The organism is Vibrio sp. Vb0598 (genome assembly GCF_033338935.1).
Classification (GTDB): Bacteria; Pseudomonadota; Gammaproteobacteria; order Enterobacterales; family Vibrionaceae; genus Vibrio; species Vibrio alginolyticus.
Window position 1 is genome coordinate 288,357 of record NZ_JAWOTP010000001.1, and the last position, 115,343, is coordinate 403,699.

The 115,343-nt window shown below is 44.1% G+C and carries 101 protein-coding genes and 1 riboswitch (2 of these 102 cut by a window edge); of the genes, 50 read left to right on the forward strand and 51 right to left on the reverse strand.

What is annotated here, in order from left to right; translation table 11 throughout:
• The 13 genes from R7Q38_RS01370 to R7Q38_RS01430 form a co-directional block, all read right to left on the reverse strand.
• Nucleotides 1-131, reverse strand: the beginning of a protein-coding gene (locus R7Q38_RS01370) for a DUF3429 domain-containing protein (RefSeq protein WP_017819861.1). It extends 313 nt beyond the left edge of the window; 131 of the gene's 444 nt are visible here — the first part of the coding sequence; it begins with the start codon at nt 129-131; the stop codon falls past the left edge of the window.
• Nucleotides 132-141: 10 nt separating this feature from the next.
• Nucleotides 142-687, reverse strand: coding sequence for a glutathione peroxidase (locus R7Q38_RS01375; protein ID WP_005373657.1), 546 nt, complete (start codon nt 685-687; stop codon nt 142-144).
• A gap of 104 nt (nt 688-791) precedes the next feature.
• Nucleotides 792-1,448: a 3,4-dihydroxy-2-butanone-4-phosphate synthase gene (gene ribB / locus R7Q38_RS01380; protein WP_005373655.1), complete on the reverse strand. Its 657-nt coding sequence runs from the start codon at nt 1,446-1,448 to the stop codon at nt 792-794.
• A gap of 113 nt (nt 1,449-1,561) precedes the next feature.
• Nucleotides 1,562-1,702, reverse strand: a riboswitch (FMN riboswitch).
• Between the two features lie 104 nt (nt 1,703-1,806).
• Entirely contained in the window at nt 1,807-2,424 is a 618-nt protein-coding gene (locus R7Q38_RS01385; protein ID WP_225496432.1) for a triacylglycerol lipase, read from the reverse strand.
• Nucleotides 2,425-2,541: 117 nt separating this feature from the next.
• Nucleotides 2,542-4,395, reverse strand: coding sequence for an MFS transporter (locus R7Q38_RS01390; RefSeq protein ID WP_005385582.1), 1,854 nt, complete (start codon nt 4,393-4,395; stop codon nt 2,542-2,544).
• A gap of 146 nt (nt 4,396-4,541) precedes the next feature.
• Nucleotides 4,542-5,300, reverse strand: coding sequence for a helix-turn-helix domain-containing protein (locus R7Q38_RS01395; protein ID WP_239939188.1), 759 nt, complete (start codon nt 5,298-5,300; stop codon nt 4,542-4,544).
• Nucleotides 5,301-5,939, reverse strand: coding sequence for an HD domain-containing protein (locus R7Q38_RS01400; protein ID WP_017819864.1), 639 nt, complete (start codon nt 5,937-5,939; stop codon nt 5,301-5,303).
• A gap of 248 nt (nt 5,940-6,187) precedes the next feature.
• The gene (locus R7Q38_RS01405; protein WP_213893532.1) at nt 6,188-7,465 is read right to left on the reverse strand and encodes a cytosine deaminase; all 1,278 of its coding nucleotides are present in this window, start codon (nt 7,463-7,465) and stop codon (nt 6,188-6,190) included.
• A 9-nt stretch (nt 7,466-7,474) separates the two neighbouring features.
• Complete coding sequence (gene codB / locus R7Q38_RS01410) at nt 7,475-8,713, reverse strand: cytosine permease (RefSeq protein ID WP_213893531.1); 1,239 nt, start codon at nt 8,711-8,713, stop codon at nt 7,475-7,477.
• Nucleotides 8,714-9,517: 804 nt separating this feature from the next.
• On the reverse strand, nt 9,518-10,864 hold the full coding sequence (locus R7Q38_RS01415; RefSeq protein ID WP_005373641.1) for a magnesium transporter: 1,347 nt from the start codon (nt 10,862-10,864) through the stop codon (nt 9,518-9,520).
• Nucleotides 10,865-10,976: 112 nt separating this feature from the next.
• On the reverse strand, nt 10,977-12,299 hold the full coding sequence (locus R7Q38_RS01420; RefSeq protein WP_239938841.1) for an ABC1 kinase family protein: 1,323 nt from the start codon (nt 12,297-12,299) through the stop codon (nt 10,977-10,979).
• A 101-nt stretch (nt 12,300-12,400) separates the two neighbouring features.
• Nucleotides 12,401-13,624: an HlyD family secretion protein gene (locus R7Q38_RS01425; protein WP_213871425.1), complete on the reverse strand. Its 1,224-nt coding sequence runs from the start codon at nt 13,622-13,624 to the stop codon at nt 12,401-12,403.
• Nucleotides 13,624-13,950 carry an MFS transporter gene (locus tag R7Q38_RS01430; RefSeq protein ID WP_017635162.1) on the reverse strand — a complete coding sequence of 109 codons (327 nt, stop codon included), beginning with the start codon at nt 13,948-13,950 and terminating at the stop codon, nt 13,624-13,626. Before R7Q38_RS01430 ends, R7Q38_RS01425 begins: the two co-directional genes overlap by 1 nt.
• A 107-nt stretch (nt 13,951-14,057) precedes the next feature.
• Here R7Q38_RS01430 and R7Q38_RS01435 point away from each other — a divergent pair, with 107 nt between their 5' ends.
• Nucleotides 14,058-15,059, forward strand: a complete 1,002-nt coding sequence (locus R7Q38_RS01435; RefSeq protein ID WP_213871424.1) for an AraC family transcriptional regulator — start codon at nt 14,058-14,060, stop codon at nt 15,057-15,059.
• A 91-nt stretch (nt 15,060-15,150) separates the two neighbouring features.
• On the opposite strand, the gene R7Q38_RS01440 is transcribed toward R7Q38_RS01435, so the two are convergent.
• Both R7Q38_RS01440 and R7Q38_RS01445 read right to left on the reverse strand, forming a co-directional pair.
• Nucleotides 15,151-15,840 (reverse strand): hypothetical protein, encoded by a 690-nt coding sequence (locus R7Q38_RS01440; protein WP_031778188.1) that lies wholly within the window; start codon nt 15,838-15,840, stop codon nt 15,151-15,153.
• Between the two features lie 12 nt (nt 15,841-15,852).
• Nucleotides 15,853-17,394 (reverse strand): hypothetical protein, encoded by a 1,542-nt coding sequence (locus R7Q38_RS01445; RefSeq protein ID WP_239938839.1) that lies wholly within the window; start codon nt 17,392-17,394, stop codon nt 15,853-15,855.
• A 366-nt stretch (nt 17,395-17,760) separates the two neighbouring features.
• Between R7Q38_RS01445 and R7Q38_RS01450 the strand changes: the two genes are divergently transcribed.
• Together R7Q38_RS01450 and R7Q38_RS01455 are read left to right on the forward strand one after the other, a co-directional pair.
• Entirely contained in the window at nt 17,761-18,453 is a 693-nt protein-coding gene (locus tag R7Q38_RS01450; RefSeq protein ID WP_005373624.1) for a response regulator transcription factor, read from the forward strand.
• A 3-nt stretch (nt 18,454-18,456) separates the two neighbouring features.
• Nucleotides 18,457-19,779, forward strand: coding sequence for an ATP-binding protein (locus R7Q38_RS01455; RefSeq protein WP_136976704.1), 1,323 nt, complete (start codon nt 18,457-18,459; stop codon nt 19,777-19,779).
• Here the strand turns inward: R7Q38_RS01455 and R7Q38_RS01460 are convergent.
• Complete coding sequence (locus R7Q38_RS01460) at nt 19,760-20,416, reverse strand: pyridoxamine 5'-phosphate oxidase family protein (RefSeq protein WP_005385609.1); 657 nt, start codon at nt 20,414-20,416, stop codon at nt 19,760-19,762. The two genes, R7Q38_RS01455 and R7Q38_RS01460, sit on opposite strands and share 20 nt — an antisense overlap.
• A gap of 100 nt (nt 20,417-20,516) precedes the next feature.
• Between R7Q38_RS01460 and R7Q38_RS01465 the strand changes: the two genes are divergently transcribed.
• Nucleotides 20,517-21,962 carry a PLP-dependent aminotransferase family protein gene (locus tag R7Q38_RS01465; RefSeq protein WP_318113977.1) on the forward strand — a complete coding sequence of 482 codons (1,446 nt, stop codon included), beginning with the start codon at nt 20,517-20,519 and terminating at the stop codon, nt 21,960-21,962.
• Here the strand turns inward: R7Q38_RS01465 and yjeH are convergent, their stop codons facing one another.
• The gene (gene yjeH / locus R7Q38_RS01470; protein ID WP_064369365.1) at nt 21,963-23,225 is read right to left on the reverse strand and encodes an L-methionine/branched-chain amino acid transporter; all 1,263 of its coding nucleotides are present in this window, start codon (nt 23,223-23,225) and stop codon (nt 21,963-21,965) included. It lies immediately after the preceding gene.
• 327 nt (nt 23,226-23,552) lie between these two features.
• On the opposite strand from yjeH, the gene R7Q38_RS01475 reads away from it, so the two are divergent.
• From R7Q38_RS01475 to R7Q38_RS01490, 4 genes are all read left to right on the forward strand, one after another.
• Nucleotides 23,553-24,008: an Lrp/AsnC family transcriptional regulator gene (locus R7Q38_RS01475; protein ID WP_005373615.1), complete on the forward strand. Its 456-nt coding sequence runs from the start codon at nt 23,553-23,555 to the stop codon at nt 24,006-24,008.
• Nucleotides 24,009-24,048: 40 nt separating this feature from the next.
• Nucleotides 24,049-24,963, forward strand: a complete 915-nt coding sequence (locus R7Q38_RS01480) for a LysR family transcriptional regulator (RefSeq protein ID WP_017819875.1) — start codon at nt 24,049-24,051, stop codon at nt 24,961-24,963.
• A 109-nt stretch (nt 24,964-25,072) separates the two neighbouring features.
• Nucleotides 25,073-25,687 (forward strand): LysE family translocator, encoded by a 615-nt coding sequence (locus tag R7Q38_RS01485; protein ID WP_005373611.1) that lies wholly within the window; start codon nt 25,073-25,075, stop codon nt 25,685-25,687.
• A 329-nt stretch (nt 25,688-26,016) separates the two neighbouring features.
• Nucleotides 26,017-26,346: a hypothetical protein gene (locus tag R7Q38_RS01490; RefSeq protein WP_169628906.1), complete on the forward strand. Its 330-nt coding sequence runs from the start codon at nt 26,017-26,019 to the stop codon at nt 26,344-26,346.
• A gap of 125 nt (nt 26,347-26,471) precedes the next feature.
• Here the strand turns inward: R7Q38_RS01490 and R7Q38_RS01495 are convergent, their stop codons facing one another.
• Together R7Q38_RS01495 and R7Q38_RS01500 are read right to left on the reverse strand one after the other, a co-directional pair.
• A complete protein-coding gene (locus R7Q38_RS01495; RefSeq protein WP_318113978.1) occupies nt 26,472-26,693 on the reverse strand; it encodes a hypothetical protein in 222 nt (73 codons plus the stop codon).
• Nucleotides 26,694-26,933: 240 nt separating this feature from the next.
• Complete coding sequence (locus R7Q38_RS01500) at nt 26,934-28,367, reverse strand: glyceraldehyde-3-phosphate dehydrogenase (protein ID WP_025767937.1); 1,434 nt, start codon at nt 28,365-28,367, stop codon at nt 26,934-26,936.
• A 614-nt stretch (nt 28,368-28,981) separates the two neighbouring features.
• Here R7Q38_RS01500 and R7Q38_RS01505 point away from each other — a divergent pair.
• On the forward strand, nt 28,982-31,618 hold the full coding sequence (locus R7Q38_RS01505; RefSeq protein ID WP_262606687.1) for an ATP-binding protein: 2,637 nt from the start codon (nt 28,982-28,984) through the stop codon (nt 31,616-31,618).
• A 68-nt stretch (nt 31,619-31,686) separates the two neighbouring features.
• Here R7Q38_RS01505 and R7Q38_RS01510 read toward each other — a convergent pair whose 3' ends face one another.
• Nucleotides 31,687-33,030, reverse strand: coding sequence for an MATE family efflux transporter (locus R7Q38_RS01510; protein WP_025767935.1), 1,344 nt, complete (start codon nt 33,028-33,030; stop codon nt 31,687-31,689).
• A gap of 121 nt (nt 33,031-33,151) precedes the next feature.
• Nucleotides 33,152-33,466 (reverse strand): DUF496 family protein, encoded by a 315-nt coding sequence (locus tag R7Q38_RS01515; protein WP_005373603.1) that lies wholly within the window; start codon nt 33,464-33,466, stop codon nt 33,152-33,154.
• A gap of 241 nt (nt 33,467-33,707) precedes the next feature.
• Here R7Q38_RS01515 and R7Q38_RS01520 point away from each other — a divergent pair, with 241 nt between their 5' ends.
• From R7Q38_RS01520 to R7Q38_RS01555, 8 genes are all read left to right on the forward strand, one after another.
• The gene (locus R7Q38_RS01520) at nt 33,708-33,911 is read left to right on the forward strand and encodes a hypothetical protein (RefSeq protein ID WP_031777159.1); all 204 of its coding nucleotides are present in this window, start codon (nt 33,708-33,710) and stop codon (nt 33,909-33,911) included.
• Between the two features lie 165 nt (nt 33,912-34,076).
• Nucleotides 34,077-34,727, forward strand: coding sequence for a YceH family protein (locus R7Q38_RS01525; protein WP_213896685.1), 651 nt, complete (start codon nt 34,077-34,079; stop codon nt 34,725-34,727).
• A complete protein-coding gene (locus R7Q38_RS01530; RefSeq protein WP_005373593.1) occupies nt 34,724-35,041 on the forward strand; it encodes a GIY-YIG nuclease family protein in 318 nt (105 codons plus the stop codon). The genes R7Q38_RS01525 and R7Q38_RS01530 overlap by 4 nt, the downstream gene beginning before the upstream one ends.
• A 330-nt stretch (nt 35,042-35,371) precedes the next feature.
• Nucleotides 35,372-36,469 (forward strand): autoinducer 2-binding periplasmic protein LuxP, encoded by a 1,098-nt coding sequence (locus R7Q38_RS01535; RefSeq protein ID WP_005373591.1) that lies wholly within the window; start codon nt 35,372-35,374, stop codon nt 36,467-36,469.
• Nucleotides 36,469-39,045, forward strand: coding sequence for a quorum-sensing autoinducer 2 sensor kinase/phosphatase LuxQ (gene luxQ, locus R7Q38_RS01540; RefSeq protein ID WP_005373590.1), 2,577 nt, complete (start codon nt 36,469-36,471; stop codon nt 39,043-39,045). Before R7Q38_RS01535 ends, luxQ begins: the two co-directional genes overlap by 1 nt.
• Nucleotides 39,046-39,340: 295 nt before the next feature.
• Nucleotides 39,341-39,796, forward strand: a complete 456-nt coding sequence (slyA, locus tag R7Q38_RS01545; protein ID WP_017635177.1) for a transcriptional regulator SlyA — start codon at nt 39,341-39,343, stop codon at nt 39,794-39,796.
• A 35-nt stretch (nt 39,797-39,831) separates the two neighbouring features.
• On the forward strand, nt 39,832-40,890 hold the full coding sequence (locus R7Q38_RS01550; protein ID WP_005373588.1) for an HlyD family secretion protein: 1,059 nt from the start codon (nt 39,832-39,834) through the stop codon (nt 40,888-40,890).
• 12 nt (nt 40,891-40,902) lie between these two features.
• The gene (locus tag R7Q38_RS01555) at nt 40,903-41,940 is read left to right on the forward strand and encodes a DUF2955 domain-containing protein (protein WP_017635179.1); all 1,038 of its coding nucleotides are present in this window, start codon (nt 40,903-40,905) and stop codon (nt 41,938-41,940) included.
• A gap of 2 nt (nt 41,941-41,942) precedes the next feature.
• Here the strand turns inward: R7Q38_RS01555 and R7Q38_RS01560 are convergent, their stop codons facing one another.
• Both R7Q38_RS01560 and R7Q38_RS01565 read right to left on the reverse strand, forming a co-directional pair.
• Nucleotides 41,943-42,605 (reverse strand): flagellar brake protein, encoded by a 663-nt coding sequence (locus R7Q38_RS01560; RefSeq protein ID WP_017635180.1) that lies wholly within the window; start codon nt 42,603-42,605, stop codon nt 41,943-41,945.
• A gap of 94 nt (nt 42,606-42,699) precedes the next feature.
• The gene (locus R7Q38_RS01565) at nt 42,700-43,626 is read right to left on the reverse strand and encodes a DMT family transporter (protein ID WP_064354860.1); all 927 of its coding nucleotides are present in this window, start codon (nt 43,624-43,626) and stop codon (nt 42,700-42,702) included.
• A 148-nt stretch (nt 43,627-43,774) separates the two neighbouring features.
• On the opposite strand from R7Q38_RS01565, the gene R7Q38_RS01570 reads away from it, so the two are divergent.
• Together R7Q38_RS01570 and R7Q38_RS01575 are read left to right on the forward strand one after the other, a co-directional pair.
• Nucleotides 43,775-44,230 carry an Lrp/AsnC family transcriptional regulator gene (locus R7Q38_RS01570; RefSeq protein ID WP_005373581.1) on the forward strand — a complete coding sequence of 152 codons (456 nt, stop codon included), beginning with the start codon at nt 43,775-43,777 and terminating at the stop codon, nt 44,228-44,230.
• A 5-nt stretch (nt 44,231-44,235) separates the two neighbouring features.
• Nucleotides 44,236-44,859 carry a class I SAM-dependent methyltransferase gene (locus R7Q38_RS01575; protein WP_017635182.1) on the forward strand — a complete coding sequence of 208 codons (624 nt, stop codon included), beginning with the start codon at nt 44,236-44,238 and terminating at the stop codon, nt 44,857-44,859.
• A gap of 526 nt (nt 44,860-45,385) precedes the next feature.
• Here the strand turns inward: R7Q38_RS01575 and R7Q38_RS01585 are convergent.
• Complete coding sequence (locus R7Q38_RS01585) at nt 45,386-45,934, reverse strand: hypothetical protein (protein ID WP_017635183.1); 549 nt, start codon at nt 45,932-45,934, stop codon at nt 45,386-45,388.
• Nucleotides 45,935-46,037: 103 nt separating this feature from the next.
• On the opposite strand from R7Q38_RS01585, the gene R7Q38_RS01590 reads away from it, so the two are divergent.
• From R7Q38_RS01590 to secF, 4 genes are all read left to right on the forward strand, one after another.
• On the forward strand, nt 46,038-46,706 hold the full coding sequence (locus R7Q38_RS01590; protein ID WP_213901431.1) for an SH3 domain-containing protein: 669 nt from the start codon (nt 46,038-46,040) through the stop codon (nt 46,704-46,706).
• A 168-nt stretch (nt 46,707-46,874) separates the two neighbouring features.
• Nucleotides 46,875-47,354: a hypothetical protein gene (locus R7Q38_RS01595; RefSeq protein WP_005373572.1), complete on the forward strand. Its 480-nt coding sequence runs from the start codon at nt 46,875-46,877 to the stop codon at nt 47,352-47,354.
• A gap of 164 nt (nt 47,355-47,518) precedes the next feature.
• Entirely contained in the window at nt 47,519-49,357 is a 1,839-nt protein-coding gene (secD, locus tag R7Q38_RS01600; protein WP_053349261.1) for a protein translocase subunit SecD, read from the forward strand.
• A gap of 2 nt (nt 49,358-49,359) precedes the next feature.
• The gene (gene secF / locus R7Q38_RS01605) at nt 49,360-50,262 is read left to right on the forward strand and encodes a protein translocase subunit SecF (protein ID WP_054577769.1); all 903 of its coding nucleotides are present in this window, start codon (nt 49,360-49,362) and stop codon (nt 50,260-50,262) included.
• A 58-nt stretch (nt 50,263-50,320) separates the two neighbouring features.
• On the opposite strand, the gene R7Q38_RS01610 is transcribed toward secF, so the two are convergent.
• Complete coding sequence (locus R7Q38_RS01610; RefSeq protein WP_318113982.1) at nt 50,321-50,587, reverse strand: hypothetical protein; 267 nt, start codon at nt 50,585-50,587, stop codon at nt 50,321-50,323.
• A 15-nt stretch (nt 50,588-50,602) separates the two neighbouring features.
• Complete coding sequence (locus R7Q38_RS01615; RefSeq protein WP_021035942.1) at nt 50,603-51,223, reverse strand: LysE family translocator; 621 nt, start codon at nt 51,221-51,223, stop codon at nt 50,603-50,605.
• 739 nt (nt 51,224-51,962) lie between these two features.
• Here R7Q38_RS01615 and R7Q38_RS01620 point away from each other — a divergent pair.
• The 4 genes from R7Q38_RS01620 (at nt 51,963) to phaC (ending at nt 56,158) form a co-directional block, all read left to right on the forward strand.
• Entirely contained in the window at nt 51,963-52,703 is a 741-nt protein-coding gene (locus tag R7Q38_RS01620; RefSeq protein ID WP_005373555.1) for an SDR family oxidoreductase, read from the forward strand.
• Nucleotides 52,704-52,715: 12 nt separating this feature from the next.
• A complete protein-coding gene (locus R7Q38_RS01625) occupies nt 52,716-53,924 on the forward strand; it encodes an acetyl-CoA C-acetyltransferase (protein ID WP_170897050.1) in 1,209 nt (402 codons plus the stop codon).
• A gap of 44 nt (nt 53,925-53,968) precedes the next feature.
• A complete protein-coding gene (locus R7Q38_RS01630; RefSeq protein ID WP_005373550.1) occupies nt 53,969-54,316 on the forward strand; it encodes a phasin family protein in 348 nt (115 codons plus the stop codon).
• Between the two features lie 66 nt (nt 54,317-54,382).
• Nucleotides 54,383-56,158 (forward strand): class I poly(R)-hydroxyalkanoic acid synthase, encoded by a 1,776-nt coding sequence (gene phaC / locus R7Q38_RS01635; RefSeq protein WP_054574707.1) that lies wholly within the window; start codon nt 54,383-54,385, stop codon nt 56,156-56,158.
• A gap of 170 nt (nt 56,159-56,328) precedes the next feature.
• Here the strand turns inward: phaC and R7Q38_RS01640 are convergent, their stop codons facing one another.
• The 6 genes from R7Q38_RS01640 to napF form a co-directional block, all read right to left on the reverse strand.
• The gene (locus R7Q38_RS01640; RefSeq protein ID WP_005373546.1) at nt 56,329-56,463 is read right to left on the reverse strand and encodes a TIGR02808 family protein; all 135 of its coding nucleotides are present in this window, start codon (nt 56,461-56,463) and stop codon (nt 56,329-56,331) included.
• An 11-nt stretch (nt 56,464-56,474) separates the two neighbouring features.
• Nucleotides 56,475-57,053: a NapC/NirT family cytochrome c gene (locus R7Q38_RS01645; protein ID WP_005373542.1), complete on the reverse strand. Its 579-nt coding sequence runs from the start codon at nt 57,051-57,053 to the stop codon at nt 56,475-56,477.
• 28 nt (nt 57,054-57,081) lie between these two features.
• The gene (locus tag R7Q38_RS01650; RefSeq protein ID WP_005389061.1) at nt 57,082-57,537 is read right to left on the reverse strand and encodes a nitrate reductase cytochrome c-type subunit; all 456 of its coding nucleotides are present in this window, start codon (nt 57,535-57,537) and stop codon (nt 57,082-57,084) included.
• A gap of 78 nt (nt 57,538-57,615) precedes the next feature.
• A complete protein-coding gene (gene napA / locus R7Q38_RS01655) occupies nt 57,616-60,105 on the reverse strand; it encodes a periplasmic nitrate reductase subunit alpha (RefSeq protein ID WP_005389060.1) in 2,490 nt (829 codons plus the stop codon).
• Entirely contained in the window at nt 60,102-60,410 is a 309-nt protein-coding gene (locus tag R7Q38_RS01660; RefSeq protein WP_005373535.1) for a chaperone NapD, read from the reverse strand. Before R7Q38_RS01660 ends, napA begins: the two co-directional genes overlap by 4 nt.
• A gap of 47 nt (nt 60,411-60,457) precedes the next feature.
• Nucleotides 60,458-60,943: a ferredoxin-type protein NapF gene (gene napF, locus R7Q38_RS01665; protein ID WP_138940095.1), complete on the reverse strand. Its 486-nt coding sequence runs from the start codon at nt 60,941-60,943 to the stop codon at nt 60,458-60,460.
• A 247-nt stretch (nt 60,944-61,190) separates the two neighbouring features.
• Between napF and narQ the strand changes: the two genes are divergently transcribed.
• Together narQ and R7Q38_RS01675 are read left to right on the forward strand one after the other, a co-directional pair.
• Complete coding sequence (gene narQ, locus R7Q38_RS01670; RefSeq protein WP_025767926.1) at nt 61,191-62,927, forward strand: nitrate/nitrite two-component system sensor histidine kinase NarQ; 1,737 nt, start codon at nt 61,191-61,193, stop codon at nt 62,925-62,927.
• 4 nt (nt 62,928-62,931) lie between these two features.
• Entirely contained in the window at nt 62,932-63,546 is a 615-nt protein-coding gene (locus tag R7Q38_RS01675; RefSeq protein ID WP_031777156.1) for a response regulator, read from the forward strand.
• A 90-nt stretch (nt 63,547-63,636) separates the two neighbouring features.
• Here R7Q38_RS01675 and R7Q38_RS01680 read toward each other — a convergent pair whose 3' ends face one another.
• The gene (locus tag R7Q38_RS01680) at nt 63,637-63,810 is read right to left on the reverse strand and encodes a hypothetical protein (protein WP_005373524.1); all 174 of its coding nucleotides are present in this window, start codon (nt 63,808-63,810) and stop codon (nt 63,637-63,639) included.
• A 261-nt stretch (nt 63,811-64,071) separates the two neighbouring features.
• On the opposite strand from R7Q38_RS01680, the gene R7Q38_RS01685 reads away from it, so the two are divergent.
• Both R7Q38_RS01685 and pepT read left to right on the forward strand, forming a co-directional pair.
• On the forward strand, nt 64,072-64,935 hold the full coding sequence (locus R7Q38_RS01685) for a DUF6279 family lipoprotein (protein ID WP_005389049.1): 864 nt from the start codon (nt 64,072-64,074) through the stop codon (nt 64,933-64,935).
• A gap of 170 nt (nt 64,936-65,105) precedes the next feature.
• Nucleotides 65,106-66,335 (forward strand): peptidase T, encoded by a 1,230-nt coding sequence (gene pepT / locus R7Q38_RS01690; protein WP_239939120.1) that lies wholly within the window; start codon nt 65,106-65,108, stop codon nt 66,333-66,335.
• Nucleotides 66,336-66,417: 82 nt separating this feature from the next.
• On the opposite strand, the gene R7Q38_RS01695 is transcribed toward pepT, so the two are convergent.
• Nucleotides 66,418-66,882, reverse strand: coding sequence for a dCMP deaminase family protein (locus R7Q38_RS01695; RefSeq protein ID WP_005373515.1), 465 nt, complete (start codon nt 66,880-66,882; stop codon nt 66,418-66,420).
• A 419-nt stretch (nt 66,883-67,301) separates the two neighbouring features.
• On the opposite strand from R7Q38_RS01695, the gene vmeY reads away from it, so the two are divergent.
• Nucleotides 67,302-68,429 carry a multidrug efflux RND transporter periplasmic adaptor subunit VmeY gene (gene vmeY, locus R7Q38_RS01700; RefSeq protein WP_017635193.1) on the forward strand — a complete coding sequence of 376 codons (1,128 nt, stop codon included), beginning with the start codon at nt 67,302-67,304 and terminating at the stop codon, nt 68,427-68,429.
• Between the two features lie 8 nt (nt 68,430-68,437).
• Entirely contained in the window at nt 68,438-71,590 is a 3,153-nt protein-coding gene (vmeZ, locus tag R7Q38_RS01705) for a multidrug efflux RND transporter permease subunit VmeZ (RefSeq protein ID WP_005373507.1), read from the forward strand.
• A gap of 89 nt (nt 71,591-71,679) precedes the next feature.
• On the opposite strand, the gene R7Q38_RS01710 is transcribed toward vmeZ, so the two are convergent.
• The gene (locus tag R7Q38_RS01710; RefSeq protein WP_238970509.1) at nt 71,680-73,449 is read right to left on the reverse strand and encodes a methyl-accepting chemotaxis protein; all 1,770 of its coding nucleotides are present in this window, start codon (nt 73,447-73,449) and stop codon (nt 71,680-71,682) included.
• A gap of 100 nt (nt 73,450-73,549) precedes the next feature.
• Complete coding sequence (gene arfB / locus R7Q38_RS01715; protein ID WP_017635196.1) at nt 73,550-73,963, reverse strand: alternative ribosome rescue aminoacyl-tRNA hydrolase ArfB; 414 nt, start codon at nt 73,961-73,963, stop codon at nt 73,550-73,552.
• 76 nt (nt 73,964-74,039) lie between these two features.
• On the opposite strand from arfB, the gene R7Q38_RS01720 reads away from it, so the two are divergent.
• A complete protein-coding gene (locus R7Q38_RS01720; RefSeq protein ID WP_017819896.1) occupies nt 74,040-74,642 on the forward strand; it encodes a beta-phosphoglucomutase family hydrolase in 603 nt (200 codons plus the stop codon).
• 88 nt (nt 74,643-74,730) lie between these two features.
• Here the strand turns inward: R7Q38_RS01720 and R7Q38_RS01725 are convergent, their stop codons facing one another.
• The gene (locus R7Q38_RS01725; RefSeq protein ID WP_005373499.1) at nt 74,731-75,723 is read right to left on the reverse strand and encodes an OmpA family protein; all 993 of its coding nucleotides are present in this window, start codon (nt 75,721-75,723) and stop codon (nt 74,731-74,733) included.
• A gap of 459 nt (nt 75,724-76,182) precedes the next feature.
• Between R7Q38_RS01725 and aroG the strand changes: the two genes are divergently transcribed.
• The 3 genes from aroG to R7Q38_RS01740 all read left to right on the forward strand — a co-directional run bounded on the left by aroG (nt 76,183) and on the right by R7Q38_RS01740 (nt 80,339).
• Nucleotides 76,183-77,235 carry a 3-deoxy-7-phosphoheptulonate synthase AroG gene (gene aroG / locus R7Q38_RS01730; RefSeq protein WP_017635200.1) on the forward strand — a complete coding sequence of 351 codons (1,053 nt, stop codon included), beginning with the start codon at nt 76,183-76,185 and terminating at the stop codon, nt 77,233-77,235.
• A gap of 159 nt (nt 77,236-77,394) precedes the next feature.
• Entirely contained in the window at nt 77,395-78,567 is a 1,173-nt protein-coding gene (locus R7Q38_RS01735) for an MFS transporter (RefSeq protein ID WP_021035943.1), read from the forward strand.
• Nucleotides 78,568-78,776: 209 nt separating this feature from the next.
• The gene (locus R7Q38_RS01740; RefSeq protein ID WP_213874306.1) at nt 78,777-80,339 is read left to right on the forward strand and encodes a methyl-accepting chemotaxis protein; all 1,563 of its coding nucleotides are present in this window, start codon (nt 78,777-78,779) and stop codon (nt 80,337-80,339) included.
• Nucleotides 80,340-80,480: 141 nt separating this feature from the next.
• Here the strand turns inward: R7Q38_RS01740 and tkt are convergent, their stop codons facing one another.
• Entirely contained in the window at nt 80,481-82,472 is a 1,992-nt protein-coding gene (gene tkt, locus R7Q38_RS01745) for a transketolase (RefSeq protein WP_136976715.1), read from the reverse strand.
• A gap of 125 nt (nt 82,473-82,597) precedes the next feature.
• On the reverse strand, nt 82,598-83,548 hold the full coding sequence (tal, locus tag R7Q38_RS01750; RefSeq protein ID WP_005373488.1) for a transaldolase: 951 nt from the start codon (nt 83,546-83,548) through the stop codon (nt 82,598-82,600).
• A 466-nt stretch (nt 83,549-84,014) separates the two neighbouring features.
• Here tal and R7Q38_RS01755 point away from each other — a divergent pair, with 466 nt between their 5' ends.
• Nucleotides 84,015-85,016: a sugar-binding transcriptional regulator gene (locus tag R7Q38_RS01755; RefSeq protein ID WP_005387670.1), complete on the forward strand. Its 1,002-nt coding sequence runs from the start codon at nt 84,015-84,017 to the stop codon at nt 85,014-85,016.
• A 165-nt stretch (nt 85,017-85,181) separates the two neighbouring features.
• Here R7Q38_RS01755 and R7Q38_RS01760 read toward each other — a convergent pair whose 3' ends face one another.
• The 5 genes from R7Q38_RS01760 to moeA form a co-directional block, all read right to left on the reverse strand.
• Entirely contained in the window at nt 85,182-86,012 is an 831-nt protein-coding gene (locus R7Q38_RS01760; RefSeq protein WP_042522665.1) for a sulfurtransferase, read from the reverse strand.
• 129 nt (nt 86,013-86,141) lie between these two features.
• Nucleotides 86,142-86,642, reverse strand: coding sequence for a hypothetical protein (locus R7Q38_RS01765; protein WP_130546363.1), 501 nt, complete (start codon nt 86,640-86,642; stop codon nt 86,142-86,144).
• 12 nt (nt 86,643-86,654) lie between these two features.
• The gene (locus R7Q38_RS01770; protein WP_213866809.1) at nt 86,655-88,760 is read right to left on the reverse strand and encodes an LruC domain-containing protein; all 2,106 of its coding nucleotides are present in this window, start codon (nt 88,758-88,760) and stop codon (nt 86,655-86,657) included.
• Nucleotides 88,761-88,935: 175 nt separating this feature from the next.
• Nucleotides 88,936-89,685, reverse strand: a complete 750-nt coding sequence (gene moeB, locus R7Q38_RS01775) for a molybdopterin-synthase adenylyltransferase MoeB (protein ID WP_239939140.1) — start codon at nt 89,683-89,685, stop codon at nt 88,936-88,938.
• A 9-nt stretch (nt 89,686-89,694) separates the two neighbouring features.
• The gene (gene moeA, locus R7Q38_RS01780; protein ID WP_239939141.1) at nt 89,695-90,930 is read right to left on the reverse strand and encodes a molybdopterin molybdotransferase MoeA; all 1,236 of its coding nucleotides are present in this window, start codon (nt 90,928-90,930) and stop codon (nt 89,695-89,697) included.
• Nucleotides 90,931-91,217: 287 nt separating this feature from the next.
• Between moeA and folE the strand changes: the two genes are divergently transcribed.
• Complete coding sequence (folE, locus tag R7Q38_RS01785) at nt 91,218-91,871, forward strand: GTP cyclohydrolase I FolE (protein WP_005373478.1); 654 nt, start codon at nt 91,218-91,220, stop codon at nt 91,869-91,871.
• A gap of 45 nt (nt 91,872-91,916) precedes the next feature.
• Here folE and R7Q38_RS01790 read toward each other — a convergent pair whose 3' ends face one another.
• Nucleotides 91,917-92,864, reverse strand: coding sequence for a TDT family transporter (locus R7Q38_RS01790; protein ID WP_017819907.1), 948 nt, complete (start codon nt 92,862-92,864; stop codon nt 91,917-91,919).
• A gap of 261 nt (nt 92,865-93,125) precedes the next feature.
• Nucleotides 93,126-94,529 (reverse strand): H(+)/Cl(-) exchange transporter ClcA, encoded by a 1,404-nt coding sequence (gene clcA, locus R7Q38_RS01795; protein ID WP_005373473.1) that lies wholly within the window; start codon nt 94,527-94,529, stop codon nt 93,126-93,128.
• Nucleotides 94,530-94,985: 456 nt separating this feature from the next.
• Between clcA and R7Q38_RS01800 the strand changes: the two genes are divergently transcribed.
• Nucleotides 94,986-95,600, forward strand: a complete 615-nt coding sequence (locus R7Q38_RS01800; RefSeq protein ID WP_239939142.1) for a hypothetical protein — start codon at nt 94,986-94,988, stop codon at nt 95,598-95,600.
• Here the strand turns inward: R7Q38_RS01800 and R7Q38_RS01805 are convergent.
• A complete protein-coding gene (locus tag R7Q38_RS01805) occupies nt 95,581-95,994 on the reverse strand; it encodes a helix-turn-helix domain-containing protein (RefSeq protein ID WP_005387686.1) in 414 nt (137 codons plus the stop codon). The two genes, R7Q38_RS01800 and R7Q38_RS01805, sit on opposite strands and share 20 nt — an antisense overlap.
• A 95-nt stretch (nt 95,995-96,089) precedes the next feature.
• Here R7Q38_RS01805 and R7Q38_RS01810 point away from each other — a divergent pair, with 95 nt between their 5' ends.
• The 5 genes from R7Q38_RS01810 (at nt 96,090) to R7Q38_RS01830 (ending at nt 101,914) form a co-directional block, all read left to right on the forward strand.
• On the forward strand, nt 96,090-96,998 hold the full coding sequence (locus R7Q38_RS01810; protein WP_151515713.1) for an aldo/keto reductase family oxidoreductase: 909 nt from the start codon (nt 96,090-96,092) through the stop codon (nt 96,996-96,998).
• A 367-nt stretch (nt 96,999-97,365) separates the two neighbouring features.
• Nucleotides 97,366-98,370 carry a response regulator gene (locus R7Q38_RS01815; protein WP_005373466.1) on the forward strand — a complete coding sequence of 335 codons (1,005 nt, stop codon included), beginning with the start codon at nt 97,366-97,368 and terminating at the stop codon, nt 98,368-98,370.
• Nucleotides 98,370-98,807 (forward strand): PAS domain-containing protein, encoded by a 438-nt coding sequence (locus R7Q38_RS01820; RefSeq protein WP_005373463.1) that lies wholly within the window; start codon nt 98,370-98,372, stop codon nt 98,805-98,807. Before R7Q38_RS01815 ends, R7Q38_RS01820 begins: the two co-directional genes overlap by 1 nt.
• A gap of 86 nt (nt 98,808-98,893) precedes the next feature.
• Nucleotides 98,894-100,435 carry an NAD(P)H-hydrate dehydratase gene (locus R7Q38_RS01825; RefSeq protein ID WP_161441179.1) on the forward strand — a complete coding sequence of 514 codons (1,542 nt, stop codon included), beginning with the start codon at nt 98,894-98,896 and terminating at the stop codon, nt 100,433-100,435.
• A gap of 435 nt (nt 100,436-100,870) precedes the next feature.
• Nucleotides 100,871-101,914 carry a GMP reductase gene (locus R7Q38_RS01830; RefSeq protein WP_053304513.1) on the forward strand — a complete coding sequence of 348 codons (1,044 nt, stop codon included), beginning with the start codon at nt 100,871-100,873 and terminating at the stop codon, nt 101,912-101,914.
• 146 nt (nt 101,915-102,060) lie between these two features.
• On the opposite strand, the gene R7Q38_RS01835 is transcribed toward R7Q38_RS01830, so the two are convergent.
• The 3 genes from R7Q38_RS01835 to R7Q38_RS01845 all read right to left on the reverse strand — a co-directional run bounded on the left by R7Q38_RS01835 (nt 102,061) and on the right by R7Q38_RS01845 (nt 105,927).
• Nucleotides 102,061-103,350 carry a linear amide C-N hydrolase gene (locus tag R7Q38_RS01835; RefSeq protein WP_167416140.1) on the reverse strand — a complete coding sequence of 430 codons (1,290 nt, stop codon included), beginning with the start codon at nt 103,348-103,350 and terminating at the stop codon, nt 102,061-102,063.
• Nucleotides 103,351-103,821: 471 nt separating this feature from the next.
• Nucleotides 103,822-104,148, reverse strand: coding sequence for a hypothetical protein (locus R7Q38_RS01840; protein WP_005373454.1), 327 nt, complete (start codon nt 104,146-104,148; stop codon nt 103,822-103,824).
• A gap of 87 nt (nt 104,149-104,235) precedes the next feature.
• Nucleotides 104,236-105,927: an FAD-binding oxidoreductase gene (locus R7Q38_RS01845; RefSeq protein ID WP_213972687.1), complete on the reverse strand. Its 1,692-nt coding sequence runs from the start codon at nt 105,925-105,927 to the stop codon at nt 104,236-104,238.
• 283 nt (nt 105,928-106,210) lie between these two features.
• Between R7Q38_RS01845 and R7Q38_RS01850 the strand changes: the two genes are divergently transcribed.
• A complete protein-coding gene (locus tag R7Q38_RS01850) occupies nt 106,211-106,684 on the forward strand; it encodes a DUF1842 domain-containing protein (RefSeq protein WP_005373450.1) in 474 nt (157 codons plus the stop codon).
• 134 nt (nt 106,685-106,818) lie between these two features.
• On the opposite strand, the gene R7Q38_RS01855 is transcribed toward R7Q38_RS01850, so the two are convergent.
• On the reverse strand, nt 106,819-109,992 hold the full coding sequence (locus tag R7Q38_RS01855; protein ID WP_213972688.1) for an AAA family ATPase: 3,174 nt from the start codon (nt 109,990-109,992) through the stop codon (nt 106,819-106,821).
• 868 nt (nt 109,993-110,860) lie between these two features.
• Between R7Q38_RS01855 and R7Q38_RS01860 the strand changes: the two genes are divergently transcribed.
• The 4 genes from R7Q38_RS01860 to R7Q38_RS01875 form a co-directional block, all read left to right on the forward strand.
• A complete protein-coding gene (locus R7Q38_RS01860) occupies nt 110,861-112,159 on the forward strand; it encodes a hypothetical protein (RefSeq protein WP_176311467.1) in 1,299 nt (432 codons plus the stop codon).
• 7 nt (nt 112,160-112,166) lie between these two features.
• Nucleotides 112,167-113,114 (forward strand): formyltransferase family protein, encoded by a 948-nt coding sequence (locus tag R7Q38_RS01865; protein ID WP_238966389.1) that lies wholly within the window; start codon nt 112,167-112,169, stop codon nt 113,112-113,114.
• Between the two features lie 146 nt (nt 113,115-113,260).
• Nucleotides 113,261-113,875 carry a phage tail protein gene (locus R7Q38_RS01870; protein WP_176311468.1) on the forward strand — a complete coding sequence of 205 codons (615 nt, stop codon included), beginning with the start codon at nt 113,261-113,263 and terminating at the stop codon, nt 113,873-113,875.
• Between the two features lie 315 nt (nt 113,876-114,190).
• On the forward strand, nt 114,191-115,343 hold the beginning of the coding sequence (locus R7Q38_RS01875) for an Ig-like domain-containing protein (RefSeq protein WP_411913397.1). The gene runs 8,291 nt beyond the window's last position; only the first 1,153 of its 9,444 coding nucleotides appear in the window; the start codon lies at nt 114,191-114,193; its stop codon lies beyond the right edge, outside the window.

Consider the following 115,343-nt stretch of genomic DNA (forward strand, 5'->3'; position numbering starts at 1 on the left):
CTATATGCGATGAAAAATTGCTGACCACTTAAATTGAAGAGTGAGATGTCAGTGAAAATCAGCCCTAAACTAAACACAAATGGAACCAGGCCTAAGTAACCGAGTTGTAGCATGGTTGAGCGTGTTGTCATGGTCGTCACCTTATAATTGTTGCTCTATCATATTGGTAAGCGTAGTACTTGTCGGTGATGTGGAGCTTGGAAAAGTAGCAATAACTTTACCTTCAGAGCTAATTAGAAACTTGTAGAAGTTCCATTTTGGTTTTATGCCTGCTTGGTTAGTAATCTGGTTGAAGACTGGGTTCGCATCTACACCTAATACTGAAGAGCGAGCCATCATTGGAAAGGTTACCCCGTAATCGAGATAACAGACTTTCGCTGTGTTTGTTTCGCTTCCTCTATCTTGTCGAAAGTCATTGCTCGGGAAACCGATAACGGTGAAGTTTTGGTCTTTGTAAGTTTGATAGAGGGTTTCTAACTGTTCAAACTGAGGAGTGAAGCCGCACTGGCTTGCTGTATTGACGATTAGTAGTGTCTTTCCCTTAAAGCTTTCGCATAGATCGACTTCTTCCGTTGAGTTTAACAACCTTTGCTTACCTTGAAGAATATCAGGGCACTCAGATGCAAGAGCAAGCGAATTCATGGAGAGAAAGCTAACGAGAGCGGCGAAGTTCAGTAATCCTTTCATGGTGTTGTTCCCCTTGTTTTCAATAAGTATAACTACTTAAGTGCAAAGAGGATCGATCAAAAAAGCCGCACAAATGCGCGGCTTTTTCAAGAGCTGAGATCTGACTATGCCAGTTTCAACTCGAACTGGTTCAGGTACATTACCATGTCTTCAATCGTCAGTACCGGCATGTTGTGCAGGCGACCGAATGCTACGATCTCCGGTGCCTTTGCCATCGTGCCATCTGGATTGGTCACTTCACACAGTACGCCAGCGGGTTGAAGCCCTGCCATTTGCATCAGATCAATCGTACCTTCTGTGTGACCACGGCGAGTCATTACACCACCTGGACGTGCGCGCAGAGGGAATACGTGACCCGGGCGAGCAAGATCTTCCGGTTTTGCGTGCGGGTTTGCCGCCGTTTTAATGGTCGTTACGCGGTCTGCTGCTGAAACACCCGTTGTTACACCAACTTTCGCTTCAATAGAAACCGTAAATGCGGTTTGGTTTGCGCTGTTGTTGTTTACCACCATTGGAGGCAGTTCCAGTTTGTCTGCTTGAGCATCTGTTAAGCACAAACAAACGATGCCGCTACATTCGCGGATCATCAATGCCATTTGCTCGTTAGTGAGGTGCTCGACTGAATAAATGATATCGCCTTCGTTTTCGCGATCTTCATCATCAAGAAGCAGTACGCCACGGCCTTCTTTTAAAGCGATAAGTGCGTTTTCAACGCGAGTAATTGGGTCGCCGAATTCGGCAAGTAGTGATGACTGATTCATGGTTAACTCCTAAATTTCACCAGAATCAGGGCGGTATGAGAGATCGCCGTAAAATACGATCAAAAAGAAGTGCACCAGCATTCTTAACGATCTGACTCGCTATGCTGGTGTATTCTTATTCTCTTTCATCCGGACTATAACCGTCGGCTCTGGCATCTCACCAGATCTGCTGACCTCGACGAATCGAGCGCTCGCGGGCTCACTTGAAAAAGTATACCGCCGGTGGGGAATTTCGCCCCGCCCTGAGAACAATTAAAAATGTACCACTTCATCCAAGTTGTGAAGAAGTGGAGCTAGGATAGTACTGCGAACTGAATAGCTTGGAAAGTCGATTCCATCTGTATGATGGAAAAGTGTGCTATCGACGGAAATAATCTGTGCGAATAAAGTAATCAATTTGCTGCGGCACGAAGGTGTTGTAAATCAGGCTCGTATGCGTTTGCTTCACTTCGATATGATCTTGCATACCGTCCAGTCTTGTCTCTTCTACGGTAACGGTACCGTCCGACATGGTGTTGTCATTACGGATCAACAATGGGCGAGCGCCAATCGGCATCGTTCCTGCGATACTGCCGAGTTTTTGAGGGAAATCCCAAGCGTCATCATGTTTGTTTAATCCGTGGTGTGGCGAATTGCCTAAAATTGCACCCAATCCGAGATCTTGAATCCGACCTACTATGGACGCGCCTTTAAGAGGCGAACCGATAGCGACAACATGAGAGATTAAGTTAGTGCTCGGTTTTCTGTTGGCGAGATAGCGCTTAATCATCAAGCCTCCCAAGCTGTGTCCCACGAGCACGTTTGTGGTCAGTGGATTAAGCGAGTGATCAATAGAATCAAACAGTGAAGACTCATCGATAGCAACAGTGTTATAGCTGAGTACTTGTGTTTCGTATCCGAGTTTTCTCAGCTTTTGGCTAAGAGGCTGCATGACCAGCCCATGCATATAAAGACCATGTAAGATGATGATTTTCATAATACCTCCTAGATTTATGACGTCGTAGATATCCTACTCTAATTGACAAGAAACTACTTGTGCTTTGTGGTGCATATTTACGTTTTGCTGCAAAGTTTGACTGCTGTAGCAAGCGACTCAGCCCAGTAAATCCTGTACTTGTTGTTGCAATTGATGACGATTTAAAGACGCAGGACTTAACACTTCACCGATAACAACATCCACTTTTGACCAAAAACGAGTCGGTCGTTTTGTGAGAGCATGTCCGCCTTTGTGGCTGAAAAAAGAACCCCAAAGCCCTTTTAACGCCATAGGGATGACAGGAACAGGGTTACGTTCAAGGATTTTTTCTACACCAGGGCGAAACTCACCCAATTGACCGTTAGACGTTAAACGACCCTCAGGGAAGATACAGACAACCTCACCGTCGTTAAGTGCTTGTTCAATCTGCTCAAATGCTCGTCGGTAAGTGTCGGCACACTTACGTGGAGAACAGATCGGGATAACACCGGCATGACGGAATACATATTTAAGAACAGGTAGCTCGCTGATGGACTTGTCCATCACAAAACGAACCGGGCGAGTAGAGGTTCCCATCAAAATCAATGCATCGACATAGCTAACATGGTTAGCCACGATTAACGCAGCGCCTTGTTCAGGAATATGTTGGCGCCCCTTTACGGACACACGATACATACAATGGCTGAGTAAATAACTGATAAAGCGTTGTGTAAATTCCGGTACTTGGCGATAGACATAGATCGCCACGAAGAAGTTACCTATTGCCATCATGGCAAACAGTTCCACAATAGAAAGCTCTAGTACGCTGAGTACAACGATCGAAACCAAAGCAGACACCACCATAAACAACGCATTCATGATGTTGTTAGCAGCAATGGCACGTGCACATTCCCCTTTGTTTGAACGCGATTGGATGAACGCATAAAGAGGAACAATAAAGACACCGCCGCTTACACCAACAAGGAACAGGTCAATCATGACGCGCAGATGTTTGGATTCAGCAACGAAGCTTTGCACATCATAAAAGTGCACCGGAAGCGATGGATAACTCGGGACTGCCCATAGCAAGTCGACGCCAAACACTGTCAGTCCAAGGATACCGAATGGCAAAATACCAAGCTCAACGTGGTTGAAAGAAAGTTTTTCACACAACCAAGAGCCTGTAGCGATACCAATGGAAAACAATGCCAACAGCAAAGAAACGACAGTGCTATCTGCGAACAAATGTTCGCGTGCGAAGTTAGGGAATTGAGTTAGGTAAGTCGCACCCATGAACCAGAACCAACTGATGGCAAGAATAGACATCCAGATGCCTCTCTGTTTTTTTGCCACTTTTAACGTGTTCTTTAAACCAGAAATCGGTTCAAATTTCGCTTTGTCATTCGATTGGCTAGGCATCGTTGGAATGTTCACACTGCTCATAAACCCGAGCAAAGACAAGGCAATCACGGTACAAGAAGCAATCAAGGTACCATTAGGAATGGCTAGCAGCAGGCCTGCGCTAAGCGTACCTATAAGAATCGAAAGGAACGTGCCCATTTCAACCCAAGCATTTCCTTTAACAAGCTCATTTGGTTTGAGCGCTTGTGGTAGCAAGGCGTATTTCACGGGACCAAAATAGGCCGATTGAGTGCCTGTCATAAACAGCAGAACCAGCATCAGCATGGCACTTTGGGTGGCAATAGCGGTTGCTGCGCAAGACATGATAGCTAGTTCGATGAGCTTTAGACGTCGGATTAATTTGGCTTTGTCCATGCTGTCAGCGACGGCACCAGCATGCGCTGAGAATAGAAAGAAAGGTAGGATGAATAAGCCTGCCGCCAAATTAACGAATAGATTGACGGATATTGGTAGGTTATCAATTTGGCTGTATGTCACCATCAATAACAGAACGTTTTTGTAGATGTTGTCATTGAGTGCGCCAAGGCATTGCGTCACAAAGTAAGGAAAAAAGCGTTTTGAGAAAAACATGCTGGCTCCGATTAAACAAAGTCGAATGAGATGGGAGCACTTTATGCTCAATGAACGATTAAACCAGCTTTCTCTTTCAAGTGACGTTGTATGCCACCAAAAGTAACGAAATTCGTTACTTTTATTTCCATTTGTTTATTGAGTTACTAATTGCGAGACTTATTGGTGAGTTTTCTTTCCCATGGTTCAAATAAAGGGAACGTCCAGCGACGCATCGCAATAATCAGAGAGGTGCCGTGTTTTTCGTCCATATCGAGAGAGCTATCACTTTGGCAAGCCTGATAAAACTCATCGATGACCTTTTGCAGTTTCAGTTGTAGCTTCTTGTTGGTTGGTACACTCATCAATCCTGTCGCCATGGAGAACTTTTCATCTTCACCAGAAAAGTAGCTTTGGAAAAAGGCGTCTTGAACTTGCTGTTGGAAGAACCGTTGAATAGGGCCGCCCATCTGCCACTTAAATGTCGGAGATATACGCAAACGAATTTTGTTATTTGGCTGCAAGTCGATGATGTTCAGACGATCCAAATGAGCAAGCTTTTGCACCAGTTCAAATTCATTGAAGGTGTATTGCTGAACGATTTGCTCAAACTGATAGCCATTTACAACACAGATTGCCACGAGTAGCAGGGCTTTATCATCAACCAACTGCTTTTCTTGCTCTAACGTTAGCGACTCTAGACCTTTATTGTGCGCAGCCGCAAGCTTAAACAGTTCCGCCATTTCTAAACCAATCAATTGGCAAATGCGTTCTAAGCGTTCAAGACTAATGTGTTGACCTTCAGCGAGTAAACGTTTGACGCTTCCTTCACTTAAATCAAGGTGTTGTGCAACATCGGCATAATGCAGCCCAGCTAACTTTAGTTGGCGTTTAAGCTCTTTAATTAACGTATAGCTTTCTGACATTTACGCTGTTACCTCGTCGTGTAACTGCTCTAGGTACGTTTGCATAAAGGTTTTGCGTTTTTGCGCTTCGCGTCTTGCTGACTCTGTGTTCATAGTTTCAGCGATTTTGAATAACTTGGTCTGAAAGTGATCCAGAGTGAATTGTTTATCGTTAAGTTCACGTTCTTCGGCAAATATATCGCTGTCGTTGTAAAGTTGCGCGTTAAATTGAGTGCTGACTTGAATGCATCGCGTCACGCCAATTGCGCCTAAAGCGTCCAGACGGTCGGCATCTTGGACGATTTTAGCTTCCAACGTATTTGGCCTGATGTTTGCGCTAAAGCTGTGTGCCTCTATCGCATGAGCAATGGCATCATGATATTGCTGCGGATAATCGATACTCTCTAAAAATGCGACCGCTTTTTTGGCTGCGATGATTGAGCTCTCTTTGCGATTTGGGTGATCTTTCGGGTAAGTAAAGCAATCATGCAAATAGGCAGCCGGTAATACAATCGCGATGTCTGCATTTTCTTCTTTGCAGAGCTGTTTCGCTGTTTTGACCACGCGTTTTACGTGTTTAAGATCATGAGCTGCATCTACTTGCATCTCTTGCTGCATAAATTCCAAAAATTGCGGTTCTATCTGGCTTAATGACGTCATGGTTCATATCTACAACTAAAATGAAGTCAGAAGTATGCCCAACGCTTAGAATAATTTCCAAGTGCGATGGTGTAATTGAGATTCAGCCACCAGAACCTTGTGCAACGTTTGGTACTGAGCCGTTTTATATGGCCTTTCAATGTGTTCAGTGGTTTATGAGACAAGAATAGACAGAGCGAGCAGTGATGTTTACCAGTAGAAAAAAGGCCTGACGATGTCATCAGGCCTTTTTCGTTTCGCCGATCTTTTTAGCATTTGAACGTTACTTGCTCTGCTTGTTCAAGATGAATATGAGTTGTCGCAGGCTGTGTTTCTGCAATCACTTTACCGTGACGAACAGAGTAACGAACCGGCACTTGGCGACGTACTGCGTCAAAACCATTTTCTGCGGGAAGAATCAGTAAACTACCAGGTTTGCCTTCTTCAATGCCGTGCTTATCTTGAATGTTCAGTGTACGTGCTGAATTGGTGCTGATCAGATCCAGTGAGTTGTTGATTTGGTCGTAACCCATCACCTGGCACACGTGCAGACCCATATGCAGCACTTGCAGCATGTTTGCAGTGCCTAGTGGGTACCAAGGGTCAAATACATCATCGTGTCCAAAGCAGACGTTGATGTTGGCATTCAGCATCTCTTTCACTCGTGTTACGCCGCGACGTTTTGGGTAATCATCAAAACGGCCTTGTAAGTGAATGTTCACCAATGGATTTGCCACGAAGTTGATACCGGACATGCGTAATAAACGGAACAGGCGAGATGCGTATGCACCGTTGTAGGAACCCATCGCTGTGGTGTGACTGGCCGTGACTTTATTCCCCATATCAAACTTGTGCGCTAATGCTGCCAGTGTTTCAACGAAGCGAGATTGTTCGTCATCGATTTCATCACAATGCACGTCGATCAGGCGGTCGTATTTTTGCGCTAACTCGAATACGTAGTGCAGCGATTCAATGCCATATTCGCGTGTGAATTCAAAGTGTGGAATCGCGCCAATCACGTCCGCACCTAATTTGACGGCTTCTTCTAGCAGCTCTTTGCCATTTGGGTAAGAGAGAATTCCTTCCTGCGGGAAGGCGACGATTTGGATATCTACCCATTCTTTCATCTCTTCACGCACTTCTACCATCGCTTTTAGGGCAATTAGGGTAGGGTCTGAAACATCGACGTGGGTACGAACGTGTTGTACGCCGTTTGCTATCTGCCATTTTAAGGTTTGTTTTGCGCGCGCTTTCACGTCTTCAATCGACAGCATTTCTTTGCGCTCAGCCCAACGTTCAATACCCTCAAACAATGTGCCAGAGATGTTCCAGCTTGGCTCACCTGCGGTTTGAGTTGTATCTAAGTGAATGTGTGGCTCGCAGAAAGGCGCAACCGCCATACCGCCTTCAGCATCGATGAGGTCACCGTTATGACTAAGCTCCACATCGTTGCTTTCAATGCGCTTGAATTGACCATCTTCAATCAAAATTTGCTGCAGACCTTCTTGTCCTTTTAGCGTTACGTTTTTGATCAGTAGTGTTGTCATGATGGTTCCTTACGCTGGCTGTGTTGCCAGTGCTTTTTTGTTGAGAATAGGATTAAGAATCAGGAAGCTAATTGCACCGCCAAGTACAGCGTTAATCGGCACTACGCCAGGAAGGAAGTGTCCTGCACCAACGCCAATCGCTACAGCGATAATGCCAGCCCAGTTTACGCTTTGGAACTGGGTGGCTTCAAAGTTTGCGTAGCGTTTACGGTTCGTGAAGAAGTCAGCGATGATCACACCGCCAATCGGTGGAATTGCCAACGATAAGAAGGTCAGCCAGCCAACAAAGTTATTGTAGAGCCAGAGAGCGCAAAGTGTGCCAACAAGACCGTTCGCCATTGAGATGTATTTACTTGGTAAGCCCGTGATGTTAGAAAATCCAAGACCCGATGCGTAGAGCGCGTTGTCGTTGGTCGTCCAAATATTTAACCCAAGTACGATAATGGCAGGAATCAATAAACCTTGTGCAATCATCACTTCAGAGATGTCTGATTGACCCGTCACCGACGCACCTGCCGCGCCAAAGATAAACATTAACGAGTTACCGATGAAAAATGCCACCATGGTGATCATCACGGCGCTGCGCGGCTTTCTACCAAAGCGTACGAAATCCGCCGTTAATGTACCTGCACTAACAAAAGAGCCGACAACCATCGCGAGAGCTATTGAAAAATCGAGTGTCTCGGTTGGTTGAACTTGTTGTAGTTCGCCAATACCGCCAACGCTCTTTACTGCCTCGATGACAGAGTAGCCGCCAAGTAGTGCAATGGCAGGAACGGCGATTGCTGACAGCACCATCAGTGCTGAGATTCCAAAGTAAACGGTCGCGGTCATGAGCAAACCGGATACAAGGATCAACGTGTTGGTATCGATGCCCGTTGCTTTATGCACCGGAATCGCAAACATCGCGACACCAACTCCAAACCACCCAACTTGAGTACCGCCAAGAAGAGCGGAAGGAAGCCAAGAGCCTTTAGAACCAAAAGAGAAACGAGCAAGAAGGTGGGTAGAGAGACCAGTAGAAGCGCCGATGTAACCGAGGAAAGAAGTGTAAATACCGAGGATTAGGTTACCGATGAGAACAGCGAGGAAAAAATCATTAAAGGAGAGCCCAGTACCGAGAGAACCCCCTGTCCACATACTTGCGGAGAAAAAAGTGAGTCCTAACATCACCATGGTTAGTGACGCCACGCCTTTTCTGGCCGTGTTGGGAACTGGTCCAAGACTGTAGTTATTGTCTCCAGCCATTATTGCCTCCGCACATTGAAATATTAAATTATAGCACCTGATTTTCAGGCAAACGGCGCGTATTATCGTGATGTAAATTTAATAGTCAATGATAAAATTGAAATTTAAACGTTTGCTTGGTTTTTATGTGTATTTTTTCTTTTAATAACAATGGTTTGGTTTTTAAATTCTAAAAGTGGAAAGTTTGTTTTTACGTATTTTCTATGATTTATAGACAGGTTTTCTATGTGAAATTAATGTTTTGAATTTCTATTTGCTTTTATGGATTAAATTTATCTATAACTCTGAATTGCTCAGTCGATTTCTATGAAAAGAAAACGTTTTCATGATGAGGTTTTTGGTTTGGACGTTATTTGTTCTTTTCTTGGGTATGTTTTCTAGGTTTTATTTTATGTAGGTGATTTATTTTTGTTGAAGCTGGCATTTCTAATGGTTTAGTGGGCTAATATTTGAATTTTATAAGCAGTAAATAATCTGTTGTGGGCAAAAAAAGTACAAACGAGCTCGGTCAGAGGATAAGAGAGCAATAGCCACATAAAAAAATAGCCAACCGCAAAGAGTGCGATTGGCTTATATACATGTGAACAAAATCAAGTTCACTAACAACGTCAGTTGGCTAGGTGACCCTCGGCTTAAGAAGGGTCGATTTATATAATGCAGTTACTGTGCCAACTTTAATATGCCCTAAAATACGTAGTTTCTGTGACATGCGTTGCTTAAAGTTTGAGTGTGTTTGCAATTTGCAACTGCGTTATGCAATTTGACTCTATTATGCTAATGATTGATTAATAAACAATGAACCTTTTAAAGCATGACTAAACTCGCCGTTCCTAAAAAGGCGAAAAAACCAACTACATCTGTCACTGTTGTTAGAATCACCGAGCCAGCCAAAGCGGGGTCCAATTTAAACTTATCCAGAATAATGGGAATCAGCACACCAAATAAAGCTGCGGTAATAATATTGACGATAATGGCGAGCGCGATGGTTCCCCCTAGAACCGGAGATTGAAACCACAATCCAGCGAGCCCGCCGATGATTAACGCCCAAGCAATGCCGTTCAGAGAGCCAATACCCAACTCATTTTTCAATAGCTTGAAACGGTTACCTGGGGTGATCTGATTAAGCGCCATCGCACGAATCATTAGAGTGAGCGTTTGGCTGCCAGCAATGCCCCCCATGGATGCAACAATTGGCATGAGCACCGCCAAAGCCACCACCTGCGCAATTACATCTTCAAATAGTCCGATAGTGACAGACGCCAAAATCGCAGTAAGCAAATTGATGCCTAACCAAACACCGCGCTTTTGCGAGCTTTTTAATACTGGCGCAAACAAGTCATCGCCTTCATCCATACCTGTACCGGCCATCAAACGTGCTTCGTAGATTTCACGCTGTGTACTCAATGCAAACTGCCAATCGACTTCACCGATCAGTGTTTGGTCTGCATCAGTTACAGGGAGAGCGGGCAGTGTGCTGTGTTCTAATGCCTCTACCGCTTCAGGAAGCATCATTTTACTGTCTAGAACCGTCACAGCCTCAATAACGAGTGTTTTTAAGCGAGTATCGGGGTCACCACGTAAGATATCGAAGTAGTTGACCGTTCCACGATACTGTTTATTACGATTAATCAGATACACCTGTTGAGGCGTGTCGTAGCTATAGCGCTCCATTAACTGCTTAGCTGTCCCAATCGTAATGTTGAAGGGCAGGGTGATGATCTTACGTTCAGCCCAGTGGCCGAGTTCTTCATCAGCATACTCGTTTGCTTGATCGTAAAGTTCCAATTCATCTTTTTCTATCAACGAGAGCGCTTCGTTGATGATCGACTCTGGCAACGAATCGGCCCATTCGATGAGCGACAAGTTGTCGAGTTTAGCGAGAGTGAGCTTTAGCTCGACTTCAGATAACGCATTGATGATAGAGAAACGTACGTCCGCACGCATTTCCGTTAACACGTCGATATGTAGCTCTAGTGGTAAAGCTCGCCATAAGCGAACACGATCGTCGATTGGAAATGCTTCTAGAATCAGGGCAACCGCGCCGGGCTCGAGGCCCGCTTCAATAGATTCATTGAGCGTTGCGACTTGATCCGCTTCTTCGGCTTGGCCAATTTGCTGGATTAGAGTGGAGAGATCTTGAAACTTGCTCACCGAGTACCCCGATAGTTAATTCGTTTTATGGAAGTATGGCATGTTATTGAGATGCACAACTATGCATCTTAACCTTGCTCAAGGTACTTGAAAGTAACAGAAAAACAATAGGCTATTTGCTGTTGATGGTGAGATATGGCTGTACCAATTGGCGAATGTTCACTTTTGCGCCAATACGGGCTGCCAGCAAGTACATTCCGCCGATTTTTCTGTGTAAAAATAGGGCATCTGCTGGTGGAGTATGCCAGTATTCTTGCTCCATGCTTAGAATGGTGCCAGCCTCGCGAAGCTTTTGTGCTAAGCCGCTGGCTTTGAAATCATAGGGCTCATCGACCAACATAGGTTCACATGCCATTTTCACTAGATCGAGAATCGCTTGGCGTTGGTCTGGAAGGATGGTTTGGCTGAAGAAGCCTATTTGTTCAAGCGCATCATTCAAGCCTTGTTCGTCATTGTTAACGACAGATGCGAAAGCTTGGCGATAACCAGTGCTGAACCGCTCGCTGTACTCGCGAGTGGCCCCGAAATCTAGCAAGCCGATTTGACGAGTGTTTTCGATATATAAGTAGTTGGCGAAATTTGGGTCGGTTTGTACCATCTTAAATTCGAACAGCTCTCGAAACAGTAATTCGAGTAGGCTGTGCATGACAAAATCTCGCGTACTCTGATCATAATGTTCGATTTGCTCAATCGGACTGCCATCAATGAATTCCATCGCGAGAACGGAGTCTGAGCAACTTTCAGTATGAATCTTGGGCACCACAAAATGAGGGTGCTCCTTCAAAGCGTCATGATAACGAATGGCAAATTGTGCCTCTCGTGCGTAATCGGCCTCGTCATGTAGCTGCTTTTTCGCTTCTTCGAGCAATCCTTTGTAGTCGACAGACTCGGGAATCAACCCAACGACCTTGAGCAGTGTACCGACATTGTCGACGTCGCTATCGATACTTTTCCGTATGCCCGGATATTGCACTTTGACGGCTAGGTTATCGCCCGCATCGCTGTAGGCTTGGTGCACTTGTCCTATTGATGCACTGGCGATTGGTTTGAAGTTAAATGACAGAAACTCAGCTTTCCAATTCGTTCCTAGCGAACTTTCCATTACTGCGTTGAGTTGTTTTGCAGGCATTGGGTCTGCGTCGGAACGAAGACGGGAAAGAATATCGGCAAGTTCAGGTTCTAAAACATCACCAGCATCCATTGATAGCATTTGACCAAGCTTCATTGCAGCGCCACGCAGGTGAGCAAGTTGGTCAGTTAAGCGCGCGATGTTCTGTGGCGTCAGCAAGAGGTCTTTCGCTTTTGGTTTGTTGCCTTTGGCTATCTGTTTCGTGCCTTCTGCAATCACATTGCCTGCGACACGGGTAGCAAGTGAAGCGAACTTGCTGAATCTTGAGATGCGATGGGTAGGTAGGCTTCTTTCCTTTGCCGACATGAATCTTCTCCGCTATTTACTAACTAATTGTTATACGGGAAAAGGATATGTTTGGATACAAATGAAAAGAAAACCGCCAGCGTAACTGGCGGTTTGCGAGTTTAGATAGAGTAGAAGAAGTACAGTTGAGACTTCATTCGGATGATGATCCCGCGAATCACATCTAAGAAGGCCATGAAGCCTATCGGTTTTTCACCGCTGACCCATGCGAGGCCAACAGAGCCAACAGGGATGTCGTAGCCTTCTGGCTCATCAATCTTAAGACGAACAAAGTGGTGTTTGTTCTGTAAGTTCTTTCCAGTGGTGACACGTACGGAATCATCGAAACCCAGTAGATTACCTTGTGACTCACCTGTTGCTTCAACAATGCCTTCGACGGTCGCTGAGAAGATCTTACCTGGGTAAACGGACGAAGAGAATTCCGCTGGCTGACCCGGTTTGATGTTACGAATCGCCTGGTGGTTCACTCGCATCAGCACATACTTCTCGTTAGTGTACATGTTGATACGCGGCATCATCGATACACGCTGACCTTCACGCAGGATAAAGTTGGTGACAAAGCCATCTGTTGGGGCATGAACTTTTGTGCTATTCAAATCCCATTGCGCTTTTGCAATTTGCTCTTCAGCTTGGCGCAGTTCGGCTTGTTTGGTTTCAACTGCAAGTTCCGCTTTATGAATCGCCAGTTTTGCACGGGAAATATCGACTTGTTTCTTCTTGATTTGAGACTCAAGGGTTAACACGTTGTGACGTGCCATATCTACCGTGCTCGATTGTTTGTCGATGTCGCTTTCCGTGATGGTGTTTTGCACCACTCGGTTTTGCTCAACATAACGATCTAGCATTTTTTTCTGCAATTTGTAGTCAACTTTGGCCGCTTCCAACTGGCTCTTGGATGTTTCTAGATCTTGCACTAGCGCTTCGTGGTTAGCTTCTTCAATCTCAATGTCGCCTTTTGCCGTAGCTAATGCAACGCGAGCAGAATCAGCGGATACGTTCGCTTGATTTAATGCGATTTTGTATTGCGTTGGGTCAAGTTCATAAATGAGCTGACCTTCTTTAACTTGCTGATTCGGCTCAATGTAAATGTGGTCAACTTTACCTTTTACATTGGTTGAATCTGGACGCAATTGGATGTGTGGTGACTGCACGACAGAACCGCCGGATAAATCCATCGGGGTGAAGTTAATCAAACCTACCCAGACGAACATCAGCCAACTCAAACCGCCAAGATAAGCGAACGATTTGGTTGCTTTGTTCCAAGGCATGCCAACCAAACGCAGCAGATAGATGAAGAGTGCCCATACCGCTAAACCTTCTAACATTATGCTTCCTCTTTTGGCTGTGTTTCTGTTTGCGGTTTACTTTTCCATGTATCACGCAGATTGATGATGGCTTTTTCCATATCAACAAATGCAAAGATCACGGCTAGCACCCAAACCCAGTGCCAGACAAACCCTATCCAGGTCAGCGCAGTGATGAGCCCTATCTGATGATGATCTTTGCTGTGTGCTTTATTGATAGGTAATTCATGGATTTTCCAAAAGCCGTAACACGCGCCCGCGACACTCGCGATTAAAACGACAGCAGCAACAACATGTAACGCTGTATCTGCGCCTGTACCGACAAATGGGACACTCAGTAAACTCATTAAACGCTCCTCTATCAAACTGTTGGCGTATTGTGATCTGAATTTGATTTGCGGCTTTCTTTGTGACAGATTCAATCACTACAGGATTAAATTTGATGTGATTGGTTATGAAAACGGTTCGGTTTATTCGCGCGATGGGCATTCTAAACATGCATAACCTCGCGTTATCTAAATACAATTTGGACTCGGATGAGTTAGGGATCCCAGCATCGGTGTTTCGTAACCCAATGACACTGATCCCGCTAAAAGCCGTTGCGGAATGGTATCGTTGTGTTGAACAAGCCAGTGGTGACCCGGATGTGGTGTTGAGTCTCAGCCGAGGTATTGAACTGCAAAAGCTAGGGCCAGTGGGACGCTGGTTATTCTCCGGCAATGATTTAGCCAGTACCATTCGGCGAGTGAATTATGGTGTGAGCAACCTACAATCAGGGGCGTTTTTTGCTGGCGAACAGTCGGGTAAAATCATCAAATGGACTTACCACAACCCGTTTATAGAAACGTCAGTAAAGGTGCACGATAGTATCCGCTGTGCGGTATTTATGATTAAGGTGTTACGCGAATTTCTTGGCAAAGATTACCAGCCTTTACGTGTCAAGGTTTCAGGCTCGAGAAAAAATACTGAGCGATACCGGGAATATTTCGGCTGCGAGGTGGAATGGAGTCAGCCAAAAACAGAGATATGGATCCCGGGAGATGACCGACTAGCTTCTCGCCAAGTGAGCCATCGAGAAGACAACCGTCTAGCGATGAGTTTTTCCGATTTGGATGATTTGCTTAATATGCCCGACCCAGAAGATGAGTTGAAAGTGATTTATGAAGTGGTGAATTACAGCAGCCATTATGGATTGCCAACGTTAGAGCGCGTTTCTTCTCTGCTTGATTTATCTGAACAGCAGTTTCAACGTCGTTTGCATAAATTAGGACTCAATTTTTCGACGGTTTCTGGCTATGTATTGAGTAATATTGCAGCTGGTTTGTTGAGTAAGCGCGTGAGTATTGATGACATTGCCACGCGCCTTGGTTACACCAATGTGGCGAGCTGCAATCGTATGTTTAAGAAACATCGTGGATTAACGCCCAAGCAGTATACGGGAAGATTAGAGAAGTAGTGCTCCACTTATCTCTATGAGTACAAGCAATAAAAGCCCTCAAAAAAGTAGAGGGCTTTGTTTTTTTGTGTGTTGTTGTTTTATGTAATGGCTATTTTTTAGGGCGCCAACTTAGTGCACTTGCAACAGCGCCGATGGCAATTACATCCTTTTTTTGTTCGCTAAGTTCAGGGAGCATCTGTACCGCAATGGTACCGTTCGTCTGCACAGCGGCAATTTCTTGTGTGCCTTCCTTAAAGCTATACCCCAATGGAATGTCTACCGCCATCATGGCGTCAGGACTAGTATGTACAGTTTCTACAGTAAAGTGGGTGCTACCAATACGCACTACGCCTGTCTCTTTCTTCTCAAAGCTGATGTCGATGAGAGCGGATTTTGGCTCCATCGCAAACTCACCGACTTTTTTACCATCTTGAGTAATGTCACAGGTGTAAGGATCATTCCCACCAAAATCGACGCCCATGTAGTTAACCGACATACCGCCTCCGGTGCAGTTCAAAAGCCAAGTTTCCCCGCTGTCGATACGAGTCACTTCTGCGCCCATTGAACCTTCTTTGAAAGAGATACGGTTAAACCAACTTGAGTTAGAAGCACTGCGTGAATACTTGCCTTTGTACTTACCAGCAAAATCAAAATGGCCATCTGCACCGAATCCCCAAAAATCACCGTCGGTTTTGATCAGCATTTCTGGTTGTGCTTTTACGGCATCAGTACGATCCATGACGGCTAGGCCACCACAACCAGCAAGGAGCAAGGGAGCGAATAGAATAAGTTTCTTCATGTTTTTCATTGTTTATAGCTTGGTTACATCTAGGGTTTGGTCGGTGAATTGGATGTTCTGAATGTCGTACAACTCGTCAGTGCCTGTATTTGGGCACTCAACAGAAACACTCTTTGCTTTGATAACAGTACATTCCGCCAGTTTGTGTGGCACGATATAGGTGTTGATACCGCCTTCACCATAAATGCTGTTGTCTTTGCTGTTGCCTTCAAAAGTATTGTTTTGATCATTACCGATCACATTCATCGCGTCGTCGCCAATGATCTTCACTTTTGTTAGCCACTGAGATTTGTAGGTGTACGCTTCTATCGAACCGTCTTTGTTGGGAGCCATACGGAAGGTAGGTACTGTGCCTGGATTTGTCTTTTCTGTGTAGAGCTTGACGCCCGCAGAGTCGATATTCGCGGTATATTGCAAGTATCCGTGGAATAAGCCACTGATCCAATCAACGGCTTGTGGATCTTGGGTTTGCATTTCTTCACGCGTTAACGCTTGGTAGCCATCTAAACCATGTCCGTTTGCTTTTGCTACGCCCATGTACGCTTCAAAAGCGGCAGCAAAATATTCGTGAGAATATGAAGGGCCCGTTTGTTTCACACTTTCAGGATCGAAGTCGTCCGATTTCCAATCGTCCCAGTCATACTGAGTAGGGCGCCACACTGTCGGTTTGCCCGATTGAATATCGTTATAGATGCTTAACGCATGAGCTTGAATGTCATTTTGCAGTGCCGAAGTCGCCGTGTTAGGTGCAATACCTTGCGCTTGGACCAAGTGTAAAATTTCTTCAAAAGCGGCGTCTCGTTCGGCTTTTTTACCAAGATTGGCGCAGTAATCGGCAAAATTACTCATGTAATGGCAATCGCCTTCAACTGTCAGTTCTCGATACATTAAAGATTGGCTATTCCTTAGCCAGTTTGGTGTTTCTTTACTAGTTACTAATGTTGACGCGATAGATGTGACAAGTGTATCCATATCATCTTCGTTAAGTACGATCATGCTTACAACAAACTTTTCTAGAGAACTCGTATCAAAAGAGTGTGCTAAGCCCGAGTTTGTAACTGCATCGTTCAATTTATCTTGGCGAATCAGTTCGTTGATAAAGATTTTGGTTAACATCTCATCATTCTGTTCATCGTTTTCGGTCAGCATTAGTGTGGCATCACGCTCGGCTAATGTCTTAGCGATACGAGACTTGTCAGCACCGTACTTAGAGTCTGGTTGGTTTGTGAGAAGGTGTTGGATGATTTTGGCTGCACGAAAGATTTTTTCATTATTCGCACCGTCATCAACAGCCACAATGTGAAATGTATCGTTGTTGTTTGCTTCGGAAAGGGAGATTTTCACATAGTGGGTGAAGCCAGCATCAGCAGCCACTTTTAACTTGGCTGGAAACTCTGTAGAAACGACAGTTGGGATTGTGACAGTGCTCAATGTTGGCATTGGTGGTGTTGGAGGTGTCGTTGTCGATGGTTTCGAATTAGATTCACTGCCGCCACAAGCAGTTAGACTTATCGCGCAAAATATGGCTAAAGGCGTTAATTTGGAATATCTCATTTCATGTTACTCGTAGACTTTATTAGAGCAAGAAACTTAGAAGCAACATAAAGTCCTGTCTATATAAGCAAACTAAGTCATATATGTTGATATTGTTTTTTGGTAAGACCTATTATTCGATATATTTAAAAACATAGTGGATTTTTATTCCGAATTTTATTTTCTCTGTGAAGCTATATTCTGATAATGAATAAAACCTCAGGTTATTGCATGGTTTTAGGGGTATAGAATGATTAGGATTATCGTATATGTATGGTTTGTAAGCGTATGTAAGCCTGCTTTTTATTAAAATTATCATTTAAGTGGGTTGCGCAGTATAGGGCGAGCGATATACTCCCTCCATCATATTGGTGGAGTAAATGATTCATGGTGGGTAATACAATCTTACTGGTAGAAGACGACTCAGAGATTGCTCGATTAACCAAAATGTACCTCGAAGCCGAAGGATATACGGTAACTGTCATCGATAACGGTCAAAATGCATTAGAAACGATTAAGGGGCTCAAGCCGGACCTAGTGCTGTTAGATTTGATGTTACCAGGAAAAAATGGCGCAGAAATATGCCAAGAGGCGCGTAAGTTTTATCATGGTATTATCATTGTTTTGACTGCGACCGATGATGAAATGAGCGAGGTGAGCTTATTTAAGTTCGGTGCTGATGATTACCTTACCAAACCGATAAAAGGTAATATTTTGCTCGCCCGTATTGAAGCAGCGTTGCGTCGCTATTGTCGTCAAGTTGATATCGTTGAAGAAGAAAAGCTGAGCCGATATGGCATTAGTCTTTGTCTTCGTCGCTCCCAAGCATTTTATTTGCAAAAAGATATTGGTTTAACGAGTTCTGAGTTTGAAATTTTAGAGCTCCTGATGCTGAATGTCGATAAGCCAGTATCTCGTGAATCATGTTGCCGTCTTGCCCGAGGCATTGAATACTGTATTACTGATCGTTCGATTGATATGCGTATATCCTCACTAAGGAAGAAATTCTCTAAGGCTCATATCCATACGGCTACCATTAAAACCATACGTCACCACGGCTACATGCTGACAGGTAAATGACGCATGTTTTCCCTGTTTACTCGTCTATATGTGGGGTTAGTAACTGGCCTTGCGCTGACTGTTGCTTTGTTTCTCTTTATGGGGGAAGAGTACATGCGCAAAACAGAAGTCGGTGTTTTTTTGAGTGACGGTGCTTATTTTGTCGATCAATACATTGAGCAACGAGGCACTCCGGATTCTCTCTACAAGAAGTTAACCGAAAACGGCAAGCAAGATTTCTTTATCTTTGATTTAACATTGGTTGAAAACTGGGACGGATCACCGCCTTGTCGAGATTGTAATCTGCTGTACCGTATGCAGGGGATACCTGTTTATCTTATTGATGGCAGTACCTATGCTGCGGTATTCCCTTTGCCTAACACTTCGAAGAGTTTAGTTTTCAAAGAAAAAACGGATTTCTTTAGCCCACACGTTGATTGGAATGAAGATTCTGAGATTGTATTTATACTTACTCTACTTTTGGTTGTTGTATGCAGTTTAGGCATTATGGTTTACATACCTGTACGACGTCTTGACCGCCAAATTCGGCAACTAACGGCTGCGCAACAACAATTTGGTTCTGGTGAGTTGAATACGCGAGTCGATCTAAAGCAATTTTCGCAACCCGTGAAAGAGCTCGCCCAAGGCTTCAACTGCATGTCTGAAGAGATTGAGAGACGAGTACGCCAAACACACATCTTTACTCAAGCTATTCCTCATGAAGTGCGCACTCCGCTGAGTCGTATTCAGCTAGCGACGGATTTAGCTCGACGCACGAGTGGTGAAATGCAGGCAGAGTTACATGACGATATTGAACGATACGTTGATGTCGTGACGGACTTAACGTCCGACATTGTCATGCTGTCTCGCTTGAGTGTGAAAAACCACTCATGGATCGATTCTGTTGAAACCATGGAACTGCCACTTTGGTGTAAAAGCCGCATGAATTACCTAGGCTTAGAGTCCGCCATGTTGAGAGCAGAAAATGAACTCGCGAACCAATTGATTCACTTTCAGCCTACTTTGGGTAACCTTGTCCTCGATAATTTACTGCAAAACGCCAAGCGTTATGGTGAGTCCTGTGTTGAGGTGACGATTCGAACGGTAGCGGATTGCTGGAGCATCGATATTGAGGACGATGGTCCGGGCATCCCTGAGGCGATGCGAGAAGAAGTATTTATGCCATTTTCGCGCTTAGACAAAAGCCGCAACGCCGACATGAAAGGCTTTGGTTTAGGGCTTGCCATCGCTACCAGTGCAGCGCGGCAACTGGGGTGGGAGCTTTCTGTCGGCGAGAGTCACTTAGGCGGTGCACGTTTTACGGTGCTTATTCCTGCCAACGGTTAGAGTAGGCACTGCGGTAGTCTGGCTCTGCGATACCTTCATACAAATCGTCACAAGCTTGCAGTGGACCTACGACGGTTCGGTAGGGTAGGACACCTGCCCAAACAGGGATGTCCATGTCTTCCGCATCGTCGTTGACGCCAAAATTGCTGATTTTCACTGATGCCTCCGTGAGCGGGATACGCAGTAGCATGGTGGCTTTGAGTTCTTTTTCATTACTCAAACGGACTTGTTCTGTTCTCCCCGGAGCGATCTGTTCAATAAAGTGATTCAGCAACCTGTCTTTCTCTTGGTTATCTTCCACCACCTCAAACTGGCCAAAGACCACAGCACTGCGATAATGCGCACTGTGGTGAAACGCACTTCGAGCCAATACCCAACCATCAAACAAAGTAAAGGTTAAGCACGTTTGCACTCCTTGTTTGAGTGAGCGTAACAGTCGACTGTTGTTGGCACCATGGATATACACGTAATCATCGACACGCCATGCCAGCATAGGGATGACCACAGGGCCTGACTCGTTGGTTATCGCAATATGAGCGATTAGGCTTTCATCTATGATGGCGTGCAGTTTGCTAACATCAGAGACGGCTTTATGTGCGCCTTTCTTAATTTCCGTTCTATTGGTGTTGGATAGCATTTTCTCTCCTTGTTTGCTCACGATTACGAGCGATTGATCCTCATTCTTTGATTGCAATGTAGCGTTTAACTGGTAGTTTAAAGAGAGCCACTTTTAACTAATGGATGGATCCAGTTTGTCTTTGATTGATATCGGTGACCTGCATTTAAAAGACAGTGATGGAACGCGTCAGCAAGCGTTGTTTTTTGCTATTCGCAAGAAAATTGTTCAAGGACTGTGGATGAAGAATGGGAAGCTGCCTTCTACGCGGAAGCTTTCACAAGAGCTTAATCTAAGTAGGAATACCGTGATTTCTGCCTACGAACAGTTAGTGGCGGAAGGGTACTTGAACAGCCAAAAAGGTTCTGGTTTTTATGTTGCCGTAGAACTGCCAGAGCAGTACTTGCCTGAACCTAGTTCAGTTCAGAGAGACTCATCACCGAAAGTTCACTTTGATATCAACCGCGCATTTGCACCGGGTGTACCGGATTTGGACGCATTTCCGATGGCGCAATGGCAAAAGTTACTCACTCGCCATATGTCTCGTACTTGCTTGTTGGGGAATCAAGATATTCAGGGTAGTTGGGCATTGCGCTGTGCTTTAGCTGACTACCTCGCATCAAGCCGTTCAGTGAATTGTTCTCCAGAGCGCATTATTATTACCTCTGGGGCGCAGCAAGCGTTGTCAATTGCGACGATGGTAGTGCTCAAACAAGGTGATAAGGTTCTGATGGAGCAACCAGGTTACGCGCAAATGCGGAAGTTGATTCAGTTCCAAAACTATCAATTTGAGCCTTTGTTCGTAACAGAGAAATTAGGTTTTGATGTGGAAGCGGTGACCTCAAGCGATGCCGATGCGCTGTATATTACACCAAGTAATCAATATCCGATGGGCACCACACTCAATACCGAGCAAAGAGGAAAGATCATCAACTGGGCGGTCGAACAATCAAGTTGGATCATCGAGGACGATTATGACAGCGAATTTCAGTTTGCTCATCGTCCCTATACCAGTTTACAGGGGCTAGCAGCTCAAATGGGTAGAGATGATCGCGTGTTGTATGTGGGTTCCTTCAGTAAAGTGATGTTTAACGGATTGCGGCTTGGCTACCTTGTAGTTCCTGAACGTTTAGTAGAGCAATGCTTAGTGGTTAAGGATGCGTTAAGTGGTGATTCGCCGACGCATACACAAGAAGCATTGGCAGATTTTATTACTGAAGGTGGGTTATTACGTCATATTCGAAAAATGCGTCGACTGTACAAAACTAAGCATGAACAGATGCATTTATCCATTCAACAGCATTTTGGCGACCATGTTTGCGTCGTTAGCCAAGCGGCGGGGCTTCATATTACGTTGAAATGGCAAGACGGTATGGATGAGCTGCGTTTTACAAAACTAGCAGAGCATGAAGGGATCATCTTGCGACCTTTGAGCTATTATGAACACCCAGATTTTCAAGCACGTCACTGGCATGGTGCCGTGCTTGGTTACGGCAATATCGCGTTAGAGAACATAGACGCTGGTATCCAACGTTTAGCTCACATATTTCGAAATGGGAAGCGATGACTATTCAACTACACGTGTTTGTCGCTTATGTCGCCACTGTTTCCAAGGCAGTAAAAGTAGAGTAAAAATGCCAAGTGCATAAAACATTGACCAGCCTAAACATATAAAAACACCGGTACAAAGCAGTAGAGAAAGTCCCGCAAGCGCTTTACCAAATCCTCGAAGCAATTTAAAAGCGGCTAACATCGCCAACATGTAAACCAGAACGAATACACTGTTTGCGAGTTTTAGGAAAAACTCCAGATCGAGCTGTGATAGGGTTCCTATCACACAAGATATCAATAATATGCCGCCAACTAATATGGTGGCTGAGAAAGGGACACCACGACGTGAAATCTTGGCTAGTGGACTAGAAGGACGATGTTCACGAGCTTGAGCCCAGACCATTCGCGCTAGGCTCTGTGTGTATAAGTTAACGCTCGCGAAACAAGCGGAGAAACCTATCAAGCTGATTATCCATTTGGCTCCATCGCCTAGTAGTTGGGCACTAAGCCAGGGGATGGATGCGTTATCAAATTGAGCGTTACCATACGCGCCAAATTTTAAAATAACGACAGAGCATGCCCAATAGGTAGCCCCTGCTACAAAACAACCGACCACAATGGCAATAGGGAAATCTCTTTGAGGGTTTTTGAACTCTTCCCCCATATGGGCAAAAGCCTCTATGCCAACAAAACACCAGAACATCACGCCTAACGCTGCGGTAATAGGCCAAATTGACTCTTGTGTGATGGCGGGCATCACAAGATCGGCGCTGTTAACGTCGCCTTTCCATAAAAATGCGCCAACAAGTGCGAAGACACTCAAAGCAATAAGAGTTTGTAAATGACCTGATGATTTTGTGCCCATCAAGTTGACGAACACAAGTAGTACTACCGTCAGAATTTGTGCAAACAGATTGTTGCTAATAGGTTCTGGCAATATTTGTTGTAGGAAGCCTGCGGCGAGTGCAATCGCGGCCGGAACCCCTACCGGAATGACACTAACAAATAGCCAAGCGACACTACTTTCCAGTTTGGCGTTAAAGGCTTTGCGTACAAAAAAGGCTGTTCCGCCCGCGTTGGGGTATCGTTTACCCAGTTGAGCAAAAGTCAGCGCAATAGGACAAATCGCGATGAACAATAAAATCCAAGCCCATAGTGAAAAATGGCCAGCTATACCTGCTGCGATAGCCGGGATCATAAACAGCCCCGTTCCCATTAATGTGGTGGATAACTGTGCGATACCTGATGTGAGTGAGATGTCTTTTTTGAGCTCTTCCATGCGAATTGATTCATCCAATGTTATGAGGCTTATTACGAAAAAGCTTGTGGCTTCTGGTTATTTCGTTTTATGTGTTTAAGCGATGCTATTTATGTGCTGAGTACTTAAGTTGGGAATTTGATTTCAATGTGTTATCTATTTTCTGTTGAAATGGATAACAGCACTCATCTCATGCCCGCCAAATAGCATATCCAAAATGTTAATAACAAAATGATTTACTAAACCGTCAATATGACGGTTGTTTTAAATAATTCCAACAAAATGTTGGTTTCTTATGCAGTTAGAATCGGTATAGAATGAGAAAAATAAGGAAAGCTTGGTAACGGTATGGACAAGTTTGATCATAAGATTGTGGATCTGCTCAGGCACAACGCTCGGCTGTCGGTGACTGAAATTGCGGATAAAGTAAACCTTTCTCGTTCTGCGGTAACGGCCCGTATTCGCAAGCTAGAGCATGACAAAGTGATTCTAGGGTATCACGCTGAAATTGCGCCTTCGGGTGGGGATTCGATTTGCGCCTATTTTGCCTTAAAGTTCGATAAATCAACCTCTACGTATTATTGCGAATCATACGCGGACGAATTATACAAAATTGATGGCGTAAAATGGTGTCATGCGATCAGCGGTGAGACGGACATGATGGTTTTTGTCGAAGTGCCTACGATGGCTCGCTTGAATGAAATCAGAGATCAAATTCAACGATATCCAGAGCTTCGAAACCTGATGACTCATACCGTCTTAGCTGAATTCTTTAACACGACTGGGAACCTGTTTGTGAAGTGACCATGAATGGATGCCATGTTGAAAACCCTTCTGAGCGAATATGTTAAACAACATTAATTTGAATCTACTTAGATCCTTGCATGTACTTTTAGAGGAGTGTCATGTCAGCCGGACCGCAGACCGTTTGCACATTACGCAGTCTGCCGTCAGTCGACAGCTTGCACAATTGCGCGATCTGTGTGGTGACCCACTGCTTATTCGTCAAGGTAATCAACTGATACCAACGCCACGAGCAATAGCGTTAAAATCAAAGCTTGATGCATTACTGGCTGAGTTTGACCATTTACTCGATGACCAACCTTTTGAGCCGCGGCAGTGGCAAGGTGAGCTTGTTATTGCTTCTAGTGACTACGTGGCGCAATACGTATTGCCCGATATTGCCTCTCACTTGGGTGAACAAGCGCCACAGTTAGATATGGCGTACCGACTGTGGCAACCCAACTTTCTTGATAAACTTCATGAGACGGGCATCCATATCGCGTCTTCTATGTATCCAGAAAAACCACAGAGTGTGTCGAGCGTTAAAATTGGTGAGGATTCATCAGTTTGTTTGATGAAATCTTCTCATCCGTTAGCAAAGCAGGACCAGATCAGTATTGAAGACTTGATTTCATATTCACACATCAAAGTGACTGGCGGCGGAGACAAAGATTCCTACACTGATTTAGCATTGAAAGAGCTAGGGCACACCCGCCACGTTACCTTTAAGGTTCCATTCTTCTCTGCTGCGATCAATCGCTTAGTTGCAAGTGAGCACCTGATGGTGGCTCCTGAACATATTGCCGTTAACCTCGCTAAGCATTGGGACTTAACCCATAAAGCATTACCACTCGAAACACCTATTCATCAATATTGGTTAATGTGGCACCCCAAATACGACACGGATCCTGCGCATAAATGGGTGCGAGAAGAGATTCGCTCAGTAATGCAAATCTCTGAATATTCCATTCGCTAATACGTACACCGTTTAGCCATGACTTGAAGTCATGATTAGTATGAATAACTTTGATTTCTAATTATACCTCTTCCGTTGATAGAGTGAGCGTCAAAGAGGGGAGATTCCTATGACACTAACAGTTTGGTTATCACTTTTTACCGTGTGTTTATTAGGGGCTATGTCACCAGGTCCCAGCTTAGCTATTGTCGCTAAGCACTCGTTGGCTGGTGGACGTATCAATGGATTAGCTACGGCTTGGGCTCATGCGTTTGGCATTGGTATATATGCGTTTATTACCTTGATTGGGCTCGCTGTTGTTTTGCAGCAAAGCCCGATGCTGTTCAAGACGATTAGCCTTGTGGGTGCGGCATATCTTGCGTATTTAGGGTTTAATGCTTTGCGTTCAAAAGGTGGTGTGGCTGCGAAGTTGGAGTCAGGTGAGGAAACAACGGTAATCCAGTCTGCGCGAGAAGGCTTTTTTATCTCGATTTTAAGTCCCAAAATTGCTTTGTTTTTTATCGCATTATTCAGTCAGTTTGTCGCGCTCGGTAATGATTTGAGTAATCAGATGATCATTGTTGCCACGCCGTTTGTTGTGGATGGGCTTTGGTACACCTTTATTACCCTAGTGCTATCGAGCTCTAAAGTCGTTGACAGAATTCGCTCTAAGGCAGTGTTGATTGATCGTTTGTCAGGGGTAGTACTCATGCTGCTGGCTCTTAGAGTGGTCGTAACGGTATAGACAAGCTCGCAAGACAGAAATACTAAAAGCAGCCCGTGTGGCTGCTTTTTTGTCTACTCTCAGTAACCCTTACTCAATTTACGTAATTCTGACGCTAAATGTTGCTAAAATTAATATTATCAATAGTGTTACTTTGGTTCATATTCTCATTTGCTGTGAAAGCTACTTTCCAACGCATTGTTATAATGAGAACGATAGCCACTTAACGTTAATACTAACAGTGTCGCATATTAAGTCGAGAGTGCTTTATTGGATAAAAACGGACTTTCCTCTTACTTACCCTATGAAAGGGGTAGAGACTTCATGACCGTTTAGAAGGTGAGAGCAATATGCAAAGAATAGTAGATTTAGCTCTAGTAGTAATTTTGACCAGTGTTTGCAGCGTTGCCTGGATATTCTTTTCAACAAAGAGCATTTGGGTGTTTTTTGAACTGTTTGTATTTACGATGCTTGGCTTTGGCCTTTTGTACGGGTTACTACAAAAGGCTGATCCTAAACACTTTGACTTTGTTTTAAATCACATCGATGAAATTAAGAAGGAAGGCAAAGATGCTTGCCTAAGCGGCGCTCCGAAAGAATCCAACCCATACTCTGGTGTCGATGGTGATTTATGGGAGGCTGGTTACACAGCCTCCTACAACAAAAAGATAAAGCAATAAACCGCTAGGTGCTTATTCAATATTGTGCTTTTCAAAAAAGCACCCTGCCATTTTAAGGACAGGGTGAAAGCAAGAAGTTTCTCAGGAGCGGTCGGGGGAGAGAAACTCATCTAAATCTTATTTACTTACCGGCGAACCTCTTCAAATTCACCTTCAATCGCATCTGCTTTACCTGTATTAAACTCATACTCTTCGTGCATTTCTCTCTGCATTTTCTTGACGCGCTTTTCAATACGCTTGCCGGTAATTAATGCTGCGATGGTCAACGGAATCGCAATGATCAAGCTAAATATTAACGTAAAAAAGCCGGTAATCAGTGCTAGTGCAGTTACAATAATCCGATTCATAATCATGACCTCTCTGTAATTTATGTGCTCAGATTAATGCTGTGAACATGAACAAAACATGAATGCTGACGTTCACTTTGTCCGGAGAGTGTCAAATGAATGAAACGAAAAAACGCCTGAGGGTGATCAGGCGTATAAACGGGGAAAAATATTAGTAATGCGCATGGCGCTTATTATTTAGAACAAATATGAGATATTGTCCGCTACGCTATGTGGTTAACGTTGTGGAGCAAAGTTCACCTATCGAGGGAATGTTTGGTAACGAACACCCATCATTTGTTCCATACAGTGCACAACTTGGCAGCTGTAACCGAATTCGTTGTCGTACCAGATGTAAAGTACACAACGCTTGTCTTGTGCGATAGTCGCTTGACCATCTACGACGCCTGCATGACGAGAACCAACTAAGTCAGTTGATACAATTTCTGTTGAATCGGTGTAGTCAATCTGTGCCGAAAGCTCAGAGTTCAACGCCATTTCACGCAAGTAATCGTTCAGTGAATCACGGTCTACGTCTTCACCTAAGTTTAGATTAGCGACTGCCATAGATACGTTTGGTGTCGGTACGCGAATCGCGTTGCCTGTTAGCTTGCCTGCAAGCTCTGGCAATGCTTTAGCAACTGCTTTTGCCGCACCTGTTGAAGTCAGAACCATGTTTAGTGAAGCACTACGTCCGCGACGGTCACCAGAGTGGAAGTTGTCGATCAAATTTTGGTCGTTTGTGTATGAGTGCACGGTTTCAATATGGCCAGAAAGAACACCATATTTATCGTTCAGAGCCTTAAGGACTGGCGTGATTGCATTTGTTGTACAGCTTGCCGCAGAGATGATGGTGTCATCTTCTTTAATTACCGACTCATTTACACCGAATACAACGTTTTTGATGTCACCTTTACCTGGTGCTGTTAGCAGTACTTTCTCTGCGCCTTTACACGCTAAGTGTTGGCTCAGGCCTTCAGAATCACGCCAAACACCTGTGTTATCAACAACTAGCGCGTTATTGATACCGAAAGCTGAGTAATCCACTTCGCTTGGGTTATTTGCGTAGATGATTTGGATGTAGTTGCCGTTAACGATCAGTGCTTTACGCTCTTCATCGATAACAATGCTACCGTTGAACTGACCGTGAACTGAGTCACGACGCAACAAGCTAGCACGCTTCTCCAAATCGCCTTTTTTACCGCCACGAACCACAATCGCACGTAGTCTTAGTGGGTAACCTGGACCACTTTTCTCAATGAGAAGGCGAGTAAGTAGTCGACCAATGCGACCGAACCCGTAAAGAACCACATCACGCGCTTTCAATGAAGAATCTGCGTCGCGAGCGCCATCAAGTGCAGTGATAAGGAAATCGTTTAGAGAGCTTGTATCGTCATGTTCATTCCAGTACATAGTTGCCAGTTGGCCAACATCGACACGGCATGAAGAAATGCTCATTTCACAAAGCGCTTGAATAATAGGCATCGTGTGCTCAAGCGAAAGTGGGTTACCGGTATAACGTCTTGCAACGCGATGAGTTTTGAGAATGTCTATAGTAGTAGCATTAATAAGCGTTTTACCAAACAGAACCACTTCGATTCCTTTTTGACGATATAGCTTACCAATTAGAGGGGAAATAGATTCAGCAATCGTTTGGCTAGTTTGCCAGTCTTGGAGATATTTCTCTGGACTCATTGTTGTATTAAACCTTTCACGTTTGGGGGCTAACCATACTCTCTGCTGTTGCCTCTTCGGCAGCGTGCAAGAGTGTGGTGGGTTATGTAATCGGGTTGTAATAGTTATGTGTGCGGATTCTAAGGTCGGAGTCCTTATTCTGCTAGGAAAATTAAATCCAGTGTAAAACACTACTTAAGGGGACGTTAGTGGTGGATTAATGTGACTAAAGCAGTGGTTTTCACGTATTGACATTTAGAAAGTAACTTACTTTTTTTGCGATGATAACGTTTGCTTTCAAATTAGTTTTGTTGACAAAAATGGATATTTTGCATTTTTGTGTGATTTGACTCGATAAGGCAACTCAATAGGTAAACATACAATAGATGATTTCCTGAAAAGTGATGCGACTCTTAGTTGTGAGTGAAACTTTATTGTTTGCATCCAACTTTAAGATTAAAAAATATGACTTAAATCACAATTTCTACTGCATTAGCCGATGATAAAATACTCACAATAACCATATTCTGGGTAGGTGAATGTTGTTTGAAAGTAACAATGTCGTATATGCCTTTCAATGTAAGAAACTAGTCTAATATTAAATAAACGGATGAAATCAACCATTAGGCTGATGGATGTTGAGATTATCAATAAAAACACGCTTAGCACTCCTCGCACTATTACCCGCTGTGGTAATAGTGGTATTTGCAGTTCAGCAGTTTTCTGATAATGCGTTGCGCGTGAGCCGTCTCAATCAAACGGTTAGCAATATTCAAGGTTTCCAATTGATATCCAAGGCCTCCCACTTTATTTACTCCATAGAGAAAGTACGCCGACAGCCTGATCTTCAAGTCTCTGCAGCCATTAATATTGAAGAACAAGGTGAAGTTATTTCTTCTTTGCATCAAAAGTTTGTGAGTAACCCTAATACTGCTGAGTATGCTGATGAACTGAAAGAAGCCATGCTGGGGGTATTGTCAGGTAGATTGAGTGAGATGGACGACCTGGGTGATTGGGCATTTCAACAGCTCCAAAATATGTCGCGCTCTTTGTTGCAAAATCATCAATGGTATGGCAGTGACGATGGCATTCGCATGCAAAATTTTATTGCCTACCTTGCTCAGCTCTCTTTTTGGACACAGAAAGAAGCTTGGCTGACGAACCGTTTAGTCCAAGACCCTAAGAGTCGGCTAAGTCAAAGTATGTTTTATCAGGCGATAGACCGACAGCAGCAAAATTTGGATGCGTTTTTAAACTTAGGTGGGTCATACGAGCAAGTGGATAAATTGCTTGGCTTGTTTACTTCGCCGAGATATCAGAGAAACTTGGCGTCTCGCGGACAATTAATCTCAGGAGACATGTCACAAAGTGACTACGCCGCGTATTTAAAAGAACTCGATTTTCGTGTGCAGCGCTTACAAGTGCTCATTGATGGGTTCACCAAACAAACTGAGCAGTCGCTTCTCACGCAGGTTCATGAACAAAAGGCCAATATAGCGATGATCAGTTTTGGCGTCGCCTTAGTGGTTATCCTGCTTTGTTGGCTCGGATTTAGTACTTGGTTCCGAGTTAACAGCAAACTCGATGCGATCATTCATACTTTAAACGCGTTGATCAACTCCGAAGAGAAGCAAACAAAAGTCAAAGTTGATGGAAGTGATGAACTGACCATTTTTGCTCAGCAAGTGAATCGAGTGGTTGAAGAAATGCAGAGACAAACTGAAGAAATACTGCATGCAAAAGAGTCAGCAGTATCGGCTAATCGTGCAAAGTCTGTGTTTCTTGCCAACATGTCACATGAAATACGCACGCCCCTTAACGGGATCATGGGCATGACAGAAATACTCTCTCAAAGTGAGTTGTCTTCGCATCAACAAGAAGTTGTTGATGACATTGACTCCTCATCTCAAACACTGCTTACTTTACTTAACGATATATTGGATCTCTCTAAAATCGAGTCTGGACGATTGGAGCTGTCATTAGTAGAAGCGGATATCCGAGAAGTCGTGTATCAGTCGATGATTTTATTCCAATCCAAAGCAACATCTAAACAGCTAAAGTTAGGTATTAATTTAGCTGAAAATATCCCCATTCGCGTGATGGTCGATGATCATCGTGTCAAACAGGTAGTTACGAATCTGGTATCGAATGCGGTTAAGTTTACCGAAAGTGGGCATGTATGCGTTGATGTTAGTTATGAAGAGTTACTTGAGAAAGAACGTGGAGTGCTGACGTTTAAAGTAGAAGATACCGGAATAGGCATTGATCAAGATAAGTTAACCACGATTTTTGAACCCTTTACTCAGGAAGATGAAGGAGTGTCGAGGCAATTTGGCGGCACAGGGTTGGGTTTGGCAATTTGTTGTCAGCTTGTGTCGATGATGGGGGGCAAGCTCGTAGCAACATCTACAAAAGGAGTGGGCACATGCTTTGAATTCTCGATTGAGGTTGAAGCAATTCCGGTGTTTGGCTGGCGTTCTGAGGTGATTAATAAAGGGCTTTTGATCTGCTCAAATTACGACTACGCCGACCAAGTATTAAAAGAGTGTCGCTTAGCGAAAATCAATCTCTTTGGTGTTAATAATGTGAATGAAGTGCAAGCGATAAATGATGACTTTGATGTCATATTTCTGTGCCACAGTAACGACGCTAATACCGATGAAATCTTGGATAATCTATCATTTAATTACGATCTTCGCCGTGTGATTATTTGCCAGCATCATTTATCCACTCCCTACGAAAATGCAGAAAAAGTACATGCCGTACTCACATTACCTTTCCTTGGCAATCGATTTAAGCATGTCATTGATGATTTAGCTAAGGTTGAAAAGACTATATCAAGTGACAATGTCACCAATAATGTTGTCAGCTCTGAATATCGAGCGTCGCGCTCTCATCGGAGGATCTTAATTGCGGAGGATAATTTGATGAACCAGAAAATAGCGAGTTTTTTTCTGGATAAAGCAGGTTATGACTATTTGATAACAAGCAACGGTCAAGAAGCGTTAGAAGCCATCACAAAGGGAGAAGAATTCGATGCAATTTTAATGGACTGCATGATGCCCGTGATGGATGGACTGACCGCGACGAAAGAAATTCGTCGTTGGGAAAAGAAAGCAGGACGTGAAAAAACAATGATTATCGCACTCACTGCGAGTGTTTTGGAAGAAGACATCCACAACTGTTTTGCGGCAGGCATGGATGCTTATTTACCTAAGCCGTATAAATCGAACCAGTTATTTGAGCTCTTTAGTGAATTAAAACTCGCCTAGCTAACATTTCAACTTAGACAAGGCGTCAAAACGATAAAGCCCCACTTCAGGGGCTTAGTTCTGATTATTCATTGTTGTGCGTTGGCTTGAGCGCCTGCGAGTTTGCGTATGGTTTGGCGATAGGTTAGGTATGCGGAAACACCAGCTAACAGGTTGCCGATACAAGCGCCTAAGAGTAAACCTCGGATTCCATCCATTTGAGCGCCAACCCACAAGCACGGTAGGAAAAAGACAAACAAGCGCAGCGCTGAAATAGTGAGCGCGGTGTAAGATTTGCCTAATGCATTACAAAGAGAAACCATTAGCATACAAACCCCTAATGAACCCAAACTGATCGGCACTATCAGTAAATGCATTTCCAAGACTTGCTCCACTTGCACATCACTTGTCATCAATAATGCGAGTGGGTTTGCGACGGCAAATGTAATGGCAGCAATCAAAAGTTGGAAACCTAGAATGAATTTTACGGCAATACTGACGAGCCTTTGGATATCTTCATAGTTCTTTGCCCCAAGTAAGCGTCCAACCATTGGAGGCATAGACATTGTCAGCGCCAAGACCGAAACGATAGCAAAGAACTCATAGCGTGAACCAAGCGCCCAAGCGGCGACTGCTGCGGTTCCAAAGCTTGCCAATAATTTTGTTGCTAGCATGGAAGACAACGGTGGCAGCAGTTGGCTAATCATCGCAGGGCCCATAATGTTACCGATAGATGCAACACTTTTGGCTACGTTAAGATCTTGCCATTGTGTCGTTGCCCAGTGATTCTTCTTCACGCGAGGAGCTACGACTAAAATACCAAACCCAAAAGCGACGATGGTTGCTATTGCCGCTCCGTTAATACCCAAGTCAAACGTGAAAATAAATAGCGGATCGAGCACAAGGTTCACGCCGCTGGTTATCATCATCATTGTGCCAGGTAACATTGTATTGCCATTAGCTCGGCAGATACTGTAGTAAAAATACAAAACTGCACCAGTCCATGAGCTTAATAACCACCAAGGCCAGTAACTGTCGATTATCGGCATAACAGATTCTGGAGCGCTTAATAGAGCTAAAATGGGGTAGCGCAAAAGCCAAATTAGCCCGCCAAAAATAGCGACACCAATTGAGCCGATCATCAATACCAATCCGCCAAGTTGTTTGGCATACCGACTTTCATTCGCCCCAAGAGCTTTAGAAATGACCGCTGTCGTTGCGATCCCTAGACCGACTTGAATACCGATAATGACCATTTGCAAAGGCAGAGTGAAACCTTGAGCGGCTAACGGTAAAACGCCGAGCTGACCGATAAACGCACTATCCACAAGCTGAAAGCTCATTAAAGACAGAACGCCAAATAGCATTGGCCAGGTCATCGTAAATAATTGTTTTGCAAGCGTTGGTTGTGTACTTGTCGTAGTTGAAGACATAGAAAGCTGAATGCGTTAGGAATAAGAGTTAGATTGATTGTACACGGCGGTTAGTTTAGAGACAAAAATAAACCCCGAGGAAGATATTCTTGCTCGGGGTTCGAAAATCTAGCTTACGCGTTTATTTTTTGCCGCTAGTTTGCTTGTCTTCTTCAGTCAGCTCACGAATGCGACGGCTGATGTCACGACGTGCTTTAGAGATCTCAGCGCTTTTAATGATGTGGTCATCAACACGATCTTCATAGTCTGCTTTCATATTTTTGATGATTGCGACGATTTCATCGTGAGTCATTTCTGGTTTGATGTAGTCTAGAAGGTTTTCTAGAAGATCAACACGTTTACGGTTATCACGAACTTTCTTCTCGTTATCAAGAAGCTCACGTTTTAGTTTGTTTTTACGACGAGCTTGGTTAACGATTTCAAATACGCTACTCATAGTTCTCTTTCCTAATTTTATGAATATCTTCCTCGATTAAAGCACAACATCCAGTGGCATAACAGTCTTTAGATCAATAGCAATGCAGAGTTGAACATTTCTCAACCAATTGCGCTGTGTCCATATAATCGTGCTGCTTTCTTCGAGTTTTGGCCAACATCGTAGAATCCATCGATTCATTGTCATAACGTGGCCTTCACTATATTATCAACACCATTGAATGCAAAATGATGAACTTGATATGGACTCTGGTAACACTGCGGAGCAAGTAAATAGTCAAGATAATGAGCAAGTCACTCGCTCTGTGGCTGAAAAGTTAAAAACGGCGTATATCAACGCACGCGAGCAACTCGAAATCATCGAAGTTGAGCTTAATCGTTCAAAAATAATGATGGTCGACCAAGATGGCAATTTGACGAGAGTGCCGATTCTCTCGGAGCATTGATACCTGACCCTATTCGTAAGGGGTGTCAGGTCTTACGCTATGCTTTAGCCTGACACCAACACCTGAACCGCTAACGCTTCTTGCACTGCTGTGTGAATTTATGGCGTATGATTTCGAAGCGATTTAGGTACAAAGTCAAATGCAAAAATAATAAGGAAATGCATTATGAAAGTTGAGCTAACGGCAATTGAAGCACGAGTTATTGGTTGCTTGATCGAAAAAGAAGTCACTACCCCAGATCTTTACCCCCTCAGCCTAAACGCATTAACCAACGCGTGTAATCAAAAAAGCAACCGTGATCCCGTGATGTCACTCTCTGAGTCAGACGTTCTCGATGCCGTTGATGCTCTTATTGAGCGCAGGCTCGTCAGTGACGAAAGTGCGTTCAACAGCCGCGTCAGCAAGTATCAACACCGTTTCTGTAATACGGAATTTGGTGATTTAAAGCTGACAGAGCAGGAGAAGGGCATTGTATGCTGTATGCTTTTGCGCGGTGCTCAAACACCTGGGGAAATTCGTACTCGTACTAATCGTCTCGCGACATTTCATGATGTAAAAGAAGTGGAAACGGTCCTTGAGCATTTAGCAAGCGAAGAGAAAGGACCATTAGTGGTCAAATTACCACGTGAGGCTGGTAAGCGGGAGTCGCGTTATATGCATTTGTTCTGTGGTGATGTTGATGCGTCCGAACTTGCAGCGCCTGTGTCTGCTGCAAGCTTGAGCTCCGATCGAGTAAGTCAGCTAGAGCTCGAAGTCGCTCAGCTGAAAGAAGAGCTGGATGAATTAAAAGCTAAGGTTGAGTCACTGCTTTCATGATGGAAAATACAACGCAGCGTTGGAGTGTCTATCTGATACGAAATAACCGCAACGCGTTGTATTGTGGTGTTACCAATGATGTTGAACGAAGATTCAATCAGCACCAAACCGGAAAAGGAGCGAAAGCTTTGAAGGGAAAAGGCCCTTTGGTATTGGAATGGTCATCGGATTTTGACTCAAAGACGCTTGCCATGCGAGCAGAGTACTATATTAAGCAACTAACTAAAGCGAAAAAAGAGCTGCTCGTTATGTCAAAAGCAAATATTGTCGTCGACGAACATCAACAAATGATGTTAGAGATAGTGGCACTCTGATAAGCCCTTGCTACGCAAAGATACACGGAAACCGCCTATGTCACATTGGCGGTTTCTTTTTGTTTTTGGAGTACCATGTAGGAATAAACTGACGCATAATGGGCTGGTGTTCTGTTTAAAGGTCCTGAATATGAAAAGCGCGAAATGTCTCTACGTTATCGAGACAAAGGAAGCGACTCAATGTACTTTATTTGCATCCACTCAGACCAAGAACCAATTTACTATTGAAACAGGCACTAAGAGGAAGGTAGATTACAAGAGTATAGGATGACTCGGCTAGGTAATGAATAGAGCTGAATTAGGCTCATAAAAAAGCTAAAAGAGCAGTAGATGAAAAAAGCGTTAGTATTCTCCCTGATTTCAATGGCCGCTTTTGCGCCGAATGTGCAGGCCACCCAAGTTCTTAATGGGTATTGGGCATATCAAGAGTTTTTAGACCAGTTTCCACAACAGAAGCAGTTAACTAGTGCGTTGGCTGAAGTGGTAAGAGAAACCCCTGTACCCGTAGCAAAAGACAAAAAGCGTCCGCTGAAAATTTCTGTTGTTTATCCAGGGCAGCAGATCTCTGATTATTGGATTCGAAACATTGATGCGTTTGAAAAACGCCTAGATAAGCTTGATATCGACTATCAACTAAATCAAGTGTTTACTCGTCCTAATGCAGATATAAAGCAGCAAAGTTTGTCTTTAATGGAGGCGCTGAAAAGCAACTCCGATTACTTGATCTTTACTCTAGATACCACAAGACATCGTAAGTTTGTTGAGCATGTCTTAGATTCAAAGAAAACCAAGTTAATTTTACAAAATATCACCACACCTGTTAGGGATTGGGAACATCATCAGCCGTTTCTTTATGTTGGTTTCGACCACGCAGAAGGAAGTCGTGAATTGGCCGTTGAGTTTGGCAAGCGTTTCCCTAAACATAGCCACTATAGTGTTCTCTACTTCTCAGAGGGCTACATTAGTGACATCAGAGGCAACACTTTTATCAACCAAGTGAACCGCGATAATCAATTTGAACTACAATCTGCTTACTACACCAAAGCAACAAAGCAATCTGGGTATGAAGCTGCAAAAGCCAGTTTGGAGAAGTATCCGAACGTTGACTTCATTTACGCGTGTTCTACCGATGTAGCATTAGGTGCTGTTGACGCTCTTAAAGAGTTAGGTCGTGATGATGTCATGATCAATGGTTGGGGCGGCGGTTCAGCAGAGTTAGAGGCGCTTTCTAAAGGGGAGTTAGACGTTACCGTTATGCGTATGAACGATGATACAGGTATTGCAATGGCTGAGGCCATTAAGTGGGATTTAGAAGGAAAGCCAGTTCCCACCGTTTACTCTGGTGATTTTGAAGTCGTTACCAAATCGGACTCTCCAGAAAGAATTGAAGCATTAAGAAAACGTGCATTTAGATACTCAGATAATTGATGACAACTACATCAAAAACAAGAAAGCGTCGCTCACTGTCGACGCTTATTACCAAAATAATTATTCTCGTACTTGCTCCGATCATTCTAGGCATCTTTGTTCAGAGTTATTACTTCTCGAAGCAGATTATTTGGCAGGAAGTCGACCGAACCAAGCAGCAGACCTCTGCCCTGATCCTGAACATTTTTGATAGCCATTTTGCAGCGATTCAGATTCATCACAACAGCAATTCGAAAAGTGATGTTGTATTGGATTTTTATACAGAACGTGATGAAGAGGCACTCAATTACTTTTTCATGAGTATTGACCAGAGTGATCCTTCCCATACACCAGAGTTTCGTTTCCTAACCGATCATCAAGGTATTATTTGGGACGATGGCAACGCGCATTTCTATGGCATCAACAACCTGATACTTAGCCGACTTGCCAGTCAAGTGACCTTTAGCAACAACTGGTATTATCTACCCTCACAGACCCCGATGGGAACTCGCCATCTGTTACTTCGTCGTGTACCCGTTTTACAACCTAAAACCGGTGAAGTGATGGGGTACTCTTACAATGTTGTTGTTTTAGATAATAACTTTGGGTTGATGGAAAGGTTAAAAAATGAAGGCAACGTCGACAATGTTGTGTTGGTCGCTAACAACACACCATTGGCAAGCTCATTAGTAGGAGATGAGGCTTATCAAATATTTGACGTACTCAAACGACGAGAGTCCCAGCACAAGCTTGACCAATTATTGATCATCAAAACCCCTATTGAGGTAAATGCCGCCGAGACTGACTTGTGCTTGCTTACTGTGCAAGACAATCAGAGCGTGGTGACATTGCAAATCCAACACCTGCTAGCAATGCTAGCCTCAGTTATCGGTATGGTCATGATTGCGCTGATGACTAAAGAATGGATCGAGAATCGAGTAGTTGAAGAGTTAGGATCCCTGATGGCATATACCCGCTCGGCTCGTGAAGAAAAAGGATTTGAGCGTTTTGAGGGGTCAGATATTGAGGAATTCGATCATATTGGTTCGACACTAGAAAACACTTTTGAAGAGCTTGAAGCACAAAAGCGCTCTTTCCGCGACCTGTTTAACTTTGCGTTATCTCCTATTATGGTGTGGTCTGAATCGGGTGTGCTTGTCCAAATCAATCCGGCAGCACGCAAAGAGTTAGTCATGGAAAACGATGTTGAAACCATGCACCCAGTGTTCAAAGGTTTCAAAGAAAAGTTGATGCCACACCTTCGCATGGCGGCTCAGGGAGCTACGTTGACAGGCGTTAATGTGCCAATTGGAGACAAAGTATATCGCTGGAACTTATCGCCGATTCGAGTTGATGGAGATATTAGCGGTATTATTGTTCAAGGTCAGGATATAACCACGCTTATTGAGGCGGAAAAACAGAGTAACTTGGCGCGCAAAGAAGCAGAAAAATCTGCTCAAGCCCGTGCCGACTTTCTGGCTAAAATGAGCCATGAGATCCGAACGCCAATCAATGGAATTTTAGGGGTTGCTCAATTGCTAAAAGACTCTGTGGAAACAGAAGAGCAGAATAACCAAATTGACGTACTTCGGCATAGTGGTGAGCACTTACTTGCTGTTTTGAATGATATTTTGGACTTTTCGAAGATTGAGCAGGGTAAGTTTAATATCCAAAAGCACCCGTTTTCTTTCACTGATACAATTCGAACGTTAGAAAACATTTATCGTCCTATTTGTGAAAGTAAAGGCGTCAACCTTGTCATTGAAAACAAAATAGATCCCAATGTTGAAATCTTTACTGACCAAGTTCGTCTGAACCAAATTTTATTCAACCTAGTCAGTAATTCTGTGAAGTTTACGCCCTCGGGTAGCGTGCGCTTGCATGCTGAACTTGAGCAGTTCTATGGCGCTGACAATAGCGTGCTGGTCGTGGAAATTTCGGATACAGGTATCGGCATCGAGTCTGACAAACTCGACCAAATGTTCGAACCTTTTGTTCAAGAAGAAGCAACAACGACTCGAGAATACGGCGGCAGTGGCTTAGGGCTGACCATTGTGAAGAGCCTCGTCGACATGCTGGAAGGTGATGTTCAAGTCCGCAGTCAGAAAGGCTTAGGAACGACTTTTGTCATTACAATGCCAGTGAAAGATCGTGAGCGAGTACTCACCCCTCTTGATTCGAGTTTGCGAGTTAAGCCAGGTGAACTATTTGCAGAGAGTCTCAAAGTGTTGTTGGTAGAGGATAACCATACTAACGCATTCATTCTAAAAGCGTTTTGTAACAAGTACAAAATGCAGGTTGATTGGGCGAAAGATGGGTTAGAAGCAATGGAATTCTTAAAAGATCATACTTACGATTTGATACTGATGGACAACCAACTTCCGCATCTTGGTGGAATTGAAACGACCAAAGAGATCAGACAAAAGCTAAAACTAGGCACGCCAATTTATGCGTGTACTGCTGACACCGCGAAAGAAACCAGTGACGCCTTTATGGAATCGGGTGCAAATTACGTGCTTCTCAAGCCGATTAAAGAAAATGCGCTCCATGAAGCATTTGTGGATTTTAAACAGCGGTTCTTAGTCGAGCGAACATGAATAATTGGCTCACTACGAAATAACCCAATTATTTATTATCTGAAAAGCACAACACCATGACTGTGGGTTGTGCTTTTTTGTATCTGACCCTTTTACTCTTATACAAATCAGACTTTATTGGTCTCGACGTTTGTTGTGTACATCGCTGCATTTCAAGTTCAAACATAGTGTTGTGTTACTTAGATTTCTGCTCCTTCACTGACACACCCAACGTGATTTCAATCACAAAAAGATATTTACTTAGCGTGCTAACTATTTTATATTACTTAGCACGCTAAGTAATTGAGTAGATCTTATGATTCAAGACATCAACAGTTTGCGAGACCTTTCTCTGGCTGAAAAATTATCTCGTGTTGCTCGTTTGTGGAAAATGGTTGCAGATCGCGAGTTAGAGCCTTTAAACCTAACGTATCCGCGTTGGACTGCGTTATGGAAGCTTTATCGAATGGGTGACAACATCAGTCAGAAGCATTTGGCTGAAGCGCTTGAGATCGAGTTAGCGTCGTTGATGCGAACATTAAAATTATTAGAAGAGCAATCTCTGATCGTTCGCCATTGCTGTGAACACGATAAGCGAGCACGTATTGTTAGCCTCACAGAAGAGGGGAAAACCCTACTAAAGCAAATGGAGGCTCGAATTCTTCAAGTTCGAAGCAAGCTCCTAACGGACATCAACGACCAGGAACTTCAGCAGCTTTCATTGATTCTTGATCAGATTGCTCACAATGCGCTTGATTCACTTAGCGAATAAGTCAGAAAACCGAATAAAAAGAGAAGTAAACGCCTATGACTCCAGATCAAAAATTCGCACGTTGGATCAAATATTCTTGCGTCGCGTTTGTCCTTGTCTTTGCCTATTTTCTAGTTGCAGATCTCGCCATGCCGTTGACGCCTCAGGCAATGGCAACGCGTGTGGTAACTAAAGTGGCCCCCCGTGTGAGTGGGCAGATTACGCATCTTTATGTTGCCAACAACCAAGAAATAAGCCAAGGCGATCTACTATTTCAGATTGATCCCCAGCCTTATCAGCTCGCCGTAGAAAAGGCTCAACTTAACCTTGAGCGTGTGATTCAAAACAACGAACAACTTGATGCTTCTATTGCTGCGGCAAAAGCAGACGTTGAAGCGAGCAAAATCGTGGCGGAACAAAAAGTTCGCGAAGCAAAACGTCTTAATACTCTGTTTCACCGTAATGGTACTTCGCAACAGCAGCGCGATGACGCACAGAGCAGTGCAACGGCAGCTAAAGCGAACTTACTGGCCGCACGTGCTCGTTTAAAAGAGTTGGAAGTAAACCGCGGTGATTTAGGCGCGACGAATGTGAATATCCGCGTAGCGCAAAACCAGCTAAAACAAGCGGAACTTAATCTGTCTTACACTCAAGTCTCGGCGGAACATGATGGCGTTGTCGCTAACTTGCAGCTGGAGACGGGGGCCTATGCGGCAGCTGGTACACCTCTTGTCGCTTTAGTCTCCGATGACGTGGATATCATTGCCGACTTTCGTGAAAAGAGTTTACGACACTTTAATCAGAACAGCCGTGCGTTAGTGGCTTTTGATAGCTTGCCTGGTGATGTATTTGAAGCTCGTATTACGAGTGTGGATGCCGGGGTCAGCTCGGGTCAATTCGATGCGGATGGTCGCTTAGCAACACCAACTGACTCAAACCGTTGGGTGAGAGACGCGCAGCGCTTACGTTTACATTTAGCTATCGATGAACCTCAGCAGCGCGCATTTCCAGCAGGGGCACGAGCAACCGTGCAGTTGTTGCCAGAAAACGCATTATCTGGCTGGTTAGCGAGGTGCCAGATCCAATTCTTGAGTCTTCTTCATTATATTTATTAACGAGGAGGCGATATGAAGTTATGGGACCACCCCATGTCGGAAAACGACTTCCGTCAGTGTTTGCGCATTGCAACTGGTGCGACCATTGGTTTCACTTTATGTAAAGTATTTGGTTGGAACTATGGCGTATTCTTTACTGTAACCCCGATGCTGTTACTTGGAATGGTGCCAGTCATGAGTCTACATGCCGCACGACAACTGATTTTTTCAGCGGTTGTGTGTGGATTAGAAGTTGGTGTTCTTGGTGGGTTATTTGGTGGGCACCCTGGCATGATGACAATCATTGCATTCGGGTTGTTTCTGTATAAATTCGCCTGTATGTCAAAAGGGAGCTTGTTCTTATTTGGAGCGAACAGCGTACTGAGCTTAAGCATCATGCTGCATTTTGCGAGTTATCCAACCACTGACTTAAATGACCTAATATTTAGCAATCTGCAAGCGAATGTTATTTCAGTGATCGTTGCTTATGTGGTGACATTTTTGATTCCCGATGCGGAACCTCGTCAGCCACCAGCGAAACCGTCGCAGCCTAAACAGAGTCATCGAATGCGTCATGAAGCCCTTATGGGGGCGAGTATCGCTACAATGTCTTTCCTTGTATTCCAGCTATTTGACCTCAGTGACTCTATGTCTGCTCAGGCGACAACCTTACTTTTATTGTTTCCTATGCATTGGAACGGTGCTTTAGGGTATGCGCGAAAAAGAGCAATGGGAACCTTGATGGGGGTGACCTTTGGTATCGTCGGACAACTTGTATTATACGATTGGTCGGATACCTTATTGTTTATCGTCCCATTGCTTTGGATTGGTGCGATGATGTTCAGTTATATGCACGTGAAAGAGTCTAGCGGTTCGGGAGCCGGATTTGGCGGTTTAACCACATTAGGCATTTTGTTCGGCCAATATCTTACTCCGGATGGTGACTTAATGTTCAGTGCGCTGTATCGCGTGAGCAGTATTTTGTTTGCTATTGTTGCGACGCTGCTTGTTACCTATACGGTTCACAGAATACTCAACAGCTTTGAGGCGACGCGCTTTAGCGAGCAGTAAGTTCAGACGTTACTGGTTAGAAAGGATTGCTCCAGTAACTCTGTTTTTAGTTCGTGAGTCATCTCAATGGGACTGGCAAACTTAATTCCAACTACCCATCCCTTCACCAATTTCTTAATGTTGGCAATGACACATCGATTTTCTTCTCCGATATAGTGGCTTAACGGGCATTCGATGGTAACACTCTCACCCACGTTGAATTCGGGCTCAATCAAGGTTGATATACCAACACCTGCTAGAGAGAAATCGATAAGGCTACCGTCGTAGACATTCCCTGCATGAATAACGTTACAGTCCATTTGCAACTTGTAACGCTCATGTTCCCGAACTGGTTTGGTTGCAAATGTTCCTGGAATGCGGATAAACAAAAGGGGGGATGGTCGAACGGTCGTCGTCAGCACGCTGGACTTAAACGCAATGACATGGCCTAACTCCGTATCTGATACACCACGCACGATGACATCGGCGTTGGGGAGTTTTCTCATCACTTGCTCTTCAAGCAAACGCATTGGTATATCAAGAATCAAATAAGCATTTTCTTTCATCCCAAGATAAGTGGTGGAATACGTATATTGATCCTTAGGCCCAAATTCGAAATTAGTAGAAAGTTTCATTCCCGGTTTGAGAAACCTATGCAGTTCATCTTTAGTATGAGTGGCTGGCATCACATTGGCGTTTTAATTTTTAGTTAAGCTGAGGCTATCAAAACGCCATTTTGTTATTCAAGATAGTAAGGCATAAGTTTTTGTAAAATCATCGCTATCTGTGAAGTGGTGGGCGATAAGTTTGGCTCATTCCACCTTTCATAAAGATTTGGCTTGCCACAATACTGCCGCATGTGACCAACATCAGCGCTAACCAAGTGAGAGAATCTGGTTGTTCACCAAAAATTGGAACGGCAAGAAGTGTCGCGACGACTGGAGTTAATGAACCAAAAGCTGCGCTGGCTTCGGCACCGATGATCCTAATTGCATAAATGAAAGTGAAAGAAGCGATTAAACCTGCGCCAACACCTTGTAGCATCGCGTGGCCAAATAACTCCTTCCATGGCCACTGGCTGAACGGTGTTACCACCAAATAACTGTCTACCCACCCGAAACCAACGGCGATGATGAGTAGAGCCAAAGACGCGATTGCAACGAATCCTGCACAGACGTGTGCATTAAGATTAGCGACACGAGCGCTGATGGTGAAAGCAGCCCACATGATGCTGCCAGTTAGAAACAGGATATGCCCTTGCAACTGAGACCAGTTGTACTCTGCGCCGCTATTAGAAAGAAGGAATACGAAAATCCCTAACAACACCGTAGAAAGCCCGATTAAGCGGTGAGCACTCAGCGACTGTTGATAACAAAGTACCGCGATAGCAGAAACAAACAATGGCAAAGTGCCAGGTACTAATGCACTGCCGTGCGCCACGGGAGCGAAATGCATAGCCGTTCCGACGACCAGAAGATAGGGAAGGCCGCTTCCAACCACAACACCAACCAGGTAGCGTTTAGGCACTACGCGTAGCGACTGTTTATGCTTAATCACAAATGGTAATAAAATTATACTTGGGATTAGAAAGCGAACTAACGCGATATCGGCTGGCTGCAAGGCAGAAATTGCGCCCCCTTTTAAAGAAATAAAGAAACCAGACCAAAGCAGTAAGGTCGTTAATATAGCTGCGTATCCCAAGATCATTATCGACATATCCATTTGTAAATGATGTGTTAATTGTTGAATAAAACTCTTGCCAAAGGGAGGCAAAGTTTGACGTAATTAGGCTTGATGTTGGTGATAAATTGCGTATAAATGTTAATTATTAGTGATTAAAGGCACAGAAGAATAAATGGATAAAATTGACAGGCAACTTATCAACCTAATGCAGAAGGATGCCACTCTGACAACTGCAGAACTTGCTGACCAAGTAGGGCTATCGGCATCACCTTGTGCAAGACGCATTAAGCGTTTGGAGCAGGAAGGTGTAATAAGTGGTTATCGAGCTATTGTGTCCAGAGACACTGTAGGCATCGCGATGACTGTATTTGTTGAAGTGAGTTTAAATAACCACCAAGCTTCTTCGATTGATGAGTTTGAACATGCCGTTGTTGAGATGGATGAAGTGATCTCATGCCATGTCGTATCAGGGGCCTATGATTACCTGTTAGAGGTGGTCAGTAAAGATCTCGCTGGTTATGAAACATTTACTAGAAAGTTACAGCGATTAGAAAATGTGAAAGATATTCATACCCACCTGGCGATTAGACAAGTGAAAGGAAATGGCAGTTTGCCGATTTATGCATAAGAAAGATGAAATTTTTCGATAGACTTAAGATTGCCCACTATCATCGAAAGCGATATAGACAGTTTGGTAAAGACAGAGCCCGAACTCTGGGATGGGCAGATAAGTATAGTCAGATCAGCCGTTTTGAGGCGTTGTGCCGAGGGTTAACGTTAGACGGTTCAAGTATTTTAGATATTGGGTGCGGCTACGGAGACTTGTTAGCGTTTATCGAACTTACGGGGGGGCTTCCTCAAAGCTATATTGGCATTGATCAGCAAAAACAGTTTATCTCTGAAGCCAGAAAACGAGATTTTCGTACGCAAAGTAAGTTTATATGTGGCGACTTTTCAACGTTGGTATTGCCTCGTTGCGACTTTGTTTTTGCTTCCGGATCATTGAACTATCAATCCACCAACCCAAATCATACCATTGAAATGATTGATAAAATGTACCGAGCGACAGAGAAAGGTTGTGTGTTTAACTTGTTGGATGAATCCAAACTACCCAGCATGAAAATGTTAGCGTCGCACAATAAAGAAGGTGTCTTTCGCTATTGTCGGTTGCTGTGTCCGAATACACGATTGATTGAGGGGTACTCCGAGCACGACTTTACGATTGCCATGATCAAAAAAGCGGGGTCCGTTTCCTGACTCCGCTTTATAAATTCTTAAGCCTTATTGGTTTTTGTATTGTGAGATTTCACAGTTACCTGTGTATCTATCAACCTTGAATGAGAACGCGGCTGAATGGTATTCCCTCCCATCACTCCATATTGTTTCTCCGAAGATTTTACAAAGATCCAAATCACTGATTGAACCGAACTCTTTTACGTGCCTAACTACTGACAAAAACTTGGCTTTGGTAGCATTAGGACATTCCCTGTTACTTAATCGATTGATAACCATGTTTGTAGCATCATCTCCAGCCAAATGTGACTTTTTATTAAATTTTATTAATGGCTAAACTAACCAAAAAATGTCCATAAGTAAAGCATTAATGTGACGTATGTCTCTATAAATTGATTGTCTTGGTCATGGTTTAGTCAAGTTTGTCAAAGGGAACAATCCCATTATTTACATTTGATATCATTCACGACTAAGGAAAGATAAAAAGCACGAATAACGTCCAATATTGGAGTGAAAAACCAACATCGTCTATTCAAAACTGGCTCTGTTTTTACTTCGAAACATCTTGAGCGTATTGAAGCGCTCGAGCTTCTTTATCATAGACTTGTGACAGAGTTTGATATTGTGAAGAGAGGCGCTTGTAATCTTCAGCAAGTTCCAAAGCGTTGGTGTTATACCATTCCGCAGTTATTTGATTGGCTGTTTTGTTTGACTCGCGGCACTTCTGGGCCAGTATCTCCCACCCATTTGCTGACCATTGGGATTGTGTGCTCAATTTAAGCAGCTGATTCGCTTTAGTTGTGAGCTCTTCTTTGTATTGAATCGATGCTTTTAATTGCGCTTTGAACACATTTTGGTTCGACTTGGCACGCCAAAGTAGCACGAGCTCATGCAGTGAAAAGGTTTCGGACAATAACTGACGCTGTTTATGTTCGGTCAAAAGTGTATTGAATACCTCAACATGCTGATTGTAATTGGACTCTAAACGATTGAATTGGGTAAGATTGTCATTCCACGACGATGGGTTACATTGAATATTGGCGTGCCCCGTTATCGGGAACAGAAGAAATAGTAGTATCCAATTGAGTCTGTTGATCATTATTGCTCGCGTTAGTTGACCTGCTCTTTTGAGTATATACCCAAATTTCTACGACATGCGTGCTGCTGGTGGGATAAGAATAAAGAATGAAAAGGAAAAGGGCATGAAGAAAATTCTCGTCGCATTGATTGTCATGCTGTTGCTCGGCGGAGCGGGGGCTGGATACTATTTCTTCTTTATGCAGAAAGATGAACCTGAAGCACCAAAGGCTACACAAGTCGAGCAATCGTCACTGCAAAAAGAAACATCCAAACCGATTCTGGATTTAGAAGCCGTTCCCCCGGAAGTTACCGAGTACTACGTTATTGAGCGTCGTGTCAATGTTTACAACAAGCCTAACCTTAATGCTTTAGTTGTCGATACGCTCTATAAGGGAGAAAAAGTATCGGTGTTAGAAAAAGTAGATGGGTGGTACCGAATCTCCGGCTATCTTGTCTATGAAGAGGGTGGAGAAGAAAAAGCCGAATGGTTGAATGCTGAAGGGTTATCGGATGCAGAGCCAGTTATTAAAGAGCAAGAGCGCTTAGAGATATTGGATGAATACCTACAGAAGTCGGATGATTTAAAAGTTCACTTGGATATTTTCCGTAAGAAAACACAGCAATTGTTAGACGATGAAACCTGTGATCCGAGTGATTTTGAGGAGCTCGGGGGTTGGGTGCGTTCTGTGACGTTCAAAAAGCGCAACGTTTACTTCATCTATTGTGGCGGTTTGGAGCAAGAGAATAAGATCTACTTAGATGTTGATAAGGGCGATATTTTTTATCGATAACTCACCACCAATTACACTCGTTCTCTAAAGACGTTTTGATAAATGCAATAACGATGCAAACCTGAAATCAGAGATTTATAACTTTTTAGTTGTGAACCATAATCAATAGGAATACTATCAACGAGTCAAGTGACCTAACTTGGCTCTTTGTGTTTTTAGTGAGTTCCTATGCCTTGGATTTACCTTAGAAAGTTGATTTTGCTGCTATTTGCAATGGTATTGCTACCAGTGCATGTATCTGCTGCGCAAATCGACCACAAGGCTCACGTACCGCACTTTTCTAAGCTACAACCTTTTGTAGCCGTAAGTGTATCGCCAAACTCTTCCGTCGATTTTTCTGAAGTTTCAGAAGAAAGCTCTCAATCTCCAGTATCTGAAGGCCATGCAAGTCTCGATTCCGTTGCTTTGTTTAACTCTCAGCGCTGGACGTCTTACTTACGGGAAGGGCTTGATGACGAGCACGTAGATTTTGTCGGCGATCTCACTACTCCGTTTTACGCTGATGCGGGTTACGCATACAGCTTGATGGACATTAACTGGCGTCACAACCAGTCCACATTTTATCATTTCACAAGCGATCATCGCATTTCTGGTTGGAAAGAGACCAATGCCATGTACGTCGCACTCAATAGTCAGTTTTCTGCCTAAACACCATCTATTTGCACCATTGTGCACTCTTAGCACGACGATTGTATTCGACAGGACGTGAGCGTTCTGAGCATTTCATACCCTGAATTTATTCTGGGAGCATCTGTCGTGTGTTAAGCCTTGTTATTAAAAGCTTCACTTCATTGTGAAGGGATGATGTTTACATGAAAAAAACACCAAAGCAGCAAAAGAACAGAAAGCTGATGAATCACTACTCAGCTTGGAAATATGTCGTATTAATCACGACAGTCATTATTTTAACCCTAAGTGCTATACCAACTTGGTTTGGTGAACAGCCTTCTATCCAGTTGACGTTTGCGGATCAAAACAACAGCGAAATGTCGGTTGTTCATCTGAATCAACTGCTAAAAACCAACCATATTTCAGCCGACAAAATCATCGAAAAAGACGGCAAAACAACCATTGTATTCGATGGTGAAGATGCGCAAAGTAAAGCTCGTGCGTTGTTAAACAAAGAGCTAAATAAAGACGACAGCATCACTTTCTCATACGTATCGGTTGCGCCAGAATGGTTAAATGAGATGGGCTTTAGCCCAATAAAGCTCGGTCTTGACCTTCGTGGTGGCGTTCAGTTCTTGTTGAATGTTGATGTGAATAAAGCGTTTGAAGAACAACGTGATGCGTTGATTGATGAAATCAAAGCGAACCTACGTGATCAACGTGTTCGTGGTGTGCAAGTTCGAGCAGAGAGCGGCAACCGAATTACGGTAAACAGTGACAGCGAGCAAGCATTGTCGGAAGTGAACAAGTTCTTGCGTCAAAACTACCCGGGCTGGATTTCAAAAAGTTCATCTCGTGGCTTTGTGCTTGAACCGAGTGAACAAAATATCCAAGAATTTCAATCGTCGACTCTTCAACAAAACCTGAAGATCATGCGTGGTCGTATTGAAGAACTTGGTATCACAGAAGCACTAGTGCAACGCCAAGGTAAAGAGAGCATTCGAATTGAACTCCCTGGTGTACAAGATCCTGCTCAAGCGAAAAACGTTATTGGTGCAACAGCAAGCTTGGCGTTTTATGAAGTGAAAGATGCGAGCCAAGCACACAGCAGCCAAGATCTTGTTCTTCAAGATAATGATGGTCGTACTGTGATTTTGTCAAAACGACCAGTTCTAACGGGCGAGCACATCGTGAACGCTCGTGCTGGTGTCGACAAAATGGGCATGTCAGAAGTCAATATTTCTCTTGACCACGCTGGTGGTAAGAAAATGAGTGACTTCTCAGCAACTCACATCGGCAAGCCAATGGCGACCGTTTACCGTGAATACAAAACAAACGATCGCGGTGTAACTGAGCGTAGTGAGCGCGTTATCAGCGTCGCGACTATTCAATCTCAGCTTGGTAGCCAGTTCCGTATTACTGGGGCAGGTAGCATGGACGATGCGCAGCAGTTGGCGCTATTGCTTCGCGCGGGGTCACTGACCGCGCCGGTTACTATTGTGGAAGAGCGAACAATCGGTGCTTCTCTGGGGGCAGAAAACATTGAAAACGGTTTTGCAGCACTGGCTTTAGGTATGGGACTAACACTGACCTTTATGGCACTTTGGTACCGCCGCTTAGGTTGGGTAGCAAACGTGGCGCTTTGTGCCAACATGCTTTGTTTGCTTGGCTTAATCGCCTTGTTACCAGGAGCGGTTCTAACGCTTCCGGGTATTGCCGGTTTAGTGTTAACCGTCGGTATGGCAGTAGACACCAACGTTATTATCTTTGAACGTATTAAGGACAAAATGCGTGAAGGCCGCAGCTTCGCTCAAGCGATTGATCTTGGCTTTGACAGCGCATTCTCGACCATCCTTGATGCCAACATTACTACCATGATCACCGCCGTGATTTTGTACGCCATCGGTAATGGCCCAATCCAAGGCTTTGCCTTAACACTCGGATTAGGTTTGTTAACCAGTATGTTTACAGGCGTATTTGCCTCTCGAGCAATGATCAATTTAATTTGGGGCCGCGATGCCCGTCGTGATGTGAGGGTTTAATCATGGTCGAAATGCTAAAACAAAATATTCGTAAAATTCGCTACTTTACTACGCTAGTTTCCATCATTTTAACGGTGATCGCGATCGTCGCTCTAGGCTTTAAAGGGTTGAACCTAGGTTTGGACTTCACTGGCGGTATGGTGACAGAAGTAAAGGTAGATAAGCAGCTAACTAACCATGATCTGCTTGACGTTCTGCAACCAAAGCTTGGTGAATCTGCGTCAGTGACACGCTCTGGTGAAGATGGCCGTTGGGTGATTCGTTACTCTGCGCCGGAAGATGGACAAACGTTGCCAAGTGTAGAAGAGGTGTTGAAGCCAATCTCTCACCAAGTTGATGTTGTCAGCAACAGTATAGTTGGCGCTCAAGTTGGCCAAGACTTGTTTGAACAAGGTGGCTTAGCATTGTTGATTTGTGTGTTGAGTATTCTCGGTTACTTGTGTTTCCGTTTTGAGTGGCGTTTGGCCAGTGGTTCACTGTTTGCTTTGGCCCATGATGTGATCTTAGTGCTTGGTTTTTTTGCAGTTACTCAAATGGAGTTCAACTTAACCGTTTTTGCAGCGGTGTTAGCAATTTTAGGTTACTCATTGAATGACTCTATCATCATTGCAGACCGAATCCGTGAGCTGTTGATTGCGAAACAGAGTTGGAAAACAGAAGACATCAATGATCAAGCTGTTATCGCGACGTTTTCACGCACCATGGTGACATCTGGTACGACATTGATCACTGTTGGTGCATTATGGATTATGGGAGGAGCGCCTTTGGCTGGTTTCTCAACCGCCATGTTTATTGGCGTTCTGTCGGGTACATGGTCTTCGATTTCGATTGGTACTGTTCTGCCGGAGTGGTTGAAACTGGAGCCGAAACATTATCTTCCAGTTGAGATCGACGCTGCGCCGTAGCATTATTTTTAAGGTAAAAGTGCTTGCGCCACTCATCTTGAGTGGCGCTTTTTTGTGCTTATTTCACGCGCATCAAGCGATGTTTCACAAGTCCCAAATCGAACTCTAAGACTTGTGAGCGCTTCATTGCTTCGACTTTATTCAACATCGACTCTTGGTAGTCTTTCTTCTTCATCCACTGAAGAGGTACAGAGAAAGCATCTTCATTAACGACATAAGACTCGCCTTTATGCTCACCGCTATAGACGTTCACAACCCAAACTCGGGCTTGAAAGTCCAATACTTCACCCATGACTTTAGCGATTTTATTCAGAATATTTTTCATTGTTTCCAGTTTGCCTTAGCTTAGTAGCAACCAAACACCAACTCCCATCATTAAAGTGCCTGCGATACGGTTCATTAGGCGTACATTCTTAGACTGACCTAATACGTGTTTCAACCCTTTACCACCAGTAGCGTACAGAGACATGCAAATGAACTCAAACAGTAAAATAATAGAGACAAGTATGATCAGTTGCGGTGCAAGTGCTGCGTTTTGGTCTATAAAAGGCGGTAAAAGAGAAATCATAAATGCCCAGCCTTTTGGGTTTGCGATTGCAGTAACGAAGCCTTGCATGATCAGTGCGATATTGTCACTCTTTGGTGTTTCTAAGTTGTCGACATTAATCGCAAGTTTCCCTCGCGATCGCCACATTTCAACACCAAGATAGAGTAAATAACCGCCACCAATGAACTTTAACGCGATAAACATCCAAGGATAATTGAGCATAATCGCAGCGATACCTAACACCGCAGAGACTGACACCAGCGCAACACCGAGAAGTTCTCCTATCATCATCCATAACGTGCGACGATAACCGATACTCATACCTAACGTTAGGGCGAGAGTCATGCACATACCAGGCGTGATTGAGACAAAAAAGAAAGTAGGGATGAACATACTGAGCAATGCAAGATTCATATCTGTTGATGATTTAGTGATTAAAGAGAAGCCACAAAGATAGTGCAAAGTGGAAAAGGATGCTACTACAAAGCGAACGATTACTTTCACTAGTAGCTAGTTGATGTTCTTCGAGTATATAAATTTAAAATGAAATTATATTTTAATCTATGCGTCATAATAGTGCGTATTGCACCAGTATGAGACAAGCTCTTATATCATGTTTAGATTAAATATGTTTAATTTATTATATTTTATCGGTATTAATCATCACTGTATTAAAATAATCTAATTGATAACTAAATTATCATTAAATGCAGTAATTAAATGATATGTTTGATAATTATTTTTACCGATAATTGAATTATTATTCTAATCTCAAGTTTGTTGTAATCATATAGGCTTAAAATTCAGATCTTAAATCATGACATAATGTAACGTCTACCATTCTGTATGTAAGCTCATGATATTTAATAATTATGTTTCTATTTCTGTTGGTGTGGCTTTTGTGGAAGTGTGATTTAAAACAATGACTTATGTAAAATTAACCATTTTATAACATTTCACGGGTAATGAGATCTAAATCAATCTTATGCAATTGGGTGAGTTTTTTATTTGAAATGTAATATTTCTAGGTTAACTTAAAATAAAGGCAGCACGGGATTGGTTGTCAAAAGAATAAATAAACACGTCAGTTGGTGAACTATTTCATCAGTGTATTAAGTTTGCTTTTTAAATGCCGTTAAGAATGGAGTCTTCAATGAAGAAAGTCGCTTTGATCACTGGATCAAAAGGCGGAATTGGTTCTGCTATTTCCTCTCAATTAGTCAATGACGGTTACCGTGTAATCGCTACTTATTTCACAGGTAACTACGAATGTGCGCTGGAGTGGTTCAACAGCAAAGGGTTTACCAAAGATCAGGTTCGCCTTTTTGAGTTGGATGTAACAAACACGACAGAGTGTGCAGAGAAATTGGCGCAATTGCTTGGGGAGGAGGGAACCATTGATGTTGTTGTCAACAACGCAGGAATCACACGTGATGGCGTGTTTAAAAAGATGACTGCGCAAGCTTGGAATGATGTCATCAATACCAACCTCAATAGTTTATTCAACGTTACGCAACCCCTCTTCGCTGCAATGTGCGAAAAAGGCGGTGGTCGTGTCATCAATATCTCTTCAGTCAATGGTCTTAAAGGGCAGTTTGGTCAAGCAAACTACTCGGCGGCGAAAGCTGGGATGATCGGTTTCTCTAAAGCCTTAGCATACGAAGGTGCTCGCTCGGGTGTGACAGTTAATGTTATCGCTCCGGGTTACACGGGTACGCCAATGGTTGAGCAAATGAAGCCAGAAGTGCTGGAATCCATTACGAACCAAATTCCAATGAAACGTCTTGCGACACCAGAGGAAATTGCAGCATCAGTGAGCTTCTTGGTCAGCGATGCGGGCGCCTACATCACCGGAGAGACTTTGTCGGTGAACGGCGGCCTATACATGCACTAAGGAGAGAAGATGATGGAAAAAGTATTTATCGTAGCGGCGAAGCGTACTCCAATTGGTGCTTTTGGTGGCAGCCTGAAAAATACTTCTGCTGGCGATCTGGCAGCAGTAGCGATTAAAGGCGCGTTGGAAGCGGCAAAGTTGCCTGGCGACAAGGTTGACGAAGTGATTGTTGGCAACGTTGTTGGTGCAGGTCAAGGAATGGGTGTTGGCCGCCAAGCGGCACTGTTTGCGGGGATTCCTGAATCTGTTCCTGCATATGGCGTAAACATGGTTTGCGGTAGTGGCATGAAAACGGTCATGGATGCCGTGTCCCATATCCGTAGTGGCGATGCTGAGATCGTTGTTGCAGCGGGTGTTGAAGTCATGTCTCAGATTCCGTTTGCCGCACCAAGCAGCATTCGTGATGGCAACAAAATGGGCAATCTGGAGCTAAAAGATCTGCTCGTAGCGGACGGTTTAACCGATGTTTACAACCAATATCACATGGGTGTGACGGCAGAAAACGTAGCAAAACAAATCGGCTTAACTCGCCAGCAGCAAGACGAATACGCGCTGTCTAGCCAACAGAAAGCGGTAGCCGCTATCGAAGCTGGCAAATTTCAAGACGAAATTGTGCCAGTGGAAGTAAAGCAACGCCGTGAAACCGTGATGTTTGATACGGATGAATACCCAAAAGCGAACGCGACAATGGAAGCCTTAAGCAAGCTACGTCCTGCTTTTGACCGCGAAGGCACTGTGACTGCGGGTAATGCATCAGGTATTAACGATGGCGCGAGTGCGATTATCGTGGCGTCTGAAAGCGCAGTTAAAGCGCATGGATTAACGCCGCTTGCTGAGATCGTAAGCTACGCGCAATCGGGTCTTGATCCGAAGATCATGGGCCTAGGTCCTGTTGAGTCGGTCAATAAAGCACTCGCAAAAGCGGAACTCAGTGTACACGACATCGACGTTTACGAGTTAAACGAAGCATTTGCAGCGCAAGCACTTGGCGTGATTCATCAGTTGGCGGAAACAAACCAAGTTCCAGTTAACGCGATTCAAGACAAAGCGAACTTTAACGGTGGTGCTATCGCGCTAGGACACCCGCTTGGTGCTTCTGGCAACCGAATCTTAGTCACGCTGGTTCACGAGCTTCATAAGCAAAATGGTCAATATGGCGTTGCTTCACTTTGTGTGGGCGGCGGCATGGGCACGGCTGTGGTTGTAAAGACAGTTAAGTAATTATTTAAACGGACATTTTTAATTCTTTCTCTAGGAGACAAACCATGTACACAGATTTCTTCAAAACATTTAGCGATCAAACTGAAAAAAATCTAGAACCTTACTTGAAGTTCAACAAGCTAGTGACAAAAAACGTAGAAGTGTTGACCGAGCTTCAATTGAACGCCATTCGCACATACAGTGAAGTGGGTCTAAACCAGATGAAAGCAGCGACAGAAATCAAAGACGTAACGTCATTGACTGCTTTCAACAGTCAGCAACTAAGCGTACTTACTAAACTTTCTCAACAAATGATGGATGACAGCAACAAGCTTCAAGCGATTGCAAAAGAGTTCAAAGAAGACGTTGAGAAAATGACTTCGGAAAATCTAAAGACTGTTACTCCAGCGTAATTTGTCCGATTCTCGCCGCCCCTAGATTTGGGCGGCGTTGTTTTTTCCGAATATAGGAGTAAGACTATGTTTCAACACTTCTTTTCGGACTATCTTGTGAAGCTTCAGGAAACCAATCATCAGTGGTGGCATGATTTCGAAGTGAACAAGGCAGTCGTGAACTCTCCTTTAAACAAGGCCATGCAAGAAGTGAACTTTGAGGATACTGCCAAACTGTTCGAACAAGCTGCGAATCAGCCTGCTGCGATTTTAAAGCTGCAAGCACAGTGGTGGGAACAGCAGCTGCAAATTTGGCAGAATGTTGCATTGGCAGGGAACCAAGCACAAATCGTCGAAGCTGAAAAAGGGGATAAGCGTTTCTCAAACGAAGCGTGGCAAAATGAAGCCATGTATAGCTTCATCAAACAATCCTACCTTTTATTTAGTAAGACCTATCTGGACACCATCGAGTCTTTGGAAGGCTTAGATGAAAAGACGAAAGAACGTATTATTTTTTTCTCTCGCCAAGCCATTAACGCCCTTTCTCCTTCCAACTTCATCGCCACTAACCCAGAGCTTTTGAAGCTGACACTTGAGCAAAACGGTCAAAACTTACTGGCAGGCTTAGAGCAGTTGAAAGAAGACGTTGAGTCGAGCGCAGACATTTTAAAAATTCGTATGACGAATAACAATGCATTCCGCGTGGGCGATGACGTTGCGACGACACAGGGCAATGTGGTTTTTCAAAACGAATTGTTTGAGTTGATTCAATATCGACCTCTAACAGAGAAAGTGAATGCGACGCCGCTGCTCATCGTCCCACCTTTCATCAATAAATACTACATCCTTGATTTAACAGCAAAGAACTCAATGGTTCGATGGTTGTTAGAGCAGGGGCATAGTGTATTTATGATGTCTTGGCGCAATCCAGGCAAGGCACAAGCGCACATAGAGTTTGGTGACTACGTGACAGAAGGCGTAGTGAAAGCCGTCGCTGCAATTGAAGATATAACAGGACAAGAGCAAATCAATGCTGCTGGTTATTGTATCGGTGGTACTGTTTTAGCAAGCACGGTTGCCTACTACGCTGCAAAACGTATGAAGAAGCGCATTAAGTCTGCCACTTTCTTCACCACGTTGCTCGACTTCTCTCAACCAGGTGAAGTCGGCGCGTATATCAATGACACCATTGTTAGTGCAATTGAAGCGCAAAATAACGCAAAAGGGTATATGGACGGCCGTTCCTTAAGCGTGACGTTTAGTTTACTGCGTGAAAACAGCTTGTACTGGAACTACTACGTCGACAATTACTTGAAGGGTAACAGTCCGGTTGATTTCGACTTGTTGTACTGGAATAGCGATAGCACCAACGTCAGCGCTGCATCTCACAATTTCTTGCTTCGCGAGCTCTATTTAGAGAACAAGCTGGTGCAAGATAAAGGCGTCAAAATTGGTGGAGTATGGATTGATCTAAATAAGATCAAAATTCCTAGCTATTTTGTGTCAACGAAAGAAGACCACATTGCGTTATGGCAGGGAACTTACCGTGGTGCGCTGAACACGGGTGGTAACAAAACGTTTGTCCTCGGTGAGTCTGGTCATATTGCGGGCATCGTGAACCCTCCAGCTAGAAATAAGTATGGTTATTGGTTGAACGATAATTTGGATGACTCTGCTGATGAGTGGTTGAATAACGCGGAACACAAAGAGGGATCGTGGTGGACACACTGGAACGAGTGGTTACTCCAATTCAACCCTAAAGAGCAAGTTGAGCCTTTCCCTATTGGCTCAGAAAACCATCCGGTTATTGATGAAGCGCCAGGACAATACGTCAAACAGGTTCTGCCAGTGAAAGAATCTTAAACAACTCCCTATAGCAGTAAATCTTAGCGGCCTTTATGGTCGCTTTTTTTATGTATGATTGCTTGTTTATTGTTGGCAAGTACCATTGAGTAATAAATAAAAAGCGCCGAGCATTTGCTCGGCGCTCAGTGTCAACAAATAGGCTAGTTGACGAGTAGAGATGCGTTACGTTACACCTCTTTATCCTTACCAAATGACAGCAGCCAGAGAGAGATTGCTGCTACCGCCACAAAGCCGGAAAGAATAATCACTGGCATAGCACTGTAGCCAAGGATATGCCAAATTACAGATTCTAATGTACTCATGGTAAGTCTCCTTAGTGCCAGCCTTCAACGCCGCTCATGTCGGGTAGTTTGTGCGCAATACCTTTGTGACAGTCTACACATGTTTTCTCGCCTGAAGCTAGAGCGGTGGAGTGCTGTTCTGCCGCACGTGATCCTTGCTGAGAGTAATCCATGAAATCAAACTCATGACAGTTACGACATTCAAGAGAGTCATTCTTTTTCATACGTGCCCACTCTCGCTCTGCGAGGTGTCCACGACGCTCTTGGAACTTCTCTGGCGTATCGATCGTCTTCGTTACGAAGTGTGCAAATAGCTCTTTAGATGCCTGTACTTTACGAACGATCTTATCCGTCCATTCATGAGGAACGTGACAGTCTGAACAAATCGCACGAACACCAGATCGGTTGGAGTAGTGAATTGTTTCTTGAATTTCAGCAACGATCGGCGCGTGACAGCCAGAACAGAATTCTTCTGTGTTGGTTGCTTCCATACCTGTGTTGAATGCGCCCCAAAATAGAAGGCCACCAGCGAAGCCTAGAAATAAAACCACACCAGCGGCAGCTTTACTCGGGCTCGACAGTCTCTTCCAAAACGCTTTAAGTATTTTCATAAGTAACCTCTTAGTACTCGCGTTTCAATTACTGAAGCGAATCGACTGCCTTAAACTCGTTTTCCACTAGTGGTTTTGCATCCGTTTGTGGAACGTGACATTGCAAACAGAAGTAACGACGAGGAGACATATCTGCCAGTACCGCATCTTCTCTGTTTACATAGTGCGTTACGCTAATTTTAGTCGCACCTGACTCTTTTGCATTTTTCCAGCTATGGCATGCAAGACACTTGTTAGCATTTAACGAAATTTCGTAGTGACGAATGCTGTGTGGGATCAACGGTGGTTGATAAACATAGCTGTCTTCAACAATTTGATCTTTAGGGAAGTCTTTGAACTCGTCTGCTGGACGCGTATCTTCCAATTGAGACATTCCACGTAAAGATTCTAGACCTCCAATACCACCTGGATTATCCAACTCAGCTTGCGCAATGCCTGTCACTAACGCACCTACAGATAAAACTGCGACAAGTAATTTTTTCATCATTTCATCTCCGCCTTTATGGCTTAAATTCTTTATTAGGCCGCCATAATGACGGCCGTAGCATTCAGTATCTGAAGGTTAAGCAATCTTAGTGATTTTGACTGGGCACTTCTTAAAGTCTGTCTGTTTAGACAGTGGATCAGTCGCATCTAGGATAAGCTTGTTAATCAAAATACGTGCATCAAAGAACGGTACGAATACCAAGCCTTTTGGCGGACGGTTACGACCGCGAGTTTCAACACGAACGCGTACTTCACCGCGTTTGTTTGCCATGAGTACTTCTTCACCACGACGAACATTGCGTGCTTTTGCGTCTTCTGGGTGCATGTAACACACTGCGTCTGGTACTGCTTTGTATAATTCAGGTACACGACGAGTCATGGTGCCTGTGTGCCAATGTTCAAGAACACGACCAGTACATAACCACATATCAAATTCATCGTTCGGTACTTCTGGTGGCGCTTCGTATGGCGCGGAAATGATCTTCGCTTTGCCGTCAGCATTGCCGTAGAAGTCCCAACCAGAACCTTCTTTCGCGTATGGGTCTGAACCTTCTTTAAAGCGCCACTGTGTTTCTTTACCATCAACAACAGGCCAACGTAGACCACGTACTTGGTGGTAGCGGTCGTATGGAGCCAAATCATGCCCGTGACCACGGCCAAATGTTGCGTATTCCTCAAACAGACCTTTTTGAACATAGAAACCGAAGTGGTGAGCATCGTCATTCAGTTCACGAGCTTCTTCGATAGGGAATTTGTCGACGTTACCATTGCGGTAAAGTACGTCGTACATTGTTTTACCACGGTATTGAGGCGCTTTCGCTAGAAGCTCTTCAGGCCACACTTCTTCCATTTTGAAGCGTTTCGAGAACTCCATTAGCTGCCAAAGGTCGGATTTTGCTTGACCGACTGTGCCCACTTGTTGGTACCAAGCTTGGGTACGACGCTCTGCGTTACCGTAAGCACCTTCTTTTTCAATCCACATTGCGGTAGGAAGAATAAGGTCTGCTGCTTGTGCTGTTGCTGTCGGGTATGGGTCAGACACAACGATGAAGTTTTCTGGGTTGCGGTAACCTGGAAGACGCTCTGTGTTGATGTTTGGACCGGCTTGCATGTTGTTGTTACATTGAACCCAGTAACAGTTCAGAACGCCGTCATTCAGCATACGGTCTTGCAATACGGCGTGGAAGCCAGGTTTTGGTGGAATCGTACCTTCTGGCAGTTTCCAGATGTCTTCTGCAATCTTACGGTGTTTAGGGTTAGCAACCACCATGTCCGCTGGTAGGCGGTGAGCAAACGTACCAACCTCACGAGCGGTACCACATGCTGATGGTTGGCCCGTTAGTGAGAATGGGCTGTTCCCCGGAGTCGAGATCTTACCGGTTAGTAGGTGGATGTTGTAAACCAAGTTATTCATCCATACACCACGAGTATGCTGGTTCATACCCATCGTCCATAGAGACATCACTTTCGTGTTTGGATCCGCGTATTGCTTCGCAAGCTCGATAAGCTTCTCTTTCTCAACACCAGAGATTTCAGATGCTTTCTCTACTGTGTATGGCGCTACTGATTTCTTGTACTCTTCGAATGAGATAGAAGTGAGTTTGCCAGAGTTCGGGTTCTTCGCTGCTTTTTGTAGCGGATCATCGTCACGTAGACCGTAGCCGATGTCAGTGTCTGCTTGAGTGAAGTTCGTGTGTTTGTTCACGAAGTCCCAGTTTACTGCATCGTTTTCGATGATGTAGTTTGCGATGAAGTTAGCAATTGCAAGGTCAGACTGAGGATTGAAAATGTAGCCGTGGTCTGCCAACTCAAATGAACGATGGTAGTAAGTAGAAAGCACGTTCACTTTAACGTGAGGGTGGCTTAGGCGGCGGTCAGTAATGCGAGTCCATAGAACCGGGTGCATCTCTGCCATGTTTGAGCCCCAAAGAACGAAAGCGTCTGCGTTCTCAAAGTCATCGTAACAACCCATTGGCTCATCGATACCGAATGCGCGCATGAAACCTACAACGGCAGAAGCCATACAGTGACGAGCGTTTGGATCAATGTTGTTTGATCGGAAGCCTGCTTTCATTAACTTTGACGCAGCGTAGCCTTCCATTACTGTCCATTGGCCTGAGCCAAACATACCTACGCTTGTTGGGCCTTTTTTCTCGAGGGAAGCTTTCCATTTCTCAGCCATGATGTCGAAAGCGTCATCCCAAGAGATAGGTGTAAATTCACCATCTTTGTGGAATTTGCCATCTTTCATTCGTAGCATCGGTTGAGTTAGACGGTCTTGACCGTACATGATCTTAGAAAGGAAGTAACCTTTGATGCAGTTCAGACCTTTGTTTACTGGTGCTTCTGGGTCACCCTGTGTTGCTACCACTTTGCCGTTTTGAGTGCCAACAAGAACAGAACAGCCTGTACCACAGAAACGACAAGGTGCTTTGTCCCATGTGATTTTGGTTTGATCAGAGCTTGCAATCAGGTTGGCTGCAGATGCTGGTAGTGTCACACCTGCGACAGCAGCAGCTGATGCAGCCGCGTTTGCTTTCACAAACGCACGTCTTGTCATTTTCATACTTCACCCTCGATTTGGGAATGTTGTGTTCCAGTGTCTTCTTCATCCGTTTCTTCAAGCCCAGTTTCGATTTGGTGATAAACCAATACCGTGCTTAAGACGTTCGGTAAATTGTTAATGGCATCGATAGTGTCTGTGATGAAACCTTGGTTCTCAGTTTCAAGTACGACGATAATCTTGCCTTCAGGACTGTCACCATAGATTTCCGCATTTTCGTGTGCTTCTATCTTTTGTTTGATTTCGTCCAAATGTTCCGGCAGCACATGTACTACCAAACTTGAAATATGCACTTCATTTAGTGACATATAGCTCTCTCATTTATTTTTATTGCCTTTGGCCGACGACATTCGGCTTAGGCTGTTGTATTGCTCACATTGATGGATGAAGTCGGGCACACTGAAACACAGGCGCCGCAGCCGTTACACTCATCAAGGTTTAAATTGGGTTGTGCTACTTTCCCCAGTTCTAATTTGAACTGAATTGCCATCGGGTCGCACATATCCCCACAGCTTCGGCATTCGACATTTTGTTTTGCTAAGCAGTTATCGTTGATACTTGCTTTTGCTTGCCAAGGTTGTTCTGTTTCTGGCAAGAAAAGGGGCTCAGGACAGGCGTTTGCACATTGATAGCAAAATGTGCATTCATCGATGGAAAAATCGACCGAGGGGAATCCGCCATCACTTTTGGTTATAATCTTTGTTTCACAGGCCTCAATGCATTTACCGCAGCGAGTGCAATCGTCCGTAAACTGTTGCGGTTTAGTTAACCAAGGCAAACGTACGGCGTTGTCGGGGTGCGCTTTTCTTGCAAAGAGTCTTCTTCTGGAAAGGTCTACCACTTAGTCACCTCGAAACTTGGAACCCAAACTAAGCATAGCCCACAATTTTCATTAATAAACTGTCATTTAAACTAACGAAATTGTAGTTTTTGACATATTTGTATAAATACCTCTTAGGGGGTAAATGGTATGCAATATTGTTTTGGATCAATAAATTCCGTCGCAGGTGATCACATATTGATAAAGTTGAAAGGTAATGGGTTCATTGCACGTACAAATAGGATTGTTAATGGGCGAGGAACTCAGATTGTTTAAAAATGTGAAAAAGTCAGTGACGCGCACGATTGCGTCCGCGATGCTTCTTATTTTGCTGCTCTCAGTCGCTACGACTGGTTTTGCGATTTTTACGTTAGCGTCCAGTTTGAACGATGCTGAAGCCGTCAATGTTGCTGGCTCGATGCGAATGCAAAGCTACCGTCTGGCGAATGATATTCAGGTTAAATCTGTTGACTATTCTTCACATATTGACGCATTTGAACATTCGATATATTCACCTTCAATGAAAGCGCTTCAGCATTGGTCTGTGCCTGAAGACATCACTCACGATTACTACCGTCTTATTATCAGATGGCATGAACTCAAGGCGGTGCTGAGAGGAGACAACCCGGCAGAATATCAACTCCTAGTGGCCGGTTTTGTTGAACAAATCGATGAGTTTGTATTTAAGCTACAAAGCTTTTCGGAGCAAAAACTGATTAACTTAGCCTGGATCGGCGGGTTAGGGTTGGGTGGCATTCTTTGTGTCAGTATGTTTGTCGTTCATTTTGTGCGCCTCGAAGTTGTTCGGCCTCTGCGTGCTTTAGTTTTTGCTAGCGAGCAAATTAAAAATCGCTCATTTAATATATCGCTCAATGTATCTAGCGATAATGAAATGGGAATACTGACTCGAACCTTTAATCGGATGGCGACAGACCTTGGTAAGTTGTACCGAGGATTAGAACAAGCGGTTGATGAGAAAACACGTAAATTGCAGCATGCCAACCAGTCTTTAGAGGTGCTGTATGACTCGTCAAAAGAACTCACGGCGTCGCGTATTAATCAAGACAATTTCCAGGCGATTTTGCAGCATATCGTCAGTCTTGAGGGCATTAAAGCGGTCAAACTTGAAATCGAGCAGCTGGGAGAACCGAGCTGGATATTGATGGAAGGAGAAGAATGCTGCCAAGATTGTGATGAAGATTGCCACGGTAAAGCCCTGATGCTAGATGGTGAGCACTTGGGCTATTTATATTGGAAAGCAGGGTTACCTTGTCCGAACGAGGCTCTTATTGACAACTTCGTGCAGATTTTATCACGCGCCGTGTATTACAATCGGGCGCAGCGCCAAGCAGAACAAATTCTGCTGATGGAAGAGCGAGCCACTATTGCTCGGGAGTTGCATGATTCATTGGCTCAAGCACTCTCTTACTTGAAAATTCAGGTCGCTTTGTTGAAGAGAAGCGTAAAGAACTTGCCTGACGAAAAGGCGATCGCGCAGGCTAATCAAGTTATTGCCGAGCTAGATACGGGCTTATCTGCCGCTTATACGCAGTTACGCGAGTTACTGACGACGTTTCGTCTTACGATTAAAGAGGGCAGTTTTGGCCAAGCATTGCAAGACATGGTTGAAACGCTCAGTGAACAAACTGCTGCGGACATTACGCTAAAAAATAGACTTTCATCAACTGAACTGGATGCACATCAGCAGGTTCATTTACTACAGTTGATAAGAGAAGCGGCAATTAATGCTATCAAACATGCGCAAGCAGATAATATTCACATTCAATGTCTCGATAATGATGGAAAAGTCACAGTAACCGTTAGCGACGATGGAATAGGCTTTGAACATCAAGACGAAAAATTAAATCATTACGGTATGAGTATCATGCAAGAGCGGGCCGCTAGACTGCATGCCGATCTTCACATCGAAGCATCGATAAACAAAGGTTGTACCGTAAAATTAGAATTCCAACATAGTAAGGAAGTAAACAGTGACAGTGTGTAAAGTAATGCTGGTGGATGATCATCCACTCATGCGAAGAGGTATCCACCAGCTTTTAAGCTTTGAGCCTGAGTTTGAGGTCATTGCAGAAGCAAGTAATGGCGCGGATGCAGTAGCGAAAGCGCATGAGCTGGAACTGGATCTTGTACTTCTTGATCTTAATATGAAAGGCATGTCTGGCCTTGATACTTTGCAAGCACTGCGTGCAGATGGCTGTGAAGCCAGAATTGTCATTCTAACCGTTTCGGATAGCCCAGCAGATATAGAAGCAATAGTTCGAAGTGGTGCCGATGGCTATTTATTGAAAGACACTGAGCCTGATGAGTTGGTTGAGTTGCTAAAACAAGCGCACCAAGGGGACAAGGCATACAGCCAAGAAGTTTCTAAGTATTTGAGTGAACGTTCAGAGCAAGAGGACGTGTTTGATACACTGACCGATCGTGAATCTCAGATCTTAAGAGAGGTGGCAAGAGGTTTCCGCAACAAGCAAATTGCCGATCGTCTTTTTATCTCTGAGTCTACGGTTAAAGTACATATGAAGAGTTTACTTAAAAAGCTTCAAGTTCCTTCTCGTACTGCAGCAACCGTCCTTTATCTTGAGCGCTTTGGCGACATCAAATAACATTGTTGGATTTGAATCTGTAATAATAAATAAAATCAAACAGTTATATTGATTCTGACGAATAAAAAAACCGCCTGTTAGGCGGTTTTTTTACTTGTCTGGGCGAATAGAGTACAAGTCACTGTTGTGCTTACCACACTCCAAATAGTACTGATAAGCCACTTTTTTGCTTTCAGCAATGACTCTCATGCAGTGCATTTTCCCCTGTTCAAAATATCGAATCTCATATTCTACACTGGTATCAAGTTGCTCAGCGGCTGCCATACTTCGCCTCCATAAACCATCCAAAAAACATCCATGCAAATTATATGCCGTTATAGGGAGCGTCGTTCGGTACGTTTTTTAGCCGATAATTGCGCTCTAACTCACTTTTTTGCGGATAGCTGTGATCAAAAAGTTAATTTCAAACTCTATATATTATTAAGGTGGCAATCAATATTTGTCACACTGGTGTAAGTTTGCCGCAATACTAAGTGATACAGGTTGAGTATAGAACTTAATCAACAGAAAAGGGAATACGAATAAGTGACTAAATTAAAGGATGTATCTAATAAGGCGCTTCGTTATGGCCTTCTATTTTGTTTCGTATTTCTGCTTGCCGGTTGTGCGAAAAAGTTTTTATACAGCAATATCGATTGGTTCGTGCTCGATTACTTAGAGGACTATGTCTCGTTGCAAGGGGAACAAGAAGTCCTAGTGGAAGAGCGCTTATTATTGTTGGCAGACTGGCACAAGAAAGAGGAGTTACCATTATATATCGAACATTTAAAAGACCTTGAGAGATTAAAAGCGAGCGATATCACCTTAAATTACTTACAACAAAATCGAGATAGAATGCGAGCGCATTACGATAGAGTGGTAAGCAAAGCAGCACCAGATCTTTTTGCGTTAAGTTTGCAATTAACGAAAGAGCAAGAACGCGAGTTTTTGAGTAATGTACAAGAACATTATCAAGAGCGAAACGCAAAATATGCCGATAAGACAGAAGACGAAGTGCGTGAAATTATTCTGGATAACACTGAAGAGTGGATGGAAGAATGGCTAGGGAATCTATCAGGAAATCAGCGTCAATTAGCTCAAAGATTTTCTCAGCAAGTTATTTTAAACAGCCCTTTATGGAGAGATTATCGAGCCACGGTATATCAAGAGCTCGAATACTTGTTCGACAACAAATCTAATGTTGTGACTTATCAAGATATATTTATGCGACTCTTGTTCGAACCAGAGAGTTATTATAGTGAGCAGCTTTCTCTGAATATTGACTCTAACTTTGCATTGGTTGATCAACTGACATTAGATGTTTCTCGTTCGATGACCGATAAGCAATGGCGTCATTTTCGTGAAAAGGTTAAAGAGTGGCGAGTACTGGCTGAGGAACTTTTAGATTAAATTCATACCTCAATGAGCGAAAGCAAAGCGCAAAAGCCTTTCTTATCAAAAAATGATTCAAAGCAAATTCTTATTGAGCTAAGAGCGTAACATAGCGTGAGGTTTGATGAGGCAACGTCAGCTTATCAATGCGTGATAAGGCCTCATCGTACAAAACAATGAGAATAAATATGAAACATTTAGTTGAAAGATTTCTTCGATACGTCACGTTTGATACCCAATCCAATCCACATGTGACGCTTTGCCCAAGTTCACCTGGCCAGCTTGTGTTTGCTGAGTTACTTAAAAAAGAGATGCTCGAACTTGGCTTAAGTGACGTGACTTTGGATAAAAATGGCTACTTGATGGCTAAACTGCCAGCCAATGTTGATTATGAGGTTCCTCCTATCGGCTTCATTGCCCATATGGATACCGCGCCGGATGCATTTGGCAAAAACGTAAAGCCGCAATTCATCGAAGATTACCAGGGTGGCGATATTGCATTAGGGTTGGGGGATGAAGTGTTATCTCCCGTGCAATACCCAGATTTACATCACCTACATGGCCACAATCTTATTACTACCGATGGCACTACATTACTTGGCGCGGATAACAAAGCCGGTATCGCAGAGATTCTTTCCGCGGTAGCTCTGCTACTGGAAAACCCAGACATTCCACACGGCGACATTTGTATCGGCTTTACTCCGGATGAAGAAATCGGTCGTGGTGCAGATTTGTTTGATGTTAAAAAATTTGGCGCGAAATGGGCATACACTATAGATGGTGGCCCGCAAGGTGAATTGGAATACGAAAACTTTAATGCAGCAAACGCTGATGTAATTTTTCATGGTGTTAGCGTTCATCCAGGTACTGCAAAAGGCAAAATGGTCAATGCGATGAACTTGGCTGCGAAATTTCAAGTTCAAATGCCCCAAGATCAAACTCCGGAAACAACCGAAGGTTACGAAGGGTTCTTCCATCTAAAATCGGCAGAAATGGGCGTTGCACGAAGCGAGCTAGGTTACATTATTAGAGACTTTGACCGTCAAAGACTTGAGGATCGAAAAGCCTTTATGCAGAAACTCGTCGATGAAATGAACACGGGTTTACGCCATGGTTCTGTAGAGCTAAAAATAAAAGACAGCTATTACAATATGAGAGAAATGGTTGAGCCTTACCCTCATATCATTGAGCTGGCAAAGCAAGCGATGGAAGCGTGTGATGTGGAACCGATTATAAAACCTATTCGTGGTGGTACAGATGGTGCTCGTTTATCTTTTATGGGTTTGCCGTGCCCGAATATCTTCACCGGTGGTTTTAACTTCCACGGAATTCATGAGTTTATTTCTGTTGAAATGATGGAAAAATCAGTACTCGTTATTGTCAAAATTGCTGAGCTCACAGCGAAAAAACACAGTTAAAAGACTACGTCGAGACCTCTTGCAGATTTAATAACAAAATAGCCCAGATCTTCCTGGGCTATTTAAATATTAAGATGGAATACTAGCGCACGTCTTTGTCTTCAATTTCAATGTCTTCTAGTGGTAACCAGTCGACTTTCACACCCGCTTGATCGAACATATCTTGACTGACTTGGATTTTATCTCCCCAGCGAGATAAAAAGTCTTCAGACTGCTCAGGGCAGTGTACGTGTGAGATCCCTGTTTGAATGATCTTTGCCGCGCAGTTAGGGCAAGGAAAATGCGTTACCCAAATATCACATCCGTCTAAGTCACGTTTTGAGAACAAAATTGCGTTCTCTTCCGCGTGCAGTGTTTTAAGGTATTTCAACTCGCGCTCATCGGTGTCGACACTGTCAGAAACACCATGCGGATAGCCATTAAATCCAACAGATACAATGCGATTCTGTTTAGTAATAACGGCACCGACTTGTGTTGATGGGTCCTTACTCCAAGACGCCACTAGTTCTGCCATCTGGTAAAAGCGTTTCGCCCATTTAGAAATCATAGTCATCCTCTCTGTCGAAGGCGTTGAATTAATTGAATGATAACCCATTTATATTAAAAAAATAGTCAAAATCGGGGTCTTGAGTATGAAGGCGTCACTTTTTACCTTTTTAGCCACAAAACGTTCTTATCTTGAGCACTGAATCTCACTTTACGCCCGAATACAATACTCCCGTTAGTGTTTCCAAGCACACGCTAAAATTCGCGATCTCCTAAGGCGTATATTAAATAGTTATGATTGAGTTGTATGTATATTGCTCATTGAATACCACTGTTAACTAAATTACTTTATTTTCCTTTTGTTTCTCATGTTTACATTTAGAAACACCTTGGGCGCTTTTCAGTGAAGTTTTCAGTGGCAGCAAGGAGTAAGGTTGATAGGAATTCAACAATATCCTGTTCTATAAAGACGGTAAATACATGCAAAAGAAACCACTTGTCGCACTAATGGCGGCTACAGCAATCCTCGCTGGATGCGGGGAAGCTAATAATGCCCAAACGAAAGGTCAAGCGCCTCTCGTAGTGACTCAGGATGTCACGGTTATCGACTACCAACCGAGCAAGTCTTATATCGGTCGCATTGAAGCAGTAGAAGATACCAATATTACCGCGCAGATTTCTGGCTACTTAAAAGCTCGTCACTTTGAAGAGGGGCAAATGGTAGAAAAAGGGCAGCTCCTTTACTCTATCGAGCCATCTTCTTTTGAAGCCCAAGTCGCGAGTGCTAAAGCCGCACTTGCACAAGCTAAAGCGGCGCTAAAAAAAGCCGAATTAGATCATACTCGAGGTAAAAACTTGTTGCCTCGCGGTAGTATCTCTCAATCTGAGTTTGATGCTTTAACTGCGGCACTTCTTGGTGCGAGAGCAGAGCTAGAAGCGGCAAATGCTCAACTTAAACTTGCTGAAGTTAACCTTTCCTATACTCAAATCCGAGCACCTTTTAGCGGACGTATTAGTGATACCAAAGTGAGTACGGGTGATCTGGTTTCTCCGTCATCTGGCGTGCTGACAACTCTGGTGAGTTTAGATCCAGTTCATACCTCATTTAGTGTGAGTGAGCGTGAGCGTTTAGCTATGGGTATGGATCAAGTAAAAGGTGATGGCTCGGCTGAATCAAACCGCGTTGAAGTTCAGCTTGAACTGGAAAATGGACAGTTTTTTGAGCATCTTGGTAAGCTTGATTTCTTAGGTAATCGTATTGACACCAAAACGGGTACGATTGCTATGCGCGCGCTAGTGCCAAACCCAGAGCAGAAGTTACTTCCGGGTCAACACATCAAAGTGAACTTGAGAGATAAGAACACGAAAGACGTTATTGTTATCCCACGACGTGCCGTACAGACTGACTTAGAAGGTGACTTTGTGATGGTGATGGCTGAGGGAAGTGTGGCAGAGCGTCGTAACGTCGAGCTTGGCCCTCAGGTTGAACAAGGCATTATCATTCGAGAAGGGCTCGATCAGGAAGATACGGTTATTACACAAGGCCTACAACGTGTGCGTAATGGTGTAGAAGTGCGCCTTCAAGCACCTGCTGAAGATAAGCAGTAGGGGGCACTATGTTAAGTCGTTTCTTTATTCAGAGACCTAAATTCGCGCTGGTTATTTCGATCATATTAACGCTAGCCGGCGCGATCTCACTGGCGATTTTGCCAGTGGCTGAGTACCCACAGATAAGCCCGCCATCAGTAAGCGTTTCGGCTTACTACACTGGCGCGAGTGCGGAAGTTGTCGAGCAGGCCATTGCGGACCCCATAGAGACCTCAGTCAACGGCGTTGAGGATATGATATACATGTCTTCAAAGAGCGCGAACGATGGCTCTTACAGCCTAAACGTCACGTTCGATGTTGGCACCGATCCAGATATGGCGCAAGTTAACGTGCAAAACCGCGTGTCACAGATTGAGTCAAAACTGCCTCAAGAAGTTCGCATGGTTGGTGTGACGGTGAAAAAGCGTTCACCTGACTTGCTGATGGTACTTAACTTCTATTCACCTGATGGCAAATACGATGATCAGTTCTTGATTAACTACATTAACTTGAATGTAAAAGATCAGTTGGCTCGTGCGAAAGGTATCAGTGAAGTTAACGTGATTGGTGGTGGCGAATACGCAATGCGTGTTTGGTTAGATCCTGAAAAAATGGCCAACCTTAAGCTAACCACGTCAGACGTATACGCCGCTTTGGCTGAACAGAACGTTCAAGTTGCGGCAGGGCGTGTAGGTGCAGCACCATACAACAATCCGCAAGAAGTTCAGTTTAACCTTGTGACCAAAGGTCGCTTGGAAAGCGTGAGTGAGTTTGAGAACGTAGTCCTTCGAGCTAATCCCAATGGCTCTACGGTTTATCTGAAAGATGTTGCTCGCGTTGAACTAGGCAAAAAGTTCTACGATGGTAACGGTAAGTTCCGTGGCCAGGACGCGTCAATCGTTGCGTTGTCTCTTCAATCGGATGCGAATGCGTTAGAAAGTGGTCAGGCCGTCATGGAGCTCCTTGAAGGCTTGAGCAAAAACTTCCCAGAGGGAATGGAATACGAGACCAGCTACGATACAACCGTGTTCGTATCTGAATCGATCAAAGGGGTAGTAAAAACACTGATTGAAGCGATTCTATTGGTGATTGCTGTAACTTACTTGTTCTTGGGTAGTGCGCGTGCAACGTTGATTCCTGTTGTCGCGATCCCCGTTTCTCTGATTGGTACGTTTGCCATCATGCAGGCAACGGGCTTCACCATTAATACGGTTACTTTGTTTGGCTTGATCCTTGCGATTGGTATCGTGGTGGACGATGCGATTCTGGTTATCGAAAACGTCGATACTACCATGGCGAAAGACCCAAGCATTTCACCGCGTAAAGCGACGTTGCTAGCGATGAAAGAAGTAACGGGACCAATCATCACGTCGACCTTGGTTCTACTTGCGGTATTCATACCCGTCGCCATGCTGCCAGGTATCACCGGTATCATGTATCGCCAGTTCGCTTTGACCATCTGTATTTCGGTTGTGATTTCATCCATCAATGCATTGACGCTGTCTCCAGCACTTTGTTCTCTGGTATTGAAGCAGGGTGGGGGCAATACCGCTAACTGGTTCCAGGCTTTCAACCGAGGCTTAGAGCGCATCACTACGCGTTATGGCCAGATCGCTGGTTTCTTGGTGAAGAAGTCTTTACTGCTCGTGACGTTCTTTATAGTTGCTATCGCAGCGGTCACTTTCTTTGCGAAAACCACCTCTACAGCGTTTGTTCCTCAAGAAGATAAAGGCATTTTGCTGGTTAACGTACAGCTACCAGATTCAGCCTCTTTATCACGTACTGAAGAAGTCACCAATGATTTAATGAAAATGATCGGTGAAGAACCTGGTGTGGATGGTGTGACGGTTGCGAACGGTTACTCGTTTATGACAGGCGCAGCAGCATCAAACGGTGCTTCTGTATTTATCAAATTGCATGACTGGGATACTCGTAACTCGCTGCAAGGAGAGCACTCTGCTAATGCTATCGCGGCACGTATTAACGGTCGAGCGGCGACAGAGCTACCTCAAGCGGTTGTTTTTGCGATGGGACCACCGGCGGTTCCTGGTATGGGCGCTGCGTCTGGTTTTGAGTTTGTGCTTGAAGACACGCTAGGGCGAAGTCGTACCGATTTGTCGATGGTCATGGGAGAAATGATCCAAGCGGCTAACCAAGCGCCTGAAATTGCCTACACGTTTAGCACGTTTCGCGCGAATGTTCCGCACTACTACGTTGATATCGATCGTGAGAAAGCGCAGCAATTAGGTATTTCGCTGTCGTCTATTTTCCAAACCTTGCAAGGCAACTTAGGTTCGCTTTATGTGAATGACTTCACCATGTTTGGTAAGAACTTCCGCGTAACCATGCAAGCTGATAGCCAGCACCGTAGCAGCATGGAAGATCTAGAGCGTTTCCATGTTCGTTCTTCGAACGGTGATATGGTTCCGTTAAGTACGCTAGTGAGCTACGAGCAAGTGTTTGAGCCTGATGTGGCGTGGCGTTACAACATGTACCGCAGTGCTATCATTCAAGGCCAACCAGCACCGGGTTACTCTAGTGGTGATGCGATTGCCGCAATGGAACGCGTTGCTGCTGAAGTTCTTCCACAAGGGTATACGTATGAATGGACAGGTATGGCTTATCAGGAAGTGCTTGCGGGCAACCAAGCCATTTATGCGTTTGCGCTGGCTTTGATATTCATTTACTTGTTTATGGTGGCTCAGTATGAGAGTTGGAGTATTCCACTGGCTATTATTTTGGTGGTCCCAGTAGCAACGTTAGGTTCCTTCCTTGCGTTGAATCTAACTGGCACGCCGCTTAACTTGTATGCCCAAATCGGTCTTGTCTTGCTCATAGCCTTGGCGGCGAAAAACGCAATTTTGATTGTGGAGTTCGCCAAGCAAGAGCGTGAAGAAAAAGATGCTGATATCGATAGTGCAGCGGTTAAAGGAGGCACGTTACGTTTCCGCGCTGTGAATATGACATCTTGGTCATTTATCCTGGGTATCTTCCCGCTTATCTTTGCCGCTGGTGCGGGGCACGTGAGTCAAAACTCACTCGGCGTGTCGCTGATTGGTGGTCTATTGTGTGTGCTTCTAGCAGGTACATTCTTGATCCCAGGCTTCTACGCCCTGGTGCAAAGACAGCGTGAGAAAGTTCATGGCGGCAACACCAAGCTGGTTCCTCTTGATGATGAATAATCACATCCGAAGTGCGCAGTAAGCACGAAGTGACAATTGAAAAAAAGCCCGAAGCGATGATTGCTTCGGGCTTTCTATTTTGAAAAGGGTTATTTTAGCGCAGTTTTGAATTGTGCAACGGCTTCATCCATATCATGAGCTTGAGCAGAGACAGAGTTCACTTCATGCAAGCATTCCTGAGCGGATTGCATGTTATTCTCAGATATTGCGTTTAGCTCGGTGATTGAACCGCTAACTTGGTTCATAACGATACCTTGTTCTTCAATTGCTGAAGCTATGCGCTCCGAATTACCTTGAATTGAATGCATGTCAGTGATGATCTGCTGCAGGCTAGAATCCAGTTTTTCAGAAGCATTAAGTGTTTGTTGCCCTTGATCGTTACATTGATCAATATCAGCAACAACTGTAGACATTTGAGCTTGAATGTCTGCAACGACCCGCGTGATTTCCTCTGTGGATTGATGAGTTCGGCTAGCTAGGGCGCGTACTTCATCGGCGACAACTGCAAACCCGCGGCCTTGTTCGCCTGCTCGCGCGGCTTCAATTGCTGCGTTGAGAGCTAGTAGGTTGGTTTGCTCTGCAATTTCTTGGATGATGTTCACGGCACCACCAATTTTATCTACATGCTGATTCAGCGAGCCAATCGACTGCTGGCTGTTTGATAAAATCGTGGTTAGTTGACCGATGTTGGTTACCGTCGCCTCAACAACTCCTCGACCTTGTTCGGCATTATTCGCTGCCTGATGTACGCCTTCTACCGCAACTGATGTGCTTTCAGAGATTTCACCTATTGTGGCAACCATTTGCTGAACTGCCGTCGCCATTGATGCTGTGTGGTCAGTTTGAGTGTGGAATTGCTCCATAACGCCTTCTAACTCACGATGCATATTATCGGTACTTGCAGTGAGTTGCGCCGATTTTTCTTGGGTACTACTAATTAGATGCTCAAGCTTATCCAATAGGTCATTGAGGTGATGACTGATATCAAATAGCTCGTCTTGACCTTTCAAATCAGATCGAAGTCCCATGTTGTTCGTTTCGCTGATACTTCGAATGGTGCCAAGTAAGCTATTCACTCGCGTATTGATTGAACGTGAAATTTGCCAAATCAATGCGAAAATAACGACTAAGATCAGAGCTGTAATGACCTGCTTGATGGTCGACATTTGTTCATCACGTTGTGCGGCAGCAGAGCTAAGGGCTGTGGAAAAGGTTTCAAATTGCTCTTCTACGGCATGAGATAATGCGCGAGTTTCACCGAGTAGGCCTTTGTCATAAGCAACCCCAACAACTTGCTTTTGGGCCGCCAATTGCTTACCTGTTTTGATAAGCTCCGGAGCATATTGCCCCTCAAGCAAGTCACTATTGAATAGTCCTGCTTTTACCGCAGAGTCAAAACGGACTAATGCCAATAACTGCTGGTGGTCTGAACGTTGTTTTGCTTCTAATAGTGCTTGTTCGTAACCAGCGAGAAACCCACTTTTTGAATCAAGCCCGTATCGTTGGTAAGCGCTGACCAGATTCTGAAAGCCCCTTTGGTATGCGAGCAAGTCTTGCTTAAATTGTTGACTGGAAGGTAATTCATTACTCTTGAGTATGTTCGCAAGCTCTTTTTCTGTGTCTATAAACTTGTCAACATTGGCGTCAAATTTATTTAGATATTTGTCATTACTACGTAGTAGGAAATCTTTTTCATTTCTGCGTAAGTTGAGTAAGCGTATTTCTAGATCACCAACGAGTTTGATGGCGTGATTAAGATCATTGCTCTTATTTTCAAAATGGGATGACGTACCCAAAAGGGCCACGATGCCTAAAATGGCGATAACTCCGAGGAAGTAGAGTTTTTGCCTAATAGTCATATTGTTGTTTCCTGAATAAGTAACTAAAAAGAGAAATCCAATGAGATTTCCAAGGGCTAGCAAACGTTGTTCAACTAACATGTCGAGAAAACGACATGCACTAATACAGCACTTTTTTACGTTGCTGTTTTTTCGCTCCGTGCTTGTTTTTTGTATCAAGTCGTCGGCGTTGAGAAGCGCGGGTTGGTTTCGTTTTAATACGCTTCTTCTCCTGTAAAGCGGCAGCTTTTATCAATGCTTGAAGCCGATTTAGGGCGTCTTCCTTATTTTGTTCTTGTGTCCGAAATTGTTGCGCTTTGATGATGATCACGCCATCTTTACTTATACGACTATCAGAAAGTGCAAGTAATCGCTCTTTGTAAAAGTCAGGTAAGCTGGAATGCCGGATATCAAAGCGCAGGTGTATAGCGGACGCTACCTTGTTAACGTTCTGGCCACCATTTCCTTGAGCTCTAATTGGGGATAATTGAATTTCCCACTCTTGAATTGTGACGGAGTTCGAAATTTTGAGCATGATAAGTAAATGCCGGTAAGGACGATTGAAAGAGCTGATAAATTAACATTACAGATGCACAAATAGAAGAAAAGACATGAGCACGATTGATTTTAGACCCTATGAGGGATTCATATTTGATATGGATGGTACTCTAATCGATACCATGCCAGCCCACTTGGCAGCTTGGCAAGCAACTGCTGAGCGTTTTGATTTTCCGTTTTGCCAGGAATGGTTTCACAGTTTGGGAGGGATGCCGAGCTTTAAAATTGTTGAGGAACTAAATCGTGTGCATGAGCTTTCATTAGATCCTAAAACTGTCGCGACATTTAAAATGGAAACATTCGCTGCTATGGAGCTTCATGGTGACGTTATTCCTTGCACGAACATCGTGTTAGAGGAGTATTTAGGCCATAAGAAAATTGCAGTCGGGACTGGCAGCCAACGAGAAAGTGCCATGCGCTTATTAAGTCATGCAGGTTTATTAGACAAGTTGGATGTTGTAGTAACCGCAAGTGATGTAGAGAACCATAAACCCTTTCCAGATACCTTTTTGGTGGCCGCGGAACAACTCGACTTGGAGGCGTCACAGTGTCTTGTGTTCGAGGATACTGAGTTGGGGAAGCGAGCGGCGCATGCAGCTGGTATGGATTGCGTTATGGTGCAAGATAATGAGTTGATCTTTTTCCCAAAACCATAGTGGCAATATCCCTTAATATGAGATCAAAATGGGGTGCAAATGCACCCCATTAATTTTTACCACATCATCGATCATGAATCATAGATGCTTATTCTGGTTGAACTAGCTCTTGGTATTCAAATGAAGGTACCACAACTTCTACCCGACGGTTTTTCTCACGACCTTCGCGAGTGCTGTTGTCAGCAACTGGGTTTTCTTCACCCATACCTTTAACTGTCAAACGATCTGAACCAATGCCAGCTGCGGTTAGGTAATCAGCAACAGATTGAGCACGACGCTCAGACAGTTTTTGGTTGTATGCCGCAGGGCCTGAGCTATCCGTGTAACCAGTAATCTCTACTTGAGCTTGAGGATATTCGTTCAAGAATGAAACAAAGTTGTCCAGACGTTCAGAAACGGACTCTGTTAACTTAGCACTATCGAATTCAAACGTACCTGTACCGTACTCTTCTTTGTGCACCTTGCTCATCATCACTGGTTCTGGATCTGGCTCGATCACTTCTTCCGTTACAACTGCTGCAACAACTGGAGCTGCTGCGAATTTGTAGTTAACACCGATACCAAAGAAGTTAGCATCCATGTCGTCCCACACGTCGTCAGACATATCTTGGTAGCGTTGGTATTCAGCGCGAACACTCCAGTTTCTATCGATCGAGTATTCAGCACCCAAAGAACCTGTTGGGACAAAGTCTGTTTCGTCATCAGACATCATGTAAGCACCACCGATCTTAGCAAATAGATTCCAAGAGTCGTTTAAGTGCCAGTTGAATTTAGGTGCAAGTGTTAAAGCCGTTAGATTGCCGTCAATCGTATTAATCGTATTAGCCCCTGACCTAGAGTTTCCTTCATAGTCGCCTAAGAAGTCTACGCCGTACTCTAGCCCGATGATATCGGTAAAGTCATAACCGATATGTAGTCCTGCACCGAACGCTTCATCATCACAAGGGCTATTTAGATAGCAAGCGTCGTCAAGTGTAGTCATGCCCACTTTGCCCCCGATGTACATTTCAGCTTGAGCAGAGTTTAAAAGCGCGCTACTACCAGCTACCACTGCTGCTACTGCAATTGCTACTTTGTTCATAATGTTTCCTTGTATTGATTGCATATTAACTTCTACTTCGTTTTATCAAAAAATTAGAAAAAACCAGCGTTTATAAGAAATTAGTTTAATATTCTAATCATTTCATATCAAGCAACAATATATTTGAACTTGATCAACATTTACTACCCAAAAATACCTCACAAACTTCTGATATTTCTTACATTGTAGTAAAGATTTTTTGGTGCATAAGAAAATTGATGATTATTTTGAACTTTTTTTCGTAAACTTTACTTTACATTGTGCGCGGTGGTTAACAGGTGGTTTTTATTTGCATTTATTTGCAAAAACTGATTGCAAGTCTACGCCTAAGCCGATAAGTTACTTAAACGCTAGACAGAAAATGACCACAGCCCTTGATGCTGCTCGCTTTGTGAACAATGTTGCAATGAGTTCAGTTGGTAAAAATGGGGTCGGAAATAAAACCAGGAAGTAGAAGTAATGTTTCAAACTGATGATGTAAGAATAAATAGAGTAAAAGAGTTATTGCCACCTGTTGCAGTATTAGAGAAGTTCCCAGCGACTGAAACCGCTTCTTCGACCACTTTTGATTGCCGTAACGCCATTCACAATATTCTTGAAGGAAAAGACGATCGATTACTCGTGATCGTTGGCCCGTGTTCTATTCACGATCCGGCTGCCGCGGTTGAGTACGGCAAAAAGCTAAAAGTACTACGTGATGAACTGGGCGAGCAGCTTGAGGTTGTTATGCGAGTTTATTTTGAAAAGCCGCGTACGACCGTTGGTTGGAAAGGCCTTATCAATGACCCTTACTTAAATGACACCTATAAGCTAAATGATGGTCTACGTATCGGACGTAAACTTCTTCTTGATCTAACCGATATGGGCTTGCCAACGGCAAGTGAATTCTTAGATATGATCACACCTCAGTACGTGGCGGATTTGATCAGTTGGGGCGCTATCGGTGCTCGTACGACAGAATCTCAGGTTCACCGCGAGCTAGCTTCTGGTCTTTCTTGTCCTGTAGGTTTCAAAAACGGTACAGACGGGAATATTAAAATAGCGAGCGACGCGATTCGTTCTGCAAGCGCTTCCCATCACTTCCTTTCAGTAACAAAATACGGTCATTCCGCGATCGTAGAAACCGCTGGTAATCCAGACTGCCATATTATTCTACGTGGCGGTAAAGAACCAAACTACAGTGCAGCACATGTAGCTCAAATTAAAGATGAGCTGGACACTGCAGGTCTGCCGAAAAAAGTGATGATTGATTTTAGCCATGCTAACAGCTCGAAGCAGTTCAAGCGTCAAATGCTGGTGTCTGATGATGTATCCGAGCAAATCTCTGCTGGCGAAGAAGCCATTTTTGGTGTGATGATCGAGTCTCATTTAGTTGAAGGTCGCCAAGACTTAGTTGATGGCAAAGCAGCCACTTATGGTCAGTCGATTACTGATGCATGTATTGGTTGGGAAGATACGGAAACGGTACTTCGTCAGCTTTCTGATGCAGTAAAAGCGCGCCGCAACAAGTAAGCTCAACAGAAAAACTTTTTAAAAGCGAAAAGTGAATAGTGAAGAGCCAGAGGTACTATGCCTCTGGCTCTTTTTGTTGAGAATTACTCTCATATCTTTCTATTGTTTCTGCTTTCCTATATGTTATCTGTATACGTTGTAACCAAAAGGAATTTGGAATTGAATCGTAATGTATGGCTTCTATCCCTCTGCCAAGCCTTATTAATGACAGGGAATATTTTACTCATATCTGTTATTGCCCTTATTGGCAAAACACTTGCGCCGTCATCAAGTTTTATCACATTACCAGTTGCACTGCAGTTTTTGGGACTGATGGCCGCGACAATTCCTGCGTCGCTAATTATGGGCAAGTTAGGGCGTCGCCTTGGTTTTAGCCTTGGTAATGTCATTGGCATTTTGGGTGCTAGTCTAGCGACGTATGCATTAAGTCAACAAAACTTCTATCTGTTCTGCATGTCTACGTTTTTGCTTGGTGTTGGTATAGGTTTCGGTACTCTATACAGGTTTGCTGCCATTGAAGTGTGTGAAGAGTCGGCAAGGCATAGGGCGATTTCGATATCTATGGCGGGTGGGGTGTTAGCGGCGATCCTTGGGCCTAATCTGGCCGTGTACTCGCAGCAGTGGTCAGATGATGGCTTATACATTAGTGCATTTGCTGTGCTTGTCGTGCTTTATATAACCGCGTTGGTTGTGCTACAAACCATTCGTTTTCCACCTGCACACACGCAGGCGCTACACGCTAAGGCGGATAAGCTGAGACTGATTATTCGTCGACCTAATTTCATGCTGGCAGTTATCGCGGCAATGGTTGCGTACGCGGTGATGAACATTTTAATGACAGCAACTCCTTTAGCGATGATTGGTTGTGGCTTTGATTTTGATAAAGCGGCGGGAGTGATCGAATGGCACGTGTTGGGTATGTTTGCACCTGCGTTTGTCACGGGCCGTCTGATAGAGCGGTTTGGCGCTAAGAATATGATTTTGGCGGGTGGATTGCTATTTGTTGCTTGTATTGGAATTAATATACATGGAGTGTCTATCTGGCATTTTAGTCTTGCTTTAATCCTGTTAGGAATAGGGTGGAACTTTATGTTTATCGCAGCAACCGGGCTGTTTAGTCAAAGCTATGAAGCGAAAAACAGAAGCAAGGCTCAAGCGTTTAATGAATTCTTCGTGTTCAGTTGTGTCACCATCACCGCATTACTATCTGGTTGGCTTGAGTCTACCGTAGGTTGGCAGAATCTTAATTTGTATGTTCTTCCATTTGTGTTACTCGTTATCGCGATGTTTGCGTTAAAAACGAATAAAAAGCCAGAATCACAAACCGCTTAATTAAGGCTTAATATATAACCCGGCCGATCGTGTCGGGTTTGTTTATTAGCTCAAATCAACAATCTCTTCTTTATGTTTTTATCGATAATGTGAATTCCCACAATAAAAATGTCGATTTGATAAGACTTTTTATCTAACTTTTTGTAATAAAAATAAAAATCCTGTATATATCTTGCCGAAAATCAATAAAAACTAAAGAAGTTTCGTCTATGTCAGCCAATATTTCTCATAAAGCTCAAGAAACTCTCGTGAGGGAGTCTGAGGAACTCGTCTCAACAACGAACTTACAAGGTGTTATTACATATTGTAATGAAGCCTTTTGCCGCGTTGCTGAATACACTCACGAAGAACTTGTCGGTCAGAACCACAATATAGTTCGTCATAATGATATGCCTAAAGCCGCTTTCGGTGACATGTGGGCACGCCTTAAACAAGGTAAAGCCTGGCGTGGAATGGTTAAGAATGCCACTAAGTCTGGCGGTTACTATTGGGTTGATGCTTATGTCACCCCTATCTACGAAGACAACCATGTTGTTGGGTATCAATCAGTGCGCGTGAAACCAAAGCGAGAGTGGGTTGATATTGCGACAAAAGCCTACAAAAGCATGCGTGCTGCAGAGAAGTCTGGCCGAACTTGGTCGTTGAAAATCAATGAAACCATTCGCTATGCGATTCTACTTGGTGCACTAACCGCACCTGCAACCGCATATGCGTTGTCTGTTGAAGGGCCGTTGGCTTGGCTTGCAAGTGCGTTACCTGCAAGTGTTCTGGCTCTGTTATTCCGCCAAGAGTTAATTGATACACCTCAGCAACTTAAAAAGTTACAAAAGCAATATGACAGCGTAAGTCGCTTGATCTATTCCGGTAACACGGCATTTTCGATTGCCGATTTCCATATCAAAATGCTATCCGCAAGAATTCGAACCGTGTTAGGAAGAATGACTGACTCCGCATTGCCTTTGCAGCATTGCGCCGAAGAGCTTAGTCAAACAACGGCAGAAGTCTCGGCTGCATTAAATCAGCAAAATACCGATATTCATCGTGTGCGAGATGCTACCCAAGAGGTGGAGTCGTCGGCAAATTCGGTTTCTTCGAGTACCAATGATGCCCATATGTTGATTGATGATACATTGAAGTCATGCTTGATGGCGAAGGAGACCATCGATCAAACGCACACCAATCTAGCGAAGTTAAGCCTTCAAGCTGAAAAAGCGACGGAAACGACGTATCAACTGAGTGATCAGGCACAGAAGGTGAACCATTTGATGGAAGAGATTGGTGGGATCGCAGAGCAAACCAATTTACTGGCACTCAACGCGGCGATTGAAGCGGCAAGAGCAGGGGAGCAAGGTCGTGGTTTTGCTGTTGTAGCTGATGAGGTCCGCGCGCTTTCTCGGCGAACATCCAATGCAACTGAACAAATCCAAGCTTCTATCTCCACTATGTTGGCAACGATTCAAAGTTGGCAGAAAGATATTCTGGCAAACAAAGAGCAAACCGATGCCTGTTCTCAAGTAGCAGAACAAAGCGCGTTGCGTTTGTCTGAAGTTGAACAGATGATGCAAACCATGAGTGGGCTGATGGTTGATGTAGCAGAAGCGGCGAATAACCAGTTAAAGCTATCTAGTGATGTAAACCAGCACATTCATTCTATCGCTTCGACCGCAGAACAAAACTTGGCAGCAACACATTCAGTTGAGCAAAATAGCCGACAGTTGAAAGACCAAGTACAAGATTTCTATCAGCTCGCACTTCGATTTGAAGACAAATAGTCGTAACGAAAGTTGTGATGTTTATGTCCTGGCTGCGTTTATGCGAATAGGAGCCAGATAAAAGAAAGCCCCGCCATTGCTGGTGGGGCTTTTCAGTTTTCACATTCGCAATAGAGAAAACTGACTATCTTTTTACTGCAATTACGCGAGTAGCTCTTTTGCTGTGTTCACTACGTTTTCAGTCGTGAAACCAAACATTTTGAATAGTTCGCCGGCTGGTGCAGATTCACCGAATGAAGTCATACCAATGATGCGACCGTCGAAGCCTACGTACTTGTACCAGAAGTCAGCAATACCTGCTTCAATTGCGATACGTGCTGTTACGTCTGATGGCAGTACAGCTTCACGGTAAGTGGCGTCTTGTTTGTCAAATGCATCTGTTGATGGCATTGAAACAACGCGTACTTTCTTACCTTCAGTAGTTAGCTGTGCTGCTGCTTCTACTGCTAGTTCAACTTCAGAACCTGTTGCGATAAGGATTAGCTCTGGCTTGCCTTCGCAATCTTTCAGAATGTAAGCACCTTTCGCGATGTCTGCTACTTGTTCTGCTGTGCGCTCTTGTTGCGCAAGGTTTTGACGAGAGAAGATAAGTGCTGTCGGTGCATCTTTACGTTCAATCGCTAGTTTCCAAGCTACAGCGGACTCAACTTGGTCACATGGACGCCATGTGCTCATGTTTGGTGTTAGGCGTAGCGATGCCATTTGCTCAACTGGTTGGTGAGTTGGACCATCTTCGCCAAGACCGATAGAGTCATGCGTGTACACTTGGATGTTCTGAATTTTCATCAGCGCAGCCATACGCATTGCGTTACGTGCGTACTCCATGAACATTAGGAATGTTGCGCCGTAAGGAACGAAACCACCGTGTAGCGCGATACCGTTCATGATCGCTGTCATACCGAATTCACGTACGCCGTAGTGGATGTAGTTACCAGAGAAGTCGCTTGCTTCTAGAGACTTAGAACCAGACCACATTGTTAGGTTAGAAGGTGCTAGGTCAGCAGAACCACCCATGAACTCTGGTAGTAGAGCACCAAATGCTTCTAGAGCATTTTGAGACGCTTTACGTGATGCAATGTTTGCTGGGTTAGCTTGAAGATCAGCAATGATTTGGCTTGCTTTCTCTTCCCACTGTGCAGGAAGCTCACCGTTTACGCGGCGTTTAAATTCAGCTGCCAGCTCAGGGTACGCTGCTTCATAAGCTGCAAATTTCTCGTTCCACGCTGCTTCCTTAGCTGCGCCTGTTTCTTTCGCTGACCATTCTGCGTAGACTTCTTGCGGAATTTCAAAAGGACCGTGCTCCCAACCTAGTTCTTTGCGTGTTGCTGCGATTTCTTCTGCACCTAGTGGCGCACCGTGACAATCGTGTGAACCAGATTTGTTTGGTGAACCAAAACCGATGATAGTCTTAGTACAGATAAGTGTAGGACGTGGATCCGCTTTCGCCGCTTCAATTGCTGCGTTGATTGCGTCAGCATCGTGACCATCGACTGCAGGGATTACGTGCCAACCGTAAGCTTCGAAACGCTTAGGTGTGTCGTCAGAGAACCAACCTTCAACGTGACCGTCGATAGAGATGCCGTTGTCATCCCAGAACGCGATCAGCTTGCCTAGACCTAGAGTACCTGCGAGAGAACATGCCTCGTGCGAAATACCTTCCATCAGACAGCCGTCGCCCATGAACACGTAAGTGAAGTGGTCAACGATGTCGTGGCCTTCTTTGTTGAACTGTGCTGCTAGCGCTTTTTCAGCTAGAGCCATACCAACCGCGTTAGTGATGCCTTGACCTAGCGGACCCGTTGTGGTCTCGATACCTGGCGCGTAACCATACTCTGGGTGACCAGGAGTTTTAGAGTGAAGCTGACGGAAGTTTTTCAGATCGTCGATAGACAACTCGTAACCTGCAAGGTGCAGTAGAGAGTAAATCAGCATTGAGCCGTGGCCGTTAGACAGTACGAAACGGTCGCGGTCTGCCCACTCAGGGTTTGATGGGTTGTGGTTTAGATGAGAGCGCCAAAGAACTTCAGCGATGTCAGCCATACCCATAGGTGCACCTGGGTGACCAGAGTTAGCTTGTTGAACACCATCCATGCTTAGCGCACGGATTGCATTTGCTAGATGTTTACGATCCATAGTGATTACTTCTCGATATTTGATTTAAATAGAGGGAACTCGCCGAAACAAGTTCAAATAGAATTTTTTGAAAATAGTGCTGATGGTAAAAGCGAGTAGACGGGCTACTCGCTTTTGGTAAGCAATTAAAGCTTAGCTTCGATCATCGCTTCTAGTTTGCCTTGGTCAACGGCGAAGTTGCGGATACCTTCAGCCAGCTTCTCAACAGCCATTGGGTCTTGGTTATGTTCCCATAGGAACTCTGCGTGAGTCATTGGTGCTGGACGCTCAGCTGCGCCTTTAGAATCAACTAGTTTCTCAACTACTTCACCCTCAGCTGCTTCTAGTTCTGCAAGTAGAGCAGGAGCGATAGTTAGACGGTCACAACCAGCTAGTTCTAAGATCTCACCGATGTTACGGAAGCTTGCGCCCATAACTACAGTTTTGTAGCCGTATTCTTTGTAGTAGTTGTAGATCTTAGTTACAGATAGTACGCCTGGATCTTCTTGAGCTTCGAAGTCACGGCCTTCTTTCGCTTTGTACCAGTCCATGATACGACCAACGAATGGCGAGATTAGGAATACACCCGCTTCTGCACAAGCACGTGCTTGAGCGAACGAGAATAGAAGCGTTAGGTTACAGTTGATGCCTTCTTTTTCTAGGATCTCAGCTGCGCGAATGCCTTCCCAAGTTGAAGCCAGTTTGATAAGGATACGGTCGTTAGTGATGCCAGCATCGTTGTACATTTTCACTAGTTGACGAGCTTTCGCTACGCTGCCTTCCATATCGTAAGATAGACGAGCGTCTACTTCTGTAGAGATACGACCTGGGATAGTTTTTAGGATTTCTTTACCGATGTTTACTGCAAGCATGTCACAAGTATCTTGAACTTGTTGAGCTTTGTCGTTGCTCTGTGCTTTAGCGTATTCGATTGAAGCATCGATTAGAGGTGCGTACTCTGCGATTTGAGCGGCTTTAAGGATAAGAGAAGGGTTAGTTGTTGCGTCTTCTGGCTGATACTTTTTAATTGCATCAATCTCGCCAGTGTCTGCTACTACAGTCGTTAGTTTACGAAGTTGCTCTAACTTGTTGCTCATAATCGATCATCCTATTTAAATGGGCTTAAGCGTGATTTTTGTTATCACAGCTTGTGCATTTGCAAGCGAGTTAGCTAACCGTCTCATCGCATTTAATGAGACATCTGCTCAGCCAACTACGGAAAATTTCGTTACCGAACAAATGCTATGAACATTTGATCGATAGCTGAGTAAATGATGTGTCCATATTTATCCTATCTATGCTGAAAGTCAATCGCTGAAATGGACTTATAGTGAACTTCATCAACGTTTTTTTACTGTGTGTTTAGTGGTTAACCCAAATAAACGTTTGCCCTTATTGTTCAAAGCTTGAGCGTTGTCCAAGAGGGTAAAAAATTGTAGTGAGAAAATGTTATTGCGATGAGCAAATGTAGCGTTTAAATTGATAAAGAACATATGCTAAGTCAATGAGCATATGTTCACTTATTGCATACAATATCGATCCTCTTAAAGGGCGAGAGAAACCATGAGCAGTTCTAATCAAGATATTTCCATTGAAAACACGGATTTGTTGACAGAGATTTCCGTCGCGTATTATCAAGACGGTGCGACTCAGGAAGAGATATCGAGAAAATTTGCCATATCACGCGCAAAGGTCGGGCGAATGCTCAAGCAGGCGCGTGATGAAGGCATTGTTGAAATTACCGTTAAATACCATCCGGTGTTCAGCGCCAAGATTGAACAACGTTTGATCGAGCGATTCGGCGTTAAGCGCGCGCTTGTTGCTCTTGATCAACCGAATGAAGAAGCGCAACGACTACAGGTATCGGGATTGGTGTCCAATTATCTCACTAGCACGCTCAAAAACGGCATGGTGGTGACGGTCGGACAAGGGCGCAACGTGTCGTCTGTCGCTCACCATATTGGTGTTATTACGCCGCGTGATTGTAAATTTGTGTGTGGCATTGGTGGTATTCATCCGCGTGGCGGTATGTATAACGCCGACCATATTTGTCGTCAGTTGGCGAAGAAATATGGGGGGACCTCTGAAACACTTTATGCGCCGGCTTACGCAGAAAACAGAGAACAGAAGTTGGCCTTTATGCAAAATGCAACCGTGAAACAAACGCTCGACCTAGCACGTAAAGCCGATGTCGCTTTGGTTGGTATTGGTGACATGAGCGAAAACAGTTACATGGTCGACTTAGGTTGGTTTACGCCTGATGAAGTGGTTCAGTCGAGACTTCAACAAGGTGTGGTAGGGGATTTTGCAGGTTATGACTTCTTTGATATTCACGGTAATGTAGCGAACACGGTAATGAGTGACCGAGTAATTGGACTTGGTATTGAAGAGTTTCGGCCGATCTCGGAAGTCATTGCGATCGCAGCTGAGAACAGCAAGCCACTCGCTCTACTCGGAGCATTAAGAACTGGAGCGATAGACGTGATCGCCACGAGCGTTAGCAACGCATTAACCGTGCTCAACTTAGATGAGCAAATGCACGGCAACGCGACATCTGAACGCTAACGGAAATAGTCGGCTTTTGATGTAGTCAGGCTATGAGGGGTGACAAATCACTCATAGCCAGTTTCTATTTCGAAATGACAAGTTTGGTTTAGAAGCTGCGTTTAGTATATTGGAACACATCATCTTTAGATAAACGTAAGATACTTTGTTAAACAGACACTTGTCTTAACGCTCGATAGGTAGAGAGTGGTCTGCACCCCATTCGGTCCAAGAACCGTCGTACACCGACAGATTGTCCAGACCAATTTGATACGCCGCGAGTAATAAAATGCATGCGGTCACACCGGAGCCGCAACTAAAAATAATTGAAGTGTCACTATCTATCGTTAGTGCGCTAAATATCTGTTGCAACTCTGAATTTGGTTTAATGTGACCGTTGGTTAAGAGTTCTTGAAACGGTAAGCAAACCGAATTTGGAATGTGCCCACTACGTAGACCTTCTCGTGGCTCAGGCACTTCACCAAGGAAGCGTGCTTTGGCTCTGGCATCGATGATATTTGCACTTTTATTGGTGGAATGAGCAAGAACATCTTGTGCACTCAAAAAGGCATTTTGATTGAGCTTACCCGCAAAGTTACCTTTTTCGCTTGGTTGCGATAGGGCACTTTCGACAGGAAATCCGGCTTCAATCCAAGCAGGAAGACCGCCGTTTAAGACTCGAACATTATCATGTCCCATAGCTTTGAACATCCACCAAGCTCTTGGCGCGGCTAAAGTGCCAGAGTTGTCGTAAACCACAATCAAATCTTCGTTGTTCAAACCGAGTTGTTTCGCACTTTGGTTGAAGCCTTCTTCTGTTGGCATCATATGCGGCAGAGAAGAACCGGGTAAGCAAAAGTCATTGTCGTAATCAAAGCGTAAAGTATTTGGAATCCACTTATCTTGAATCTTTTTGCCTTCAGAAGGGATTTGAAACGCAATACTAGCGTCGAGGAGCTTGACGTTAGGTTGGCCGAGAAGGCTATTGAGTTCATCAGTACTAATCAGTGCTTGCATTGTCTTTAGTTTGCTAGGTGGATAATCTTACTGTTTTACAACAAAAAAATCGCATGTTCAAAAGAACGATGCGATTTTTAAGTTAAAGATTGAAGATTTGTTCTGAAAGACAGCTTTCGATTTACCCAGTTACATGGTCCAAGTGTTGTCTCCAGAAGTAATCACTTTCTGAATTGGGTCACTACCGTCATAGAACCAAATTTCAACAAGTAGGCTACCTTGGCTATCAGAAACATTAAAGTCGACATTTGCTGTACCATTGTTGAGTGGAACCGATGCGACTTTGCTTGGGTATTTTGCATCGTAGTTACCTGAACTGTTCTCGACAAACTCTTTGTACACGCTTAGGTGTGCTCGTTGTGAAGAGAAACCACTGATGTCTACATTGAGCGTACCTTCCGTCACTGGGTTGTAGCTAAAGCCATCTGGTACTACTAGATCCTGCATGGTTGCATCTTCCACTGTTACCGTTGTCTCTTCTTCAGTTGTTTCTTCCTGTTGGGTAGTCTCTTCCTCTGCAATGGTGGTTTGGGTTGGTGAAGGTGGTGTACTGTTACCACCTCCGCCGCCACCGCCTCCGCCACAAGCTGTTAGTGCTAATCCCATGATGATTGTGATAAGTGCTTTCATAATGTTATCTCCCTATGGAATGTAGCATTTGTTAGGTGTTGGAGCGGTGTGCCAATCTGTGCTTAGTTCGCCACCAGACTCAGCCCAAGTTTGGAATTGAGGGTATGCATCGACCATGTCTACACGCTCTAGCGGCCAATCCCAATCTTCTACTATCAACAGTGCCCAAGGTAAGTTGTTTGCTGTTTTGAAGTACACACCTTGTGCAGGGTCACTTGCATCGACGCCGACACCGAAGAGGTTTTGGTCATCAAACTGTTCTGTTGGTGCTTGGTCTGCTAAATGAACTTCCCATTTACGACCTGGCTGGAAGGTAATCCCGTCGCCATGATAAGTCCCAGGCGTTGCGAAGATGAACGGGTCGTATGGCATGGCTTGAATAGCTGAACGGTCAGAGCCTTCAGTGAAGTACACATTCAAGGTAAAGGTGAGTGAAACGTTATCATCACAGCCAGACTCGGTGCGGAAGTAGCTACAGCTGCTCGCCGCGTGTGTGCTTAAGTCTTCACTGATGATGAAAATGGCTTCATCAGAAATACTTTCCAAGCCATTAGATGCTTGCTCTACACCATTGAAGGATAGCGTTGTTAATCCGTTTTCAATCGAGCTTCTCAATACACCCGGTAGTCGGATTGCGAAGCCATTTTTGTAACTTGCGCCGTAGGCCGCTAGGTCACCTGTAATCTGGATATTCTCAACATGACCAGCAAGACTGGTTTCAGTGATGCGGAATTTCACGACCACATCGTTCATGTCGTAGTCTGCGGTGTATGGCCAGTTATCTTCGTAAGCCACGGTGGCGTAATCTTCTGCACTCGGGAAATACTCCACTGAGTAACCATTACCAGTGATGGTAATTGGGTAATCTTCCACCTCACCAGACGTTGAGCCACCATCGTAGTTTAATCCGGTTTGTTGGCTAAAGCGGAATCGACTCCAGCTTGAACCTTCCGTTGCAGCGGTTGAAACTACAAACGGTAGGGGATTATTACCCGCAGACAGTAATTGGTCGGTAAAGACTTGCTCACCTTCATCATCAAAGTCACCATCGCGGTTCCAGTCAAACCATGCTGATAGGTAGCCAGAAGTAGAAGCTGTCACATTCACAATTGAGCTTAAGCCTGGATCAAGTGCGGATACAAAACCAACACCATCTTCATCGGCTGTGCCCACAGAGTTATCGTTTGCCTGTCCGTCGGCATCACCATCTGGAGCGACGGAACCAAGCCAAGTTACACCGTCCACTTCGTGACGAGGACCGTTTGACGCAAGTGTTGTGTGGTAGCTGTCTGGAGCATCACCGAAATCAATTGGCTCGTCTTCGTTAATCACCGGAGCATTTGCACAACGTGCACCGTCATTTTGGCTTGAGCTTGGACCGTTGGATACAAACTCAACCGCAGGAACGATACCTGCTGCGATATTGGCTGCGTTACCTTCCGAAAGGTCAACACGATAGATTTTGCCGTCTTGGTTGCGTGACACGTAGTAGTTGCCGTTTACATCGAAGTAGCCAGCACCAAATGTGCCTTTCTCACCTGTGTCACCTATCGCAGTTGCGCTACCGTTTGATGGGTTGAACTGATATAGCACACCAGAGTTGTTGTCGATGCCGTAAAGGGAGCCATCACCTGGATGGAATGCAAAGTCGGTTAGGTTCACAGTTGCTGTTGAGCTGATTTTCACGATGCTCAATGTCGCATTTGGATCAGAATCGAGCGGAGAAAGGTCAATGGAGAAAAGTCCTTTGCCTTTGCGGTACAAGTAGTAGACGTGGTTGTAAACGTCACCTACGTAAAACGTGTGGTCGGTAGGAAGACCCGAAACATTAAGTGTCTCTGCTTGGAAGTCTTGACCAAGACGAACAATCTTTTTGTTTGTGGTGTCGTAGCCGTAGATATAACGGTCAGTGAAGTTAAAGCCTACACCGTTGATGCCCGAAGCCAAACCTGTGTCGTCCTCTAAAAGAGTCGTAGAGCCTGTAACCAAATTGACGCCATAGATTTGAACCGGGGTTGATTGGAATAGGTATGCTTGGCTTGGGCACGTATCAAATGGCGCCGCTTGTGCGTAAGCGCTCGCTATTAGAGACCCAAGTAGTAGTGATGTCCTTTTCATAATTCGCCCTCTCATTGGTTCGTGATATATGCAATGAAAGGAATGTGCCAAGTTTTAAGTTGTTGAATTTTATAGAGCTAAGATTTGTAAGAAGAAGGGTTGTAAATCTGATTGTCAAAATGAGAAAAAGCCCAACATCGAGTTGGGCTTTTTGGGAATGATTAGAGGTATAGAACTAACTACAAACCGGACAGGAGGGCATTTTCATCAGATTCATTTCTCGCCAAGACATGCTGAGCGCATCCAAAATCAGAATTTTTCCTTTCTTTGGTTGGCCGTAATCAGCAATCACTTTAATCGCTTCCATCGCTTGCACTGCGCCAACAATACCCACAACAGGCGCCATTATTCCGGCTTCGACACAACTTAGCGCATCGCTGCCGAAGAGGGCACTTAAGCACTGGTAACATGGTTGCGCTGGATCATCGTAAGTAAACACACTCACTTGGCCTTCCATGCGAATGGCCGCGCCTGAAATCAGCGGTGTTTTGGTCGCAAAACATAGGCGGTTAAGTTGATTGCGCGTATCGACGTTATCTGATGCATCGACAACAATAGTGTGCTGTTCGATCAAGCTTTTTAGCTCTGTATCATCAAGACGCTTTGCGATGGTATCTACAATGATGTGCGGGTTAAGCTCGCGTAGTGCATCGGCCGCTGATTCTACCTTCTTACGACCAATATCCGCATCGTGATGCAGTACTTGGCGCTGAAGGTTAGACAACTCGACGATATCATCATCAATCAGCGTGATTTTACCGACACCAGCAGTCGCCAAATATTGGCTTGATGCGCAGCCTAAACCGCCAGCACCAAGCATCAATACAGATGCTTGTTTGAGTGCTTCTTGTCCTTCAAAGTCAAACTGACGAAGAATGATTTGGCGGTTGTAACGCAACATTTCCTGATCGGAAAGAATATCCACAACGTCTTCCTAGTAAAGGGTTGAGTTGAATAGTTGAATCTGAACCGTTTCGCCCACTTCAACTCGGCCGCGTTCACGTTCCAATACAACAAAACAGTTCGCTAGGCTCATTGAGCGGAATGCACCAGAGCTTTGGTTACCGGTTGTTTCAACGACAAACTTGCCATCTTCCAATGTATAGATACCACGTTGGTAATCGGTACGACCTGGCGCTTTCTTAAAGGCGGTTTTGGTTGTTGCTGGAATAGATTCGGGTGCTTTCCATTCTGTATGGCCTGCAAGTTTTGCCAGCATTGGTTGAACAAGCACGTACATAGTAAGAACTGCAGAAACAGGGTTACCCGGCAGCCCACAGAACCAAGCTGTACTTAGCTTACCAAATGCGAAAGGTTTACCCGGCTTGATTGCTAACTTCCAGAAACCGATTTCACCAAGCTCTTCAAGAATGTCTTTGGTGTAATCCGCTTCGCCCACACTAACACCGCCTGAGGTCACAACCACATCTGCCAATGTTTGCGCTTGTTCAAAGGTTGCTTTCAGAGTCTCTGGGCAATCTGGAATGATACCAAGATCAACGGCTTCACAACCGAAGTTCTCGATAAGTGGTTTAATACCGTAACGGTTGCTGTCGTAGATCTGACCTTCGTCTAGCGGTTCGCCCAGTGGTTTAAGTTCATCACCAGTAGAGAAGAAAGCAACTTTTGGCTTACGTACTACTGTCACATGGCTAACACCAAGCGACGCAATCATCGGAATATCGCGAGGTGTCAAACGTGCACCTTTTGCCAGTACGATGTCGCCTTGTTTGATGTCGTCACCTGTTGGGCGGATGTTGTTTTGTGGCTTCACGTCAGTTTGGTTGAACTGAACGCCAGCATCTGTTACTTCAGTGTTTTCTTGCATGATAACGGCATCACAACTCTGTGGGATTTTTGCGCCAGTCATGATGCGAACACAGGTACCTTGAGGCCATTCACCTTCAAAAGGTTGTCCTGCAAATGATTTACCTGCCAGAGGCAATACAGAAGATGACTCAAGATCTTGAATGCGAATAGCGTAGCCATCCATTGCTGAGTTATCGAATGGTGGTACGTGAATAGGAGACAAAATGTCTTCTGCCAGTACAAAACCCAGTGCGTCAGCAAGTGGAAGAGAAAGCGTTGTTTGGATAGGTTTGATTCGCGATAGCATTTTGTCCATCGCTTCTTCAATTGGCATCAAGCCAGGTGCGTCGCAGCAGCCCATTGAGAAAATCCTGTGTTCTTTTGTTTTGTGGCAACTTTACCATAAAAGGGGACTGAGTAAGAATGTCCACCTATAAAATATGGGTGTAATTATTCAAAAATCCGAGTATCCTTGTCAGCCATCCAAAAGGGGTAAAAAACCTGCGGAGCTCAAGAAAATCAGCTCAGTACCTTCATCTGATGTGACTTGGTGTAAAGACACGAACTGAGCAACTCAAAGCGAAAAGTATGAATGCAATTTTGATTGGGTTTGTACGAAGGCTGAAGTAAAACAAAAGAGGAAGTGGAATGTCAGGTCTTAGCGAGTCAGCGAAGTTAGTAAAAGAAGCGCTAGAGCAACGCGGTTTGGAAACGCCAATGCGTCCAAACAACGTAAGTCGTGAAGAGAAGAAAGAGAAGATCGAGCACCACATGCGTGAGATCTTAGGTCTACTTCAACTTGACCTTACCGACGATAGCCTAGAAGAAACCCCTCACCGCATTGCTAAGATGTACGTTGACGAAATCTTCTCTGGTCTGGATTACTCCAACTTTCCTAAAATCACAGTGATTGAGAACAAGATGAACGTGAGCGAGATGGTTCGCGTGAAGGACATCACCGTAACCAGTACTTGTGAACACCACCTTGTGACCATTGATGGCAAGGCCGCTGTGGCTTACATTCCACGTGGAAAGATCATTGGCCTGTCAAAGATCAACCGTATCGTTCGCTTCTTTGCTCAGCGTCCACAAGTACAAGAGCGTATGACTCAGCAGATTCTTGTTGCACTTCAAACGCTGCTTGAGTCCGATGATGTGGCAGTGACGATTGACGCAACACACTACTGCGTGAAATCTCGCGGTGTGATGGATGCAACTAGCGAAACGACAACAACTGCATTGGGTGGCATCTTCAAGAGCAACCCAGCAACGCGTGCCGAATTTCTGCACGGTTTACGCTAGGTAACTAAGCAAGTTTCTAAGAGGATGGCAAACGCCATCCTTTTTTTATACTTGTTTAGAAAATGACTTCATGATTTCTGGCCAATACATTTTGACGTAACCTGCCGATACCCAAACAACCAATACAGTCGCGATACTGAGCTCTAGAAAACCAAAGTCGTGTAGCCAGTGCCAGTGAGGGTGCGATTCGGCAAAAAAAGAGGTTAAGCGATGCATTGCGATAGCGCTGATCACGGAAGGAAAGGTTACTGCCGCGATAGAAGGTTGAAACTTCAAGCGAAGTAAGCGGAAGTAACATAAGTAGATCAATAAAGTCATAGTGATGGCGATCCCGGCCAATGCGCCTGTCAGTATCGGATCAGGTAAGGGAAAGTTCACCAAGTATGCTGCTAATGACAAGTTTACCGGCGCGGCCATAATCGCGAGGGTCGGTCTTGCTCGCCTTGGTAGAGAGCCGAAAAACACCAAACGATACAACACGAGTGGCAGCATGAAGAAATAAATGCCGATGCACATCATCGCTAATGTTTCGGAGAATAAGTTGTGACCTAGTTGAGAACCGGCTAGTGAACTACTGATTAGCCCCACCGGATAAAGAAACCAACTCGGTACGATATTGGACATTTTGAAGTTCATTAGCTGAAAGCTAAAAAACAGCACCATCATAGTAAAATGCAGCAAAAGCGCCATAAACCAAAGTGGATAAGCGATGATAGGCGCTACAGCGGCAAGATAATCTGCAAGGATCAGTAACGCCATACTCATTGGTGCCATTAAACTACCACTCAGCGGGTGACGAATGTCGACCATGAATAATCGTGGATTAGCGGCATATTTTATGAGTACAGGGGCGAGTAAAAGTGCGCCGAGTGACGCCAAAAATGGGCGTATCGGTTCACCAATCTCAGGAACATAGAGTGCCCAAGCTTGCCCTAAACCTATCATACCTAGTGCCAACGCGGCTTGAGACGGCGGGACACTATAAAACTGCACAAGTCTTCTCCAGTTCAAATCTACTCCATTTGATTTTTGCCTGAATGAAACGAAACATGACGATTTGGATGAAATGCTCTATTTAAGTAGCAAATACTAACAAGTATGGAGAGGGGTTTCTCATGAAAGGTGGTGAGCAAATATCAGAGAATGATAATTTTGTGAGTTTGGTATCGAATATTTGGGAAAAGATGTAAAAATGCAGAGTTTATCGCTCCAAACCCTTCGATAGTCTGGAGCGAAGTGATAACAAAGAGAATGTTATGTTGATTGATTCTCCGGTAGATCCTGTTGGCGTAACTTTTCGTTTTTGATTGTGCGATGCAGCAGCTGGCTGTAAATAGGTTGTCCACCCAACAATTGAGCAATAATCACAGCGCCCAAACAAGTAATGATCAATGGCAGGATTAAGTAGTAGTTATTCGTCATTTCAATCACTAACAGAATACCTGTAATCGGTGCACGTACCGTTGCTGCAAACAGGGCACCCATGCCCGCAATCGCAAATACACCAGGCTCGATATCAAGCGCAGGGAGCAAGACATCAGCACTTGCTCCGAACGCATAACCAAATAAGGTTCCCAGAGCAAGCATAGGTGCAAAGATGCCTCCCGGCGCACCAGAACCAAAACAGAGCAGGGTTGTAATTACACGACCAAAGAAAAGCAAAACTAAAATAGATACCGAGTAGTTACCGTTAGTAATGTCAGGAATAAGGCCGATACCACCACCAGTTAGTTGGGGTACGTACAAAAGAAGCAAACCAAACACGCCTCCCAGTAGCGAACCCACAATCAAGTAGCGCTTACGATCGTTTTTGTGAATTGCGACAAAACTGTCTTGTGCCACGGTAATCAGTTTATTGAAGATCACGCCAAACACGCCAAACAATGCGCCAAGCAATAAAAACAGCCATAGGGTTTGAAGCTCTGGCGACTGGTATTGCGGCATAGTGATAACGGCGTCTTGCCCGTTGATGGCGCGAAACACTATGTTCGCCATAATGGCAGAAATGATCACTGCGCGAATTGAGATCAAAGAGTAGCGAAACTGAGGTCGCATTTCCTCCACAACGAACATAATGCCTGCGAGTGGGGCATTAAAAGCCGCAGCCAAACCGCCAGCAGCACCAGAAGCGAGCAGGGAGTGGCGGGTATCGTCATCCTTTACCCGGAATATATCGGTCACCATTCGACCAACAGCGCCCCCCATTTGAACGGTTGGGCCTTCACGACCCAGCACCATACCTGAGCCAAGTGCGCCCATGCCGCCGAAGAATTTTACTGGTAGAACTCGCCACCAGCGCACTGGACGAATATTATCCATTGCCCCTTCGATTTCAGGAATACCAGAACCTGCCGCTTCTGGCGCAAAGCGGTGCACAAGAAAATAGCCAATAAAAGCTAAAAGTGCGCTAATGAGAACCGCTGCCAGCCACAACGGTAGAACATTACCAATTTCGCTTCTTAACCATTCTGTTCGTGTTTCAGAAACGAAATGAACGGCAAGCTCGAAATACGTACCGACAAAACCAGCCAACGTACCCACAATGGCGGCCATAATGAGAACAGAAAATGGTGTTGACCCTCGAGAGACAAACTGGTTAATCGCATCTTTCGGTACGTGCGCCAACACAGATTTCACAATTCTCTCGCGTTTGGTCATTAAAAAGCTCTCCTGTTGCTGGGGGGAAGGGACGAAAGAAAGTATACGCTTCGCAGAGTCTAGACCTAATCAATAAAGATGCAATTTAGCTTTTCACTATTGAGTGTTCGAAGTGTCGCGATATTATTCATTCACTCAGATTGTGCTATTGCTCTCATAATTTAGGATAAAAAACTTGTTTTTTGAGAAAAATGAACCATGCTTTAAATGTAAAGCAACATGACTGCTTCAGAAGGAGGGATGTGAGGTTTTACACACAATTTGGATGGATTCAAACCCTACGGTAAGTCCTCGTTTTATGTTCGGGATGCATCAATAGACATCGCCGATTCGCACACTCACGATTGAGTAACGAGGTAGAGGCGCACGAACATGTGCGCCTTCTTAATTTCTGCGTTATAACTTTCATCGCCACCTGCCACTATTTTTCTCTTGAACATTTTCTTGCAGTTAGTAATGTCTTGGTTCGATGTCAACCGACTAGAGCAGTGCATGCGCTTTTATCTTCGACTCTTACTTTCTTTATGTTGTTGTTCGGTAACGTTTCCGGCACTTTCAACGCCGAGCTGGTGGCAAGACACGTTGTCAGCAATGCCATATTCCAATCTAAAAGAACGTATAGAAAAAAGTGGAAGCTGGTATGGTTGCGAAGTGCAGCTGCGAGACAACTCAACGTTTATCAGCGCATTTTGTTTGGATGATTTTTCGTACTACCAGCAGCACTTGTATGGTGAAGTGATTTTGAGAAGAGAAAGTGCTCAGTTCTCGTTTCTTACTGAATACGAGTGGCAGCGTCTGAATGACTTACTTCTCAACTTAAGAAAGGATGGGTTAGTTTTACGCAGAGTCACTATCGGAAAAGAGCAATATGATGTCGTTGAAGCTCTGGAAAAGAAATCTTCCGAGCTTGTCGATAAAGAAGTTATTTTGTTGATGAACCGCTATCCACAAGAAACGATTCGAAGTTTGCTTTGGGTAAAACCGGACGAGTTTCTTACGCCATCACCGTCCTTAAATGTGCACTTGCGCAGTGATGGCGAAATTATCGAGGTCAAAGTGACTCGTTTTTAGATTCTTTATGGAGAGATAGGAAGGTCGCCATTGCTGATTCATCCAAAAAACCATCCGATTTTTTGTGAGCGCGCAGGTATTGATATCCTGCAATTAGCTTGCGGTGTAGCTCTTCTGCATCGTCTGACAACGGCTGATTCATAACGTGTTGAAAGGCAAGTTTGTACGCATCCATATCCACGACTTCAGCACGGCGATATAAATAACCACATCCCGTTGCTAACCATTCGAGAGAGCAATTGGCGCGCATTGCAATTTGATTTGCTTTGGTTAGGCTAGGTTCACTGCCTTTAAGGTATTTGCGTATTAAAGCTTCAGACACATCGACGCGTCGAGCGAACCCGCTGATGCTTTCTTCTCCGATCAGGGTGGCTAGGCGTTGGGCAAAAGACATATTTCGTACTCCAGTTCGAATTGCGAAAGTTTACCCGTTGAGCCGGTACGAAAACAAGACTACGATGAATGCAGATCAATTGAAGGAGAAAACCCATGGTTGCAAAAGTAGTAACTGCACCAAAAGGCCCAGAGTTCTCAGAGCTGGTTCAAGGATATTGGCGTGCAGTTGAGTGGGGAATGACGGCTCAAGAGCGTTTGTCATTTCTTAAGCAACACATTGAGTTAGGCATTACGACGGTCGATCACGCCGACATCTACGGCAATTACGAGTGTGAGGCGTTGTTTGGTGAAGCGCTAGCTTTAGACAAGAGTGTTCGTGAGCAAATTCAGATCGTGACGAAATGCGACATCAATTTGTGTGGCGATAAAACGCCAGAGCGTAAGATCAATCACTACGACACGAGCTCAGCACATATCTACCAATCGGTGAATAACTCGCTAGAACGTTTGAATGTGGATGAAATCGACGTACTTTTAATTCATCGTCCTGACGTGTTAATGGATGCAGACGAGGTTGCAGAAGCATTTTCTGAGCTTCACAAAGTCGGCAAAGTGAAGCACTTTGGCGTGTCTAACTTCACTCCACGCCAGTTTGAACTGCTGCAATCTCGCTTAGGTAAGCCGTTGGTTACTAACCAAGTGGAAATCAACCCACTTAACTTTGAGGTTGCTCACGATGGAACGCTTGATCAAATGCAAATGTTCCGCACGCGACCAATGGCTTGGTCTTGCCTCGGTGGTGGTTCAATTTTTAGTGGTGACAGTGAGCAAGCTGTTCGTGTCCGTAACGAATTAGAAGCAATTCGTGAAGAAGTGGGCGCAGCGAGTATTGATCAAGTAATTTATGCCTGGGTACGTCGTTTGCCATCTAACCCTATTCCAATCATTGGCTCTGGTAAAATCGAGCGTGTGCAAACTGCAGTTAATGCATTGAACATCGAACTTACTCGAGAGCAATGGTATCGCGTATGGGTGGCTTCTAAAGGTCATGGTGTGCCATAGAATTGATATCTTATCGATGAAATTGTTATTAAAGGCATCCTCTAGCAGGGTGCCTTTTTAGTTTTAGCGCGTTACTGTTTACCCATTATGGAAATGGAAAGAATGAAATTCGAGCAAAAATGGGCTTTGGATGTTAGCTGCAACTTTTTGCTTACTTTGGGTGGAGGAGTTTTACCCATGTTTGTTTTATGTCACTAAACAGCGAATGTGATGCTTGCTTTTTAGTCATTTTGTTCACTCATTCATTCATATTGCGTATGCTTATTGAATAATAAAGAAATAAAAAACTCGTCAGTTTTCTCGTATTACATGCTGTAACAATCTGTTAGACTCCGGCGCAGATTGTGGAATATAAAAAGGTGATTGAATGTCTTTTCCCGTACTCATCTGTGATGATTCAGCGTTAGCACGCAAACAGATGGCGAGATCACTACCAGCCACATTGAATGCCGATATTACGTTTGCTATCCACGGAAAAAACGCGCTAGAAGAACTCGAAAAAAACGAGTTTAAATTGATGTTTCTTGATTTGACCATGCCAGAAATGGATGGCTTTGAAACACTAGAGCACATGCAACGGTTGGGGGATAAAACTCCGGTGGTTGTTGTGTCGGGGGATATCCAACCTAAAGCGAAAGAGCGCGTGTTCGCACTGGGTGCAAAAGCGTTTATTCAAAAACCGATCGCCAAAGATGAACTCAAGAAGGCGCTTAAAGAGTTGGTCGAGCCAGAACCTCGTCCTCAAATTATCACGCCTGTCTCTATTGAGTTACCGATTTTACGTCGTCGCGATATTTACATGGAAGTGGCTAACGTTTCAATTGGTCGAGCAGCCGATGCATTGGCGCGTCACTTTGATGTGTTTGTGCAACTACCTCTGCCGAACGTCAATATCTTTGAAGTGAGCGAACTTCACATGGCCCTACGCGACTTGGCGTCGCATGACAACGTATCGGGTGTTTGTCAGGGATTTTGTGGCGAAGGTATTGCTGGCGAAGCGCTAGTGATTTTGAGTGATTCAAGCGTATCTGATCTCAAAAAGTTGATGAAAGTACCAGCAGACAGCGAAGAGCTAGAAGAGCTTGAGCTGCTAATGGATATTTCTAATATTTTGGTGGGGTCGTTCTTAAATGGTTTAGGCGAGCAGTCTGAAGTCCGATTCTTCCAAAGTCCACCAGTACTCCTTGGTCAGCATATCTCAATTGACTCGATCATTGAATCTACAACTGGAGCATTCAGCCGCACGATGACATTCGAAGTGAGCTACAACATTGAAGGAACGTCGATTCGTTGTGACTTGTTGTTTATGTTTGTGGATGAATCCTTGCCGCTGCTTGATAACAAACTGTCTTATCTAATGGAGGAGTTCTAATGTTGAATATGCCAGCAGAGTTTGAACAATTCCATTGGATGGTGGATATGGTACAAAACGTTGACATGGGCTTAGTGGTCATTGATCGAGATTACAATGTACAGGTCTGGAATGGGTTTATGACTCATCACAGTGGTTTGCAGTCTCATGATGCGATAGGTCGTTCTATATTTGATATCTTCCCTGAAATCCCACAGGAGTGGTTTAAATTAAAAACAAAACCAGTGTATGACCTAGGCTGTCGCAGCTTCATCACATGGCGACAACGACCTTACTTATTCTGCTGTCGCAATGTTCGACCAGTTACGCAGCAAGCGGAGTTTATGTACCAGAATGTTACGTTGAACCCAATGCGCACACCGACTGGAAAAATCAACTCGTTGTTTTTGTCTATACAAGACGCGACGGCTGAAGCTCTGATGTCTCAGAATCAATAGCGATAAAAAACTTTCTCAAAAGCCAAGGTCCGCCTTGGCTTTTTTGTATACTTATAATTGTGTTTCCCAATGCGTAGAACGTGAATATGGACTTTAATCTCGCCCTAAAACTCTACACCGCAGAGCAAGTAAAAAACGGTGAAACGCTGGCTGCGCAAATGGCTGGTGTTTCTATGTATAGCTTAATGCAACGCGCTGGTATGGCCGTGTATGAGCGCTTTTTACATCTGTATCCTAAATCAAAAAATATCTTAGTGATTTGCGGTAAAGGGAATAACGGTGGCGATGGTTACGTATTTGCATCTCTTGCGAAACAAGCTCAACTCAATGTACATGTTTTCCAAATTGGTGATGTATCTGTGCTAAAAGGTGATGCTTTGCGCGCATACCAAGACTGGCAGTCAATCGACGGTGTTAACAATGATTGGGATGAATGGAATACCGCATTGCTAGAAGCAGATGTGATCATCGATGCCATGTTAGGCACTGGTTTAAGCGGTGAGGTTCGTTCGGAGTATCGTCGCTATATTGACCAAATTAATCAAATTCATACCCCTGTGATTGCAGTCGACGTTCCTTCTGGTCTGTGTGCTAATACAGGTGCAGTTTTAGGTGATGCTATTCGTGCCGAGCATACTGTAACCTTCATTGGGGTTAAGCAAGGCTTATGCACTGGACAAGCGAGAGATCGAGTTGGCGAGCTCTACTTTTGTGGTTTAGGCGTCAATACTAAGTTTGATACTATCGAAGTAGAAAGTGCATTAGGTATTGATCATCAGGTTGTTTCAAGATTAATGCCCAAGCCAAATCCAACGGTCCATAAAGGTGACAACGGGAAGTTGCTTTGTGTTGGTGGCAATCAAGGGATGTCTGGGGCGATTCGTTTATGTTCCTCCGCAGCGATTAGAGCCGGAGCGGGTTTAACTGCCGCAATTACTCACACGAGTAGCCTTATTCCACTGCAGGTTGGTTGCCCAGAAGTAATGAGCCAGAGCATCACCACTGACTTGCTCAGGGATACTGAGAACGACTTAACTAAACGCATACGCTGGGCTGACGTATTAGTGTTTGGTCCTGGCTTTGGAGATGATGAGTGGGCTTATCAAGCCTATCAATATCTGGCTCAAGAGCAGAAACCTAAAGTTGTTGATGCTGATGGCCTCAATATTCTAGCGATGCTGAGCCAGCGATGCGATGGCACTCTAGTGTGCGACAACCATCGAGTGATCACGCCGCATCCTGGAGAGGCAGCTCGACTACTAAATGTAACCATTCAACAAATAGAAAGTGACCGATACTCTGCTGCAAGACAACTGCAAGAGCGTTATGGCGGTGTAGTGGTTTTAAAAGGCGCGGGGACGCTTATTTACGATGGAACGAGAATGTACGTCTGTCTAGCGGGTAACGCCGGAATGGCGACGGGGGGAATGGGAGATGTGTTATCTGGAGTCATTGGTGCATTACTAGCCAAAGGTTTACCAATTTCTGTTGCCGCACGTTTAGGTGTGGTACTTCACAGTCATGCTGCTGATATAAACGTGAGTCAGAATGGTCAAATTGGTCTTTTGGCAAGTGATGTCGTTAGCACTCTTCGTACCGCTATCACCCAAGAGCTCTATCGAAATTAATTAGATTTCATGCATTGCTGAGAAAATTGGTCGATTTTTTTAGTACTTTTTTACGAATTAGCAGGGCATCTTAGTATTAGGTGATTGAGTTTTAGGCAGATTTGAGAGGTGATGCGTTTTAATTTTTAAGATATGACGCAAAGGTTTGCGCAATGGGTTAACTTAAGTGCTTTCTCAAGTTGTTGATAGTTATAAATAATAAGAGGTTTTGGTGACTTGGGGAGCGTTTTTGATATGCGATTTTCAAGATGGTATCACAAAAAAAATTCAAATATCAGACTTGTAGGAAATAAATCACAGCCTATAATGCTGAAAACCGGAGCGTCTGCCAACGCTCCGGTTTTTTTGTGTCCGAAGAACAGTGAACTCGTCTGCCAACGAAATCACTACGCACTCTGAAATGACACATATACATATGAATCAAGGAATTACACAATGCGTATCGAACAAGAACTTAAGTTAGGTTTTAAAGATGTACTGTTTCGCCCGAAACGTTCTACCCTTAAGAGCCGTTCTCAAGTAAATTTAACCCGCGATTTTACATTCAAGCATAGTGGTCGTCAATGGTCTGGTGTGCCAGTAATCGCAGCAAACATGGATTCGGTTGGTAGCTTTGCAATGGCTAAAGCGCTGGCTGAGCATGGTGTAATGACCGCTGTTCACAAACATTACACGGTAGAAGATTGGGCTGAGTTTTCTAAATCAGCAGATAAAGTAACCATGAATAACGTTATGGTGTCTACGGGAACATCTGACGCAGACTTCCAAAAAACCAAAGACATCATGGCACTTTCAGATGAATTTATTTTCATTTGTATCGACATTGCAAATGGTTACTCAGAGCATTTGGTCGAGTATGTTGAACGCGTGCGAGCAGAGTTCCCAGACAAGGTCATTTCTGCAGGCAACGTGGTTACTGGTGATATGTGTGAAGAGCTAATCCTAGCTGGTGCAGACATCGTTAAAGTGGGTATCGGCCCAGGCTCAGTTTGTACAACTCGTGTAAAAACGGGTGTTGGTTACCCGCAGCTTTCTGCAATCATCGAGTGTGGCGATGCAGCGCACGGCCTTGGTGGCATGATCGTCGGTGACGGTGGTTGTTCTTGTGCGGGTGACGTAGCGAAAGCATTCGGTGGTGGAGCGGATTTCGTAATGCTAGGCGGGATGCTAGCGGGTCACGAAGAGTCAGGCGGCGAAGTGATCGAGAAAGACGGCGAGAAGTTCATGAAATTCTATGGCATGTCGTCGAAGAGCGCGATGGATAAGCACTCAGGTGGTGTCGCTGGCTACCGTGCGGCCGAAGGTAAAACCGTATTATTGCCATACCGTGGTAGCGTTCACGGTACTATTCAAGACATCCTTGGAGGCGTTCGCTCAACTTGTACATACGTGGGTGCAGCAAAGCTTAAAGAGCTAACCAAGCGTACTACATTCATCCGCGTTCAAGAACAAGAGAACAACGTGTTCGGTAAAGAGTAAGTCGACTGAATGTAACAAGTGTAAAAGCAACCATACGTTATATCTATAGCAGATAAAACTATACTATATGCAGCTATGAGCCAGAGTGAGATTGATTTCTTACTCTGGCTTTTTGCTTCTCATTTGTTTGCGCTTCAAAATTAACTCTAAGCGATTTTAATAGTTGGTCGAGATTCGACTTGTTCAAACGGTAATGATGTTGTAACTGGCATGAGCTGTAAAACGCTTGAAATCTGACAGTCTCTATTTAACCCAATATAGTCTTTGACATTAGCGACTCGCCAAGTCATGTCTCCGTAAGTACGCAGATAGAACGCGGGTGATTGATGACTGTTATGTCTAATAACGCTCCATTGGGTAATATCACTAAAAAAGACTTCAGGGTTATCGGATGTCTCAAACTCATTCGCCATGATGCCCAAAGGTATATCAACGCGATTAAGTAGCTTTTGTCCGAGTGAGAAGGCTTCGTCGAAGTTAGTTGGTTGTTCGCTTAACTGCTTAATTGCATAGCTTTGTACAAATCGAGACGGCGGTGTTGGGTCGGCGGGTAGACCCATCAAGCCAGCGCCATTGATTGATTGAAGTGGGCCAGGCACTTGGATATGACGTTGCATGGTTGCTTCATTGTTCGGTTCTGGGTTGTAGTTGCGCAAATTAGAAAAATAAGAGAGGTGATTGACATGCCAATGGTAATTTGGGCAGTTAGTCATTACTCCAACGTAGGAGTGGTCCACAACCACTTTATAATCATCAAAGTCGTATTCGGTACATTGATAGCGTGCTTGCTGATTTTCCTCTTTGCTGAACATATCGCTTTCTTTGAATGCTCGATAGATATGCATATTACCGTTAAGAAACTCAATGACGGCACTGTCATTATTTGCATCGTGAATCACGAAATGCTGGTCCAAAGCCATGTTGTCACTCTCTGTTTCACCAGTTGAAATAGTCGAGTTAAACACGTAAACGGGGTGGGTGGTGAAGTAGGTCACCATCTCGTCCACAGTATTAAACGTAGACAAGATAAAAGTACCAAACAGGCCGCTGCCTAATGCAAAGGCATCATCAGGGATGTGAGAGGTCGATACATTTTGATTGAGAATGGGCAAGTACAGTGACCCAACAGAAAGGCCAGATTCATTAATGCCATCAGCTGTTAAAAGAGGGTTATTATACCGGGTAATGGCATTGCAGTGTATGAAGCTCAACTCTCCCTGCCAATTTGCTCGAAACTCACATTCTTTACTGTGACGTTTTGGCGGCTGACCATTGAAAACACGGTCGGCTTTTCCGTCGGAAGTAAAGGTCGTAATTTGGTAAGTTTGTTGGGCTCTAAACCAAATCTCGGTCTGAAGGTTAACTGCAAACTCCATGGTTCTAGCGGATAAGGTTTGGTTGTTGCAACCATAATTGATATTAACATCTGTACACATAGCCATGCTTTCCGTTGTTTATCTTGAATGATGAATATCCAAGAAACTCTCTGAATCAAATGCTTAGAGATTACGTGGATATAGAAGAATTACGCTTTAATAATGGTTTTAGCCATTGAGATAAGCGCATGCTATTAAGTTAAGCATTCAATCAAAAAACGTCAGTAGCAGTTTAGTATCAGTTGATAGAGTTAAAATAAAAAGTGATGTATTAAGTAAAACTCTTTGATCTTAGAAATTAATAATATATTTATTTTTTCAATCTTGGTTACTCTAGATTTAAAGTTTATTTTAAAAGTGATTTGTATTTATTCGATTATCTTGCAGTGGTGATATAAAGTGAGAACATAAAGTTAACAATTTCAGATTGTGATTGAAAATGGGGAGAGTCTTCAATCCAAATACCGAGAAATGAAACTGCCCGAGAAGTTGTGCAACTGTCTCGGGCGAAGTGATGAATCAGGTGAGCAGCTATAGAGTTTTCTCACAAGAACCGCTAAGTGGTGGAGATATTTTTAAATTATCATTAAAGATTTCTACAACGACGGGGCCTTTATTTTCATCTTTTGCATAGTATGCACAGGACTTGTCCCCAGTATAGGTTTTACCTGCCTTTTTGAAACTGTAATACCAGGAGTCATGGGTAGCGGCACCGGATTCAAAACTAGCAGATTCAGATTGTTCGCCAATATTCAAGTCGAAATGAACCTCCATTTCCGGAGAGTCTTTAAATCTCACATATCCGGTGATTTTATCGTTGGAGTTATTTTTAACGTAAAATGAACCCTTAGTTGTCATAATTTTTCCTCTTTTTTAATTTCTATACGTGATAGAACGGCCAAATGACGTTCTGTTAATATATGCTTTTTAAGATGCATATTGATGTTAAATGATGGTCTTATTAGTTCTAAGATGATTAAACTTATCCTTAGCGTATTTTTCTTTTATACCGATTAAGTCGCGGTAGCTTCGATCAAAATAAACGCTTGTCGGAATTGCCGGATCTTTAAAGCTGATGAAGGCACCATAGGTTCCCGGTATATCAGCTTCTCTGGCTTTATCAATCCAGTCCATGGCTCTGTTTACATCAACAAGTACTGGGTTATTTTGTAGTTCTAGTTTTTGCTTGATCTCTTCATTCCACCAGGTTTGGTATTGGACCGTATATTGACACTGGCGGTAGGGGAAAGATATGTCTTCAAGATCGTCTAAGTGATGATAAAAACCGCCAGTGATCGCCCCTAAGGTTACGTAACTAAATAGCCCTTGATCGCGGTTTTCTGGCTTTATCAAAGGTGAAGTTAAGCTTTGCAAAAGTGCAGTATAGCCCTCAGGTTTAAGACCTCGCTCTGACACCAATCGCGAAGTGATTTTGTGAGGTGCGGGGGCGTCATAATCTGGAGGGAAAGGAGAACCGCTTTGACACAAAGAATCGCGCCCCCATGTGCTCATCAGGGAGTGATCGTATTTCTTCCCGTCAAAGTCAGTGCCATGTGCTTCATAGACTTGAACTAAATCAGGGAAGCAAGCGCCAAATTGAACGGCTATAAATTGGTCAAGATCTTGCACTGTTCCTTCCCAGTAACCGTACATAGTGCAGTGATGGCTGATGGTTTCGAGATCACAGTGGTTAGATGATTCAGGCAGAGCATCAATTTGCAAGTTGGTGCCAAGAAGTTTAGGCGTATCTAGGCTTTTTATAGCCTGCTCCCAATTTTTTAGCACATCTATGGTAGGGTGCGTTGGTATTGGCTGAAGCATACCGTTGATTTTTTTGTAAAGGTTCCACTGAAGTTCGAAGCGGTGGATCTCTTTGGGTAAAGGGAATGTTTTTACGCGTAGCTCGGTAACAATGCCGTAACTCATGCCTCCGCCGCCTCTTAGTGCCCAAAATAGGTGGGGGTTGGACTCTGCTGAGACTTCTGTGATCGTACCATCACCCAATACCACGGTTGCACTCACTAGGTGCTCACAACACATGCCGTATTTTCGCGTCCAAGGGCCCCATCCTCCGCCTTGAATATAGCCAGTCAACCCAACTGTGGCACAGGTTCCATGCGCAATCATTCGATCATGCTCTGCAAGTTTTGGTGTCAGTTGATAGAAGCGATAGCCAGCACCAATGGTGGCAATATTTTCACACAATTGGAAGGTCTTAATTCTGCTCACGTCAATCAAAATGACGTTGTCACCACTGCATTCACCTGCGTGATCATGCCCTCCTGAGCGAACACGAATCGGGAGACTGAATCGAGTTGCTGTTAGATAGGCTTGCTGAACTTCTTGCGTACTTTCGCACATGACAATGACAAAGGGTTGGTGTTGATAGCGAGTATTGAAGATGAGTGACTCGACTTGATATTGGTTCAAACCAGGAACCGGTGAAACCGTGTTTTCAAGAGGTGTCAGTAGTCGCTCTTTAGGAAAACCGCATTTATCCATTTTCTGAATAAACAGTTTGGCATTATTGATTGAGATTGAGTACGCGTTAAGCACAGCGAGGCGTTGTATTTGAGGGTTAGGGTGCTGTTCTACCACTTGGTTTTCTTTAGTTCCCTGCATCCATTCATGTTCCATTATTTTTTCCATTTGGCTTATGTATTGAATAGTTGTTCAAATATTAAACCAAATGCATACATTCACCATATCAGTTTGGTATCAGTTGTTCTGTACAAATCGCCAAAAGCATCAGCGAGAGAGCAACAATATCTGGTTGATGAAAAGAACGATCGGCATCTGCGTGACCGTGGATAATTTATGTAGTCAAGTAGATCTGAGCCTAAATTGATACTGAACCAGAATGACGTGTTATCTACATTGAATGGGTCACTAACGACAATAAATTCAGTTGGAGAACACAATGAAAATGGACTCAAAAGAATCACAAGCAATTTTTACTGCTCATTATCAAATTGGTAACGGCTTACCTGGAGGAGTGAGCTTCGATGTTAATCTACTCGTGGCCAGCGAAGACAAATCAATAGTGGGTAAAGGACATATCTTTCAGGCCGTTAACCCACCGTTAAATGTGGTGTCTGATCTCAATGGTAGTTTCAACTATCAATGCACGATGCGTGATTGTCATATCATGGTGACGTTGCAGGGCTACCAGCCTTATCTAGGCATTGCTCCTTTAGGAGCTGATCTTCATAACGTAACGCTCAACCTCCTACTTAATGATGATTGGAAGTCAGGCGTGGCATTCTATCGATATAAAAATAGTTCAGGTAAATGGATTGAAGCAGCAAATCAACGCGTTACTCTACTTTTGCCTGAGCATGTTCCTAGCATCGAGAACTTTAAGGTGGAGCAAAATGATCTTGCGCCAGCATAAATCTCATCAGCGATGACACTGTGCCAAAACACAGATATTCGATGGTTTCGAATATCTGTGTTTGACGAGGTAAATCGAGTAAACACGATGACTTGACGGTGCAATTAATCGACTTTCTTCGTTTATTGAATATTTCATGGTTGAGTAGATGTGGAGAGCCAATGGTCGAGCTCATCAACACTTATTTGAGCCTGATTCAGTTGATGCTTACGCGCGGCCTGATTGAAGTTTAACAACTCAGAGACGGAGCTGGACTGGTCGAGTAAGGCAAGCATCAGATTCGCTTGTTCAATATAAAAATCACCCCATGGATGCGGATCTTCTTGGGTGAAGTTAGACAGCTTATCGCGATATTTTCGAAGTAGCGTAGGCTGCTTATACTGCCACGCTACTTGGATTCCTTGTTGGTAAAAGCGTAAATAGTTATGACCAACACAGGTAGATTCTAGCCAAGCCTCACCAGTGCGCAAAGCGGAGAGGGCCGTTGATTCATCGCCACAAATAAGTGCCTTGGTAGATACGAGCCAAGGACCAATAAAATTGTGTAGCTTATTGATATGAACAAGATCTAGAGCCGTGTCGATGTCCGAAAGGGCTTTCTCCTCTTTTCCCTGATACCAGTGCAATCTTGCACTGGACTCCAAAAGAAAAGCGACAAATCGATGAGCATTAAGCTGTTTTGAAAGTTGTAGAGCGGTCGAGATTTCGTTTTCAGCTTGCACCAAGACATTACGGTCGAGAAAGATCCATGCAGCCGTAAGCCTAGAAACAATTTCTGCTCGGCGGTTTGCCGTGAGATAGGCAAGATTCGAGGCATGCTGAGCCTGTTTTAGTGCTTCGTCAGATTGCAGTTGATAGATCATCACTGTTGCCAGCATGTAGCGATTGGCAGTTTCAATCGAAAGCAACTGATGCTCTTCACACAGTTGCAAACACTCGGTTAAGTGCTCGTATGAGCGAGCCATTTTTCCTTGTGCGTAGGCACAATCACCGAGGCCGCCAAGCGATTTTGCTTTCGCGCGAAAACAGTTTGCTCGTTGACTGTAATCTAATGCAAGTAAATGTTCTTTCTCACATTCGTCTAGCTGCCCAGTGGGGAACAGCATATTACCTCTCATCGAGTGAATTTCACACAAAGATTTATTTAACGTCAGCTTTTCGCACAGGGCTTGGGCTTGGTCTAAAATCGACATCGCTTGTACAAAGTTGTCGGTTAAACGGTAGGGGTTAATGAGGTCTAAATAGTATTGAACACGTTCAGAATCATTTTCTGTGTGATGAATCGCTTGCTCAAGAACCTCAATACTCTCTTTGATGCGTCCCATCGAATACAGGCAGTTTCCTTTCATATTTAGTGCATACGCCATCTGTGCTTTAGGTGACTCTTTAATAGCGTATTCAATAAGAGTCAGTGCTTTTTCAAATTGATAATTGCTCAGGTAATGTTTGGCGGTCTGGTCAAGAACAGTAAATATACCTTCGCCCTTGGCATGATTGATATGGACTGCATATAAGAACCGATCTCGGTTCTCATACCATTTTGCGCAGGCCATGTGTATTTTTGAACACTGTGACTTGTCTATTTGACGGAAAACAGCATTACAAATCAAATCATGATGGAAAAGGTATTGATCGCCATTGAGTTTTACTAAGCCAGCGTCGACTAACTTATCTGGTACGTAGCCGGGAATTCGAGTGATTTCACGCAGTTGCTCCAGTTGAAAGTACTGCCCCAACACAGATGCAGTACAGAGTGCTTGGCGATCTTGGGCTGGAAGTTGAGCTAATTGTATCGAAACTAAATGTTCCAATGACTCCGGAACGTCTTTATCAAACTGAGAACAAAGTAGTGTTTGGCGTAAGTATAGAGGATGGCCTTTCGCAAGCTTTATACAGTCATTGATATGTTTATTCTGTTGGCATGTGATTGAGCAAGCTAACTCGTAAGACTCTTCAGATGATAACTCCCTAAGTTCGATTAGATTCACGTTGGCAAACCAAGATTGTTTGGAACTAAGTCGTTTTTGCTGCCTAAACGTCAGAAAGAGTAAAATATTGGTGTTTGTAATATAAGGTAGCAGTGTCTCAAGAAATGCCAACATTACCTCGTCGGCCCAATGGACATCTTCAACAATAATCAAATGCGGTTTGCTGCTCTGCCGTTGTTGAATTAAGAAAGGGATAGATTGCTCTATCGTTTGTTTCAGCGTTTGGAACTCCATTAAGTTCAGCAGCTGTTTTTCTGATTCGTTGAGTGTTACCCCCATTAACCAATAAAGGCAGAGATGGAAAGAAGAGGGAATTGATGACTCGACAGTCTGCTGACGAATAGAATCATCGGTATCTTCACGAGTAAATGAACAAATTGCCCGAGTGAATATATTTTGAGGGGACAAGAGATCAGCACTGCCATGATTCAGGATTTGAATCTCTGTGGTTAAACACGAAGAACGACTCAAAGACGAAATGACCTGGTTGAGTAGGCTGGTCTTTCCTATCCCTGCGGTACCAGTAATACAATACGTTTGGCCTGCTTCTTGTTTTTGCCATCGCTTGATTCCGCTATTCAATGTTTCTAGTTCAAGTTTACGCCCTACGAAACAGTCAGTATGGTTTTGGTGTAAGGATACAAAATGCCAGTTGTTGAAGTCTGGCTCTCCTGTTAGAAAAGGTTTTATTGGTCTGGCACAATTGGACGAGATAAAGCAAGGACAAGCAGCTATTTCTCCCCAAGGGATTTTAACTAGGATTTCATTGATTGGGGTTATCGCATTCGGATGTTCCGATAGCTCAGTGATTCGATGCATGTATTTCACATTGATAAAAGACCGAATCGAAGCCGAAAGAGCAACCTTTAATTGAAGGGCTAGTTGTCGAATTCGCTCAAAAATATATTCGTCCGATTCCTGTAAAGACCAAGTAAGAACAAACGTTCGGTTTTGTATTATGGGTGTAGTGTTTTGGCTGAGAAGTAAGGTTTGCAGAGCCTTTGCGGTCAAATCACACTTTGCTTCGATTGCAAAAATAAAAAAATATGGTGGTGATGAAGATACATTTGTAAATAATGGTTCTGAGGCCCGATCTATTAAAAGGTCCTCTACGGGGACAGAAAAGTATTCCGCGAGATTGGATGCGGTACGATACAGCACATTCGCCCCAGACTCTGCTCGCTTTATAGAAGCAATAGATACGACAAAACCCTGTTGAAAGCATTCTTCCGCCAGTTTTTCTTGGCTCAGTCCTAATTTCTTTCTCAGTTCTTTGAGTCGTAATACGTTGAGTGGAATTCTTCCATCCCTATTTGCCATATTTCACTCCGTTGTAACGTATAGCTTTTCCCAGTAAACCTGAATCGATTGGATATGTTGAGTGAATAAATTTATCTTATTTCACCACATATATAATACTAGTAGTTAAAATGTTATATACGAAAATGAAATGGGCATTTTAATCTTCAAGCCACCTTAATTCATTGTTATATTGGTGGTGTTTTTTTATTAATAATTTTGATATTTATTTTTGTGAGTTCATGTTTTTCTTAATAAGTTTTTTGAAATATCTTTAAACTTATATCTTTTAAAAGATTGCACACCTTAAACTTATATTGGACTTCATTAAACTTTAAAAATTAAATTCTTTAATTTTAGAGATATAAATTGACAATCTTATTTTTAGTGTTTTTTTTGATCTCTATTCTGGCTAACTGATTTTTTCTAGTCTATAAATCAAATATCGGCAATTTCAAAATAACTGCCGAAAAAATTATTTTAATTTCAATATTATAAATAGTTGGCTTTATACTATGGATATTGGCTTTTTCTGCCTGTTAAAAGGCTTTCATATTACACCACACTTGAGTGCCGCGCTTACCTCTATTAAGGAGACTGCGTGGCTGCCATATGTCAAACGATCTTGCCATCGAGGGGATTGGCAAGCGCTTGCTTTAGAAGAATCACATCGAAAGGCCTATTACCCTAACTATTTACTACTCTCTGAATTTACAGGATTAGAACTGTTTTTATCTCAATTTTTCTGCCCAATTTTGTCAGTACGGTTTATGAAGTTAGAGCCGGGAGCTGAGATATTGTAACGCGGACCTCTGGCATATGTTTTTCTCAAGTACAGGTGTGTTACATCATTAACTACTGCTACAGCGGCAAGTGAGGTTCATGAATTATGCAAAAAGGCTCATCTATAGAATTCTACCAGCAACGTCCTCAATCTCGTGAGACGGTCGGTGTTGAAGAAGTGCAGCAACAAACTCAACAGTTTGGTTTTGCTGAACCCGAAATGGATGAGCTGCTTAAGTACTCATTACGGACTCAACTTGAGGCTATGCTCCAAAACCAACTCAGCACGGCTGAACGCCAACGGCAACTGAAAGAGAGTTTCGCTGCGGCAGTTGAGCTCGTATTGAAGGAGACGAAAGTTGAGCACCGAACACTGGTGCAAGCCTTTCAGAGCATGTATGACAACGCTTGCCAATCTCTTTCTCTGGCTAAACTCACTCAAGAGGAACTGACCCGACAGTACATTTCCACGTCTGGGCTGGTGATGTCCCCACTTAACTGTAAACACACCATCAAAGATGTGTACCGAATTAAAGGCTTTGCGTGTGGTATAAACAAAGCTATCCAACATATGCTTGCCAACAAGTCACAGGTTAAAGTGCTTTATCCAGCTTGCGGCCCCTTTGCACCATTGCTGCTGCCTTTACTTGCTCACTACAAACAAAGTGATCGAATTAGCGCAGAGCAGCTTCAGGTGACACTAGTAGATATTCACCCCGGAGCCATTAAAGCACTCAATCAATTGATCGCGGATCTCGATATCGCAGACTACATTGAAGCCTTAGTGGAAGAAGATGCTACCCAATTTTCGCCAACTCAAACGTTTGATCTCCTGATACTTGAAGCGATGCAGCATGGCTTTAGTCGGGAAGGGTTCCTCAGCATCGCGAAACATTTGGTTCAATATTTACATATTCAAGGCGAAATGATCCCCAATCAGGTATCTGTGCGCGCCATGATGGTCATCGGGGAGACGGAATTTAATCAACAATGGGAAAAAGCAGAGTATGCACATTCCAACCATTGCCAGCCGGAAGCGATCGATGATCGAATTGATCTGGGAGAAATTCTTAACGTCAATAAAGCCATGTTGCTCAGAAGCGAGATTTTTGAGCTAGATGGTGGAATAAAAATGCTGCAAGGCAACACCATTGAGCTGCCGAAAGATGTGCCAGATATGGCAAAACGTATCCTCGCCATTTACAGCCATATCGATACTTACGGAGATGCGATGGTCGGACAATACGACTCTGGTATTACCCATCCTAAACCCGACATGACTTTTTATGTGGATGCCAAGCCCAAAGCCGTTGAACACCATTACTTTGAAGCGAAGGGAGGCGATAAGGTCTGTTTCTATTATCAGTTAACCGGATTGCCAGGTTTTGTCGCCACCCATGGATGATTTCGATATGCAGCAAAAATACGTCGTTTTTACAGGAAGTTGTTACGCCTTGCCCATCATTCAGTTGTTGGCACAACAACATAAATTGGCGGGCGTGGTAGTACCGGAAGGAGAACTAAATCCAGACTTACAGCAGCTACAGAGCTATCTGAGCGCTCAATCGATTCATATTGCTCAGTATACCGCCAATGACAGCAGTGCTTTGATAGCGCAACTCGATGCTTGGCGAGTCACGGATGGCGTCATCTATTTGTTCAGGCACATAGTTCATTCCTCGCTGTGTCAGTTTTTCAACGGAAACTTGTACAACATTCATCCGGGAAAGCTGCCCGAGTATCGAGGCCCGATGCCTCTCTATTGGCAATTAAGAGACGGTTTAGACACCTTTAGCCTCACCCTGCATCGTCTTGAGGCATCGGCTGATTCCGGCGCTATAGGAATGGAGTTAGAGGTACCATTTCACCCGTTTGAGACCTTAACCAGTGCTCAGAAAAAAGCGTCACAAATGACGGCTAAGCTGATGTATGACTTCCTCATCGCGCAACAAAAGCAAGGGCTGGTTTGGCGTGAACAAGTATCAAACCCCAACGAAGTGGCACGAGCAGTAAACCAACATGATCTGCACATTCGTTGGAACGTGCAAACGAGTCGCGAAATCGTCAACTTAGTGCGAGCAGGCAATCATGACTTCGGTGGTGCGATGTTGAGCTTGCCAAGTGGTGTCGCCAATGTTTTGCAAGCAAGCGCAATGGAGACTTCTTTAGTCGGTGTTGAGGCGGGGAGCATTCTCGAGATCAGCCCACAACATGGGTTACAAGTGAAAACGTTAGATAGCGCCATATCAATAGATGTTATTGCTACACCGCAAGGCGTGTTTTCGGGTTATCGCTATGCGCAAATGGCTGGGCTAGATGCTGGGATGTCATTGCTCCAGCACGCTTCAACTTGTGAGTAAATAAATATCTCAATACGGTGCTTTGCGGCAGTGATGAAGCCCGTAACGGTATTTAGTAATGCGAGATTGGAAAGTTTTAACCAACCACACCAATTTCGTTATGAGCTAGTTTTAACTTAAGTGTATACGTTGAAAGGAAGAACAGTATGGCTACAGAACCGTATCTTGGGGCACTAACCGCATTTGGTGGCAATTTTGCAATTAGAAATTGGGCAATGTGCTCGGGGCAAATGCAGGCAATTGAAGATAATCCAGCGCTCTTCTCTCTAGTTAGCACTCTATACGGAGGTGACGCCCGAACTACCTTTGGTTTACCTGATTTGCGTGGCCGCAGTCCAGTTGGTGTAGGCACACGACCTGGGGGGATGGATTATCATCAGGGAGAAAGATTGGGTACTGAACTGGTAACTATTGATATAACTCAAATGCCAGCACACTTACATACGGCAATTTTTACCCCTCTTGGCACTTCTGCACCTGTAACAGGCAGGATGCAGGTTGCTACCAATGCTGCAAATACACAGGTACCCGATAGTAATTCGTATATAGCGCAAAACTCTACCCCCGGGTTCTATAAACCGACGTTTCAGCAACCAGATTTGACCGAGATCGAAGGCTTAAGTGTGTCTGGTAGTGGCTCGGGCGGAGGTACTGTAACTGTGACTGAAACAGGCGGTTCAATGCCACTTAATATTTTGAGCCCGGTATTGCCGATTAATTGGTTAATTGCCACTGCGGGAGTATACCCACCGCACAGCTAATCAACCAAGAAAGAATTGGCTGAATCTTTAGCTAATCCTTTCCTATAAAAAAATTAAATATTTAAGTTGATTATGATAACCCGGCCATGTTGATAAGGCCGTCATCTTCAGGAGAGGAAAATGAGATTACATCGTCAGGTTGCGATCGCAATTACAACAGCATGGGTGTTCTCAGCGTTTTTTTCCGGTGGAGCCTGGGCTGCACAGCAAACGATTAACTACTCTAATGGTTCAGGTTCCAATTTTAGTGAGGTGGAGACCGGCGTCACAGGGGGTATGCCCTCAGTCACTCTTACCAATGCAGGTACTGTATCTATGGTATTAGATGCGGGCACTAGCTCGGATGGCACTCCGTTTACTGGCCTAAATGACCTCGGATTTGTAGCTGGTGTTCTTTACTCAAATACCATGATTAATGAGTTCAACAATCGTGGCTTCCGCTTTTTTGAGAAATCAAGTACTAACTTCAGTTTCGACGAAATTACCTTTATGCAGGGGTCGGCCCGAGACTCAGATAAAACGTATCAACTTGTGTTAACTGGCTTCTCTAATGATACTCAAACAGTGACCGAAACTGTCACCTTGCCAAAAGGTGGTGAAGCAAACTCAGGGTTACAGGACTTGTTTACCCTGACCCGTGGTACAGATTTTAATGATTCGGCATGGCAGGACGTTGATACAGTGACTATGGCGTTTACCCGAAGTCCGGGTGCTGACTCTCGTTATCTTATCAGAAGTATCAAGATTGATGACGCTGCGGTTTCAGACTCTACCGCGCCTACTTTTGTCAGTGCGAGCTCAACTCCCACTGATGATGCAACCAATGTTTCTGTTAGCAACAACATCGAGATTGCCTTCGATGAAAATATTGAGCTGAAGAGCGGCAATATTACCATTCGTAATGTTACCGACAGTCGCGACTTTGAAGTATTTAATGTTGCCACTGAAAGCGATGGCACAACAACATCACCAGGCGCTGGTCGCATCAGTGTTACCAACAATAAAGTTTACTTAAACCCAACCAGTGATCTGGCAGGGAACCGGACCTACGCCATTCATATTGAATCCAGTGCCGTGGCTGACAGCGCAAATAATAGCTTCGCTGGGATCATCGATGATGCCACATTTAACTTTACGACAGTCGATACCACGCCAAATGCGCCATCTACACCCGATTTAGATGCTAGTTCGGATACCGGGCCATTAAATACTGATAATATTACCAGTGACACTACACCAACGTTTAGTGGGACTTCTGAGAGTGGATCGATCGTTACTTTATACAGTGATCAAGTCGGTGGAGGTGCAACGGTTATTGGCACAGGCGCTGCTACTGGAGGAAACTGGCAGATAACAACCAATGAGTTGGCGTCTGGTATTACACATGCAATAAGTGCTAAAGCGTCTGATAGCGATGATAATGTTAGCTCGGCATCCAACGCGTTAAGTGTCACCATTGATACAATAG

Bases quoted from the DNA above. Each gene is read 5' to 3' on its own strand.
- R7Q38_RS01375 (WP_005373657.1), bottom strand. From the start codon at position 687: ATGAAAGGATTACTGAACTTCGCCGCTCTCGTTAGCTTTCTCTCCATG.
- ribB (WP_005373655.1), bottom strand. From the start codon at position 1,448: ATGAATCAGTCATCACTACTTGCCGAATTCGGCGACCCAATTACTCGC.
- R7Q38_RS01385 (WP_225496432.1), bottom strand. From the start codon at position 2,424: ATGAAAATCATCATCTTACATGGTCTTTATATGCATGGGCTGGTCATG.
- R7Q38_RS01390 (WP_005385582.1), bottom strand. From the start codon at position 4,395: ATGTTTTTCTCAAAACGCTTTTTTCCTTACTTTGTGACGCAATGCCTT.
- R7Q38_RS01395 (WP_239939188.1), bottom strand. From the start codon at position 5,300: ATGTCAGAAAGCTATACGTTAATTAAAGAGCTTAAACGCCAACTAAAG.
- R7Q38_RS01400 (WP_017819864.1), bottom strand. From the start codon at position 5,939: ATGACGTCATTAAGCCAGATAGAACCGCAATTTTTGGAATTTATGCAG.
- R7Q38_RS01405 (WP_213893532.1), bottom strand. From the start codon at position 7,465: ATGACAACACTACTGATCAAAAACGTAACGCTAAAAGGACAAGAAGGT.
- codB (WP_213893531.1), bottom strand. From the start codon at position 8,713: ATGGCTGGAGACAATAACTACAGTCTTGGACCAGTTCCCAACACGGCC.
- R7Q38_RS01420 (WP_239938841.1), bottom strand. From the start codon at position 12,299: ATGTCGGCAAAGGAAAGAAGCCTACCTACCCATCGCATCTCAAGATTC.
- R7Q38_RS01425 (WP_213871425.1), bottom strand. From the start codon at position 13,624: ATGTTAGAAGGTTTAGCGGTATGGGCACTCTTCATCTATCTGCTGCGT.
- R7Q38_RS01430 (WP_017635162.1), bottom strand. From the start codon at position 13,950: ATGAGTTTACTGAGTGTCCCATTTGTCGGTACAGGCGCAGATACAGCG.
- R7Q38_RS01435 (WP_213871424.1), top strand. From the start codon at position 14,058: ATGAAAACGGTTCGGTTTATTCGCGCGATGGGCATTCTAAACATGCAT.
- R7Q38_RS01440 (WP_031778188.1), bottom strand. From the start codon at position 15,840: ATGAAGAAACTTATTCTATTCGCTCCCTTGCTCCTTGCTGGTTGTGGT.
- R7Q38_RS01445 (WP_239938839.1), bottom strand. From the start codon at position 17,394: ATGAGATATTCCAAATTAACGCCTTTAGCCATATTTTGCGCGATAAGT.
- R7Q38_RS01450 (WP_005373624.1), top strand. From the start codon at position 17,761: ATGGTGGGTAATACAATCTTACTGGTAGAAGACGACTCAGAGATTGCT.
- R7Q38_RS01455 (WP_136976704.1), top strand. From the start codon at position 18,457: ATGTTTTCCCTGTTTACTCGTCTATATGTGGGGTTAGTAACTGGCCTT.
- R7Q38_RS01460 (WP_005385609.1), bottom strand. From the start codon at position 20,416: ATGCTATCCAACACCAATAGAACGGAAATTAAGAAAGGCGCACATAAA.
- R7Q38_RS01465 (WP_318113977.1), top strand. From the start codon at position 20,517: ATGGATGGATCCAGTTTGTCTTTGATTGATATCGGTGACCTGCATTTA.
- yjeH (WP_064369365.1), bottom strand. From the start codon at position 23,225: ATGGAAGAGCTCAAAAAAGACATCTCACTCACATCAGGTATCGCACAG.
- R7Q38_RS01475 (WP_005373615.1), top strand. From the start codon at position 23,553: ATGGACAAGTTTGATCATAAGATTGTGGATCTGCTCAGGCACAACGCT.
- R7Q38_RS01480 (WP_017819875.1), top strand. From the start codon at position 24,049: ATGTTAAACAACATTAATTTGAATCTACTTAGATCCTTGCATGTACTT.
- R7Q38_RS01485 (WP_005373611.1), top strand. From the start codon at position 25,073: ATGACACTAACAGTTTGGTTATCACTTTTTACCGTGTGTTTATTAGGG.
- R7Q38_RS01490 (WP_169628906.1), top strand. From the start codon at position 26,017: ATGCAAAGAATAGTAGATTTAGCTCTAGTAGTAATTTTGACCAGTGTT.
- R7Q38_RS01495 (WP_318113978.1), bottom strand. From the start codon at position 26,693: ATGAATCGGATTATTGTAACTGCACTAGCACTGATTACCGGCTTTTTT.
- R7Q38_RS01500 (WP_025767937.1), bottom strand. From the start codon at position 28,367: ATGAGTCCAGAGAAATATCTCCAAGACTGGCAAACTAGCCAAACGATT.
- R7Q38_RS01505 (WP_262606687.1), top strand. From the start codon at position 28,982: ATGTTGAGATTATCAATAAAAACACGCTTAGCACTCCTCGCACTATTA.
- R7Q38_RS01510 (WP_025767935.1), bottom strand. From the start codon at position 33,030: ATGTCTTCAACTACGACAAGTACACAACCAACGCTTGCAAAACAATTA.
- R7Q38_RS01515 (WP_005373603.1), bottom strand. From the start codon at position 33,466: ATGAGTAGCGTATTTGAAATCGTTAACCAAGCTCGTCGTAAAAACAAA.
- R7Q38_RS01520 (WP_031777159.1), top strand. From the start codon at position 33,708: ATGGACTCTGGTAACACTGCGGAGCAAGTAAATAGTCAAGATAATGAG.
- R7Q38_RS01525 (WP_213896685.1), top strand. From the start codon at position 34,077: ATGAAAGTTGAGCTAACGGCAATTGAAGCACGAGTTATTGGTTGCTTG.
- R7Q38_RS01530 (WP_005373593.1), top strand. From the start codon at position 34,724: ATGATGGAAAATACAACGCAGCGTTGGAGTGTCTATCTGATACGAAAT.
- R7Q38_RS01535 (WP_005373591.1), top strand. From the start codon at position 35,372: ATGAAAAAAGCGTTAGTATTCTCCCTGATTTCAATGGCCGCTTTTGCG.
- luxQ (WP_005373590.1), top strand. From the start codon at position 36,469: ATGACAACTACATCAAAAACAAGAAAGCGTCGCTCACTGTCGACGCTT.
- slyA (WP_017635177.1), top strand. From the start codon at position 39,341: ATGATTCAAGACATCAACAGTTTGCGAGACCTTTCTCTGGCTGAAAAA.
- R7Q38_RS01550 (WP_005373588.1), top strand. From the start codon at position 39,832: ATGACTCCAGATCAAAAATTCGCACGTTGGATCAAATATTCTTGCGTC.
- R7Q38_RS01555 (WP_017635179.1), top strand. From the start codon at position 40,903: ATGAAGTTATGGGACCACCCCATGTCGGAAAACGACTTCCGTCAGTGT.
- R7Q38_RS01560 (WP_017635180.1), bottom strand. From the start codon at position 42,605: ATGCCAGCCACTCATACTAAAGATGAACTGCATAGGTTTCTCAAACCG.
- R7Q38_RS01565 (WP_064354860.1), bottom strand. From the start codon at position 43,626: ATGATCTTGGGATACGCAGCTATATTAACGACCTTACTGCTTTGGTCT.
- R7Q38_RS01570 (WP_005373581.1), top strand. From the start codon at position 43,775: ATGGATAAAATTGACAGGCAACTTATCAACCTAATGCAGAAGGATGCC.
- R7Q38_RS01575 (WP_017635182.1), top strand. From the start codon at position 44,236: ATGAAATTTTTCGATAGACTTAAGATTGCCCACTATCATCGAAAGCGA.
- R7Q38_RS01585 (WP_017635183.1), bottom strand. From the start codon at position 45,934: ATGATCAACAGACTCAATTGGATACTACTATTTCTTCTGTTCCCGATA.
- R7Q38_RS01590 (WP_213901431.1), top strand. From the start codon at position 46,038: ATGAAGAAAATTCTCGTCGCATTGATTGTCATGCTGTTGCTCGGCGGA.
- R7Q38_RS01595 (WP_005373572.1), top strand. From the start codon at position 46,875: ATGCCTTGGATTTACCTTAGAAAGTTGATTTTGCTGCTATTTGCAATG.
- secD (WP_053349261.1), top strand. From the start codon at position 47,519: ATGAAAAAAACACCAAAGCAGCAAAAGAACAGAAAGCTGATGAATCAC.
- secF (WP_054577769.1), top strand. From the start codon at position 49,360: ATGGTCGAAATGCTAAAACAAAATATTCGTAAAATTCGCTACTTTACT.
- R7Q38_RS01610 (WP_318113982.1), bottom strand. From the start codon at position 50,587: ATGAAAAATATTCTGAATAAAATCGCTAAAGTCATGGGTGAAGTATTG.
- R7Q38_RS01615 (WP_021035942.1), bottom strand. From the start codon at position 51,223: ATGAATCTTGCATTGCTCAGTATGTTCATCCCTACTTTCTTTTTTGTC.
- R7Q38_RS01620 (WP_005373555.1), top strand. From the start codon at position 51,963: ATGAAGAAAGTCGCTTTGATCACTGGATCAAAAGGCGGAATTGGTTCT.
- R7Q38_RS01625 (WP_170897050.1), top strand. From the start codon at position 52,716: ATGGAAAAAGTATTTATCGTAGCGGCGAAGCGTACTCCAATTGGTGCT.
- R7Q38_RS01630 (WP_005373550.1), top strand. From the start codon at position 53,969: ATGTACACAGATTTCTTCAAAACATTTAGCGATCAAACTGAAAAAAAT.
- phaC (WP_054574707.1), top strand. From the start codon at position 54,383: ATGTTTCAACACTTCTTTTCGGACTATCTTGTGAAGCTTCAGGAAACC.
- R7Q38_RS01640 (WP_005373546.1), bottom strand. From the start codon at position 56,463: ATGAGTACATTAGAATCTGTAATTTGGCATATCCTTGGCTACAGTGCT.
- R7Q38_RS01645 (WP_005373542.1), bottom strand. From the start codon at position 57,053: ATGAAAATACTTAAAGCGTTTTGGAAGAGACTGTCGAGCCCGAGTAAA.
- R7Q38_RS01650 (WP_005389061.1), bottom strand. From the start codon at position 57,537: ATGAAAAAATTACTTGTCGCAGTTTTATCTGTAGGTGCGTTAGTGACA.
- napA (WP_005389060.1), bottom strand. From the start codon at position 60,105: ATGAAAATGACAAGACGTGCGTTTGTGAAAGCAAACGCGGCTGCATCA.
- R7Q38_RS01660 (WP_005373535.1), bottom strand. From the start codon at position 60,410: ATGTCACTAAATGAAGTGCATATTTCAAGTTTGGTAGTACATGTGCTG.
- R7Q38_RS01675 (WP_031777156.1), top strand. From the start codon at position 62,932: ATGCTGGTGGATGATCATCCACTCATGCGAAGAGGTATCCACCAGCTT.
- R7Q38_RS01680 (WP_005373524.1), bottom strand. From the start codon at position 63,810: ATGGCAGCCGCTGAGCAACTTGATACCAGTGTAGAATATGAGATTCGA.
- pepT (WP_239939120.1), top strand. From the start codon at position 65,106: ATGAAACATTTAGTTGAAAGATTTCTTCGATACGTCACGTTTGATACC.
- R7Q38_RS01695 (WP_005373515.1), bottom strand. From the start codon at position 66,882: ATGATTTCTAAATGGGCGAAACGCTTTTACCAGATGGCAGAACTAGTG.
- vmeY (WP_017635193.1), top strand. From the start codon at position 67,302: ATGCAAAAGAAACCACTTGTCGCACTAATGGCGGCTACAGCAATCCTC.
- vmeZ (WP_005373507.1), top strand. From the start codon at position 68,438: ATGTTAAGTCGTTTCTTTATTCAGAGACCTAAATTCGCGCTGGTTATT.
- R7Q38_RS01710 (WP_238970509.1), bottom strand. From the start codon at position 73,449: ATGACTATTAGGCAAAAACTCTACTTCCTCGGAGTTATCGCCATTTTA.
- arfB (WP_017635196.1), bottom strand. From the start codon at position 73,963: ATGCTCAAAATTTCGAACTCCGTCACAATTCAAGAGTGGGAAATTCAA.
- R7Q38_RS01720 (WP_017819896.1), top strand. From the start codon at position 74,040: ATGAGCACGATTGATTTTAGACCCTATGAGGGATTCATATTTGATATG.
- R7Q38_RS01725 (WP_005373499.1), bottom strand. From the start codon at position 75,723: ATGAACAAAGTAGCAATTGCAGTAGCAGCAGTGGTAGCTGGTAGTAGC.
- aroG (WP_017635200.1), top strand. From the start codon at position 76,183: ATGTTTCAAACTGATGATGTAAGAATAAATAGAGTAAAAGAGTTATTG.
- R7Q38_RS01740 (WP_213874306.1), top strand. From the start codon at position 78,777: ATGTCAGCCAATATTTCTCATAAAGCTCAAGAAACTCTCGTGAGGGAG.
- tkt (WP_136976715.1), bottom strand. From the start codon at position 82,472: ATGGATCGTAAACATCTAGCAAATGCAATCCGTGCGCTAAGCATGGAT.
- tal (WP_005373488.1), bottom strand. From the start codon at position 83,548: ATGAGCAACAAGTTAGAGCAACTTCGTAAACTAACGACTGTAGTAGCA.
- R7Q38_RS01755 (WP_005387670.1), top strand. From the start codon at position 84,015: ATGAGCAGTTCTAATCAAGATATTTCCATTGAAAACACGGATTTGTTG.
- R7Q38_RS01760 (WP_042522665.1), bottom strand. From the start codon at position 86,012: ATGCAAGCACTGATTAGTACTGATGAACTCAATAGCCTTCTCGGCCAA.
- R7Q38_RS01765 (WP_130546363.1), bottom strand. From the start codon at position 86,642: ATGAAAGCACTTATCACAATCATCATGGGATTAGCACTAACAGCTTGT.
- R7Q38_RS01770 (WP_213866809.1), bottom strand. From the start codon at position 88,760: ATGAAAAGGACATCACTACTACTTGGGTCTCTAATAGCGAGCGCTTAC.
- moeA (WP_239939141.1), bottom strand. From the start codon at position 90,930: ATGGGCTGCTGCGACGCACCTGGCTTGATGCCAATTGAAGAAGCGATG.
- folE (WP_005373478.1), top strand. From the start codon at position 91,218: ATGTCAGGTCTTAGCGAGTCAGCGAAGTTAGTAAAAGAAGCGCTAGAG.
- clcA (WP_005373473.1), bottom strand. From the start codon at position 94,529: ATGACCAAACGCGAGAGAATTGTGAAATCTGTGTTGGCGCACGTACCG.
- R7Q38_RS01800 (WP_239939142.1), top strand. From the start codon at position 94,986: ATGTCTTGGTTCGATGTCAACCGACTAGAGCAGTGCATGCGCTTTTAT.
- R7Q38_RS01805 (WP_005387686.1), bottom strand. From the start codon at position 95,994: ATGTCTTTTGCCCAACGCCTAGCCACCCTGATCGGAGAAGAAAGCATC.
- R7Q38_RS01810 (WP_151515713.1), top strand. From the start codon at position 96,090: ATGGTTGCAAAAGTAGTAACTGCACCAAAAGGCCCAGAGTTCTCAGAG.
- R7Q38_RS01815 (WP_005373466.1), top strand. From the start codon at position 97,366: ATGTCTTTTCCCGTACTCATCTGTGATGATTCAGCGTTAGCACGCAAA.
- R7Q38_RS01820 (WP_005373463.1), top strand. From the start codon at position 98,370: ATGTTGAATATGCCAGCAGAGTTTGAACAATTCCATTGGATGGTGGAT.
- R7Q38_RS01825 (WP_161441179.1), top strand. From the start codon at position 98,894: ATGGACTTTAATCTCGCCCTAAAACTCTACACCGCAGAGCAAGTAAAA.
- R7Q38_RS01830 (WP_053304513.1), top strand. From the start codon at position 100,871: ATGCGTATCGAACAAGAACTTAAGTTAGGTTTTAAAGATGTACTGTTT.
- R7Q38_RS01835 (WP_167416140.1), bottom strand. From the start codon at position 103,350: ATGTGTACAGATGTTAATATCAATTATGGTTGCAACAACCAAACCTTA.
- R7Q38_RS01840 (WP_005373454.1), bottom strand. From the start codon at position 104,148: ATGACAACTAAGGGTTCATTTTACGTTAAAAATAACTCCAACGATAAA.
- R7Q38_RS01845 (WP_213972687.1), bottom strand. From the start codon at position 105,927: ATGGAACATGAATGGATGCAGGGAACTAAAGAAAACCAAGTGGTAGAA.
- R7Q38_RS01850 (WP_005373450.1), top strand. From the start codon at position 106,211: ATGAAAATGGACTCAAAAGAATCACAAGCAATTTTTACTGCTCATTAT.
- R7Q38_RS01855 (WP_213972688.1), bottom strand. From the start codon at position 109,992: ATGGCAAATAGGGATGGAAGAATTCCACTCAACGTATTACGACTCAAA.
- R7Q38_RS01860 (WP_176311467.1), top strand. From the start codon at position 110,861: ATGCAAAAAGGCTCATCTATAGAATTCTACCAGCAACGTCCTCAATCT.
- R7Q38_RS01865 (WP_238966389.1), top strand. From the start codon at position 112,167: ATGCAGCAAAAATACGTCGTTTTTACAGGAAGTTGTTACGCCTTGCCC.
- R7Q38_RS01870 (WP_176311468.1), top strand. From the start codon at position 113,261: ATGGCTACAGAACCGTATCTTGGGGCACTAACCGCATTTGGTGGCAAT.